Origin of the sequence: Parapedobacter tibetensis (genome assembly GCF_024704835.1) — a bacterium.
GTDB lineage: Bacteria > Bacteroidota > Bacteroidia > Sphingobacteriales > Sphingobacteriaceae > Parapedobacter > Parapedobacter tibetensis.
Genome location: NZ_JAMXBE010000007.1, coordinates 115343 through 230685, shown reverse-complemented (window position 1 = coordinate 230685; position 115343 = coordinate 115343). Strand labels below are relative to the sequence as shown.

Here is a 115343-nt window from a genome sequence, read left to right as displayed (position 1 = left end):
GATGATTTAATTTTACTCACCTATTAGCAATTAACTAATTGTATTTCAGTAATTTGAATACAATTATTTTGATGCTATTTGCTCTTGTTTGATACCCTTTTGAATGCACATAGGTGAGCAGTGCGTGAGTAACCGTGCTAAAGTGTATCAGTTAAACAAAAAATAGATTGGTATGAAAAGTAGGAACACCTTTGGAATCCACTTCGTCTTGCGGATTCCCAAACAACAGAAAAATGGCATGGCAACGGTGTACGCAAGGATAACCGTGAACGGTCGCAGGTCGGAAATTTCCCTTAAAAAGAAAGTTGCCCCCAAAGAATGGGATGATGCAAAGGGCAGGGCAAAAGGCAAGCGTGAGGAAATCGTAAAGCTGAACAGCCACATCGAACGGGTGCGGACACTCATTGCCGATGGCTACCATGAATTGATACAGCAACGGAAAACGGTTACCGTGGATGCCGTCAAATCCCTTTTCCTCGGCGAAGCGGAGGAAACGATGACCTTGCGTATGTTGGTCGATTACCATAACAGGGAGACGGTGCATAAATTGGTGCATGGTACGATGAAGAACTACCATACTACCCAAAGATATATCGAGAAATTCCTGAAAGAGAAATACCGCAGGAACGATATAGCCTTATCGGAACTCAATTACAGGTTCATCATGGATTTTGAGGGCTATCTGCAAAAACACCAACCGAAAGACCACCACAAACCGCTCAATAACAATGGTATCATGAAGCACATTGAGCGATTTCGCAAGATGGTCAACATGGCTATAATGATGGACTGGCTTGCGAAAGACCCTTTTGCCAAATACAAGCTCCACTTTGATAAAGTGGAAAGGGGGCATCTAACACAACAAGAACTGGACATATTGGCTGACAAGACTTTTTCAATCGAACGGCTGCAATCGGTGCTTGATATGTTCCTGTTCAGTTGTTACACAGGGTTGGCCTATATTGACTTGGTCAATCTCACACCCGAAAACATCGTGAAAGGCATCGATGGCGGGGATTGGTTGGTGACACACAGGCAGAAAACGGAAACGGTCGTCAAAGTACCCCTTTTACCACAGGCATCCGCACTCATAATGAAGTACCAAGACCACCCGAAAGCATCCAACGGCGGTACGCTGTTCCCCGTCATATCAAACCAACGGATGAATGGATATCTAAAGGAGATAGCGGATATATGTGAGATTACCAAAACACTCACGTTCCACATCGCACGGCATACGTTTGCCACCACGGTCACATTGAGTAACGGAGTACCCATCGAATCGGTAAGCAAGATGCTTGGACACACGAGCATCCGCACCACGCAGATTTATGCCAAAGTGGTCGAACACAAGTTGAGCGAGGATATGCAGAATCTAAGGGAGCGCATGGCAGCCGCACGGTAAGCCAACGTAAAAATCCCCCTGAATTAAGTAAATTTGCAAGAGACAGCCCAATAGGTGACTGTCTCTTTTTTATTTCAAATGTTCAAAAATGATTGCCATGAGGGATACCTATTTCAAGATACACCGACCTTTCAGCAGAAGAAAACACAGATACGACATCGGTAGCCCGATAGGGTTTTGGAACCTTTACGATGACAACCATTTCCTCAACCGATTGTACGACATTGGCAATGAAGAACAGGAAGCGTACTACCATTATCACATGGAACATGCAATTGGTACGGGAAAGTGCAGTGAAGCAGAATTTTATGAACTCGTACGGGAAATCGTGGCAGACCATATCGAATTTATCCGCAAACAATCCCCCTTTTCCCATAAACATGCACGGAACCGTGTCAACCTAAAATGCCTGCGGACATTCCGTGACTATCTCATATCCATCAATACCTACGGATACCGTGGACATCACCATCACACGCTACGATACGGAGATTGCCACATTGAAAAAGGAACTGGAAGAAAAAAACAGAGAGCTTGAAGCGTTGAAACAATACGAGACCGAATATAAGGTGAGGATAACGAAAGGATATCTGAACGCCTTTGTTGACCTTATCCATCAATTTCCTGAAATTAAAGACCCACGTAAGGACAGTATACGCCTTTTGAATGCATCGACCGAAAGCGTATGGGTAAAGATGATATGTAAATATTTCCAGCATGGTGACGAGGAAATCAACATGGAAACAATAAGAAGCAGGTTTACTTCTAACAAAGAAAGCCCGAGTTCAAAATATCGTCCGATAAGAGAAAAGGACAGGATTTTTAGGATTTTACCCATAGAAGATTAGTGTTCACTATACGGGCATTACGCATTATGTGTAATATCAGAAATAGAAAAAAGGTTATACAAAATACGCAATAGTTTTCGCGGAGCGAAAATCCGGTGTAATAAACTGACTATAAGCTAAGACAATCAAAAAAGTAGTTTTTACGTTGCAAATTTGGGAGATTGGATAGTTGAGCATATATTTGAGTTAGCGGTCATTGTAAGCCGACACCCTGCACAAATGAAATTAACGACAATAAACATAAATTCACACTTTCCATTTGACAACCTTACTGCGGACAGACAGAAAATTTAAAAGGAATTAATACGAAATAGGGAATGCAAGAACAAAATGCCAACGAGAGATATAGATTTTATGACAATAAATGATTTTAAGACAGAACTAAAGAACTGGAAGTTTACCAAATACAAAGCAATTAATTTCGCTATCGGAATTTCAGCGTTGCTTATTTATGAATTTATTGGACGACCAATTTATCGACCATTTATTTACGCTAACCAAATTAATGACTTTCATATTGCAGACACATTGGGTAATACATTAGGAACTATGGCGATGATATTCTTCTTAATTGCAATTTTATCCAATGACACGACAAAAGGAAATTACTTAATAAATCTTGGAACATTTAGTCTTGTTGTGTATGAACTTGCACACCCTTTATTAGGAAAACCTATAGACATTTGGGATATTATTGCTACAATTTTGACAGGTTTCATTAGCTATGTAATTTATAACAGCATATTTAGAGAAAAACAATTAAAACAGAAAACAACGAACCGCTAACAAGGGTTTTGCAATAGTGGGGCTGAGAGTCATAGGCTCAACTTTATGTACCATATTGAGCATTGGTGCAATCATCGGCTGACGTGCTTCGATTACCCCACCATCGCAAAGCCCCAAAACGTTATATGCAAGCTTTTTCGAAGACTATCAAGAAATGAAAACCGAAATTTTTACCAATAAAATTAAACTGAAAATTGCTGAAAAGTCTGACTCAAAAAGAATTTTTGAATTAAGAACAAATCCCGAGGTTGCAAAATTCATAAACAGAGATTTGAATAAAAATTTATCGGAAATTGAAACCTTTATTGAAAACATAAATTCTGACTTCAACAATGCAATGTTTTTTAAAATCATTACGCTTGAAGAAAATGAAATTGTGGGAACAATTTGCTTATGGAAAATAAATCGTGATAATAAATATGCTGAAATTGGTTATGAATTATTCCCAGAATTTCAAAACAAAGGACTAATGAGCAATGCAATAAAGGCAATTTTAGATTTTGCTAACGATGAGCTTGGACTTGAATATATTGAAGCATACACTCACAAAGAAAATCTAAATTCCCAAAAATTATTAAACAAGTTTGGATTTGAAAAAATTAATGGAAAATCTGACATTAAAAATCCTAATAACGTAATTTTTGGAAAGAGTATCAATAAAGCCTGCATATAATACGGGTTTGACGTTAGGTGGGCTGACGTTCTTGTCGGAAATCCCGTCCGAAAACCGAACCCCGAATCATTAGCATCCCTATCACAATAAGATAAAACAGCCCATATACGATTTCGGGAGTACATTAATAGGAACCTATTGTTTGGCAAATAATGCACATTATCTGCAAACCAAACAATATTCCTCTCGCCACAGAACCACTAAAGTCCATACACATTCGCCCAAAACTGACCAAACGCCCAGAATGGTCATCCTGTGAACCAATTTCATCCATTCCTTTGTACCCAAAGCAGTCGGAAACGCACCATCTGTTTCCGTCCGCAGGGTACATATTTTTTTACGATAACACAAAGGAGGAAAGATGAAAGTAGAACTTATCACGAGGGACGACCTCGAAAAATTCAAAAAGGAACTGTTTGAGGAAATCAGAAAGCACAATCCCCATCCGAGGAAGCAGGGGCAAGAAGCACGTGCATGGCTAAAAAGCTATGAGGTACGTAAGTTGCTCGGCATATCGGCAGGTACACTCCAAAACTTGCGGGTAAACGGCACATTGCCGTACACCAAAATCGGCGGACTGATGTACTACAAATACGAGGACATCCAAAAGCTGATGGAGGGAGGTGAAGATGGCGAATAGCATCTGCAAAACCACGGTACGGGTGCTTGCACCCGACCGCCCTTTTCCTATCCCGATTGTAGGGAGCAAGTTTATTTTTTTGCAATGCAAAAAACCGTTCCCCCACGCTCTGCGGAGTGGGGAACGGCGGATGCTCCCGTTGGTCGCAATCCGTAAACTTGGGGAGGTTAAACAATGAAACAGCCGACAAAAGAGAAAGAGACGAGCGGAAAAAAGCGCAAACGAGGACGACCGAAAAAAGCCATCACCCGAAGTGGCTCGCTCGTGGTTCGGCTGACACCGACCGAACGGTTGGCCATAGCGGGCAAGGCAAGGAGTGCAGGTATGCGGATAAGCGATTGGTTTCGTAGGGCGGCAAAGGTTGCCGTGATAAGGCCGAGGCTTTCAAAAGAGGAAACAGGATACCTGCGCACATTGTCGGGCATGGCAAACAACCTCAACCAATTGACCAAGTTGGCGCACACCAACGGGCTTGTGTCACTTATGGCGGATCTGCGTAGGTTGCTATACAAGGTGGAAGTACTATTGGAAAGGATAGGCAGGGATGATAGCTAAAGTGATAACGGGCAAGAGTTTTGGCGGTTGTGTCCGTTACCTGTTGGAACGGGAACAGTCCGCCGTGCTTGATTCATTGGGTGTAAGGGATTACGGCATCAACGCCATCATTGCCGACCTCAACGCACAGCGCAAAATGCGTCCGCAGCTTGGCAATGCCGTAGGGCATACCGTGCTTAGTTGGAGCAACGAGGACAGGGAGAAACTTACCGTCCAAAAGATGGCAGAACATGCAAGGGAGTATATGGAAAAAATGGGTATCAAGGATACGCAGTACCTGACTGTACTACATACGGACAAAAAGCATCCACACTTGCATATTGTCTACAACCGTGTGGACAATAACGGAGATACAATAGGCAACTACAACCATTGGCACAAAAGCCGAAAGGTATGCAGGGAGATGACCGAACGTTACGCTTACCATCTCGGAAAGGGCAAGGCACAGGTGAACAGGCAGGCACTTCGGGGTAATGATAGATTGCGCTATGGCATACACGATGCTCTCAAATCCATTTTGGCAAAGGCCACGTCTTGGAAACAGGTTGAAACGATGCTTGCAAGGCAGGGTATCGGCATCCATTACAAGTACCGTAGCGGTACAAACGAGGTGCAGGGCATTTCCTTTGAAAAGGATGGCGTGAAGTTCAAAGGCTCGACTATTGACCGGAAATTTAGCTATATCGGTATCGATAGACAACTGAAACAAAACCTTCGTTTGGAAATGCAGTTGGATAATACACCTCGAAAAAGCACCCTTGCCGAACAAATCAGGGAGGTACTGGATACACACAAGGGGGAGCATCACCACAATGCATCACATGGAGCAGGTTTGCTCGATATACTGTTTAATCCCGTATACATCGCACCGGAACCCGAACCCATGGGCGATGCCGAAAAACGACGGCGAAAAAGAAAAGAACAGGAAGCGGAACAATCAAGGGGAATCAGTAGATAAACGAATTTAACATGAAAGAACAGGAAATACAAGAAATGCAGGTTATGCTAAAAGACCAGCAGGATGTATCGGTGCAGATGAATGAGCGTTTGCACCGACTTGAAGCACAAAAGCCCGAAACCAAGGATTACTCGGCTGAATTGGCACATATCAGTGGACAATTGGAACGTCTTTTAACGGATGACACGCTGATAGGCTTGAAAGATTCCATCCGGAAACAGGCTACCGCAAGCAGTAACCTTGTTACGGCCATTGGTCAGCAACAGGCCATGCAGGAAACAATGATAAGAGAAATGCCACAGAGGATAAAGTTCGACGTGGAACATCGCCTTATAAGCAGTCAACGACCCTATATAATTACGGGTGTTGTCCTGGTTCTTATTGCGGTTTTCTCCCTTTTTGCCTGCATTCAGCTTTGGAGGGCTAACGTGGCTCTGCGCGACAGCGACGTGAAAATACGGATGGTCAGACTTCTATACCCACAGATGTCGCTGGATATAGATTCAATATATAACAACAGTCCCAAAGAGCTTAAAATTTGGGTGAAGCAAGAAGAAGAAAGATTGCTGGCCATTAGAAAAGCGGAGGAAAACGCGAAGCAATCCACGGAGCAGGCGGAACGAGCAACCGAGGAATTGAAACGGTTAAAACAGCAGGATAAGTAGATGTTTAAAAATAAACCATAAAATGATTAAATTTGTAAAAGGCATGAATACAGGCGTTATGAAATTAAAGGAAATAAGAGACGAACGGGGAACACTTTCAGGGGTGCTTATCCCTGCGGACGATATCAGCGAATTAAAGGAGAGCCTTAAAACAGGTTCTAAATTCTTTGACTATTTCGATAGCTTACAATCCGATAGGGAGGACGAAAAAAGAAATCTCGACCAGCTAATGCCCAATGGGCTAACGGTTGCCGAAACAAACGACAACACAGCAAAGCTCACCGAAGAAATCCACAGGGAAGCCTTTTCAAAAGGTGTCCCCATGTTCTACCGTGACGAGCGGGCTAAAGCATCAAAGGAGTTTATCAGGGCAAACCCCGATGGCTCGGAAGATCTGGTCAGCTACGATTTGGCTACACGCAGCTATTCGGTATTGAAATCCTTATTGCCTGCGGGCAAGGGATATTGGTCGAAGTTATCCACCGCCAAATAATCAGCCATGAAACCGCAGTTCTTTATTCTTGCCGGTCCGAACGGGGCGGGTAAGTCAACCTATGGGCATGAACATGTACCGAAAGGTACACATATCTTCAACGGTGATTTGGTATATGCCGAATTGTTACAAAAATATCCGGACTATGACCCTGAAAAACTAAAAGGTGGTGTGCCTGCCCGCTTGGAAAACGAAAGAGATGAAGCCATCGCCCAACGCAGTGATTTTGCCTTTGAAAGCAATTACTCCAATGATCTTGCCATCGAGATAACCGATACGTTTAAAAATGCCGGATATGAAACTAACCTTATCTATTTCGGATTGTATGACGTGGAGACAGCAGCGATACGTGTGGATACCCGTGTTGCTTTGGGCGGTCATTTTATCGAAACGGATGAAATCATTTTTAACTATGAAGAGGGCATAAAGCGGGTACAGGAGAATTTGCACCGCTATGACCGTGTAAAGTTTGTGGATACAAGTATAAAGGGAATAGCACCAGTTATAGCCTACTACCTGAACGAAAACGGAAAGCATGCCGTGTTAAGTCCGAATGTCGGTTGGTTTAATTCCAATTTTCAGGACAGGATGCTCGATATAGCAATTAGCCGTATTAACAAACTTTCTGCCGATTTAGAAAAAAAACGGAGTATAGAACAAAAAGAGATTCGCACCAAATGGAAGCCTAAGCGTTAGGTTCTCATAGCGACTATGCCCCGCGCGCGTTTGCGGCCTGCGAAACCCCTGCGCTCATGGCCACGGCTGTTCTCGCTTTGGGCATTTAAGGTGAAATGTGGGGGTGACTTGCAGGGCGTTCTCCTTTCTTTCGCATATTAGCGACGGACCTCGGATTGAAACTCTCAGTTCAATAATAAACAGCGGAAATCTCAAATAATCTTTTATAAGTATTTTTTACTGCTTAATTTCAATATATTTGAGAAAAGGATTCAGTAAGTAAAGATTTGGAAGTCACAACGGAGATATTGTTCATTCTTAGTGCTGTTGGGGTATTAAACGGTCTATTGTTGGCAGTTTATCTATCGGTAAATAATAGAAGCAGATCCATAGAACAGATATTTTTAATTCTATTACTGATCATGATCTCCATAAGGATAGGAAAGTCAGTTTTTTTCTTTTTTAACCCGTTATTATTTCAAACTTATCTACAAATAGGGCTTTCTGCTTGCTTTCTTATAGGGCCATCTCTATATTTCTACATCAAAAGTGGTCTTGAAAACTATACCCAAATTCCTAAGTTATGGAGTTATGTATATGGATTATTGGTTCTTGTAATAGTTGTTGGCGGTTTATTGTATCCATACATGAAGTTTCCAAATGAGTGGAGGAATTTCGTAATTCCATATATCATTTACGGTAACTGGACTTTGTTTACTGGAATGTCTTGTTATTTGTTTTGGAAAAGTAAAGAACGGTTCAAAGAAAAGCCATTATTCTGGATTGTAATTATTGGAAATTGCGCAATCCTGATTGCTTATATTCTTTCTTATATGAACGTGATTCGGGGTTCTTATATTTCAGGAAGCATAATGTATTCCTTTATACTTTATCTTTCCCTCTTTCTGTTATTCAAAAATAAAAATAAAAGCAATGTTGAAAGGTATAAGAATAGGAAAATCGGAGATGAACAGGCAAATGCCATGTTGGCCAAGATGGAGAATATTATCGAATCGAGCGGAATTTATAAAAATCCTGAATTGAAAATAAGCAATCTTGCCCAAAGATTAAACGTTTCTTCCCATTTACTATCCCAATTACTAAATGATAATTTGGGTAAGAGCTTTTCTACTTACATTAACGAATACCGTATAAATGAAGCTGTAAAAAAAATCATCAACGAACCCTATATTAAGATTGAAGAGATAGGTTATGAGGTTGGCTTTAATTCTAAATCGGCATTTTTTACCGCATTCAAAAAGATTAAAAATACGACCCCTCTAAAATATAGGGAAGCACTCCTAAGCTCGTTAAAATAGTCTGTATTTATAAAATCGAACTTCTGAATCCCAAATTTAAGACTCATTTTGAGGGGTCTATCATTATTTTCGGCTCAAAATAAAAATGACCACAATAATGAGACAAATTTTGAAATTTTTACTCTACGTATGCTTATCGCTTTCAAATAGCCATAGTTATGGCCAAGTGACAGACAACTATGCTGCAAAAATTGACAGTTTAATGCAAACAGCGAGTCCAAGAGCTTTTAATGGTGTTATTCTGATAACCCAAAATGGTAAAATAAAATACTCAAAGGCTCATGGTTATTCTAATTTTGAGGATAAAACACCAATAACTATAAAAGACAACTTCAGAATCCAATCAAATAGTAAACAAATCACAGCTGTTTTGATTTTAAAGGAAGTAGAGAATGGTAGAATAGACTTAAACAGTCCGATAAAAAAATACTTACCAGAACTGAAACAAACTTGGGCAGATACAGTAACTGTTCATCAATTGCTCAATATGTCATCGGGAATAACAAGTTTGGATAAACCTTTAATTTTTGAACCCGGTACGGGCTTCCACTACAGCAATCCAGCATATAGCCTGCTGGGGAGATTAGTAGAAAATGTATCAGGCGATAAATATATTGATTTAGCTAACGGCTTGTTTGAAAACCTAGGAATGCATAATAGTTTCTGCTATGAAATAGACAAACCCAATACTGGGCTTATTAGTGGGTATACAAATTCTACTGACGAATATAATTTGTTTGATTTTAATACCACTGGATTTACAAAGGAAACGTGGAAAGGCTTCATCCCTGCTGGCGGCATTGTTTCAAATGTAAACGATCTGAATATTTGGGACACTAAACTTCATAATGGAGAAATACTAAGACCGGAAACTTATGGCGCCATGGTAACGTCCAATGTAGAAGACTTTGACGAGACCTTTAGCGATAAAAAAAAATACTATGGTTACGGCGTTAATATCAGTGGTAATGATCCCATTAAGTACATTGGACACGCAGGACGAGGATTAGGCTTTGTGTCTTTAAAATTTTATGTACCTGAAAAGGGTTTGGATGTTATTGTGTTGGAGAATGTATATAATCGAGACACCGATATTATTTATCACTTTGAAAAAGAGATAAGGAGGATAGTATTGAATAGCAATCTTATTAAATAGTAATACCTTTTCTTTCGTCCAGTCAATAAAATTTGTAGCCGATTGTTTCCTTTTGTTGTTTGAAACCGTTATTATTGTACTAATCACCGAGCAAACTATATGTGAGCAAAAAGGTGAGCGGTTCTTCAAAAGGATTTTCAACAATTTGATTGATAGCTATTTGCGGAGGCATGGAATCTTCCTGCCACCCCGACTTGATGGGAGATCATCTAAAACGTCAGTGGGTTGCTCCAAAAAGAGCAACCCTTTTTCTTTGAGTGCCAGTAGGTTATGTTCAAACAGTGGGTTGATCCAGGGTGTTCTAAACGCCCCTCTTTAAACGTGAGACCTTGTTTGCACACCTCCTTCATGACTGAATGCTGGTTGGTGATGGACACTTTCTCAAAAATGACAGCCAGATTGGCCAGATACGGGAGCAACAGCAGTTGCTGGTTGTAAATTATCTTCTGAGCCATCCTCAAGGTGGGCGATTTCCTCCCTCAGCCGTGCGCTTTCCATTTTGAATTTCTGGAAATACTTTTTATAGGTAGATGCCTCGATTTCCTCGTTGATCATCCGTTCTTCCAGTTGCTCGATTTTAAGTAGAGCCTCGGCCAAATTTCAGCTAAAGCGGTCGTGATCAAATACAATGAGATATTTTACCTGCCTTTTGTTCTGGCGGATGAATTTTTCCAGGGCGATGTAATCCGGCCGGTCAAATGTATAACTGCTTTCCCCATCATCCACGAACACCGATGCCAGTTCCACCTTGTTCCGCTTGCAGTATTCCCGGATACTGCTTTCCTAGTACTCCAGTGAGTAGTTGGACTGGTCCCATTTACTGATTCTGACGTAACCGATTGCTTTCATTTACTTCCCACATGATGATTTTTACGATGATTTCTGCAATTAAATTAAGCAATTTTCTCTTATCCTCACCGGCTATTTTTCCACGGTTTTCCCGAACCTGTGGGAGTTTCTCCGTAGTCATTTAGTGTCCTTTTTGGAAAAGGAGCAAATATTCCATTCGTAAAAATCATTTATTGACAATCCGTGACAAGATTGTCACAAAGGCATCCGCCATCCGGCCTCCGGTTTCGCTCAGCGGCGGCTAAAGTTGCCAGTTCCATGCAATGCCGCATATATTGGGCATATCTATCCGACAAAGTTAAGCAACTATAGCATGGTTGAATAAAAACACCGGTCACTTCTTTAAGTTCAAATTTTCACCTATATCGGCTCCGGTATTTATTATGATAATATTAACTTAATACTGAGATGAATACTTTTGTGCGGTAAAAACAACTGGGCAAATAACCATGGGAGTAGATACTGTTCAACAGGACATTGTACAGCAGTTCAAAGCCGGAAAACCTGCGGCTTTCCGGACAGTCTATGACCAGACCAAAGAAAAGATCATGACCTACTGCATGCGTTACGTACGCTCTAAAGAAAACGCAGAAGAATTGGTGAACGACATCTATCTCCGCCTCTGGTCCAACCGGGAACATATTGACCCCCAAATAGGCATCATCGGTTTTTTATATACCACGGCTAAATTTGAAACCTTTTCGTACCTGAAAAAACTGGCAGCTGATGAAAAGAGGCGGGCCGATCTGAGCGACCATTACACCGTCCATCGGGATGTGCTGTACCAGCAGGATAGACAGATAGAGGCGACGCATGATTTAAAAGTCCTGAAAGAGATCATCCGTACGTTTCCCCCCCAAAGAAGAAAGATATTTGAGTATTGCAAATTCGATGGCCTCTCTTATGCCGAAGTAGCAGAGCTGCTGTGCATCAATAAAGAAACGGTTAAAAGCCACATGGGCATTGCCATGAAGGACCTGGCCCACCTCGCAAATACAGGAGATTTCGCCACCCTGCTCTTGCTGGGCAGCGTGCTGATCGGCCATCAGTAAGGCGCCCTTTGCCTGATGTCTACGTCATCCAATATTCCCTTAGAATTTTTATTATTGATTATCAGCTGTTTATAAAATAGTTGATTTTTCGATTGCCCCTGTTTACCCCCGGGATGCTGTATATATACATGTAGGCCCGGGACAACGGGACAGTTAGTATACAGTAACATGAACAACGAAGAAAGAAAAGCACTGCACGACAGATACCTCAAAGGTGAACTGTCACCTGCTGAACTGGATGCGTTTTTTCAAGCGCTCGGTGAAGGGGATGTACACGATATGGCAGATGTGGAGGACACGTTTAACCGTTCACCGGTAAAATGGGTTCCTTCGGGAAATATAGCCGATAACGTATTGCGCGGGGAAAATGGCGGCAAGATCCGCAGGTTATATTTTCTTAGGACGGCGGCTGCCGTACTGCTGTTTGCCATGCTTTTCGGAGGAGCATTCCAGGGTTATCAATATTTTCAGCGGCGAAGCGAATTAAAAAACCTGTTGACGCTGACCGTTCCGGTTGGGCAGACGAAAGAACTGACGTTGGCGGATGGTTCAAAAGTAACCTTGGCATCGGGATCGGTTTTCAAATATCCCGCAGTGTTTAAAAGAAAGGAGCGCCGGGTATACCTTTCCGAAGGTCGAGCGTTCTTCGAGGTGGCCCATGATACCGCCAGACCGTTTACGGTGGAATCAGCCGCATTGGCCACGACCGCCTTGGGGACGTCGTTTATGGTGCAGCATTACAGCGGGTATGATTTTGAAAAAGTAAGCCTGTACACGGGTAAGGTCAGCGTGGAAGATGGGATTGCGCAGCACGAACAGGTGGTCCTGCACCCCGGTAACGCCTACACGTATCACGTGAAGGAAAAGATCGGTAATCGCAGTAATTTCGCCCCGACCAATGATTCGATGAACGCCGGAATGCTGGTGTACGAACAGGCGCCCCTTACGGAAGTATTGTACAGCCTGTCGTCCTTTTACGGAGCCCATATCAGCTTCAGCACGGCGCAATTCAATAAGGACATCAATTTCAGTGGAAAATTCAGCAATGAGGGAACGCTGGAAGAAGCCCTGAACTCACTTGCCTTCATCTATAAATTCAACTTTAAAAAGACAGCAGCCAATGACTATTTGATTACAAACTGATCCAGCAAGCGCATAAAAGGGGGAAATACCGCCGGCAAGCAGTATTTCCCTTAAAACACCCGGCCGGAAACCGGGAAACGTTCCCTAACTCATTTAAAATAGAAAACGGATTTCAAAACTATGAATTTAAATTCAAAAGCGGGTGGCTTATGGAAGCCACGCGTCCTTAAAAAGTCTCTCGCAGTCCTGTTATTGCAACTTTTATGTACTCCCGGTTTATTTGCGCAGGCTGTAAAACAGGAAAAAACAATATCCCTCAATTATAAAGAAATTTCCGCTTCCCCGTTGTTTAAAGTGCTCAAAGAGCAGACCGGCTATGATTTCAATTTCTCTCCGGCAGAGGTGGATCAGGCAAAGATTGGCCCGTTGGATTATAAAAATGTCCCTTTGGATAAGGTGCTGAGCGATCTGGGACAATATGGACTATCTTTTCATCAGGCCGGAAATATTATATCGGTCAGTTATCAAAAACCGCCCTCCAAAAACCCAAACGTCCAAGCCGGTCAGGAAAAAGGCAGCGGAACCCTTAAAGGCCGCATCGTGGAGTTCGAAACTTCACAGCCCCTGCCCGGCGCATCCGTTTTGATCGTGAAACTCAAAAAAGGGGCACAGTCTGACGAAAACGGTTATTACCACCTCACGGGCATACCCGCCGGCAAGTATACCTTGCAGGTATCGTTTGTGAGTTATACGACAGAAAGCGTTTCCGTCAGCGTCCGCGCTGCCAGCGAAAGCACCTACGATGTGCGCCTGCAAGGCGATAATACGCTCGGTGAGGTGGTCATCAACGCCATCGGCAAGACGCGTCGGCCCGTAGCGCATACCAGCGAGCGGCAACTCATCTCCGAAATCAAAAACCTTAATGTGGTGGCCTCGGGTATCTCTTCCGAACAGATCAGCAAGTCGGCCGACCGCAACGCGGCACAGGCGGTGCAGCGGGTGGCGGGTGTCAGTATCGTGGACGACAAATTCGTCATCGTGCGCGGGTTGAACCCCCGCTACAACCTTACCTACCTCAACGACAACGTGGCACCGAGTACCGAAATGAATAACCGCAACTTTGCGCTGGACCTGCTCCCCAGCCGGATCATCGACAAGATCCTGGTTTACAAATCCCCATCGCCCGAAAACCAGGCCGACGCCACCGGGGGTGTGATAAAGATCTACACCAAGGATGCCAAAGCCGTGAAGCACTTTGATATCGAATTCCAACTGGGCCACCGCCCGGGCACATCCTTCAACAACGATTTCCTTGCCTACAATGGCGGTAAATTCGATTTTTTGGGGTTCGACGACGGCACACGCGCCCTGCCGTCTGTGCTTCCTAGCTACGGGAGCCTGCTATTAGCCGACCTGAAACCTTCGGAGTATGCCGAAGCGTTTAACTCTACCTTGTATTACGGCAAAAAAACGGCCCTGCCTAATATGCAGGTTACAGCCAACTACTACAACGCTTTTCGCTTGTTCGACCGGACGCTTTCTTCGCTCACGTCGTTCAGCTATAAAAACGATAACCAGAAATACGACCAATACCGGCAGGAAGGTACACGCGGACGTAGTGTAGGGTCCACCGATAGGACCGGTACCGACGATCGGAATACCAATACCGCACAGCTCAACCTGCTGCAAAATTTTACATTGTCGCTTAACGAGCGGCACAAGCTCTTTTTTAAGAATTTCCTCCTGCAGCAGGGATTGGATGCTACCGTAGTACGCGTCAGCCATCCCACGTTTCAGGATGCACAAAGCGCGGACAGGAACAAGGATATTACCCTCTCGTACAGCCAACGTTTCCTGTATGCTGGCAATCTCGGCGGGAATCACACGTTCGGTAAAGACAGCCACCGTCTGGAATGGAATGCCGGCTATACCTACAGCCAGCAGGAAACGCCTGACCAGCGGGTGATACGCCTCCGGGGAATGATACCTGAAATTGCCATGGGCGATGCCGATATCCAGTGGTGGGCGCGTGGGTACAGCCCGAACTCTTCCGAAGATTTGAATACCATTCCTTTGTCATTGGGCATCATCTCCCGCTTATGGTCCCGCAATAATGAAGGAATTTACAACGGCGCCCTGGATTACACGTATAAGCCAGCAACGTGGGCGGTGATCAATGTCGGCACGTTCCAGCAATGGAAAAAACGTACCCTGTCCCGTCGTATTTATACCCTGCATGGGGGAAATGTGGATCCAGCCCGTTCTGGACTGGACGCCCGCAACTCACACCAATGGGTGGATGCCAATTTGGTCCGTTTCCGGGAAAGCCAGCTGCCCGACGTATGGAGTAGCAATTACCTGAACGACGATTACACGGGGCTGTATGTGGCCGACCGCACCACGGGCAGCGACATGTACGTGGGCACCGAACAGAACAACGCCGGCTACGTGGCACTCACCCTCACGCCCTATCCATGGATCGAAGTGCACGGCGGTGTACGCTACGAGTACAACCGCCAGAAAATCGGCGCTGCCATCCCGTCAGAAAGCCGTCTGAGTATTCCCGTCAGCCAGCCCATCCTGACGGATCATATCGACAGCGAATGGTTGCCTTCCGTCAACATCGCTTATAAGCCCTCAGACCAATGGGTCGTCCGTGCGGCCTATGGCAAGACCGTCAACCGCACCGAATTCCGCGAGGTATCGCCATTCCGGGAGCTCGACTTCGAAAACAACACCCAACTATCCGGCAACCCGAGCCTGGTATCGGCCAAAGCGGAAAACTACGACTTTCGGGTGGAATTTTATCCGGATATGGACAAAGGGGATGCGATCAGTGTAGGAGCTTTTTACAAAGAAATTACCGACCCGATTGAACGTGTTAACAATTCCAACCGTGTGGTCGGCATGTTCCCTTCCATTTCCTTTGACAATGCCACATCTGCCACGCTACGGGGGTTGGAAGTGGAGGTGCGGAAAAGCTTATTCCGTAACCTGTCGGTCATCGCTAACGGGTCCATTATCAACAGTGAGGTCAGGTATGAAGACCTGAGCCAAACCTCCGTCATGATCGGGGAACGCCCCTTGCAGGGACAGGCGCCGTACCTCCTCAATGCAGGTTTGTATTACGACAATGCCGGTTGGGGCACCCGGATTGCGGCGATATACAATTACGTGGCCGAAAATATCTATGCTGTAGGTCTGGGGGATCGTTCCAATCCGCTTATTGTTGGTTCAGAAAACCGCGGTAGTCTCCTGGAGCTGCCGCGCCAACTGCTCGATTTTTCCGCCACACAACGTATCGGCGATGGCCTGCAGTTGAAATTCACCGTACAGAACCTGCTGGATCGGCAAATAGAAGTGGCCGAAGACTGGAACCGCTCCAACCAGTACGAGCCGCTCGTGGAATTGCCTTCCGCTCAGGGAGCGTTGCCGGTAAATGAAGGCGACAACATCGCTTCTTCGTATCGCCCGGGGCGCTATTTCAACCTCGCACTATCTTACTCATTCTGATACGATCAAATAAAAAAGAAAGCAATGAATCATAAAATAGTATTCCTGATTATGGCTGGCCTGTTAGGGTTCCTGCATGCCTGCCAGGATGCCGACGATTTTTACGGCGTGCTGGACACACAGCCGGAGATTTATGCCGACTATCAAGTCGTGTACATGGTGGGCGATACGCTCACCCTCAAAGGGCGGCTCAACCTCGAAAACAACCTCGAAATCCGCATCGGCAATGTAAAGGCCGAAGTGCTGGAAACGAAGACCGAAAAAGTCGTGAATAACCAGAACGGGCTGTTGATCGACATCGTCGATGTACGGATCACCGAGGCCATGGGCATCGGCGAAGACCGATCGATTGCCATTACGTCCAACGGCACGACCATTGCCGCCCCGTCTATCGAGATCGTCGGTGATGCCAATGTGTCCCTGCTGGACAAACAACTGCAGTTGGTGAAAGTAGCCGATATACCCGCCGGAGCAACACCGATCTATGGCCGCAACGGAAATGGGAACGTCTATGTCTGGCACATCAACGACAAGGTGCTGTTCCGCATCGATGCTGCCGATGGCAGTGTGACGGAGGTCCTCGCGGAAAGTCAGCTCTCCGACGCCCGCGGTGCGTTTACCATCGCAGAGTTCAATGCCGGTGCCGTGAGCCCCGATGAGCGGTATTTTTATTTTTCGGCCAAAGTGAACGAAACGGATCAGGACCGGACACTGGAGCTCTACAAGCTATGCCGTTTTGATTTGCAAAGCGGTGAGCTGACCACCCTCAACCGCACGGAGTACTCCTTGCTGCGGAGCCGCCGCACGCTGGCCGCCGCACAGCCTTTTGAGGGAGCGGTGGAGTCGGTCAAAATTTACAAAATTACCGCCATCTGGCCCGATGCGGAAGGTAATATCTACTGCAATCTGATGGACGACTTTCTGACGAAGCTGGGCAACCAGGGACAATACAGCTACCTGCTGGACTTCAGCGAATTCTTGAGTGTTGGACCCAATACCGAAGCCAATTTCATCCCGCTGATTAACGACCCCAATGCGAACGAATACTATTCTTCGGTGCGCATACACCATGCGCTTCCGGGAACGAAAATCAACTACAGGATGAGTTACCTGGACTTGGAGGCTTGGCGGATGTATACCAAGCAGCAGACCGGTTCGTTGCTCTGGCTGACCGACCTAGTGACGCTCATCCGGACGGGTGAGTACATCAGTAATTGGCGGGCCAGTGGCGAACCAAGCTATGCCACGGCTTCGTTGAACCGGTTTAACGGCGGCTTGGTATCCACTTTTGACCCGCTGCCGGTCAACGGCAAACTGCTCGGGCTTTACTTTCATACCTCCGGCGGCCGGGGTATCATTGACGGGGGCACGCTCTGCGAAATCGACTTTGAAACCCAGAAGGCCACACGGTACGCCCCGAACGAATTGCTATTCAATGGCTTTACCCTCACGGAAGGGACAAACGGAGACCGCTTGCTTGACTACGACACCGAAGGTATGCTGTACATGACCGTCAATAACGGGAGTGCTATCGTAAAAACCGCTTACATCGAATGAACAATATGGCTATGAAAACGATAAAGAAACTATTTTTTGGGTGCCTGCTGACGGGAATGATGGCGGGGCTGTTCACGGCTTGCGAAGAAAATCTGACCGATGCGCTGCCCGCGAATGGGAATGTGGCCTACGTCAATTTTGTGAATGCCGGCGAAGCATTCCTGTATGGCCTGGATGATACGCTCTACCGCGACAACCGTCTGTACATTACCGATTCGGTCAACAATGCACCTTTTGACAAGTATAATGGGAAGGTCAGTTACCCGGCGGCGTTCAATTATGAGCCCAAACTCGACATCCGGCAGTACCCCCGACACTTTACGGGTGTCCCCGGGGTGGTAGACAACAGCGCCCGTGGCGATGTTTATTGGCTGCCCGTACATGCCGGAGATTACCGCTTTATTTTTACCTCCAGGGATAGGACCTACCTGCATACCCAAAACATCCCGCTCAGCAAGCAAACCTACCAAGTGCTTTATCTCGTAGAAAGTCCGGAAGCCGACGATGCCTATACCGTGGTAGAAGTGCCAATCGAGCGAAAGGATCGCGTGGAAGGCCACGTGACCGTGCAGTTTGTCAACCTCTCGCCGGATGCGGGTGAGGTGGAGGCCTACCGGGTAGACGCCGACGGAAACGAACTGGCCACGGCGACAGATACGCCATTGGCATTTGGGGAATATAGCAGTGCGGAACTGGCCACCGCGGGAACGCAGGACACGTACAACGGTATATTGATCCGCTTCCGCCGTCCGGGCGGCGAAGATGTGCAGTCCGTGGCCGTGCCCGCCAACAACGGAGCGGTCTATACCGTATTGCTGCGCGGCTTTGCCGAGCAAACGGAACGAAAAATAAAGAAAGACAACGAAACGACCGTCAGCGTGACAGTCCTGCCCGACCTGCGCACATCCATCAGGCGGGTGTTTTATTAAGAAGTCGGGAGTCAGAAGCAAAGGCTTACGACTAAAGTTAATAAATACACAAATAATTAAAATTTAAATGAATAAAAAATGAAAACAATGAAAAAACTATTTCTACTCGCATGCGCCCTGTTTCTGACGCTGTTTGCGCAGGCGCAATACGAAAATATTACCATCACCACCACGGCCGGTAAGGCAAGGGCCGACCTGATTGCGGCGGTAGATGCAGAAACCAATTTGAGCCAGATCAGAAACCTCAAGATCAACGGTACGCTCAATGCGCAGGATTTTGCCGACCTGGAAGGTGGTAGTGGCACGGAAGGCAGGATAAAACAGACCGTGGTCTCCCTCGACCTGAGCGGCATTACCGCAGTGGAAAACAAGGAAATACCGAAAGAAGCCTTTTATCAGTTCGCGGCCCTACAAAACGTTACCCTCCCCGGTGGTGGCGTGATCACTACCATCAGCGAGAATGCGTTCGGCACTGGCGGCGGGAACGATGCAGCATTGGTGGCACTGGATATTCCCGAAGGGGTAACGACCATCAAGGCAAACGCCTTTAACGGGCAAACAAAGGTAACTACCCTCCATTTGCCATCGACGCTCCGGACCATAGAAACTGGCGCCTTTAATCGGTTCAACGGTCTCGAACACTTGACATTGCCCGAAGGCTTGGCCTACATTGGCAGCAGTGCTTTTTATATGTTGAACAATCCGAAAATGACCGCGATCACCATCCCCGCATCTGTCGAATACATTGGAGGACAGGCTTTTGCTATGGTGCTGTATGCAGAAGGTATCACCTTTGCGCCCCGCAATGGCAAAGCCATCGAGATCAGTGGCGACCGGGTATTTCGTTCCGCTGGTATTTTGTCGGATAACGGAATGAGCGTCTTTGAGTTTCCGGACAATACCACCATTTCCTTTAATGAAACGGGCGATGGGATTCTGCGCGGGTTTTTCGCCAGTTGTGACAAGTTGAAAGAAATACGGAACCTGCCGGCAGGTCTCACCGAATTCAGGGTAGCGACCCCAAGCTTCGGAGCTTTTTCCAATACGGCTATTGAAGAGCTGACCATCCCTGAAACGGTTGCCATCATCGGAAATAACTCTTTTCAAGGTACTCAACTCAAAAGCCTTGTACTGCCTGATGCTGTCACCACGATAGGTAATAATGCATTCCAAAATATCACGACGCTCACGTCCATCGATTTGGGAGATCAGGTGACCAGCATAGGCAATAATGCGTTCAGGGGCGTTACGGCACTGGAGACCCTGGAACTTCCGGCTACCGTGACGGCCATCGGCGATGGCGCCTTCCAAGGCATGACCGGGTTGAAAGCGCTGGTCATCAATAACCCCGAACCCATCATCTTTTCTAGCCAAAAAAATGTGTTCACCGACATAGACCTCGCTAACTGCCTCCTGTACGTGCCAGCCAATGCTGTGCAGGATTACAAGGATTTTGACCTGTGGAATGCATTTGCCAACATCAAAGCCATCGGCTCAGATGCCAATGAACAGACCCTTGAGGGTTTCCATGACATCACCGCGACGGTAGGCGCCGTCGTGGAGCTGAATGCCACGGCGAGCAGCGGCCTGTCCGTTACCTATGAAATAGCCGATGAAAGCATCGCTACCTTGGAGGGCAACAAACTGACCATCTTGAAAGAGGGCGAGACCACGGTGACCGCTAAGCAAGCGGGCGATGGAATTAACTTCAGCCCCGTGGAGAAAACAGTTAAGTTACTCGTTGTCAATTACGATTGGCTGGAAGAAGTCGCCATTACCGTAGAAGGCAATACAGCCCGGGTGGTAGGTCCGGCCGATGCCGTAGCTAGATTCACTAAGTTCTATGTGAACGACGCCGAAGTCGAACTGGGCGACGGCACGGTAGACCTATCGGAGAGCACTGGCGAGCTGAGCCTGAAAGCCACCACCGCCGATGGAACAGACGTGATTAAATTGAAGATCAGTAAGTAAGAATTAAGGAATCGAAATGACGCTAAACACGATAAAGAACAAAACAATGAAAACATCAACAATAAAACAGACAGCCCTTACACTGGTGTTGGGCCTGGTATTCCTCTTTTCATCCTGCAAGAAAGACAACCCGGAGATGAATCTGACCTTGGACAGAACCACCATAGAAGTATTCGCTGATGAGCAGGCAACTGTGCAAATAACCAGTGGCAATAATAATTACAGTGTATCTTCCTCATCTGAAGCTACGGCAATGGCTACCGTATCGGAGCAAACGGTCACCATCAGTGGCAAAGCCAAGGGCACGGCTACTGTGACCGTAAAAGACGGGTCGGGCAAAACGGCTATTGTGTCCGTGACAGTAAAATCAGCGATTATTGACGCCACCACGCCCCGCTTCAAATGGACAAATACCATTGAACTGGATGAAGCGAACGGCTGGAGCACAGCCATTCTTGCCGATCGGGTGGCCATTACCAGCTTCGCCGAGAAAAAGCAGTTTGTACTCGTATGGAATGGTGGCTACACCGTTGGGGATAAAACGGATGCGAAGTTGCGGATCGTAGAGAGCGGAAAGACTACCGAAGAGATTGCGTTGACGGCATTGGAAGTGCAAAAGGTCGAAAACAACCTTTACAGCATCGGCTTTCATAAAGACGGCCAGAAAGGTGAATTGGTGTTTGTAAAATAAGGGAATGAAGGCGATCAGCAACAGAACCGGGCACTGGTAGCGGCACTGACGCAGGAAGGTATGTTAGTACAGGGCGCGGATGAAGACACTCATGCCATGTGCGACACCTTTCCTCGCTTCTGGGAATTGCTCGACGAGCTGGCAGCCTGAAGCTTCCGTCGCGCAGGGGCTGAATGAACAGGAGGGATGCGCCCATAAGCTAAAAGTGAAAAAGAAAAAACTGGTGATTTATTATTCGACGCTTGATGATAGAGGTATATGGCCATATGGAAACGGAGGTTTGTACCGAACCGCTGTGTCCGCGCTGTAAAAAAGGAAAGCTCTATGAACGGGTCCCGCCCGGGATGGGTGAAGGTCCTTGTGTTACCGCTTCAGGGGCAGGAAGTTCTATGACACTGATGGAAAATGGTTGCCGCCAACCCTTCTGTTCGATCCTTATTGTATAAATGAAAAAAGGCCATTTAAGGCCTTTTGGTGTTCCCGAAGGGATTTGTCACTTTATAACTATTCACAATGGATAAAATTGTAAGTCCTCAATAAACCGGTATCCCATTCAAAGCCTCCGGCAAACAGCGAAGTATCTTAAAAATTAGTCGCGAATTCTTTAGCGAAATCCTGCAGCCTGATTTTTCCGGTAACGGGCGAACCGTTCTTCTCAAAATCTGCTTGCAGTTTTCCACTGCGGAAACCTGCACCCATTTCGGTGAATAGCACTGCAGCCTCTTCCGGCAACCCCGCTTGTGTCATCCCTTGCAGTGACTGCTCATCGGTAAACTCGACCCACGGCAGGTCGGTTTTGCCAACAGCCGCTCCAAGCACTTTTGCAAAGTCAGCGGGTGTGCGGACATCGCTTACGATATAGCGGACATTTTTGCCTATTGGGTTTTTTTCCAATTCTTCCGCGGCTGCGGTGGCAATATCTTCCGGATGTACCAATGGTAGGGCTAATGTTGCAGGATAGTTGGCCCCGATAATACCCAACCCTTTAATCAACGGCACATCATTGTAGAAATTGGTATAGAAAAGTCCGGCACGGAGGAAAGTTACCGCGACGCCTTGCAGCTCGTTGTACAGTGTTTCAATGTTGTGCAAGCCCGCAATAGGCCCGTTTCCGTCAGGGAGATCCGCGCCCACGCTGCTTAGCATCACTACGCGGCTCACCCCTACTTCTTTGATTGCTGTTGCATAGGCTTTGCCGATATTCGTTGTGCCTTCAATTGCACTGGCGCCGCCCATATTCGGAGGTGTCATTGCAAAAACGGCATCAGCCCCGCTAAATGCTTCTTTCAAAAAAAACGCATCATTTATGGAGCCAATTGCAGCGCGGGCACCCAAAGACTCAATGGCTGATTTTCGATCGGCGCCGCTGCTGATAACGGTTACGGTATGTCCGGCGGCGGCAAGTTTCTTAACCAGATGTTTTCCTACGTTCCCTAAAGAACCTGAGCTAGTGATTTTCATTTTCGAATTGTTTTTTATTTACAGGAACAAAGGTATATTTGCACTTACTTATATACAAGTACCTACCCCAAAGTATGTATAAATGACAGCAATCAAGGAAACATCAACTATACAGGAAAATAAACAATACGCCCTGGATCAATGTCCTGTAACCCACGTGATGGAAAAGATAGGTGGTTACTGGAAACCGATTATTATTTACCATTTATCCAAAGGAGATAAAAGATATAGTGAATTAAAAAGGGCAATACCAGCCATAACGGAGAAAGTACTTATCCAGCATTTAAAGCAATTGGAAAACGATGACCTAATCATCCGGAAAGCAAAGCCCATTGTGCCCCCATTTGTGAAATACCGACTCAGCAACGCAGGCAAGGGATTGCTACCTGTTATTGAGGCGATGGCCGCTTGGGCAATAGCCAATATGGAAGGCGTCTATGACCGTGGATAGCCAACATGTAAAGGATTTATGGAAGCTATCTGCAGGTTATGATTATCTCAAATATCTTTTTACGGATGCTTCCAGGATTTCCTTGGCAGTCCCAATGACGTTCTGATAGCTGTAAAATCCGTAAACACTATTAAAATCCAATGTATCAAGCCGTTGTTTTATCCTTTTTATTTCTGATATGGGCAAGGGCATCCTGTTTGGATAGCTATACATAAGAGCAAAATGATTTTTGCTTGGGGAAAGATACATCGTATCTCCGCAAAGTATAACGCCTTTTTTTGATGGCTCTGAAATTAGCAATACAGAACTTCCCTCAAAATGGCCTCCAATGTTCACTAGTTTTAAATCGTCCCACAAGGGTATTTCCTCTCCTTCCCACAAATGGATATATTCGCTCTTGTCCATAATATATTGCTCATCGGCTTGGTGAATATAAATCGGGCAATCAAAAACTTTTGCCCAATCGTTCATATTACTGTAATAATGCGGATGGGAAAATGCAATGGCACTCAGTCCGCCCTTGGAGCTGATAAAACGGATAGTTTCCTCATCAAGCAAGGGTACGCAGTCCCAGAGCACATTCCCGCTTTCTGAAAGTACTAAAAAGGCTCTTTGCCCTATGGCAAATTTAGGTTCTATCGCGATTTCAAAAAGGCGGTGATTAATGCTTATAAGTTTGTTTTTATGGGTTGACGACAGTTCTTCCTGCGTAGTCCATATCTGTCCTTCCTCGGGTACATATTGTCGTTCTTCGTTACAGATAAAGCAATCATTTGAAGAATACCATGTCGGATATAATGTTCCGCAGGTGCTACATAATTTTCTCATACTGACTTTTATTTACAAAATTTCATTTCTTTAGGCATCACAACAAGCAACACTTGCCTTTTTAATCTCTCAGCGTATTATGCAGTGTCTTAATAAGCCATTTCCCGTCAGTTTTCACAAAAACACACGTAATAATGCCTTTCATGTTTTCAATTGGCTCCCCAGAGTTGTTTGGTTTAAACCCCGGCCATTCGCTTAACGCCTGGACAACTGCCACATCAGGTTTTAGAAACTCAATTTTATGAATTTCCAAGCTGAACGTTTTGGGCTGCCTCATTTCCATTAACATATGATGGATATGCTTATGCCCGGCTACATTGTCTTTATTGTTTTTCCACCAGCCACCCTTCCGATTGATATAGTCGGCATCATCGGTAAACAAGGTCCCCCATGAATCCATTTCGTTGCTATTCCAATAGATAACATAATCGTCCAAAATAGCTTCTATCTTTTGTGTATCCGATTTTTGTTCTGCTTTCATAGCTGTTTTTGAATTTCGATTGCACCCAAATACGCAAATTATTAAAAGAAGGGGTATGACTTTTTTTATCGGTATCATCATAGTTTTTTGTTATACTTGACCAACCTTATCGTTATCCGGTGCTGTTTATAAAAAAAATCTCCTATAAGACAATGCAGGAACGTAAAATGTGACAATTCTTTTTCCTAGTATGCGGACAACTTACATGTTAAGTCGAAAATAGTCTACAAAATATATCAATCCTGAAGGGTAGACTCCAAACCAAATAATGAATAGAGTGAGCAGTGATAAAACGATCACGCTTACTAGATAAAAAACTGGATGCGACCTTTGCTCTTTGCGTGGTACGCCTCCTCGCCCGGAGAACATCTTGCTGATAATTCGGAGATAATAATACAAACCGATCACGCTGCCGATGACTAGGACGAAAGCAATCATCCAAAACCCAGCCTGTAGGCTGGCGGCGAGAATGAAAAATTTGCCAACAAAACCTGCAGTAAGTGGTATTCCGGCTAGGGAAAGTAGGGCTGCACTAAATATGCAGGCCAAGAGGGGATGTTTCCAAAACAAGGCTTTATAGCTTTCGATATCCTCGGCATCATTCTCTTTCGTTGATAAAATGGTCATAATACCAAAAGCGGTGAGGATGGTTATAAAGTAGGCCGCCAGATAAAAACTGACAGCTTGTATGCTCATGACACTGCCGGGGATCAACGCTACTAGTAGATAGCCGAGATGTGCGATAGACGAATAGGCAAGGATACGTTTTACATTTTTCTGCTGTAGCGCAAGCAGATTGCCGACGATCATTGAAGCAATAGCTATACTCATTAACATAAGCATGAGGGGGCTGAATCTGAATCCATCGATGACGATAAAAAAACGAAGCAATACTGCAATGACTCCGCCCTTTGAAACGGTGGCAATAAAGCTGGTAACCGGTGTGGGGGCCCCTTGGTATACATCAGCAGTCCACATATGGAAAGGAACCACCGCCAATTTGAAGCCCACACCGACGAGCATCATGCCTAAGCCGGTGAGAAATAAGGGTGGCAGCGAGGGAAGTGAGTGCAGACTTCTGCCAATAATCGAAAATTCCATGCTACCCGTCTGAAGGTAAATTAAGGCCATCCCAAAAAGGAGAAAAGCAGAAGAGAATGCAGCTAGCACGAGGTACTTAATACCCGCTTCAATGTTGTGATGCCTAGCTTTCAAATAGGCAATCAACGCATATAAGCCAACCGTCAGAATTTCGAGGCCTAGAAATAATGAAATAAAATGCTTGCTGGTCGCCAACACACAGGCACCCAGTGTACATAGAAAAAGCAGCACATAGTATTCCTTTGGCCCTTCTTCCTTTTCTTCAAAGTAGATATAGGAAAGGATATTGACCACCAAACCGGAAAAAATGATGAGCCCCATAATGAATACGGCGAACCGATCGACCACTAACAACGGTTCAATATGATGAGGGGATACATCTGGCTCATAAAAAAGCGAAAAAAAAGCGAGGATGAATAAGAGTAGACTGCTGAGCTGGATATTGCGATGACTCAGTTTTAGGGCAATAAGCAGCATAATCAGCACCGAAGAGCCGGTAAGCAGTAATAATGGAGAAAGCGCTATAAAATCATTGCCTGACATAGCTATACGAGTTTGATGGTATTGCTGAATGACGCCGTTGATGATGCATGTTCAATGCAAATAGTTGAATGTAAGTTATTTACGTGTTTATTATTTGTCGATTGATTAACAAATAATTTCTCCAATTTGTTAATCATGGGCCTTGCCGTATTGATCACAGGCTGAGGATATAAACCCAACCATATGATGGACAATATGAGAGAGGCCATAAGGATTATTTCTCTCCACGAGAAATCCTGAACTGAATCTGGGGTTTTTTTGGGCCCCAAAAACACTTGCTGGATTAACCATAAGGAATAAATGGCAGAAAAAATAAGGCCACAGGTCGCCAGAACGGTAAGCCATACATTGGCTTTGAATGCACCCAGTAAGATTAGGAATTCGGCAATGAAATTTCCCAATCCAGGTAAGCCAAGGGATGCCATAGCTAGTAACATCGCAGTGCCTCCCATTTGTGGCATTTGGGTCCACAATCCCCCCATTAGCCTCACGTCTCGTGTATGCAAACGCTCTTTCAGCATGCCCGCCATTATGAACAGTGCGCCGGTACTGATTGCATGGGTAACCAGTTGCATGATCACGCCCTGCAAGGCCAGTTCATTAAACGCAAAAATACCCAGTATTACAAAACCCATATGGCTCACGCTGGTATACGCGATCAGGCGCTTAAGATCGGTTTGTGAATAGGCTAAGATAGCTCCATAAATGATGCCGATCACTCCCAAAAGCATGGCCCACGATGCTACTGATTGGGCAGCCTCAGGAAACAAGGGTAGCACAAACCTTAATATGCCGTAAGCCCCGGTTTTCAAGAGTAATCCAGCTAGGATTAAACTGCCGGCCGTGGGGGCTTCGCTATGTGCGTCCGGCAGCCAAGAATGGAAAGGCACGAGGGGTAATTTTACCACAAAGGCAATCATGAAGCCAAGCATCAGCCAGAAAGCTGTATCTGGGGAGATGGTTGTCCCCAGTAATTCAAAGTAATTGAATGTGTAATTGCCGGTATTGCTGCCATGGATAAAATAGATGCCCAGTATGGCGAGTAGCATCAGCAAGCCGCTGGCTTGTGTGAAGATGAAAAATTTATAAGCCGCATATTCCCGCTTTTCGCTTCCCCATATACCAATTAAGAAATACATTGGGATTAGCATAACCTCCCAGAAAAAATAAAATAAGAACAGGTCCATCGCGATGAATACTCCCGAAATACCGGCCAGTATCCATAATAAATTGAAATGATAAAAGCCCACACGTTCCTTCACCTCGTTCCATGAACAGAGTACCGCTAAAATTCCAAGGAAAAAGGTCAGGACTAAGAGCAAGAGGCTTAAGCCGTCCAGGGCCAAATGAAAACTGATCCCAAAGGCGGGAATCCAGTCATGCCGATATTCCGCCATCCAGGTTTCGGAAAGGAAGATATTTACACCGTGGGATTGGTCAATCCAGAAAGAGACTAACAACATAAAGCCTATGGACACGGTACCAAGCGCAATCCATTTGGGTAGGCTTTTATTCCATTGTCCCAACAGGAGGGCGAGTAAGCCTCCTCCCATTAATATGCCGATGAGGTAAGTGAGTATCATAACATAAGTTGTATGCTTAATATGAGAATTGCTCCTATGACCAAGCCGATAATATACCACCTAAGCGACCCGGATTGTGTAAATGACAGCAACCGATACAAGTGAACGGTGGCCGTTGTAATCCCTTGGTAGAGTTTATCGACCACATCGTTTTTATTGATATTGGCAATGAAAACGATCGGTTTCACGAACAACACTTGATAGACTTGGTCGAAACCCCAGCCCGAAAACCAAAATCGGTAAAGGCTCATAAGGGGTGCGGACCGCTTTAACTTTTCAATACGCTGCGGTTGTTTATACCAGAAAATATAAGCCAGGTAGATTCCACCAAAAGTGACAAGCAAGGCCAGCAGCTGAAAAAGCAATTCGCCATGGATGCCTGCCTTTAAAACCGTTTCGGGTAATACCTGATGGAGCAGGTTTGAAAAAAGCGTGAACTGCCCAAAATTATGGGGTAGTTCAATAAAACCCGCGAAAAGAGAAAAGAAAGCCAAAACTATCAGAGGGATCGTCATGAGCTTGCCCGGATAATGGCCGACGGATGTTTTTGCATCTCCCCAGAATGTAAGAACCATCATCCTGGTGGTATAGGCAGCGGTAATGAATGCACCCAATAAGGCGATGAGCCATAGGATGGGGCTTCCGTGCTCACTGGCCCAAGCATACCATAGAATCTGATCTTTACTATAAAATCCGGCGCTAATGATAGGCAGTGCTGCCAAGGAGGCCGATCCGATCAGGAAAGTCCAGAAGATTACAGGCAATTTATTTTTGAGCCCACCCATTTTGAACATATTGTGCTCATGGTTTAATGCTTCGATCACTGCGCCTGCTGCCAAAAATAAAAGTGCTTTAAAGAACGCATGGATCATAAAATGAAAGATAGCGGCTGTCCAAGCACCTAAACCTAAGGCCAAGAACATATACCCGATCTGACTGATGGTAGAATAGGCTAGTACCCGTTTGATATCATATTGCGTGAGCGCGCTGAAACCGGCGATAAGTAGGGTTGCTGCGCCAATGCCAGCAACGATCATCTGCACTATTGGTGAAAGCTGAAAAATAACATGCATCCGGGCAATGAGGTATACACCTGCTGTTACCATGGTCGCGGCATGGATAAGGGCACTTACGGGTGATGGCCCGGCCATGGCATCCGGCAGCCAAGTTTGTAGCGGCAATTGTGCTGACTTTCCGATACCTCCAGCAAGCAGTAGGAGGGCGGCAACTGTAGCGATCGTGGCGCCCTCATGCCAAGTACTTGGCGCTAACGCCAAAATATCTGGAATCACCAAGGTGCCAAACTGATAAAAGATCACAAAGAGCCCAATAGCCATGGCTGTATCCCCAAGGCGGGTAATGATAAACGCTTTGCGGGCGGCGTAGCCATTAGTTGGATTTTCATACCAAAAGCCAATAAGTAGGTAACTGCAGAGTCCCACACCTTCCCAGCCCAAATACAATAACAATAAATTATCCGCTAAAACCAGTAGGAGCATGGAGAACACAAACAAATTCATACAAGCAAAGAAACGAGCGTAATCTTTGTCGGCAGCCATGAATGCTACCGAATAAATATGAATGAGAGCCCCAATGAAGGTGATGACAAAAACAAAAACGAGCGATAGCGCATCCAAATAAAGCGTTATCTTAGGATTAAAAGCAGCCACCTCCAGCCAGGTCCATAACGTTTGGGAATAGTGTCCGCCAGTTGGAGTTGAGCTAAGAAAGCTAAACCCGATGACAAACGTCAGGATAGCCGAAAGACTAACGCTTCCTGCACCAATTATGGCTATCCAAAAGCGCGACAAATGTTTGCCTAGCAATGCCAGCACGATAAAACCGACAAGGGGAAAAGCAGGTATGAGCCACAATAGATAATCCATATATTATCCTTTCATTTCTTTTAACTTATCAATATCTAGCGATTTATGCTGATGATAAATCCGCAGGATGAGTGCTAATCCAACGGAAACTTCTGCAGCGGCCATTGTCAGGATAAAGATGAACATGACCTGTCCATCTGGCTGTGCCCAACGCGAGCCTGCGGCAACGAAAGCTAAGCCTGCGGCATTGAGCATAATTTCAACGGAGAGCAGCATGAAAATGATATTCTTTCTGATGATGACCCCGGCAATGCCCAGTATGAAAAGGATTCCAGCCAGTAGCATCACCATTTCTATGGATATCGGTGCGTTCATGATGGTTCCTCCTCTTTTAGAAAACGATGTAACACGGTTTTTTTCTGTTGCCCGATATGCGCTGTACCCACCACACCTGCCATTAATAACATCGCCGCCAGTTCCACACCAATTAGGTACGGTCCGAATAAGGAGATGGCAACGGCTTTGGAATCCACCGTTTGCAGGGTATATGAAGGTGGCTGGGCCATCGTGATTAGGTAAACCAATTCGGCCAAAAGAATGGTCGACAAAATCACTGGGCCAATCCAAATCTTTGGTTTAAGCCATGCTTTCTCCTGTGCGGCGGTTTCCTTGCCTAGGTTTAACAGCATAATCACAAAAATGAAGAGCACCATAATGGCTCCGGCATAGATGATGATTTCCAGTAATGCCACAAAGGGGGCACCGAGTAAGAAAAAGATCACCGATAAAGACAACAACGAAATAACGAGGTATAGCAGGGCATGTACCGGATTATGCCGGGTGATGACCATGATCGTGGAAAACAGAGTCACAAAAGCGGTTATGTAGAAGAAAATATCCATCTTAAGGCAATAAGCTATGTATGTCAATTGGTGGATCTTCATTGTCGCCTTCGCCCTTTCCTTTTACACCTATTGCTAGCCCAGCTACTTTATAATAATTATAACCTGGGTATTTTCCTTGCCCATCTATCAGCAAATCTTCTTTCTCATAAACAAGGTTCTGTCGGTTATATTCAGCCATTTCAAAATCGGGAATTAACTGTATAGCATAGGTGGGGCAGGCTTCCTCGCAATAGCCACAAAAAATACAGCGTGAGAAATTAATGCGGAAAAACTCCGGATATCTTCGGCCATGCTCATCTTCGGTTGCTTGCAAAGAGATACAATCGACAGGGCATGCTGCGGCACATAAGTAACATCCAACACAACGCTCGCCCATATCTGGATCGCGGGTCAAGACAATACGTCCACGCCAACGTGGATGGAGTACTACCTTTTCCTCTGGGTATTGTATTGTTTCTCTTTTTCTGAACATATGCAGAAAGGTGAGGGCCATTGTTCTTAGTAAACTAATCATCGTTTTGTTATTTATTTGGTGTCCCATCCCGCTGCTCAGCATTCATAGCTGCGTTGAGATAGTTTTTACGGGATATAGGGACAATTGAAATCAGCGTATATCCGCAAAATCCGTGTTCTATCCGTCCGTCATCCAAGTTCCATTTTTACTTATCCATCATTAATACAATCCCACCAGTCACTAATAAATTTAACAAAGCCACCGGCAACAATATTTTCCACCCGTATTCCATCAACTGATCATAGCGGGGTCTCGGAAGTGAGGCCCGTAATAAGATGAAAAGCAGAATGAAGACAAAAGTTTTCAGTATAAACCAAACAAGGGGAGGGAGGAATGCCGGTCCTAGCCATCCACCTAAGAATAGTGTGGCTATCATGGCAGAAATGAGGGTAATCCCTAAATATTCACCAATAAAAAACATTCCGAATTTCATGCCCGAATATTCGGAATGGAATCCCGCCACCAGCTCACTCTCCGCCTCTGGAATATCAAAAGGTAGCCGATGTGTTTCGGCAATGCCTGCAATCATAAAAACAACAAAAGCCACGGGCTGCGTAACGATAAACCAGTATTTTTCTTGGGCAAGCACAATATCCGTCAACCTAAATGAGCCGGAGAGCATCACCACACCCATCAATGAAAGCCCCATAAATACCTCATAACTGATCATCTGTGAAGCTCCGCGTAATGCGCCTAGCAGGGAGTATTTGTTGTTTGAGGCCCAGCCTCCAAGCACAATGCTGTAAACGCCCAGCGAAGACATGGCTAGAAAGAATAGCAGGCCTACATTAAGGTCGGCGATAAGTATGCCCGGTGCAAAAGGAATGATCACAAAGCTCATGAGTACGGTTGCAGCAACAATGGCCGGCGCAACTACAAAGATCTTTTTATCCGCAAAGGGAGGAATCCAATCTTCCTTAAAAAAGAGCTTAATCGTATCGGCCGCCACAATGAACAAACCAAAAGGCCCCGCCCGATTCGGGCCGTACCTGTCCTGCCAAAGGGCCAGCATCCGCCGTTCCAACCAGATTAGCCAAGCTGCAACGGTAGTAAGCGCAAATAGCGCAATTACTACCATCAGGATATATCGAAGTACCTCATTCATGTCATTACTGGTTTTAAAATCCCTTTGGCCGGCCAGGCAATACCGATCAGTCCCGAAACATGATAGGGGATACCTACCACACCATGGGGTAGTTCTTTTTTTATCATAACGGGCAATTCATAGTTCAGCGTTCCGATCGTCACTTGCATCAGTTGATATTCACGGGTGTTTAAGTCGTTCGCGTCTTGCTGACTGATAGCGATGTAAGGATGAGGAGCACGTTCCGCAACACCATGGGTATAAATACTGAGCTCTTCAGAACCAAAAATATGCTGCAAGGGCACCACTAGCCATTCACCGGGCGACGCTTTATAAGCAGGAGGGATGGTGTTTAGAAAGGCATTTTCGATTGCCGGAGTTTCCGGAAACAACCTTTTACCGGTATCACCTCCCCGTATGGGGCCGCCAACCTCTTCTTGGTATTTATTGACAGACTGCGCCGAGTTCCAGCCGGGCGCCCAGAAAAATGGAATGAGGGGAGCGGGAGGTATTCCTCGATATCCCTCCATGGTATACGATAGGGCCGAATCATGGTCTTCAGGAGGTTTGGGTTCACTGACCTGAATGTTAGCCAACATGGCTGTACGACCGCTATAGCGATGCGGTTCGCGAGGGATTTTTTGCCCGGAAATGCGAAAGTCGGCCGAGGGAGCTACTTCTTCTGCTCCCTTAAATTGAGGCATGGAGGCGGCCATCTCCATCATCAAATCTCCCGGTGCCTGCAAATCTTCTGGACTGATTCCCTGTTTAAATTGCCTGAACTCATCCAACCATCTCCAGCTTTCTCTGAAATTTTCATTTTTAGGTGCAAACACCTGAAAGAAACATTGTGCCCTTCCTTCATTATTCACTAAGGTTCCCTCCGCTTCGGCAAAGGTGCCAACAGGTATCAATACCGTTGCACGGTTGCTGGTTTCATGATGTAGATGATCGAGCACAATAAGCTCTTCGCACTGTTCAAGGAAATCGTCTATCGCCGATTTAGCATCACGGCGGTATAGATCATTTTCCAGAATAATCACCGTGTTTGCTTCTTTCTTTTTCAACGCTTCCGTTGCCTGCTTTAACGAAGGCACTTCCATCATCGCCAAGCCCATCGAATTGCACTCTTCCATAACGTAAAACAAGCTTGCTTTTTTATCTTCCGTACCAAGCGCGCAAGCGATGTTGGCAGCGGCTTTAAGAATCGCTTCATTGCGTAGGCTTGTTCCGCAAATGATCAAAGGCCTTTCGGCTTGTTTCAACGTGTTGGCAATGTGTTGGGCAATTTGTAGGGTATCTTCATCCACACCCTGCGGTGCAGGGGCCGTATTATCCAGCCTATTGGCAATGGCAAAGCCCAAGCGAGCAATCTCATCTGGGGATAGATACTGGCAATTGGCCGCTAGCGCTTCCAGCTTGGTTTTCGTCGGATAGGCTATAAAAAGCGGTCCTTTTTCTTCTTGGGCAAATTCGCGCCGAGCAGTATCATGCCAAGGGGGGACACTGATTTGCTGCGCATTTTCAAGGGGTTTCCGGTGTACCGCTTGGCGGACTGTCAGTGCCAGCAAGGGAGCAGCATTGGTTAGATCCTCTCCTAATACCAAAATCGCATCGGCGATCTCCGTTTCTTTTAAGGATGGTATATGGACATGGCCAGCGTTTAAGGTATGGAGTATCGTCCGCATGAGCTGCGCATCCGTTTCGGAAACCCCCTGGTAAAAGTTTCCTTTTCCAACGAGTTGCATTAAAGCAAAGTTCGACTCCAAGGACGCCCGTGGAGAACCAATACCAATGACGGTACGGTTGGATAATACTGTTTTCAAGTAGTCATACAAGCTGTTTTTATCGACTGCCTCTGGGATTTTGGTGCGTATAATAGGCTGTTGGATACGGTTGATGCTATTTACAAATTCATATCCAAAACGGCCTTTGTCGCAGATAAAATAACCATTTACTTCCCCGTTAAAGCGGTTGGTAATTTGCCGGAGCTCGCCGTAACGTTCTCCTGCAATAATATTGCAGCCGAGACTACAGTGCTGACAAATCGAGGGAGCCATGGTCATGTCCCATTTTCGAGTATAATGTTCTTTTAGACTTTTATCGGTAAATACGCCCGTTGGGCAGACCTCCGCAAGGTTGCCGCTAAACTCGTTTTCCAGTACGCCATCAGCCGCCCTTCCAAAATAAATATGGTCATGGGCAGCAAAAGCATCCAGATCGGTTCCTCCAGCATAATCTTTGTAAAACCGCACGCAACGGTAACACTGTATACAGCGGTTCATTTCATGGTTGATGAAAGGGCCGAGGTACTGGTTTTTATAGGTGCGCTTGGGGTATTGGAAACGGCGATAGGTGTGGCCGGTCATTACGGTCATATCTTGTAAATGACAGGAACCTCCTTCATCGCAAACGGCACAGTCATGCGGATGATTGGTCATGAGCCATTCGATGACCTGCGAACGGAAGGATTTGGCCACAGGGTCGTTAATGGATAAATACATATTATCTTTCACGGATTCCATGCAGGACATCATGAGGCGACCTTGAGTGTCGTCCTTATCCTTAAAAAGTTTGATGGCGCATTGGCGACAGGCGCCTACGGAGCCCATTGCTGGATGCCAGCAAAAATAGGGTAGGTTAAAACCCAATGTCAGGCAGGTTTCTAGCAAATTTTTGCCTGCTTTTACTTCGTAAGCCCGGTGATCAATATAGATGACTGCCATTTCGTTGTTCGTCCCAGGGACATTTTTTTTCGTGTATATGTTTTTCGAAATCCGCTCTGAAATATTTTAGCCCACTTTGTAGGGGCTCCATCGCGCCCGGTGCCAAGGCACAAAAGGTATTGCCCGGCCCTAGGTATTTGGTATGCATTTCCAGCAGCTCCAAATCTTCAAGTCTTCCTTCTCCGTTTTCAATGGAAAGTAAAATTTTTTCCGTCCAGGGTAAGCCCTCTCGGCATGGTGTGCACCAGCCACAAGATTCCTGCGCGAAGAAATGCTCCAGGTTATGTACAAAACCAACAGGACAGGTATGGTCATCCAGAATGACCATGGTGCCTGTACCTAAGCGGCTACCTGCTGCCGCCACGGATTGGTAATCCATTTTGACATCAAGATGCTCAGTCACCAGAAAATCAGTTGAAGCACCTCCCGGAAGGGCTCCCCTGAATTTGAAGCCCGGTTTCATCCCGCCGGCATGTTCTTCAATGAGCTCACGCACTGTCGTACCCATGGGCAGTTCCCATAAGCCCGGTTTATTGACTTGCCCGCTGATACCGTATAATTTGGTTCCTGCGTCCGATCCCATGCTGAGCGCTTTAAACCAGTCTGCTCCATTATTGACGATATGTGGAATATTGCAGAGTGTTTCTACATTATTTACAATAGTGGGCTTGCCAAATAAACCGCTCACCTGAGGGAAAGGTGGTTTGGACCGAGGAATTGCACGCTTTCCTTCCAGTGCATTGAGCAGTGCGGTTTCTTCTCCACATATATATCGGCCAACACCTGTATGCAGATGCATTTCGAGGTTAAAACCACTACCTAAAATATCTTTTCCAAGATAGCCTGCGGCATAAGCTTCAGCGATCGCTTCTTCGATGATCCGAGCGGCTTTTTTATAGGCCCAGCGCAAGAAAATGTATGATATATTCGCTTGTATGGCATAAGCGGAAACAATCATCCCTTCAATTAGCTGATGGGGATTGCCCTCTAACAATAAACGGTCTTTAAACGTACCAGGTTCCATCTCGTCAGCATTCGTAATCAGGTATTTGGTTTGTCGGACGTCGTCCATCGGAACAAAACTCCATTTCATGCCAGTGTTGAAGCCCGCACCACCGCGTCCTTTCAGTTCTGAATCCTGAACTATTTTTGTAACCTCCTCCGGAGTCATGGATTTAAGTGCCCTATGCACAGCCTGATAACCGCCCACATTTGTATAATCCTTGAGGTTTAACCAAGGATGGTTTGAACTGATGTGTTGTGTAAGGGGCTTTTCCATACGGCTGTTTATCTGTATTCTTTTAATATTTCATCCAGATTGTCGTTTGTTAAATCTTTATACAGGTCGTTATTAATCATTAATGTCGGAGCATGGTCACAGCAGCCCAAACAGGCATTGGGTAAAAGGGTAAACCGAGCATCTGCCGTAGTTTCGCCAAATTTGATATGCAAATGATCTTGTAGGTGCTGATAGATTTTTTTGTATCCCATTACATAACAACTAATGCTATCACATAATAAAATAATGTTCCTGCCCACAGGTTTACGGAAAATGAGGTTGTAAAATGTGGCCACACTGTCAAGCTCTTCAACAGACATTTCCATGTATTCAGCGATGTCGCGAAGGCTTTCATCCGAAACCCATCCACGGTGCTGCTGAATAATTTTCAAGGCCTCAATGCATGCCGACTTCCGCGTTGGGACAAGCGCAATTTCTTGGTCTAACCTTTTTATTTCTTTCGGTGATAGCATTGTTTTCTCTGTGTGTAAAATTCTCCTTTATCTGTCAATATCAGCCAGTACATAATCCATACTTCCTAAGATGGATAGCAGGTCGGCCACGGTATATCCCTTACTGATGTAGGGCAGCATTTGCATGTGCGGAAAAGAAGGTGCACGTATCCGAACCCTGTAAGGAGAAGTGTTACCATCACTGATAAGGTAATAGCTATTGGCTCCTTTGGTGGCTTCAATACAGCTCATGGCCTCTCCTGAAGGAATTACAGGTCCCCAGCTTACATTTAAAAAATGGGTAATAAGAGTCTCAATATCTTGCATGGTTTGTTTTTTGCGTGGGGGAGTAGCCAACGGATGATCGGCTTTATAATCTCCCTCCGGCATGTTTTTTAGGCATTGATCGATGATGCGCAGACTTTGCCACATTTCTTCTACACGCACAACTGCCCGGTCATAGCAATCGCCATTTTCCGCTGTCGGAACCTCAAATTCAAAATTTTCGTAACCCGAATAAGGTTGTTTTTTTCGGAAGTCCCACTCAAAGCCACAAGCCCGTAAGCCTGGACCTGTTACGCCCCATTCCAAGGCTTCTTCTAAGGTATAAATGCCAATACCGACGGTTCGTGCTTTGAAAATGCTGTTACGCATTACCATTTGATGGTATTCTCTTAGCCTTTTTGGGAAATAAGTAATAAAGTCGCCCACCAATTTATCCCAGCCTTTTGGCAAATCCTGCGCAACCCCTCCAATTCTAAACCAGTTGGGATGCATTCTAGCCCCACAGATCGCTTCAACAATATCAAAGATTTTCTCCCGATCGGTGAACATGTAAAACACTGGTGAAAGCTGCCCTAGGTCTTGTGCGAAAGTACCATACCATACTAAATGGCTCGCAATGCGGAAGAACTCGCAAAGCATGATACGCATTGTTTTAACTCTATCGGGCACCGTAATTCCGGCCAGTTTTTCGACTGCCAGCAAATAGGCTAGATTGTTCATCACGCCGCCCAGGTAATCTACCCGGTCGGTATACGGGATATAGGTATGCCATGATTGACGCTCACCCATTTTTTCTGCTCCGCGATGATGAAAACCGATATCAGGGATGGCATCAACGATATCTTCGCCATCTAATTGTAGAATGATGCGTAAAACACCGTGGGTACCCGGATGTTGTGGCCCCAAGTTAAGAAACATAAAATCGGCATCTTCACTCTGCCTTTTTAAACCCCAATCTTCCGGCCGGAATTGTAAGGCATCTTGCTCGCGGTCTTGTTTTTCATCCGAAAGTTTGAAGGGCCCCATTTCCGTTGCCCTTGCCGGGTGTTCCTTTCTTAAGGGGAACCCCTCCCAGGTCAAGGGCATTAGGATACGACGTAAATGAGGATGGCCATCGAAATGGATACCAAACATATCATATACCTCGCATTCATACCAATCGGCATTTTTCCATATGGCGCTGATGGATGGTATGGAGGGATAATTACCCTGTAAGGCTACTTTGAGGCGAATAAAATAGTTTCGCTTAAATGAAAGCAGGTGATATACAACCGTAAAATCGGATGAGGGAGATCCGTTCTTGTTAGCTTGGTTACGTTCATCAATGGCACAGAGATCGTAGAGTAATTCAAAAGGTTCGTGAAGGTTATGTTTAAGATGGTGAAGTACGTCTTTGATATGTTCTTTTAGAACCCATAGGGTGATCACCTCATCAACGGTATGTTGCTGAGTAAAAACCGACGCTCCAAATTGAGAGGTCAATTCTTCGACCAAGCCTGAATCTTTATTCATGCTTTTTAGTTTTGTGGGTTCACATTACGTAGTAATGCATTTTTTAAATCATCATTTATTTAAATGACACCCCTAAATCTCATCGGGTGTGCGTAAATCAGTCATCTTTTTTCGTTCCTCCCTTTTTTCTTCTTTCAGTGATCGTTGTTCCGGCATGATCACCCCCTGGGGCCCAATAGCCCAGCTTAAAGGCCTTTGCTCTTTTCCTACGGAAGCGGCCAATAGCGTCAACCCCTGCATAAAAGCATCTGGTCGGGGCGGGCATCCCGGAACGTATACATCCACTGGTAAAAATTTATCCACACCCTGTACCACGCTATAGATATCATACATGCCGCCCGAGTTGGCACAAGATCCCATGGAGATGACCCATTTAGGTTCCATCATCTGTTCGTGCAGGCGCTTAATGATAGGGGCCATTTTTACAAAAACGGTTCCGGCAATAACCATGACATCCGCTTCGCGAGGGGTGCCTCGGATTACTTCTGCTCCAAAACGGGCTATATCATACTTGCTGGTGATGCTGGTAGCCATTTCTACAAAACAGCAGGATAGACCGAAATGAAATGGCCACATCGAATTTTTTCTTCCCCATGCCAGTAGATCTTGAACCGTGGTTAACAGCACACTTTGCCCTACAGATTCTTCAAAAGAACCCGTTCCTTTCAAGGTATCTGCTGGTTCAGTCGGACTAGTAAGCCACCATTTCATACGCCAAGTTTTTTTAATATTAACTTCTTATAAGCTTTCAGGATTTTCTTTCCACTCGGGCCGAAATCTAACGCTCCAAGACTCCATTCATATATTAATACAGCAATCAATAACCCAATAAAAACGCAGATGCCAAAGTAACCTACCCACCCTAATTCCTTAAAGGCTAAGGCCCACAACACAATGAATATGACTTCGACATCGAAAATGACAAACATCATCGCTACAAGATAAAACTGGGCCGAGAAATGTAATCTTGCGGATCCGGTTTCTAGTATTCCTGATTCATAAGGTTGCCCCATAGCCCTCGCTTTATGGCGTTGACCTAAAAAATAAGATAAGGAGATAATGAGTGTCAATAAAACTAAAACCAAAGCGCCGTAGACAAGAAATGGCCAAAAAGGTGTACTGGTTGGGTTCGAGTTATTCATGCCTTATCCGAATCTGAGTCTAGGAATTCGCTACCTGTAATATAACATTCCAGATTTTTGATAATGAATTTTTGTTCTTCAATGATGAATTTTACGACATCACCGATTGAAATAATACCCATTAGTTTACCATCGTCAATTACCGGCAAATGCCTTATAAATCGATTCGTCATTAACCACATGCATTCTTCTATCGTCGTATCGGAGGATACGGTGGGGGGATCCGTTGTCATGATCTCCTTAATGGGAATTTTCTTTGATGATTTTCCTCGTAAGATGACTTTTCGGGCGTAATCCCTTTCTGTGAAGATGCCAATGAATTTTCCGTGTTCTAGAACTAAAAGTGCCCCAATGTTTTTTTCGAACATCAGCTCCAAGGCTGTAAAAACATTGGTGTCCGGGCTTACAAAAACCCCGGCATTGCCTTTTGTTTCTAAGATGTTTCTAACTTTTCCCATAATAGGCCTCCTTAATTGTTTATAGATTTGGCGGGTAGCTCATCAAAATTGGTCAGTTAAAAATTGTAACAAAAAATAAGAACAAAAGTTTGTTAAGATTAACATAAAGCTTTTGTTTTTATTTTTTAATGAGGACCTTATCTCCTCAGCAAATGAACGAATATGCGCTGGGTGAGCATCTCGAAGAAATGTTTTTTATCCTTCCGGTAATCCTGCTGTTCTTTGATAAACGAAGCGAATTCCCCTAGATCGAGGCTGTGGGTTTAATGACCTGCACAAAGTTCATGATTAACAACGCTAGCTGCTTTGGATCCAGCGGCAACTGCAAGAGAAACTGCCCTTAACATGGTTGTATTATCTCCCGCAGCATAAATGCCTGGAATGGTTGTTTTTTGAAAATCATCAACTTGAATATAACCAGCATCTGTCATGGCACAGCCAAGTTCTTGAGGGATAGCGCAGTGCTGTTCAAAAGGTATCCGTGCATAGAGTGCCTTGATTTCAACATGGTCACCATTGGAAAAAATAATACCGTCAAGGTAGCCTTCCTTATGCGTCAAAGACTGGAAAGGCCTTTCGTCTATGCTTATTTTCATGGTAGCTAGCTGCTGCCTGTGCTCATCACTGATGGTTGACTCTCCGTTAGTAAAAATTGTCAGCTGATCTGTCCAATTGTGGATTAGCCTTCCCATTTCATATGCTTTTTCCCCGTTTATTAATATTCCTGTAGATTGTCCCTTGAATTCATAACCATGGCAGTAAGGGCAATGGATTACCGATTTGCCCCAACATTCCGAGAAGCCCTTGATATCCGGCATGGTATCTGTAATACCCGTGGCAAAGATTATTTTTTTTGTGTACACAAGCCTGCCTGAAGTGGTATATACCTGAAAAAGGTTGTTTTCTCCATTTACCATATTGGCTTCATCGGTAATGAATGAGACCGTCGGGTAATTCAATACCTGAGATTTACCAATTGAGGCAATGCCAGTAGGAGTATTGCCATCCTGTGTTAAAAAATTGTGGGAATGAGGTGTTTGGCGATTACAGGGTTTACCGTTATCAATAATGAGTACATTTCGGATTGCCCGGCCTAATGCCATTGCCGCAGAAAGACCAGCATAGCTTCCGCCGATAATGACCGCATCATGGTGTGTTTCTTTTTTCATAACTATCATCATTTATTTATTGTCTTATTGTTTTATGTCTCAATTTTGAGACATAAAAAGGTAAATTTTTTTAAATACCAATCCCTTTACTGAATGAAAACCAGGCAAACTGCTTTAGGCTATTCTTCGCTACCGCCCCATGGGATTCCGCATTGACGGTTGCCGTTACAACAGCCGCAAATAGGGTATAAATCCATTCCGTTGTAAGCGATCTACTAACCTCACCGTTATCCTGTAAGCGTAAAATCACATTCCGGTACCGGGTATATAAGTCGTCATACTCCGCACAGTTATCATTTTGACGACTATGGCTGTGATCAGTACGGTTATGTACTTTATGGAAAAAGGAATATTTGGCTCCGCAATCAATAGCAGCAAAAAGCATGTTCTTTAATTGTTCCAGTGGTTCTTCAGAACTGTTCAAGGCCATATTCATAGCCTTGTTACAGCAGCGTTGCATATCTGCTTCGCATAGCGTGACCAATTCATTGCGGTCTTTAAAATACCGATGCAAAGTTCTCCTCGTGATATTCGCTTTGTCTGCTACCTTTTCCAAGGGGGCGGAAAAATCCTCGTTAAAGACGAGAATAGCTGCTTCAATGATGATTTGTCTTGTCTCTTTCATGTTTGGAGACACAAATATAGGATTAATTTCTCAAAAATGAGACATAAATTATATATTGCCAACTTGCAAAATACCAAGACAAAGGCCGTCTTTTTAGGGAATCAAATGCTATTATGGATGGCATGGGTGAGAATGTAAAAAAATGTTAAAAATTGCCAGAAATATAATAAAATTGTTTTCTTTGTGCCAATAATGGGTTAAGTGACATGATACAGCGACTATTAGGTTGCCTGTGAATGGCTTAAATTAACAATAAACCAACTTTTGAGACTTTCAACTACCCGCAGAAAAAAATGACTTTAAAAAAGAATGTACTAGCACTTTTAGGGCTTGCTGTCATCGTATTGGGTGCCAGTTTTATCATATTTTCATCTTTCAATTTCACTCCTGACAATGTATCATCAATACCTGAAACTTCCGAATCCGAGTTGGAACCTGAACTATTATATGGATTGACCATAGATGGGTATGATATTGAAACGAATACCATAGGGCGCAATGAATTCCTATCCGATATCCTGCAACGCTACCAGGTGGATCTCCCGACCATTTCAATCCTTGCGGGCAAATCGAAGTCGGTCTTTGATGTCCGGAAAATCGGTGCGGGGCATGATTATACGATATTTATGGATGAATCTGGAAAGGCGGATTATTTTGTATACCAGCCCAATGCAGTGGATTATGTAGTGTATGATTTAAGAGACAGCATCAATGTATACATGGATAAAAAGGAAGTGGATACACGAATTGAGACTGTGGCAGGCGTCATAGGCAGTTCACTCTATGAAGCCTTGCAGGCCAACGGTGCAAATCCGGATTTGGCCGTTCAATTGGCCGAAATTTATGGCTGGGCTGTCAATTTCTATCGTATCAATAAAGGCGATTGGTTTAAACTGGTATACGAACGGAAATATGTGGAAGGTAACCCTATTGGCCCAGGAAGGATACAATCTGCCATATTCGGGCATAGTGGGAAAGAATATCAAGCCTATTATTTTGAATGGGAGGACGGCAAGCCAGGAGCATATTATGATGAAAATGGGAAAAGCCTCCGAAGGACGTTCCTGAAAGCACCCTTGAAGTTTAGCCGCATCTCCTCACGGTACACGATGAGGAGATTCCATCCCGTGCAACGGGTGTGGAAGGCCCATTTGGGTACTGATTTTGCCGCACCGCATGGTACTCCCATTGTGGCTACCGCAAATGGTGTGGTAACGGCGTCTTCCTATGCAGGAGGGAACGGGAACTATGTCAAAATCAAGCATGACAATGTTTACGAAACCCAATACCTGCATATGAGCAAGCGGGCTGTGAAAAAGGGACAAAGGGTAAGCCAAGGACAGGTAATTGGTTATGTGGGGAGTACTGGACTTGCCACAGGACCACATGTCTGCTACCGGTTTTGGAAGCATGGCAAGCAGGTGGATGCATTATCACAAATATTCCCCCCATCAGAACCCATTAATGACAAACACCGTGTTGCTTTTGAAAGGATACTCAACACACATCAGCAGTCCTTGGCCACATTGGACTTCGAAAAGAAACAAAGTAATTTGGAATTATTTGGCTCGCTTGGGTTTGATATTGAACGCCTCTTTGAACCCATAGCTTCCAATAGCCGCATCTTGGAAGGATTTTCTGCCCAAATGCTCTGATTTTCCATAGTTAGTTACGCGATTTCAATCTAATATGTTAACGCCTTAAAAAACCCCGGTGATTCACATCAGCGGGGTTTTTACTAACTAAACTAAACAACTATATAAAACAAACTATATATAGATCTTGGAAATCTTCACATTTATAATGTACATGATGCGAATTCCCGGTTCCTGTGGTTAAACAGTTACCGCATAATCTGTTACAACCTGCCGCCAATCTTCGCGTTCAGGTATACGTGGTTTACGTTTGCCAAAGAACTGCACGATTACATTACCTTCCGCATCGAATGCCTCAAGGCTGGTTACAGTGCCATCTTCGGTCGGTTTCTTGACGAGCCATACACTTTCAATACCATCCTCACGTAGGTGCATATTAAATTCCGGATCCAATACATTGAACCAAGGGCCCGTTTGTAGCAGTTTTTTCACTTTACCGGTATGTATCTGGATGCATCCCCGGCTGCCGATGAATACCATGATCTCTAAATCACGCTCGGATACACCTTCCAAAATCCGTTTTAGTGAGGCTACTGAAATTGGCGTAGCATGCCCCTCAGGGGCCAAACGCATGGCTTGACGGCGTGCTACCCCGAAATCACGCAATAACCCAAAGAAATGGTGGGTGTCTTTCAAATCCAGCCAGGCTTGACGGAAGCCAGCTACATTGATCTCACCATCGGGATTCTCCACGATCGATTTGTCTATGGTTGTGGTTTGCAATGCCTCTCCTTGTACTACTACTTGGTAGTTTGCTACCAAAGTCTCATAGGCTTGGACATCACTTTGCTCCGTGAGGTAGATTTTATGCACCGCTGTTCCATCCTTGTCGAAGAATTGCAGGCTGCGGCGTTCACCTTCACTGACCGCAAAACCGAAATGCCAAGCATTCATGAACAGGCGGAGATCGATATCAGGATTGACCACCAGTCCGATATGTCCATTGAAGGTCGCTTTGGTATAGATGCCTTTACGCTCATGCACAGCATGGTCGTTGCGAGTAAGCGCCATCACATGGCCTAGTGTCTTGATTTCTTTGAGCATAGTTTCAAAGTCGGCTTTCAGTGCGATGTTATTGTCGCCAACGGCGACCAAATCGGCTTCTGAAACACCCAATTGCTTAGCGGCATCTCGGATACGTACCTTGGGGTTTTCTGCCTTGAACGATTGGTATTGTTCTTTGAGTGAAATAGTTGTATTGTCCATGATAAATTGTTTCTAAATTGTTTGTTCAGATAATATCGCTGATGGGATGACCAATGGGCATTTAAATTCCTCGTCATTGAGCAACCGCACCTGTATGTTAAATGCTTGATGAATGTTTTCGCAGGTAATCACTTCTTTTGGCTCGCCAAAAGCGACGTGCTGTCCTTTTTTCAAAATCAACACCTTGTCTGCATAGCGTGAAGCAAAATTGATATCATGCAAGATGCTCACCACACAATATCCACTGTTAGCCAAGTTTCGCGCCAACATAAGGATTTGCTGCTGGTAGAGCAAATCCAAACCATTAGTGGGTTCGTCTAAAAAGAGCAATCCCCGTGGTTGGTCGTAAATCTGGGCGATTACCCGGGCCAACTGTACACGCTGCTGCTCTCCGCCGGAAAGTGTATTGTAGTCGCGGTTGGCAAATTCGGTAATACCTGTTTTCTCCATCACTGTTTTGACAATTTCAATGTCCTTGGGTGCCGGTGTGTTTTCAAAATGTGGATACCTTCCCATCAGTACCAATTCTTCAACCCGGAAAGACAGCGAAATGGTGTTGCTTTGTGCCAATACCGATCGGAATTTGGCCAAATCATTCATTTTGTAAGCGGAGATTAGCTTTTGGCGAATCCGGATCTCGCCAGAATTGGCCTGGATGTCCTTGCATAGCAACTTGAGCAGCGTGCTTTTTCCCGCACCATTTGCACCAATGATAGCTAAGAGCTCCCCAGACTGCACATCAAAGGAAATATTGTTCAACAATTGCTTGCCGCCCACCGAATAGCTTATGTTTTTTGCTTCAATCATTTTTCTAGATATGGGACATTAGCTAAGAGACTTGAAGCATCGTGTCTTCGAATAAAATTAACTTATTTTTTTTGAATACCATTAAATCAAACGGTTAAAAGATTAAAATGTTACATGAGGTATTATCCGAAGCCACGTTTTCTCCTTTCCGTAAAAATAATGTAAAGGAATACGGGTGTACCGATGATGGCGGTAAGGATACCAATGGGTATTTCGGCGGGTGCGGCAATTGTGCGGGCCACTAGATCGGCGAGTACCAGTAAGGTGGCACCTAAGACGGCCGATCCCGGCAATACCAGGCGATGGTCGGCACCGAAAGCCATCCGAAGGATATGTGGTACAACCAACGCAATGAAACCAATGATACCCGATACGGCCACGGCAGCCCCGACACCTAAAGTAGCCAGTACAATGACACTCCTTTTCAATAGCTGCACATTTATACCCATATGCCCTGCTTGGGATTCGCCCAATGCCAATGTATTAAGGGGCTTAGCGAGGAATGGGAGCACAGCAAGTGGTATGCCCACAAACGGTAGGATACTGGTAACTGTTTTCCAACTGGCCCCACCTAAGCTGCCCAAATTCCAAAACATAATATTACGTAACTGATCGTCAGTAGCCATATAGATGAGCAGACCGGTAAACGAAGCCGCCAACGCATTGATGGCAATGCCTACTAACAGCAGTATAGTGACATTCGATTTTCCATTTTTGACAGCGATGTTATATACGACAAACGTGGTAAAGCATGCACCTAAAAAGGCAGAAATAGCAAGGGCATGGTATCCGAGTAATTGAATGAAATGACTAAAAAAACGGGCTTCCAGTACAATAACCAACACAGCAAATAGTGAAGCCCCGGAAGAGATGCCAATCAGCCCGGGTTCAGCTAATGGATTGCGAAACAGTCCTTGCATAGCCGCCCCACCGATAGACAACGCACTGCCTACTATTACACCCAAAATCACACGAGGTAAGCGGATGGAAAACAATACGGCTTCCTGTTGTGAAGTATGGTATATTTCGCCACCCATTCCCAACCGATGGGTCAAAATGGACCATAACTCCAATGTACTGATTTCCACGGCCCCGATGCAAATGGATAACGTACAGGCCATGATCAGCACGATGGCAAGTATAAAAAGTATGAGGCTATGGGTTTTCATCGTTTTGGCTATCGGCTTCAGTCTTCCAAGTTCTCAATGTATTTTCGTTGCCAACTCCAATACCGCTTTCCCCAAACGTGGACCAAATCCGGTGAGGAATTGGCCATCCATTTCCACCACTTTCCGGTTTTTTCCGGCATTGGTTAGATCGATACCCTGCACCTCCAGTAAGCCGTCTATCCCGCCGAGGCTGGATAAGCCACTATCAAAAAGGAGGATTACATCAGGATTGGCCGCAATCAACGCTTCTGCGGTGAGGGGTTTGAAATCATCAAAGCCCTGTACGGCATTTACACCACCTGCAAGCTCAATCATTTTATCTAACTGGGTCCGCTGGCCGGCCACCATCATGGTGCCGGTACCCCGTGCATAGATGAATAATACCTTGGGCTTGTTTTCGATCTGTTCGATCATGGAATCGGCTACGACCAGGTCGGCATCCAAAGCAGTTAAGATGGAATCACCTTTTGCGGATTGGCCTAAGCTGTCAGCAACGGCTTTTATAAGCTGCTTCGCGCCCTCGACAGAATATTCATGTTCAAACAACACCATTTTGACACCTGCTGCTCGGATTTGTTCAACCACTTCCGGTTTAACCACGTTAGCTATGCCCAACACCAAGTCTGGCCCCAATGCAAGCACACCTTCGGAAGCGATATCACGGTTGTGTCCTATTTTTGGTTTTTCTTTTAGGCTGGCCGGGTAAGTGCTGGCCACATCTACCCCCACGATGTTGTCTTCAAAACCTAGTTCGACCAAGATTTCAGATAAGGTTCCGTTGGTCGATACGATTTTAGCCGAATCGGATATTTCCGATTCGGTGGTGGTTGATATATTGCAGGCATTGAAAGCAACCGCCAGAATAAAGATAAAGCCCTTGTAAAACATGTTTTTGTTCATTGCTTCCATGTGGTTGCTCGTTTTATTTCAAATTAGTAGATCCATCGGGCTGTATAATATACCTAAATGTATATATACGGCTATCTGGTCTAGTCTCTAGATTGATGAATGATTCCGAATTGGTATCTGGGTTTCCAAGGTAATAGCTGATAAGTTCAATTTTTGCATATTTATTATCATGAGTCTTTATCACTAATATTCTGCCCGGAGTAGGAGTAACGATATGATTGGGCGGACCTGAATACGTATAAACACTCCCAATGCCGGCTAAATCTTCCATAGAGTATGCTGATGAAGGCGCAACGACTAGATTATCAAATATACCTTCCATCACCTGTGCCTCTGCACCATTTCCAAATGAGAAATTGCTATTATTGAACTTAATGTCCCATGTGGTTGCGGATTCTTCCACTGCTGTCCCAGTTGAGAGGCTGAAAAACACAGGCCCTTGTGAACCATCCAAATCCGCAACGGTTTCTGCCTCAAGTTCAGGTATGACATTGTCATCTTCGTCATTTTTACTGCACGAAGCAAAAGAAAGACTGAACGCTCCCAAGATAAATGCAACTGATAGCATTTTTAATGTATTGAATTTGATTTCCATTGTTATATGAATTGATGTTTATGATAAATTATTTACTGAAGCTGTATGATAATCCGGCATATAATAATCTGCCGGGTAAGTAACTGATATACTCTTCATTGGTGAATCCGAGCATATTATCCGCCGTGAATTGCAATCGAAGGTTGTTGTTGAGGAATGATTTCGAAATGGAACCGTTGAACAACGAATACCCTTTTACATATTCGCTATCGAGGTTGATAATGCCGTTGCCGTCTACATCGCGAATACCATACCTACCCCTGTAATTCCAGCGTAAGGACAAGCGAATTCCACTGCGAGTTTCTAAATACGAAATCCGTGCGTTAGCCATGTACTTGGAGCGGCTAAGCAACCCCCCGTATTCGCTTCGCTTTACCGCTACCGTCTGGCTCGTTTCGGGGTCACGCGTATAGGCACGCCCTTCTTTGACCATGTTCCACTCATCCACATCTTTCGCTTCAAGATATTGGATACCACCCCCGATTTCCAAAGTGTTGGATAGGAGATAAGTGAGGTCCGCCTCGGTGCCTTGGGTAAATACAGCGTTGCGATTGAAATAGGAGAATACCGATTGCCCATTGGTCTTGATGGCGATACTGGCGGTAGAAATGAGGTTGTCTACATCGTTACGGAAAATATTGACATTGGCAATCAAGTTGTCCACAGGTCGCATACGGACACCAATATTGTAAGCCCATGAGCTTTCCGCATTGAGCTTGGAAAGGGTAGAAGGATCTATAAGTACTTCGCTGATTTGCCCTTCGTCCTGTAATCGTTGGAGGTTTTCTTGGAGATCTTCATAGCCGAATACGCTATAGCCGGCCACGGCATTGGAGAAGTTTAAGTACAATTGCCTGAAATCAGGGGCTTTGTAGCCCCGGCTTGCAGAAGCGAGGAAAGTGATTTTTTTGTTGAGTCTGTAGCTTGCTGCCAATTTCGGACTGAATTGCGATTTATAGACATTATGCATATCATACCTCCCTCCAGCGATGATATTAAACCTATCCAACAACTTCCAATCAAGCTGTGCATAGGCATAGCCAGAATTGAAGCTTTTTTTGTCGTCATAGCGGGTGGCTTCCACCGTCTCATATTGGGCGCCCAATCCGCTTGTAAGTACCAAATTTGAACGCATAGTATAGTCATGCTGAATTTCACCACGAGTAAACCCTTGATCAAAGAACGTCTCATCATATAGTTCTTCGGTATCTTCATAACTGATGGATGATTCCGTTTTATAGGTAGCCCGATAGAAACGGAGCATGGAAGTGTGGGCATCGGAGAACCGGTGTGTGAGGCTTGGAAAGAAGCTAAAATCCCGCTGCAGACCTACTCCTGAAACTGCCCGGCTTTCTACCGCATATCGATCATCCTGTGAATTGTCATAATACCTGAGGGATACATTAAGATCAGTTTTTTCGGAGAATTGATAACCTGTTTTCCCCGTAATGGTATATGCCGCAAATGGGGCTACTGTTTGAAAACCAGTTTCGGGCATAAGGCTGTATCCTCCGTTGCTGAATCGGTTCACAAAACCCGAAAATGAGAATTTATCTGTACGAAAGGCCGCATCAATGCTGACATCCGCCGATTCATTAGTTCCGTATCGCGTGGATAACTCACCAGAAAGTCCTTTTTTAGGTGTTTTTGTAATGATATTGATTACGCCGGCCATGGCCTCGCTGCCATATAAGGAAGATGAGGGGCCTTTGACGATTTCGATGCGGTCAATATTGGACATCGTGATACGGGGTAGTTCCAAGGTGCCCGATGTGCGCCCGATCACAGGCTCGCCATCAATAAGTATCATGGTGTATTGGGCGTCAAAACCCTGCATTTGCACGCCAGTACCATGATCACCAACCAATGCGAGCCCTGTTTGTTCGGCCAATATCTCGTTTAGCCTTACCATGCCCCGGTCCTTGATCTCTTTTGACGTAATCGTAGTGATAGGGATGGGCAGTTCTTCAATTTTTTTATCGGTTCGAGTAGCAGTTACCACCACTTCTTGCAGTGGATTGCTTCCTAGCGTATCACCCTCGAAGATGATATTCGCTTGTTGTGCATGCAACGAGATAGATATCAGTGATAAAGATAAAATGTATAATGATGCGCTATTCATTTATTTAGACTCATTTTAAACAACGCAGCAAACATATGAGTTATTAAGACTAATTACAAATAATATTTTATTTTAATTATGTATCTTTTTTGTTGAGTCAGAACAGGAGATCCCTCGGAAGAATGTGTGGTTTGCTTATCTTTGGAGCCAAAAGCGACCAATAATTAGCTAAGATATATGTATAAATTGGAAATTTGCGCCAATTCCGTAGCATCGGCCTTAGCTGCACAAGCAGGTGGGGCTGATAGGATAGAATTTTGCCAAAACTTGGAAGCCGGAGGTACTACGCCATCCCATGGTCAAATAAAACTTGTGCAGCAAAGGATCAATATTGGCATCCATGTGCTTATCCGGCCAAGGGCAGGCGACTTTTTGTATTCAGAACTTGAATTTGAGGAAATGAAGGCTGATATTGCGTTCTGTAAGGAAATCGGCTGTGATGGAGTTGTCATCGGGTTACTGCATGCAAACGGAGGGGTGGATAAGGATGGAACAAGGGAGTTGGTAGTCTTGGCCAAGCCAATGCATGTGACTTTCCACCGTGCTTTCGATGTGTGCAATGATCCTTTCGAAGCATTGGAAAGCATTATTGCGTGCGGATGTGGACGATTGCTTACCTCTGGCATGAAGAATACAGCCTTGGAAGGAGCTGAATTAATCAAGACACTCATTGGGCATGCAAATGGGAGGATATCCATTATGCCGGGATCTGGTATCCATGAAGACAATATAAGCCAGATCGCCCAGGAGACTGGAGCAGTGGCATTCCATACTTCTGCCAAAGTGGAACAGCCAAGCGAGATGATTTATGCGACTGATGCGGTGGGAGGGACGGGCAATAGGATTTGGGTATCCTCCAAAGAAAAAATCCGCCATATAGCGGATATACTGAAAAGCCTTCAATAGACTATAAACACATAAGGTGTTTTTAGGAAAGGATAGAAGATCTATTTTTTCAGTTCGGCTTCCAACTGATCCAATACCGCATTGTTTTTGACGATTTGACTATTGGCCGGCATTTTCGAGCGGCTACCGGTTTCGATATTGCGACCAAGCTTCAGAAACTGCACTTGGTTTTTTGCAACCACTTTATTTCTTCTGTCTTTTCTTTTTAAGCGTGTAACTCCCATTTTCTTATTTTTTTACCTGTTATAACAACGAGGTCGGAAGCGGATTCGAACCGCTGTAAAAGGTTTTGCAGACCTCCGCCTAGCCACTCGGCCATCCGACCCTTTTCAAAGGACTGCAAAACTAAGATAAATTGTTGACAATTGAAAGCAGTGATGTACTTAATTACACATTTTATCTCTTAACGAGCTGTACATCGATGTATTCAAAGTGTATATAAATCCATACACATTGAAATCAATCTCCAGTGTATTGTATATTATTGATAATTAGGTTTTTATGCTGTGGATGAAAATCGTGGCGCATATCTTGCAATTTACATTACTGTTTAAAATAGTATAAAACGTAAAAGGAGAAATGAATATGAAAAAGTTATTATCTGTACTAATTGTTTTGGGTATTTCGATCGGCGCATTCGCGCAGGAAGTAGGTTACGGAGTGAAAGCGGGGCTGAATCTGGGGAAGTATAGCAACGTGTCGGACGCGGCAAAAGATTATCAGAAAATGAACCCCTCATTTTACGTGAGCGGCTACGCGGATTTGGCTGTCGCACCCCAATTCTCGATTCAACCGGGAATTTCCTTGCAGGGAAAAGGCGAAAAGTATGACTTTGATGGAGACAATATGGACGGGAGCGTTACCACCAATGTGATGGCGTTGGAGATTCCTGTGAATGCTGTTTACTACATCCCTACGGGAAGCAGTGGGTCTGTATTCTTGGGCGCAGGTCCGTACGTCGGTTATTCCCTTAGCGGAAAGACGAAGGTAAAAGGGAATGTGGGAGATATCTGGGGTGGCGAGGGAGACTACGACCTCAAATTTAGTGGCGATGACAAAGACCAAAAGCCGTTTGATTTCGGGGTGAATTTCATGGCCGGGTATCGGTTGTCCAACGGCTTTTTGATCAACGCAGGTTACGGACTTGGTTTGTCCAACTTGTCGCCGAGCGACAACAGCGACAGCAAGTTCTCCAACAGGGTATTGTCTTTCGGGGTTGGCTTTCAGTTGTAACGAGGCAAATTGTTTAAAACAAAAAAGGCTCCGTGGAATCACGGAGCCTTTTTTGTTTTACAATGAAGTCATCACACTTTGATTTCCACTTCCACGCCACTGGGCAATTCGAGTTTCATCAAGGCGTCCACTGTTTTTGAATTGGAACTATAAATATCCAACAACCTTTTGTAAGCACACAGTTGAAATTGCTCACGTGCTTTTTTGTTCACGTGTGGTGAACGCAAAACGGTGTACACTTTCTTTTCAGTGGGCAAGGGGATGGGGCCGCTTACCACAGCACCTGTAGGTTTTACAGTTTTAACGATTTTCTCGGCAGACTTATCCACCAAGTTGTAATCGTACGATTTCAATTTGATTCTAATTCGTTGGCTCATGTTATGTATTTAAAGTTAGGATTGCTTGTTAGAGCTATTAGTAACAAACAACCGGGTTATTTTCTATCAAGCGTTTACTTTGCCCTTAGCTTTGGCAATCACCTCGTCTTGAACGTTCTTGGGTGCTTCGGCGTAATGGTCGAATTCCATGGTGGAAGTAGCACGTCCTGAAGTGATGGTACGTAGTTGTGTCACGTATCCAAACATCTCTGAGAGTGGTACTAGGGCCTTGATGACCTGAGAACCAGCACGGCTGTCAATGCCTTGCAGTTGCCCGCGGCGGCGGTTAAGGTCACCCATCACGTCTCCCATATTTTCCTCTGGCGTAAGCACTTCAATTTTCATGATAGGCTCCATAAGTACGGGCCTACATTTAGGAAGGGCTTCGCGGAATGCCGAACGAGCAGCAATTTCAAATGACAGTGAGTCGGAGTCGACTGCGTGGAACGAACCATCTATCAAACGAACTTTCATGCTTGACAGTGGATATCCTGCCAACACACCATTTACCATAGAGGTCTCGAATCCTTTCTGTACAGACGGGATATACTCCTTGGGAATAGAACCACCCACGATTTCATTAATGAACTGAAGTGGTGACTTGCTCAGGTCGTAGTCAGGATCCACGGGAGAGACAACCACCTGTATATCGGCAAATTTACCACGGCCACCGGTTTGCTTTTTGTATACTTCACGGTGTTGGGTAGTGCCCGTAATGGATTCCTTGTATGCTACTTGTGGGGCTCCTTGGTTTACTTCAACCTTGAATTCACGTCTCAAACGGTCGATCAAGATATCCAAGTGGAGCTCACCCATGCCGGAAATAACAGTTTGTCCGGTTTCCTCATCGGTCTGCACACGGAATGTGGGATCCTCTTCAGCCAATTTTCCCAAGGCAATACCCAATTTGTCCACATCGGCTTGTGTTTTTGGTTCAATTGCTAAACCAATTACAGGTTCAGGGAAATTCATGGATTCCAACACGATGGGATGTTTTTCGTCGCAAAGTGTGTCACCTGTTTTGATATCTTTAAAACCAACAACGGCACCAATATCCCCTGCTCCGATATTCGGAATAGGATTTTGTTTATTGGCATGCATTTGGAAGATACGGGAAATCCGTTCCTTATTGTCCGAACGGGCATTGTATACATAAGAACCAGCATCCAGGTTACCTGAATATACTCGAATGAAGCAAAGGCGACCTACAAATGGGTCTGTCGCGATTTTAAAAGCCAAGGCAGCGAAGGGTTCTTTCATGTCCGGTTTACGGCTGGTTTCCTGTTCCGTGCGTGGATCCAGCCCTTTTACGGCTTCCTGGTCCATCGGAGAAGGCAACAGTTCCATCACCAAATCGAGCATGGTCTGCACGCCTTTATTTTTGAAGGCAGATCCGCATAACATCGGTACAATGGAATTATCGAGTACGGCTTTACGCAACGCGTTCAACACTTCCCTTTCCGTGATGGAATCCGGGTCATCGAAGAATTTCTCCATTAGCGATTCATCATAGCTCGCTACGGATTCCAATAGTTTTTCCCGCCAATGGGCCACGTCTTCCATCATATCATCGGGTATTGGTACCTCGGTGAATGTCATGCCCTTGTCGTGCTCGTTCCAAACGATACCACGGTTATTGATTAAATCTACTACGCCTTTAAAGTTATCCTCAGCACCAATGGGCAATTGCAAGGGGATAGCTTCTGAACCAAGCATTTCCCTCACTTGTTTTACCACGTTGAGAAAATCGGCTCCAGAGCGGTCCATTTTATTGACGAAACCGATGCGCGACACTTTGTAATTGTCGGCTAGGCGCCAGTTGGTTTCCGATTGAGGTTCCACACCATCTACGGCTGAGAATAGGAATACCAAGCCATCCAGCACACGGAGTGAGCGATTTACCTCCACGGTGAAATCCACGTGCCCAGGGGTGTCAATAATGTTTACTTGGTATCTGTCTTCGCGATAATTCCAGAATACGGTGGTAGCTGCAGAGGTGATGGTAATGCCGCGTTCGGCTTCCTGTACCATCCAATCCATGGTGGATGCCCCATCATGCACTTCACCGATTTTGTGGTTTACACCGGCATAATAGAGAATGCGTTCGGTGGTGGTGGTTTTGCCGGCATCAATATGCGCGGCAATACCGATATTTCTTGTGTATTTTAAATCTCTTGACATGTTACTACAATGTTACCTGCCTATGGCAGGTGGGAGTTTTCAAATTGCTTGATAAAAATTACACCGATTTTTAATGGATGTTTCCTGCTCCCTTTAAATCGGTGTAATTCTATATGGTGTCTTACCAAATTTAGAACCTGAAATGTGAGAATGCCTTGTTGGCCTCAGCCATCCTGTGGGTATCTTCCTTTTTCTTCACAGCAGCGCCTTCTCCCTTTGATGCCGAGATGATTTCGGCAGCCAATTTTTCATACATGGTTTTTTCACCACGTTTGCGAGCGAAGTTAATCAGCCATTTCATGCCCAAGGCAATCTTGCGCTCGGGGCGTACCTCAGTAGGTACTTGGAAGTTTGCTCCACCTACACGCCGTGATTTGACCTCCACAGCAGGCATTACGTTGTTCAATGCTTTTTTCCAGGTGTCTAAACCGTTTTCACTAGTCTTCTGTTCCACCAATTCCATCGATTTGTAAAAAATGGTATAAGCGATCGACTTCTTACCGTCGAACATCATGTTATTTACAAAGCGAGTTACCTGAGTGTCGTTAAACTTCGGATCAGGTAAAATGATTCTTTTCTTTGGTTTTGATTTTCTCATCTTATTGTCCTCCGTTTTTATTTAGCTTGTCCTGGTTTAGGACGTTTTGTCCCATATTTCGAACGGCGTTGGTTGCGTCCGGCAACACCTGATGTATCCAATGCACCACGGATGATGTGGTAACGTACACCTGGTAAGTCTTTCACCCGGCCACCACGGATCAACACGATGGAGTGCTCTTGCAAGTTGTGACCTTCGCCTGGAATGTATGCATTCACCTCTTTACCATTGGTAAGGCGCACACGAGCCACTTTACGCATTGCTGAGTTTGGTTTTTTAGGGGTAGTGGTGTATACACGTGTGCATACGCCTCTTCGCTGTGGACTGCTGTCCAACGCTGGGGATTTACTCTTGTCCACCAGAGCTACTCTACCTTTTCTAACTAATTGTTGAATAGTAGGCATTTACTGTTTTTTAATTTTTTGCTTTTATTCTTAAACTTATTTTAAGGTGGGCAAAGGTAGGAAGTTTATTTTTGATTATCAAGGGGTTTGATAAAAAAACTGCATTTGATTTCCTGCAAAACAGGTTAATCGCAAGGTACCTCAACAAGAATGCCGCCAGCCTTGAAATAGAGAAATAGTCATATTTCTTCCAAAGCAACCCGTATGCTGGAATAATGCAAGGTAGTTTTACCTTCAAACCCTGAATCGGTTGCCACGATTATCCATAGCATACCATCGTCATCTGTTGTGGCCGAAAACTCACCAGTCCGTTCTAGGAGGGTATAAACATATTCCTCGGTACCATTAGCTACATTGCCGATTACCACCATATCACTACCATCGGTACAGCATTGCTGTATTTTATCGATGTTCATCTCGTAGAAGTTATTTTCATCGGGAGCACCGCCAGCGCCGACACCACCGCTTCTCGCGTCTGAGGCGATGTGAAGTGTAAACGTTCCTTTATATCGCGTTGAAGGCTTCAGGCCTTCAGCTCTTTTGGTAAGATACATGAACAGGTCATCGCTGCGATTCATACCTGAGATGCGATAAGCGGGTTCGTTTTCATCCAATGGAGCAGGGAGCGTAGCAAGACCTTCCTCCAATTCATAAATTTCAACGTTGTCACCATTGTATTCGGAAAAGCCTGCTTGCCAGCCGTCTTTGCCGTCGGAAAAATCTGAGTAAAGGATCATCGAGTCCCTGCCACGATTTTCCTCCTTTTCACAGTTCACAAAAAACAACATCAGTAACACACCTATTCCGCTAAAAAATAACCATTTCATACTACTCCTCATTATTAATTTAATAGTTAATTTCATTATAGATAACCGTTGGATTTAGGCATTGTTTTCTTTTCTTGAGAATGAGGCGAAGCATTTTTGCTCGAAGAGATTGCCGAAGCTGGAGCGTCGTGCATCCGGGAAAACAATAAAACCCGGCTATTGCCGGGCTTCTTCTGCTTTGTGGAGCCGGAGAGATTCGAACTCTCGTCCAGACATGGTACAATATATGCTTTCTACATGCTTAGCTTCCGTTTTATTGTCGGGAAAGGGAAGGCCGGATGCTTGCCTGTACCATTTTCCTTAGTTGCTGTTTCTCGTTGGTCCGGCGCAACAACGAACCAACCAGTTCCATATTTCGGTGTCCCGGATGCTACGCTATAGAACGATACGTTAGCGGGACAAAAGCTGAGCTAATTCTAAATTAGGCAGCTAAGGCGTAGTTATTTTCGCCATTTAAAAAGTTGAAAGTTCGGATTAAAGCGCAATACTCACAACGCGCTGCATGCTTACATAACCGTCTCCATCCTGTCAATTCCGGTCGGCCCCCTGTAATAATATAGCCTACAAAGATACGATTTTATATCGAAAATGAAAGGCGGAAAATCAACCGAGTCGTATTGACACCGCATTTTTATGCGCTTGCAAATCTTCCAGTTCCGCTAATAGCTCCACCGTAGGGCCAATGTTTCGCAACCCCTCCATCGTAATATGCTGGAATGTAATTTTTTTGACAAATGAATCCACCGATACCCCTGAATATGAACGTGCATAGCCGCTTGTAGGTAAAGTATGATTGGTACCCGAAGCATAGTCTCCGGCACTTTCGGGTGTATCGTGTCCCAGAAACACCGAACCGGCATTGCTGATTTTCTGTACCAAGGATTCCCAATCTTCAGTTTCAATGATTAAATGCTCCGGGGCATACTGGTTACTGAAAGCCAAGGCCTCATCCAAGTCACTGCATAATATGGCGTAAGAATTGGCAAGGGCTTTTGCGGCCATAGTAGCACGAGGTAGTTGTGCAAGCTGTTCTTCCAAGGCAACCTGTACATCGGCAATCAGTGTTTGATCCGTACTTACCAATATGGCTTGGCTATCTGGCCCATGTTCGGCCTGTGCTAGCAGGTCGGCGGCGATGTATTGAGGGTTGCCCGTGCCATCTGCGACGACAAGCACTTCAGATGGCCCCGCGGGCATATCAATGCTTACATTGGTCTTACTTTGCACTAAGCTTTTGGCCTTGGTAACGTATTGGTTGCCCGGCCCGAATATTTTGTCTACTTTGGAGATGCTAGCTGTACCATAAGCCATGGCGGCTATAGCTTGAGCACCCCCTACCAAATAGATTTTGTCAATCTTAAGCAGTTGCAGGCAATAGGCTACATACCCATTGATCATGCCATTGGCCTGGGGAGGGGAGCAAACCACAATTTCCTTGCAGCCGGCTATGCGCGCCGGGACGCCGAGCATCAATAATGTACTGGGCAGCACGGCCGATCCTCCGGGAATATATAATCCCACTTTTTCGATGGGCCGTGGTTCGCGCCAGCATTTAACACCCGGCATGGTCTCCACCGCCTTTTCCTTGCGCAATTGGGTTTCATGGAAACGGTATATATTGGCGAAGGCAATTTCTAGCGCACGCCGTTGCTCACGCCCAATGGAGGAAGCGATGGCTGCAATTTCATCGGCTTCAAGATATAATTTCTCCAAGTGCACGCCGTCGAATCTTTCCGCGTAGGCCTTAAGTGCAGCATCACCGTTGGCCCGTACGTCGTCAATGATGGACACTACCGATTGAGTAATGGCATTGGAAGGATCGGTATTGCGCGTAAGAAGCTTTTGGATATCCGGCCCATTCAGCGAAGAATAGGTGTATGTCTTTAGCATGGTGTTTTTGGTATTAAGTATACATCAGGGCTTAAATGATGATTTTTTCCACCGGCATCACCACAATACCTTGTGCTCCAGCGGCCTTCAATTTGTTGATTTTATCCCAGAAATCCTGTTCCGAGATGACCGTGTGCACCGCCACCCAATTTTCTTCAGCCAAAGGCACAATGGTTGGACTCTTAACACCGGGAAGCAGGGCGATGATTTCATCAAGATGCCGGCGTTCCACATTCAGGACCACATACTTGGTTTCGAAAGCCCGGAGTACAGATTGAATACGTTGTATCAATTCACGAACTACCGGATTGCTATCTATGCCGTTTTTACTGATCAAAATGGCCTCTGATGCCATTACATCCGCAAAAGGTTTGAGTCCGTTGCTCCTCAATGTGCCACCGGTGGAAACGATATCAAAGATTGCGTCGCTCAACTCCAATGCAGGGGAAATTTCAACCGAGCCGGAGATCATGCGTATATCGGCTGAAATACCATTTCCATCAAGGAATTTTTTGAGGATGGTGGGATAAGAAGTGGCGATGGCTTTCCCGTTTAAATCGGCAAGTTCCATGGCTTCGCTGTGATTGGGTACAGCGATTTTGAGACTGCATTTGCCAAACCCAAGCCGCTGTAGGTATCGAACATCGGCCTCAGTTTCCATAATGACATTTTCACCCACTATGCCAAGATCGGCAATGCCATCTTGTACATATTCAGGGATATCATCATCCCGGAGAAAGAGTATTTCCAATGGGAAATTGGAAACGGTAGTTATCAAAGAACTTTTGTAATTCTCAAAGTTCAAGCCACAGTTTTTCAGCAATTGTACTGATTTTTCATTGAGCCTCCCAGATTTTTGGATGGCGATTTTCAAATTCTTCAAGGGTGTAAATTAAAATTATTAATAAAGGAAAAAACATCGTTGGTTAACTGCTTCACGTAGAAACATACATATTACATATCGCCATAAGGGCGATGGTGGATATGTATGTGTTGGATGAAAGCAATCTTCATGTTTACTATTAATAACTGTTAAGTGCAGCGGCAAATATATGAGGTAAATATCGGCATTGCAAATTTCGCCGTTAAGTTTTATTAAATGACGCCATACCTCCGTGTGATCCAGAAAAGGTAAAATCACAGAGAGCAGGTGTATAATTAATATGTTGATGCCTTTTTTTTAATTTATGTGGGGATGAATTGTTTTAATTAGGTAAAAAATGTACTTTGGCTAAAAATAAGAGGTGATAATATATGGCGAAGGATTTAGCAAACCAACAAGAGACAACTACGGGCAATACGACCCAAATATTGGAAGATGGGATACACCATGTTAATAACCCGGTATTGGATTTGCCGGAAATTGTCAAAAATTATTTAGGACCGGTAACTGGGTATCACCAGGAAAACAACAATTATTATTTCACCGATGGCAGTGCAAGCGTAGAAATCAAGGTAGTCAGTGATGAGATTATTCGGGTTCGATTGGCTCCAAAGGGACAATTCTTGGAAGACTTCTCCTATGCGGTGCCCCAAACGGACCAACATGTGGCGGTATATAATTTTGAGGAGGATCAGCAAGCATATCGCGTAAAAACCAATACCGTGGCTTGCGTGATCCAAAAGGCCGATTTTTTAATTTCATTCGAGGACCGCGAAGGCAAGGAATACAGCAAGGATTATTCACCTATGCATTGGGAAGAAAACCCTGATTTCGGCGGCTATTATGTGTACAGTACCAAAGTGGCCGTAGCCAATGAAGCCTTTTATGGATTGGGTGATAAGCCTACCCACCTCAATCTACGGGGAGGGCGGTTCACCAATTGGAATTCTGACACGTATTCGTTCCAGTTCAATCAAGACCCATTATACCGCAGCATCCCGTTCTATATCGGATTGAATGATGGAGATGCGTACGGCATATTTTTCGACAACACATTTAAGACCTATTTCGATTTTGCCGCTGAGGCACATGACCAGACAAGTTTTTGGTCGGAAGGTGGAGAATTACAATATTATTATATCCATGGTCCGCACATGATGGATGTAGTGAAGCGCTACAATAGCATTACGGGCACACATTACCTACCTCCGTTATGGGCATTGGGTTTTCATCAATGTCGGTGGAGTTATTACCCTGAAAGCAAAGTGAGGGATTTGGCCAAGAATTTCCGCGAGCGAAAAATTCCCTGTGATGCGATATACCTCGATATTGATTATATGGACGGTTATCGGTGTTTTACGTGGAACAAGCGTTATTTCCCTGACCCAAAGAAGATGATTAAGGAATTGGCAGACGATGGTTTCCGTACGGTGGTCATCATTGACCCGGGCATTAAAGTCGATGAGAATTATTGGGTATTTCGTGAAGGAAAAAAGAACCGCTATTTCTGCCGCAGGGGTGATGACTATTTCATGGAAGGATATGTGTGGCCGGGCCGTTGCCAATTTCCCGATTTTACTAACCAGGAGGTGCGTGAATGGTGGGGTGGACTGTTTAAGGAATTGGTAGATATTGGGGTGGCAGGCGTATGGAATGACATGAACGAACCGGCTGTATTTGGCAGGGGTACATTCCCGAATGACGTGCGCCATAATTTCGACGGTTACCGTGGCTCCCACCGCAAGGCGCATAACGTGTATGGCATGCAGATGGTGCGGGCCACGTATGAAGGGTTGAAAAAACTGTTTCAGAAAAAGCGGCCCTTTACCATTACCCGTGCAGCATATTCAGGTACGCAACGCTATGCTTCTGTATGGACTGGCGATAATGTGGCTACATGGGAACATTTACGCCTCGGTGTATTGCAACTCCAACGGCTGTCGACATCTGGCATGCCGTTCTGCGGTACGGATATCGGAGGGTTCAGTGGAGAACCAGATGCAGAACTTTTTACACGGTGGATACAGTTTGGGGTCTTCTCTCCCTTCATGAGGGCCCATTCAGCTGGCGATACCGCTGAACGTGAACCATGGAGCTTCGGAGCGGAGCATGAAGCGCTTAATCGTAAATTCATCGAATTGCGTTATAAGCTCTTGCCTTATATCTATTCCGTATTTTGGGAGCATACCAAATATGGATTCCCCATCCTACGTCCCGTGACTTTAATGGAACAACACCTCGACAGTAACATCCAACGGGAAGAGGAATTCTGCTTTGGCGATAAAATACTGATATCACCCGTGTTGAATCCAGGTCAACAAAACAAAACAGTGTACCTACCTACTGGTGATTGGTACTATTATTGGAACGATACTGCATATCAAGGAGGGAAAGAGCATGATGTGGTCACGCCGATGGATGAAATGCCTATATTTATAAAGGCAGGGACCGTACTCCCAGAATATCCCGTCATGCAATTTGTGCATGAGAAGAAGATCGAATCACTGAAGCTGCTGGTTTATCATAGCGTGCAGGAAGTGAATTCGTATCTATATGAAGATCACGGAGATACGTTTGCTTACGAACAACATATCTATTTGGAGAAGAAGTTTGTGGTAAAGGGAAGTTCAAAAAGTTTGAAAATCGCGCAAAACGTAGATGGTTTGTATTCAGAGAAATATGATACATATGATTTGCATTTGGTGGCTTTGCCATTTAAGGTGCAACATGTGATTGTGGACGATAAGACCCTAGTTGCCGAACAGGACGACAACGGTAGGCACGTGGTTAAAGTACCGAAAGATTTCAGGAGCATCGTAATCACCTGAGCACGCCAAGGGCTGTCCGATAGATACGTTTGTTAACCAATTATAAACCCATAGTTATGCAGAATTCGGTAGAAGTCTATTCATTGTTCACGGATTTTGATGTAAGTCTCTTTCGGTCGGGCAAGCATTTTAAACTCTATGAAAAGTTCGGTTCGCATACCCTTTTGCATAACGGTAGTAGCGGCACCTATTTTGCGGTATGGGCGCCCAATGCTGAATCAGTTTCAGTTATTGGCAATTTTAACGGTTGGAATCCCTATTCACATACCCTTTATGTGCGATGGGATGGTTCGGGTATCTGGGAAGGATTTATCCCCAATATTGGAGTAGGCGAGTTATATAAGTACCATATCCGATCATATCAGGGAGAAACGTTGGAAAAAAGTGATCCTTTTGCATTGCAATCGGAAAATCCGCCAAGGACGGCATCCCTGGTATCCACCACGTGGTATGAATGGCAAGATGAAGATTGGATGCAGGCCCGCCATCAACACAACGGGCTCAATAAGCCCATCTCTGTTTATGAAATGCATCTAGGGTCTTGGATACGTGACCCAGATGACCCAAAGCGACTGCTCAATTATAGGGAAATTGCTGAACGCTTGGTGCCTTATGTCAAAGAAATGGGCTTTACCCATGTTGAACTGCTCCCGATTATGGAGCATCCCTACTACCCATCATGGGGATACCAAATTACAGGCTATTTTGCCGCTTCAGCCCGCTATGGATCTCCTCAGGATTTGATGTATCTCACCGAACAGTTGCATATTAATGGCATTGGCGTCGTGCTGGATTGGGTGCCATCGCATTTTCCTGGTGATGCACATGGTTTATACCGGTTTGATGGCACACATCTATATGAACATCAGGATCCGCGGCAGGGTTATCATCCAGACTGGGGATCCTACATTTTTAATTATGGCCGCAATGAGGTGCGCGCTTTCCTAATCAGCAATGCCATATTTTGGCTGGAAAGATACCACGCAGATGGAATACGGGTAGATGCGGTGGCTTCCATGCTGTATCTCGACTATTCCCGTAATGAGGGCGAATGGATACCCAATGAATATGGTGGCAGGGAGAATCTGCAAGCGGTCAGTTTTCTGAAAGAATTAAATGAAGCTATATATGGCTATTTCCCAGATGTACAAACCATAGCTGAGGAATCTACCTCCTGGCCAGGGGTGAGCCGTCCGGTATATAGCGGAGGATTAGGTTTTGGGATGAAATGGATGATGGGTTGGATGCATGACACGTTGGAATATTTCAGCCGCGACCCGTTATACAGGCAACATCACCATGGGCAATTAACCTTCAGCATGTTATATGCATTTCATGAAAATTTCATGTTGCCTATTTCGCATGATGAAGTAGTTCATGGCAAAGAATCGATGGTTAACAAAATGCCCGGCGATGAATGGCAGCGGTTTGCCAACCTGCGGGTATTATATTTATATATGTTTACACACCCAGGCACTAAATTGCTATTTATGGGTTGCGAATTCGGACAGATTACTGAATGGAATTACAACCAGTCTTTGGATTGGCACCTGATGCAGCATAAACCGCATAGCGGCATTTTCGAATTCATCAAATCACTTAACCACTTGTACAGAACCGAGCCTGCGCTCTACGAACATAGCTTCAGCCCCGAAGGTTTTGAATGGATAGAAGGGGGGGATGCCCAAAATTCGGTTTTGTCATACGTAAGAAGGGGTCTCAAGCCGGAAAACGATTTGTTAATTATCTTAAACTTAACACCGGTGGTTCGTTATTTTTATCGATGTGGTTTACCTTCGCAAGGCGAATGGATCGTATTGCTAAGTTCGGATGACGACAATTATTATGGCAGTGGCATCGAACATCCGCCAGTGCAGGCGGAACCCATTCGATGGATGAATAAGGATTGGTCAGCTAACTTCACCTTGCCCCCTCTGGGCGGACTAGTCCTCAAGCAAAACCATGAAAAGCAAGTAGCCCGGGAAAAAGTAAAGCAAAGCGAAAAAATACCACTGGCAAAAACGGACAATGAGAGCCCGGTAGAAAAGAAAACGACGAAAAGGCGAGTGAAGGAAATGCCGGAACCGGAAGTCCCTACCGTGGAAGCCACTATACCTGCTACAAAGGCAATCAAAGAAGAAAAGCCACCCGTTGGACACCGCATGCCCAAGCGTAACTCATCTAATGACGAATAATTTATGGCCAACGATTCAACAGCCACCGACCCCAAGCATGTCATACATTTAAGCGCCGAATGTTACCCTGTAGCCAAAGTAGGAGGGCTCGGCGATGTGGTAGGGGCATTGCCCAAATACTTGCAGCATGCTGGGCTTAATGCTTGGGTGGTTATGCCTTGGTACAATAAACCTTTTGTGCAAAGACATGATTTCGAGGTTGTATACCGGGGAAATTTCCAACAGGGATCAAGACCATTGGAAGTACAGGTATACAAGGAAAAACATGACGTATTGGGGTTTGGCCTGTATCTGATAAAAATACCGGGACTTTTAGACCGGGATGAAATCTACAGTTATGTCGATGAAAGCGAACAATTCATGGCTTTTCAACACGGGTTTTTGCACTGGATTAACGAAGCCGCTATCATACCGGATGTGGTTCATTGCCACGACCACCATACCGGACTCATCCCGTTTTTGATGTACCATAGCGACGAGTTTACTGCGTTTAAGGATGTACCAACTGTAGCAACAGTACACAATGGGGAATACCAGGGATGGATGGATTGGAATAAAGCCATCCTGCTACCCACTTTTGATACATGGAAATGGGGATTGCTGGATTGGGATAAAGTGATTAATCCATTGGCCGCGTTGATTAAATGTTGTACGGTATTCACTACGGTATCCGAGGGATATCTTCAAGAACTAACTGAGCAAACAAATGGACTGGAACATTTGTTTTTGATGGAACAGCATAAAAGTTTCGGCATCGTAAATGGGATTGATACGATGGTATGGGATACGGAAAGGGATGATATGCTGCATCAAAACTATCGCATTACGGATGTTCAATCAGGTAAAAACAAGAACAAGGCATTCCTATGCAATGAGTTCGGCTTGGATTCCACAAAGCCGCTATTGGCCTATATTGGTCGGTTTGCTGGCGAAAAAGGAGCTGATCTTTTACCTGGAATCATAGAAAACATATTGAGCAGTGACGGTGTTGAATTGAGTATAATCGTATTAGGATCGGGGGATCCCCAAGTGCAAACGGCGATGGCCTTTTTGGCCGAAAAATATCAAGGGAAACTGGGTGTCCATATCGGTTATGAAGAGGAATTGTCGCACCGGATTTATGCCGCTGCAGATTTTTTGATCATGCCTTCACGTGTGGAGCCGTGTGGGCTAAACCAACTCTATTCGATGCGGTATGGTACCATTCCCATCGTACGACGTACAGGAGGACTTAAAGATACCGTACGTGACATCAGTGAAAAAGATGGATACGGGATAACGTTCCAGCATGCCGACATTGATGATGCGGTATTTGCCATACAGCGGGCATTGGAATTGTATAAAGATAAAAAACGGATGCAGCAACTGCGTAAGCAATTGATGAAGATCGATTTCTCCTGGGATAAATCGGCAACGAAATATGTGGAGCTTTATCGAAATATAACCAAATAGATTATGATCAAACACAATGTAATTTCCGTAGTATTGGGGGGCGGCAAGGGTACACGTCTTTATCCATTGACCGAAAAACGATCAAAACCTGCTGTACCGATTGCCGGGAAGTACCGATTGGTCGATATCCCCATCTCCAATTGCCTCAATTCGGGATATAACCGGATTTTTGTGTTAACGCAGTACAATTCCGCGTCATTGAACTCGCACATCAAAAATACCTATAACTTCAGCGTGTTCAGCAAGGGCTTCGTGGATATCCTCGCCGCCGAGCAGACGAATGAAGGCGACAAATGGTACCAGGGTACAGCGGATGCGGTACGGCATATGCAGCGCTACCTGGCACACCATGATTACGACCATTTGCTCATTCTTTCCGGCGACCAGCTTTACCAAATTGATTTTCAGGAAATGATTGAGCGCCATATCGAATCCGGGGCGGAGATATCCATCGCCACCATTCCGGTAAACGCCAAGGACGCCACATCATTCGGTATCCTGAAGTCGGACGAGGCAAGCGATATCACCGCCTTCACGGAAAAGCCCACAGCAGACCTCCTGGCTGGATGGGAGTCTGAGGTGAGCGAGGAGATGAAGGCGGAAGGCAGGGTATACCTGGCATCCATGGGGATTTATGTGTTTAACAAGAACGTGTTAGCGAAAATGCTTGCAGAACATCATGGAATGGACTTTGGCAAAGAATTGATTCCCGATTCCATCGGTAGGCATAAGGTGCATAGCTACGAATATCGGGGGTATTGGACCGATATCGGCACCATAGATTCGTTTTTCGAAGCCAATATCGGCCTCACAGACGACATCCCCAAATTTAACCTCTTCGATAAACACACCATTTTTACCCGAGGACGCATGCTGCCGCCATCCAAAGTATCAGGCACTACATTGGATAAGGTTGTCCTTGCAGATGGGTGCATCGTCGCCGCCGACCGGATAGAACGATCGGTTATCGGCGTGCGCTCACGTGTAGGAGCGGGCTCGGTCATCAAGACGACCTACATGATTGGTAATGACTTCTACCAGACGTTGGACGACATAGACGTGGCAAACAGACAAGGTATCCCATTGGCAGGGGTAGGAGAGCATTGCTACATCGAAAATGCCATTCTCGACAAAAACTGTTGCATCGGCAGCAATGTCCGTATTACGGGTGGCACGAATTTGGAAGATGGTGATTTTGAAACGCATATGATCCGTGATGGCATCGTGGTGGTCAAGAAAAGAGCGGTATTGCTTAGTGGGACGGTGATTGGGTAGCTATTCCGTATCTTTGCCCACATGGCAAATCACGACACCATAGTTGCATTGGCTACTGCTACGGGCAGTGGCGCTATTGCCGTCATCCGGCTTTCGGGAATTGACGCCATATCCATTGCCAATAAGATTTTTAAGGGTAAGGATTTAACCCTGCAAAAATCCCACACCATCCATTTTGGTATCATCCAAGATGGAAATGAGGTGCTGGACGAGGTGTTGGCGTCCATATTCATAGCCCCCCATTCCTATACCAAGGAACATGTGGTGGAGATATCCACCCACAATTCCAACTATGTAATTGAGCGGATTATCCAATTGCTCATTAAGGGAGGGGCACGCGCTGCCAAACCAGGGGAGTTTACGCTGCGTGCTTTCCTCAATGGGGGAATGGACCTCTCGCAAGCCGAGGCAGTGGCCGATCTCATTGCGTCCAATTCTGCTGCTTCCCATCAAGTAGCCATGCAACAGATGCGAGGTGGTTTTTCCAACGAATTGAAAAATCTACGCGAACAGCTTATCCATTTTGCATCGTTGATTGAACTCGAACTGGATTTTTCGGAAGAAGATGTGGAGTTTGCCAACCGCGAGCAGCTTAAAGGCCTTGTGCTAAATATTGGCGCTGTGCTTAAGAGGCTCATTTCATCGTTCGAGCAGGGAAATGTACTGAAAAATGGTGTACCCGTGGTGATTGCTGGCAAGCCAAACGTCGGCAAATCCACCTTGCTCAACACCCTGCTGAATGAAGAACGGGCCATTGTTTCGGAAATAGCCGGTACCACACGCGATACCATCGAAGACGAAATCAATATCAATGGCGTCACATTCCGCTTTATCGATACGGCGGGTATTCGCAATACTCAGGATATTATCGAAGCCAAGGGCGTGGAACGCACACGAGAGAAGATGCGGCAGGCCCGGCTTATCATTTACCTGGCCGACCCCCAACAGGATGATCTGGAAGAAATCAGTACCCAGATCGGGGAAGTGGCACTATTGGGCGTGCCTTTTGTGACGGTGGTCAATAAAACCGATTTGCTGAGACCCGATCACATTGAAGACCTGAAAGTTATTGAGCCTATTTTTATTTCTGCTAAAAACAAGGCGGGGGTGGAGGAATTGAAAGATGAGGTCTTACGTAAGGTCAACCTCCACCAGCTCAATACAGACGATGTGCTGGTCACCAATATCCGCCATGTAGAAGCACTGCAAAAAACATCGGAATCCCTGGAGAAGGTGCTTCACGGCATCGACAATCCGGTCACCTCCGATTTTCTTGCCATGGACATCCGGCAGGCACTTCACCACCTCGGTGAAATCACGGGCAGCGTATCCACAGATGACCTGTTGGAAAATATCTTCAGTAAGTTCTGTATTGGGAAGTAAAGCAGCCAGCCCGAATTCGAAATGCACGGTAGTTGGTAATCGGCTTTTTATCGAAAAAACCGTACCTTGGGCTATCTTTCTATATCGTAGAAAAACATGCCACAGAACAATGTCCGCCATTTATGGAGGGAGACGCTTTCGTCCAGGCCCGTATCCAAAGATACGTACCGGGGCATGCACCTGGCCGTATTGCGCCGGGCAGTACACCAAAAACCGGCCGAACACGTGTTTGCCATCCTATTCGAAGTCGGGGATTTCGTACTCTGCGAATCCAAAGGGCATCCGCCATCCGCCACACCCTTCGAGCTGCCTTCAAAAGAATCGGAAACGCTCTGGCTTTGCTTCCAGTTTCAGGGAACGGCCACGTTTTCTAGCGGAACATCCAGCGAACCCGGCACCCTGTTTTCCTTTATATCAACCGGCGGAGACCGGCTGCTTACCTTTCAGGCCGGAAAGCAATGGGCGCTGTACCTCGGTGTATCCGGAGCCTCCAGGGAGCAGCTGCTGGCTGAACTCCCCCTGCTGCGGGAACGGCACGGGCAACAGCCTATCCTGCAGGGTGTACCCATTTCCCATCCGGATAGACAAACGCTGGAATCATTGCCCAAACTATCGTTCGGCCCGTTCTCGACGGTACACCACATCGGGCAGCTGATCATCAAGACGTATGGCAACTACGCCCAACAACTCAAGCGGTGCCTGCAGCAACCGCAGGGGCAACCCCAGATACAGCTTTACAACCAGGCAATCGCCTATATCCGGGACAACTATATGGACGAAGCGCTGAGCCGCGAAAAGATTGCCGAAGCGCTCCATTGCTCGGCCCGGAGCCTCAGCCGCGCCTTTGAGGGCAGGCCCGCCTCCCTGAATGCCTCCATCCTGATCCTCCGCCTCTATAAAAGCAGAGAACTGCTGCGCAACGAACCCGGATGCTCCGTTGAACAGATTGCCCTGATGCTCCATTTTTTCGATGCAAGCCACTTTACCGCCCAGTACAAGAAATATTTCCACCGGACACCCCGCGAAGAACGGAAGGTCATTGGAAGCAGGAAATAAGCTGGGGGGTTGATCAGGAATGCCGGCGTCCGGAACGTAGGCGCTGGCTCTTTGGTTGGACAGGCCAGCGTCCAGGCTGTAAACGCCAGCACTTTGGTTAGACAAGCCCCTTTCCAGCACGTAAACGCCGGCTTTTTTGTTAGGCAAGCCGGTGTCCAGCACGTAAACGCCGGCTGTTTGGTTAGACAAGCCACCTTCCAGTCTGTAAACGCTGGCTTTTTGGTCAGGAACGCTAGCGTTCCGAACGTAGACGCTAGGTGTTTTGTCAGGAACACTGGCGCTTAGACTATAAACGCTAGCTCTTTTGTTAGAAACGCCAGTGTTCCCCTTTCCCTTGTTAGCTAATTTTTTTAGTCAAAAAACATGTTCAAACCTGGTGTAAAGGATGTTTTTTTTGGGATAAGCCGCCGTTTTTCAATACAAAAAATAGGAAAATCGTGCCAAACACTTTTTTGGGGTACCCCGGATTTTGGCACGATTTTACAATTTTTCGGCCCCTACCGCCCGCATCTTTGCAGTGTTAGGTTTTTCATCGTTAATAAATTGTTCTTTAACGGTGATGAAGCTATCAGAATGGTTTTATTTATTCACTTTTTTAAATTTTTTTATCATGGCAAAACCAATTTACAGAAGCAACACCGCCGCGGGCCTGTTGCGTGATGGGGAAAACATCTTCGCGAAGATGACGGAAAATGCGGAACTATTCCCCAACCCGGATCCGGATCTGCCTGCTTTCGAAAGCAGCCTGGATGCGTACCGCGATGCGTATGCGGCCGCTACCTTCAGGGACAAAAGAGCGGTTGTTCTCAAAAGCCAGAAAGGGCAGGAGCTGCAGAAGGCCATCTACCAGCTATCCCGTTATGTGGATGCCGTTGCCGATGGCGACGAAGCCGTTATCCTGGCAGCAGGCTACCGTCCTACGCGTTCGCCCATCAATCGCATAGGGAGAACGCCACGGGCGGAAAACCTGCGTGTGGAAAACCCGGAGGTGGGTACCGGCCTTATCCGGTTGCGCATCAAGCCGTGGCGGCACGCCCGGCTGTACCAATTCGAGTACCGCGGCAAGGGCACTGCCGAATGGGCCACGGTTATCCACAACAAGTCGGTGCTGGAGGTGAGTGACCTGGAGATGCTGCAGGAATACGAATTCCGTGCATCCTACCTTGGCACGGATACATCGCCCAACTACAGCGATGTCATCACCGCCCGCGTGGTGTAAACACAGGCAGGGGGGAAGCCGGCGGCTTCTCCCCTGCTTTAATTTTCTTATTTTTATCACCCTTTATTATTATACGATCATGAATCAAGTAAAAACCATTTCCCACCCCTTGCGGACCATCTTTCTCCGGTTCGACGAATCCAAAACAGCACCCGGCTTCGAAACCGAGGCGCTGGGACACTACCATGAAATACATGACCGCCTGTACGAAATCCGGCAACGGATAAACGGGAGGAGGAAGCTTATCGCCCCGTTTGTGATGCAGGTGGAAGCGGTAGCGGATCTGCTTGAACACGCCAAACTGAAATTTGACCACCTGGAGATGATGATCCCCGAAAACCCGGAGAAAGAGACCGTGCGCACGCAGCTTAAAACATTGATGGCCGATATCGATGCGGTCCTGGATGGCTTTGTACCCGCACTGTCTGATGCGGCCACCGATTTCTTCGATTACGACGACTATAGCTATGCGCATGACCAGTGGATGATGGATACGGCCTTCCCACTATTCGATCGGATATCCGCCCAATACGAAAGCTGCTCGGTGGACCTGGTTTCCTTTGACCGCGACCTCAACGACTTCAAAACGGTGCTGGCTTTTGTGAAAAAACAGGAAGGCAGGTACCTGGATGCCATGAACGGGCTGATCGAAACGTATTCGGACCTGAATTATGAAATAGACCTGTTTTTCAGCAAAGTAGCGGATTTTGATGATAACCTTGTGCAGTACGGACGAACCTAGCTGCATCGAGCGTGTGCTGGATGATCATTGCCAATTGGTGCATCCGCCTATTGTTATAAACTTCGACGGGAAAGGCAAAACCCAACACACGATGATGACAAAAGAAGAAGGCCCGCTTACGTAGAAACGGGCTTTCTTATCACTGGCCATCGGTAGGAGTGTCTTACATCATCGTGGGATGGTGCAATTGCCTTCAACAAGCTCATCGTGCCATAAAATGGTTCCGCCAGTTTTATCGTACATTCCCGATTGCGAACGCACTGCGTTCGCAATTCAACTGGACACATTACAGAACACTGATACGCATTGACAATCAGGATAAAAGAGAGTTTTATATCATCTACAGCAGTTTTTGCTTGGGCAACGGCTTTGCACTTTTAGCTATAAATCATTCGAGATGAGTAAAGAAAGCCGGAAACAGCGAGGAGCAGAAATCATGGAAGTTGTATTTCCGTTAGCAAAAAGCCTATCCAATATTCCGGTTTCCCGTAATAAGAGGCACATGTTTATCCTTAGTTTTGGGTGATGCTATGCCAAAACTTGATGTCGCGCTAAAAACGGGACTATAAAATGCATCTCAAAAAATGAGATGATAATTGGATTTATACCTATCTTGTGGAGCAATTCATCAAACTGAACAATGAACCGAATCAAGGCTGTATTGCAGGAGAAAGGCATTGTGCAGACGTGGCTGGCCGATCAATTGGGCAAAAGCTTTAATATGGTGAACAGCTATGTGCAGAATCGGCAGCAGCCAAGGTTGGAGGTGCTGTTTGAGATTGCCCGGATATTAGGCGTTAGCGCAAAAGAACTGCTTATAGAACAAAATAATAAAAGCAAAAAATGAGCTTTCAAAAGATATTAGAAGAATACAGGAAAATTGCTTTTTCGGAGCACGATAAGGGCAATCGATTTGAGCGACTGATGCAGACTTATTTACGTACTGATTGACAAAAATAAGAGAAATTTAAGAATTAACTTTTACGATTAATAGTTTAGAATTAAAGATAGCTAATGAGTGAGAATTTACAATTAGAAAAAACCCTTTGGCAAGCCGCTGACAAACTGCGAAACAATATGGATGCGGCTGAATACAAGCACGTTGTATTAGGTTTGATATTCTTGAAATATATTTCTGATGCTTTTGATGAACTTTATGAGCAATTAGACACTACCAAACATGAAACCGGAGCCGACCCTGAGGACAAAGACGAATACACCGCAGAACGTGTATTTTATGTGCCGCCGCAGGCACGGTGGAAATGGTTGCAGGGCAGAGCCAAACTGCCAACCATAGGCAAGGACATTGACGAAGCAATGGACAGCATTGAAAGAGACAATACTTCATTGAAAGGCGTTTTGCCAAAAGATTATGCCCGACCAGCACTCGACAAGCAAAGACTTGGAGAACTCATTGACCTGATTGGCTCCATCACGTTGAGTAAAGGCGGTAACGGAAAAGGCAAAGACGTTTTGGGCTTTGTGTTTGAGTATTTCTTAGGACAGTTTGCAGATGCCGAAGGCAAAAAAGGAGGACAATTCTACACACCGCAAAGCATTGTAAAAATCTTGGTGGATATGCTCGCCCCCGAACCTGAAAAACGAGTGTATGACGGCTGTTGTGGTAGCGGTGGAATGTTTGTGCAAAGTGAACGCTTTATTGAAATGCACGAACACCGCAAAGGTAAAATTTCCATTTTCGGACAGGAAAGCAACCCTACTACTTACAAGTTAGCGAAAATGAACTTGGCGATTAGAGGTATTGACGCCAAAATTGAATTGGGCGATACCTTGATGAACGACAAATTCCCTGAATTGAAAGTGGATTATGTCATTGCCAATCCGCCTTTCAATGTTAGCGATTACAATATAAACAAAGCTGAAACCCACAAATGGAAATACGGTGTTCCACCTTCGGGAAATGCCAATTATGCATGGTTACAACATTTTGTGAGCAAACTTGCCCCATATGGAACAGCAGGAATTGTTTTGGCAAACGGTAGTATGAGTTCTGAAATTTCCACCGAAGGAGAAATCAGAAAAGGAATGATTGAAGCCGATTTGGTGGACTGCATGGTTTCTTTGCCATCGCAATTGTTTTACAACACCCAAATTCCAGCTTGCTTATGGTTTATGGCTCGCAACAAAACCGAAACAAGCAAATTCAGAAACCGCACCAACGAAATTCTATTCATTGATGCTCGTGAATTGGGCACTATGATTAGCCGAAAGCAAAAGGAATTAAACGAAACAGATATTGCCAAAATTTCCGACACTTACCACAAATGGAGAAGCAAAGAACAATTTGCCGACTATAAAGATGTAGCAGGGTTTTGTAAATCTGCCAACATTCAGGATATACGTAAGAATAACTATATCTTAACACCAGGACGTTACATTGACTTCAAAGAAGTGGCAGAAGATGGAGTAGCATTTGACGATAAAATGCAATCGCTTACTGCTTCCCTATCCGAGCAAATGCAAAAAGCAAATGAGTTGGATGATGCTATAAAACAAAACCTTGCGAAAATCGGCTATGGCTTATAAACTAAAAACATTAATCGTTTTTGACACCAACTCTTTGCGTAGCACGGAGGCGGGTGAAGTGGCATATAGCTTTTTTGCTTTTGGGCGACCTTTTCAGATGGTAGAAGAATTCATTTTGGAAAAAGATTTAAGTGAGGACATCCATATAGCTATACCAACATGGGCAATTGAGGAACTCAAAGACCAAAAGCACCGACAATACAAAACCGACATAATCGAGTTCCAGAAATTGGCAAAACGTCTTTCAGGTATGCCGCATATCCCCGAATTAGCCTTGCCAGAGGAAGAATTTGATTGTACAACTTACATTCAAGAAAAGGCACAAGAATATTTAGCAACAAAGTCAATCAAACTTTTAGAAATTAAAGAAGAACTTGCTAATACCGTTTTGCAAAGTATGATGAAACGGGTTATGAAAGACCAAAACAAAAAACAACCTTTTGCTCACACAGGAAAATACAAAGACGCAGGATTTAAAGACAATATTGTTTGGGAAAGCCTGATGCATTTTGACGGAGTGACTGATTTTGACAAAGTAATTTTCATTACCAAAGATGGAGACTATGCAAATTGCGAAGTAGAGTTCAAAGACAAATGGAATCGCCACATTGCCATTGAGAAAGATGAAAACAACGCTATTGCCGAAATCCAAAAAGATTATGAACTCTATATTAAAGAAAGAACAATTTATGATTTTACGCAAACTGACTATTTCAAAGATTACTTAGCAGATCAGCTCAAGAAAAAATCAGAAATTTTGATTGAAGGCGAGAACTTCAAAATAGAAAATTTCAAGTTGATTGATATGTGTACTGATATAAGTCGTGTTCCACCTAATGAGCATATGATAGAAAGCTTGTACGTTAATTCTCAAATAGTAGTATACTACTCTGACAATGGGGAGAAAAAGGAGCTAATAGTTTCTGCAACTACTTCATTTGCTGATGAGGAAACCAAAGAAATAATTGAAACATTTTACGATTTTGACTTGACATGAGTATTTGGAAGACATATAAGTTGATGGATTTGATTAATGTCAAGCATGGGTTTGCCTTTAAAGGAGAATTTTTCTCTGATGAGCCTACAACCGATATTCTTTTAACACCAGGTAACTTTAAAATTGGAGGTGGGTTTAAAACTGATAAACTGAAATATTATAATGGTGAAGTGCCTGAAGATTATGTTTTAAATGAAGGTGATATACTTATTACCATGACTGATTTAAGCAAAGCAGGTGACACACTTGGATATTCAGCAAAAATACCACAGCACAAAGGAATTAGGTACTTACATAATCAACGGTTAGGTTTAGTTCAGTTAAAAAATGAAGAAGTTGATTCCGACTTTTTACATTGGGTTTTAAGAACAAGACCATATCAATATTTTATCGTGAGCTCTGCCACAGGTTCTACTGTGAAACACACCTCTCCGATAAGAATTTGTGGTTACGAATTTGAAGCACCAGTAGACAAAACTGAACAACAGAGTATTGCCCAAATCCTTACTTCTCTTGACGACAAAATAGAATTGAACTTACAAATGAACCAAACTTTGGAAGCTATGGCACAAGCCATTTTCAAAGAGTGGTTTGTCAATTTCAACTTTCCGGGGTTTGATGGCCAGTTGGTGGATGGGCTGCCGAAAGGGTGGGAGGCAAAGAATATTGGAGAGCTCGGGACAGTAGTTACAGGTAGTACTCCTTCAAGTAAAAATCCTGAGTTATTTGGAGAAATAACTCCATTCATTACCCCTACCGACTTTAAAAATTATGGGAAACTAATTCTTGATGCCAATAGGTGTTTATCTGTTGAGGGAAAAGAGTCCATGACAAGCAGACTTTTACCGCCAAATTCTGTTCTCGTTACTTGTATTGGCTCTGATATGGGAAAAGTGGCGATAAATCGTGTTGAAAGTGTTTCAAATCAACAAATAAATTCCATAATTCCAAATATCAACCAAGTAACTTCTGATTACTTGTATTATGATTTAGTTTTTAAATACGATTACTTAAGAAATATTGCGACAGGTGGTTCAACCATGCCAATCATTAACAAATCGAGATTTCAGGAAATTCAGGTAATTATTCCAAGCGAAGATTTAAGAAATAATTTTCAAGAATTAATGGAGAATTTTAACTCAAGAATAGAAGAGAATGTAAAACAAATAAAATCATTAACCCAAACCCGTGACACGCTTTTACCCAAACTAATGAGCGGAAAATTGGAATTAACCAACAATTAATGGATAAATTGAAATTCTATATGACCAATCGTTTCATCCTGCTTATTACAAGCGTGGCATTGTTTGTTGGTATTCATTATTTGTTCACAAATTCTATATTGCCTGACACATCAACAAAGAACATTTGGTTTTATTCAGGGCTTTTTATGCTCTTCTTTTCAATACTTTTCATTGAGCCTTACTACTCCTCACCAAAAAATGTAATTACTAATTCGATTCCTTTATTGTTGGTTTATGTTTCTGTAAAAGAATCATTTGCTCACGAAGGTTTATGGTATGCTACTATTTCAGTTATTGGTATATTATTGATTACATCAATTGCTGCAATTGCTATCAGCTCCGATAACGAAAGCCCCGATTCCACAAGAAACAAGACATCTACTTTATTAAAAAATATTGCGGTGTTTTTTGGTCGTGGTAAAATCATTTACTCTTTCGTGTTTATCTCTGTTTTGATACTCTACAAAGCAGAAATTCTAATTGAAGTAAGTGACACTTATCTGTTTTCTATGATTATTCTTTGGGGTTTTGTCCTAATCATTAATTCACAATCACTTCACAATTCCTTCAGTCGAGAAAAGAAGAAACTACATTCAAATGCTATTGGAGAAATCTTCGGGGTACAATCCAAGAAGATATTTTTAGTCAAACTGTTTGAGGACAGAAGCAAAAACATCAAAAGATTCGATATTGTAAAGTTCAATTACTCAATGCAGGATTCTGATGAATATGCCATTGCAGGAATTGTATTTGACACATATTTACTTAATCAGGAGAAATGGGTAAAAATATTACAATTAGGAACCGCTGAAAAAGATTTAGTGTATTATAGTAAAAACATAGTCTATAAAGTAACTGAAAAGGAAGAAGTTCAAGGCTTGTCAAAAACACTAAATGTTGAAAATTTTGTTGGTGTCGTTATCGAAAAATCAACAATTGGCACTATCAAATTCGAGTATTCTAAGAAAACAGATGATATTCAAGAAGGTGATTTGTTAGAACTTATTATTGGTAATCGTAGATTGTTTTATCAGGTGATAAGCGGCTCAACGGAGTATGAAAAATTAGAGAGTAAAAATGAAACAGGATTTATTGAAGGCGAGGCAATTCAATTAGGCGAATGGCAAAAAGATTTACTTTCCTTCCAAAAGTTTGGATGGGTACCGGCCATTAATACTCCCATTTTTAAAGCCGATACGAGTAATATTCAAGTTCAAGATTATACTTACCCTGATTTCAAATTAGGCACAATACCTAACACACAGTTACCATCTGTTATCAACTTGCACGAAGCTGTAAGTCATCATTTGGCATTATTGGGGGTAACAGGTTCAGGCAAATCTTTTCTTGCCCGAGAAGTAATCAAGTCGTTAATGACAGATACTAATGTAATTTGTATTGATTTTACAGGAGAATACAAGAAAGATTTAAAACCCTTAGATCCCGCTGAATTAATAAAAGTTGACGGTTTAGATGCTCTTGAAGAAAATTTTGCTGAAAAACATAAAAAGGCATTAAATAAAAAACCAGATGAAGAACTTAAATTAAAAAAACAGATTCAAAGTAAACTTGATGTATACGTTAAAGAGTTTATTGAAGGTGAAAATAATCTTGGATTGTTTGAATTACCCGCATTATCCAATACATCCTTTATCATAGAGTTCACACAATTTTTTATAGAGAGTGTATTCAATTATGCTAAATCAAATGAGGGTAGCCGAATTTGTTTAGTCCTCGAAGAAGCTCATACCATTGTTCCTGAAACCAATTTTTTAGGAGATTTAGGGGATTACGGAAGTACCAAAGCATTGGTAAACAAAATGTCTCAAATTGCGTTACAGGGGCGAAAGTATGGAGTTGGACTAATGGTCATAGCTCAAAGAACAGCGAATGTTTCCAAAACTGTACTTACACAATGTAATTCCATTGTTTGTTTTCAGGCTTTTGATGAAACAAGTTTTACATTTTTAGGAAATTATATCGGTAAGGACTTGGTACAAACTTTACCGAATTTGAAACGGTATCACGCAATAGTTACGGGAAAAGCCATCCGCTCAAATGTACCAATGATAGTCAATTTAGCAAGAGATGAAGAATAGCATTACAGAAAACGAAATAGAAGAAATTGCCCTTTCTTATCTGCAAGGATTGGGCTATTCCTATCTGTTGGGAACAGAAATTTCCTCTGATGGCGAACACCCCGAAAGGCAATACAATGAGGTAGTGCTCACTACTCGTTTGCGTGATGCTATTGATAAACTCAACCCTACCCTTTCACAGGATGCCAAAGAAGATGCCCTAAAAAAAGTATTGCGTACCGAAAGCCCTAATCTTCTGATCAACAACGAAACCTTCCATCGCCACTTCACCAATGGTGTAGATGTGGAAATACGTACCGATAGCGGCATTCGTGGAGAGAAAATCTATATCGTTGATTTTGAAAACCCAGAAAACAACGAGTTTTTGGCTATCAACCAGTTTACAGTTATTGAAGGCAACCAAAACAAACGCCCTGATATACTTCTGTTCATAAATGGTTTGCCTTTGGTAGTAATAGAACTCAAAAATGCAGTGGACGAGAACGCCACTATAAAATCAGCTTACAACCAAATCCAAACCTACAAACAAGCCATTCCTTCGCTGTTCACCTACAACGCATTAGCAATCATAAGCGATGGTTGGGATGCCCTTTGCGGTACATTGACCAGTGGTTTTGGCAGGTTTATGAGTTGGAAAACCAAAGACGGCAAAACCGAAGCCAGCCATTTGGAAATGGGTATGCAAGTGATGTTTAACGGAATGTTGAACAAACACACGCTGTTGGATTTAATCCGTCAGTTTATTGTATTCGAGAAAAGCGACAGCAAAACACTCAAAAAAGTAGCCGCCTATCACCAATACTATGCGGTAAACAAAGCCGTAGAAAGCACCGTGATTGCCAGTTCAGAAACGGGCGACCAGAGAGGCGGTGTAATTTGGCACACACAAGGAAGCGGTAAAAGTTTGAGCATGGTTTTCTATTCGGGCAAACTCATTATCGACCCAAGAATGGAAAACCCCACTTTGGTAATCCTGACTGATAGAAACGACTTGGATGAGCAACTGCACGAAACCTTTACCAACTGTCAGCAATTATTGAGACAAGAACCCCAAAAAGCAGAAAACAGGCAAAATTTACGGGACCTGCTCAAAGTTGCTTCGGGTGGCATTGTGTTTACCACCATTCAGAAGTTTATGCCTTCGCAAACCGACATTGTGCAAACTGAAAATCCGAATATTGTAAGCGAGCCAAGTGTAGAATATATCGGTGCAGACATACAAGCACTAAGCGAACGAAAAAACATTGTAGTAATAGCAGATGAAGCCCACAGAAGTCAATACGATTTTATTGATGGCTTTGCCAAACATTTGCGTGATGCTTTGCCCAATGCCACGTTTATAGGTTTTACAGGCACGCCTATAGAAAGTACTGACCGAAACACCCAAGCCGTATTCGGCAACTATGTGGACATCTACGATATTCAGCAAGCCGTAGATGACAAAGCCACTGTTCCTATTTTTTATGAAAGCCGGTTGGCGAAAGTGCATTTTGCCGAAGATGAAAAAGTTATTATTGACGAACAGTTTGAGGAACTCACTGAAGGCGAAGAGCTAAGTAGCCGTCAGCAAATGCGGGCAAAATGGACACGCCTGGAAGCTATTGTAGGCAATCCAAACCGTATTCAGAAAATCGCAGAAGATTTGGTGTACCACTTCGAACAACGAAATGCAGTGCTGGAAGGCAAGGCAATGATAGTATGTATGAGCCGCAGAATTTGTGTGGACTTATATGACGCCGTTATCAAAATTCGCCCGTTATGGCATTCAGATGATGACGATAAAGGCACAATCAAGGTGATTATGACAGGCAGCAGCAGTGATGCCTTGAATATGCAACCGCACATTCGCAACAAACCGAGAAGAAAAGCTATTGGCGACCGATTGAAAAATCCAAACGCCTCTTTGAAATTGGTAATTGTTCGGGATATGTGGCTCACAGGTTTTGATGCACCTTGTTTGCATACGCTTTATGTGGACAAGCCAATGCGTGGACATAATTTGATGCAAGCAATTGCAAGAGTAAACCGAGTATTTACCGAAGGTAAAGAAGGTGGTTTGGTGGTGGACTATTTGGGCATTGCACAAGAACTGAAAACCGCTTTAGCCGACTACACCGCAAGTGGTGGCGAAGGCAAACCGACACTTGACCAAGAATTGGCAGTTGCCAAAATGTTGGAACTGCACGAAGCAATAGATTATCAGTTAAGGCATTTTGATTGGCGTAAATTCTATACGCTCACACCCGAAGAAAAACTGAAATATGTCCTTGTGATTGTTGATTACATTTTCAGTCAGGAAAACGGAGAGCAGAGTTTTACCGAAAACACCAAAAACCTATTGAAAGCCTTTGCTATTTCTGTTCCCCACGAACGAGCAATGGGAATCCGTGATGATGTGGCTTTATTTCAGTCCATAAAAGCTCGATTGCAAAAAATATCTGACCGAAATGAAGGTGGAAAAACGGATGATGAAATGGAAACTGCTATCAAGCAAATTATTTCAGAAGCCATCACAGCCGACAATGTGATTGACATTTTTGATGCCGCAGGACTGAAAAAGCCAAACATTGAAATCCTTGATGAACGCTTTTTGCAAGAACTGAAAGACTTGCCCCAAAAGAATTTAGCAGTTGAGTTATTGAAAAAATTGCTCAAAGACGAAATCAAGAAACGGACGAAAATCAACCTAGTCGAAAGCAAGAAATTTTCCGAAATGTTAGAAGATGCCATAAAGCGCTACCACAACGGAATGATTGACACAGTTGAATTTTTAGAGAAAGTTCTTATTCCTTTTGCCGAGCAAATGAAAGAAGCTGACAAGCGTGGTGACAAATTGGGATTGGATTATAGAGAATACGCCTTTTACACAGCTTTGGAAGTAAACAACAGCGCGGTTGCCGTTTTGGGTGATGACATTTTGAAACACATAGCTCAAGAACTTTTAAAAACCGTCCGCAACAGCACGACCATAGATTGGACCATCAAAGAGAGCGTTCAATCGGCATTAAGGCGAAACATCAGAAGGATTTTGAGACTACACGGTTATCCGCCAGACCTGCAAGAAAAAGCGGTTGACACGGTAATCATACAAGCGAAAATGTTGGCGGAAGACATAATAAAAAATGGAGACGAGAAAGAAGAATAAACCACTACTATTGGCGGGATATTTGGTTTTTTTACCATATGAAGCTATTTTGAAGCGGTGGACATATCTTTTTCTGACCAAATAACAGCGCAAGATCTTTGACGAAATGGTCAAGATGATTGTAGAGGGATCGAATTGCCGGTCTTGGAAACAAGATCAAGAAATGTAAGAGCGGCTTGAATGCTTTTTGACAAGTAGATTGCCGAGGTTTGAAGTTGCTTTTCGCCCTTATATTGATAAATTGAAATTAGTAGGTTAATCAATGCCCGAAACCAACCGCATAGAGTACAAACGAGAACTCAATACCGACGTGGATATTGAAAAGGAGGTCATAGCCTTTTTGAATTACCACGAAGGCGGTACGATCTATATCGGTATCGACAAGGCAGGCAAAATAATTGGCGTTACGGATGCGGACGGAGATACACTCAAAATCAAAGACCGTATCAAAAACAATATTTCCCCATCGGCCATGGGCTTGTTTGACGTGGTAGTTGAAGAGCGCGAGGGCAAGGATATTATCAAACTCATCGTAGCCAGCGGCAGCGAAAAGCCCTATTTCAAAAAGAAATACGGGATGACTAATAGGGGTTGTTTTATCCGCGTGGGTACGGCAGCAGAGCCAATGCCACAGGGGATGATTGACAGGTTGTTTGCCACGCGCACCCGTAATTCCATCGGTAAGATAAAATCGCATTGGCAGGATTTAAATTTTGAGCAGCTTCGTATTTATTATGAAGAGAAACAAAAGCCGCTCAGTAAGCAATTCAAAAAAACCTTGGAGTTGCTCACCGAAGATGGCGCGCTTAATTACGCGGCGTACTTGTTGGCCGATGAAAACGGTGTTTCCATCAAGGTGGCAAAGTACAGCGGTACGAATCGGGTAGACCTTATTGAAAATAATGAATATGGCTATTGCTCGCTGATCAAGGCGACGAAAAGCGTATTGGATAAAATCGAATTGGAAAATCGGACGGCAACCCAAATTACTTCCAAGGAACGAATAGACCGGAGGCTCTGGAATCCGGTAGCCATCCGCGAGGCCGTTATAAATTCCATCGTGCATAATGACTTTACCCGTGAGGTTCCACCTAAATTTGAGATTTTTGCCGACCGGATAGAAATCACATCGGCAGGCATTTTGCCGGAAGGGTTGAGTGAAGAAGAATTTTTTGATGGGGTTTCCATTCCAAGAAATCGGGAACTGATGCGAGTTTATCGGGATTTGGAATTGGTAGAGCAGCTTGGTTCGGGTGTGCCAAGAATTCTGGAAAGCTATGGGAAGGAATGTTTTCGGTTTATGGATAACTTTACGAGAATGACGTTTCCTGCATCGGAACAAGTCACCCCACAAGTCACCCCGCAAGTCACCCCGCAAGTCACCCCGCAAGTCAAAGAACTCCTTGATGTTTTTCGAGGGGTGCATAACAGAACCGAATTGCAGGCAAAACTGGGTTTGTTAGATCGGGAACATTTTCGAAAATCATACTTGCAGCCCGCTATAGATGAGGGCCTGATTGCTTTGACCATACCTGATAAACCTACCAGTAGCAAGCAGCGTTATGTATTGACAGCGTTGGGGAAACGAATGACAAATCAATGATCGTAGCGAATAGGAAATGAAGAACCAATTCGAAATATACCAAGCCAGCGAGCAATTATTACGAACACATTATCCGAAACGAACAGGCGTATCAACATATTACGGAGTACATTATCAATAACCCTGCAAAATGGCAGAATGATAAATTTCACACAAAATGAACGGCGAAATCATTATATACCAAAATCCTGACGGCAACATCAAAATAGATGTCCGCTTGGAAGAAGAAACTGTTTGGCTTACGCAGGCTCAAATGGGGCAACTTTTTGGAAAGGACAAACGAACCATTTCGGAGCATATTGGTAATATCTTCAAGGAAGGTGAATTAGACGAAAATGTGGTTGTCCGGAAATTCCGGACAACCATTCAACACGGTGCTATTGCCGGAAAAACACAGGAAGTTGAGGTTAATGGCTATAATCTTGATGTCATCATTTCCGTAGGCTACCGGGTAAAATCACCACAGGGCACGCAGTTCCGTATTTGGGCAACACTTCAGGCGCATCCTGCCATAGAAAAGCAGTCGGCGGCTAACCAAGCTACTAACCGAGCTTTGGAATTGTTGGAAGCGTATGTCCATGACCGGGTAAAAGAAATGTTGGCTAATCTTGGGGAATATATCCGTAGAGCAGCATTGTTTGAGCATAAGGGACTAAGCAATCAGAGTTATAACCGGGAAAAGGCATCATTATAAATGAGTTTGGCTATATAGAAATTTAAGTTTTTGCTAAAAAAGTTGGTAAAATGATTGTATCTTTGGTTATGAACAACCAAATCGAAATATACCAAGCCAGTGATGGCCAAACGCAGATAGAAGTAACGTTTGAGCAGGATACCGTGTGGCTTACACAACAGCAGATGGCCGCTCTGTTCAATCAAACCAAGCAGAATATCAGCCTACACATCAATAACTGTTTTAAGGAGGGAGAGTTGAGTAGGGAAGTAACTGTCAAGGATTCCTTGACAGTTCAACTCGAAGGCAGTAGAAAGGTCAAGCGAAGGATCGAATACTATAATCTAGACGTCATTAATTCGAGAAGCGATTACGTAAGGTGTTGACCGATACGAGTGATATGGGATGGGGTTCCATGATATGCTGTCTGAGTATTTCTTCCGGTATTTCGATGAGGCTTAACTAAAGGTTCTCTATCCATCATGGGAAATAGCAGCAATGAGCCGAATAAAATTTGTAATCGGCTCATTTTGTGCTTATATTTGAGCCAATTAAGAAGTGTAATCGGCTCATGGTGTATAACTGGCAACTTCAAGGCTGGCCTGACTTTACTTACGGCGTATCGGAAGTGCAGCCGTTGATTCTTGCGTTTGCGCAGGAAACAGGGGAGGTGAATGGCCTTATCCAAGGGTTGCCGGACGACCTCAAACAGGAGACATTGCTCCAGCTTATGCTGTCCGAAGCTGTGAAAACCTCGGAAATAGAAGGGGAATATGTAAGCCGCGAGGACGTGATGTCTTCGATCCGGAATAACCTGGGGTTGAACGATGTCCCGATTTACATCAAGGACCAGCGGGCATCGGGCGTGGCCCAATTGATGGTGGAAGTAAGGAAAGGCTTTCAGGAGCCGCTGACATTGGATATGCTCAAAGCTTGGCACCGCTTACTCTTTGCCAATACAAGTCGGGTCAATCCGGGAGAATGGCGGCAGGGCGATGCCCCCATGCAGGTGGTTTCCGGTGCCTATGGACGGGAAACCGTCCATTACGAAGCGCCGCCATCGGCATGCGTACCGGAGGAAATGGACGGTTTTGTTCGCTGGTACAATTCGGCGACCTATCCGCTAAAGGGTCAGGTGCCCGAAGCGATATTGAAGTCGGCAATCGCTCATCTGTATTTCGAATCCATCCATCCATTTGAAGACGGAAACGGTCGCATCGGCCGGGCGATAGCGGAGAAAGCTTTATCGCAGTCGCTTGGTCGCCCCATCATGTTGAGCCTTTCCAAAACCATCGAGGCGAATAAAAAGGCCTATTACGATGCATTGAAGGAAGCGCAACGCGCTTTGGACATTACCGCATGGATGGTTTATTTTGCAAACGTGATCCTGGAAGCGCAGCGCGATGCCAAAGCCATGGTACTGTTTACGTTAAAGAAAGCGCGGTTCTATGACCGGTATAAAACCCAGCTTGACCAGCGGCAATTGAAAGCGATCAACAAAATGCTGGACAAGGGAGCAGATGGTTTCGAAGGTGGGATGACGGCCAAAAAGTACATGGGCATTACCAAGGTTTCAAAAGCGACCGCCACGCGTGATTTGCAACATTTGCACGAAATGGGCGTACTGGTTCAGGAAGGAGCTGGTCGCTCTGTGCGATATCAGTTAAATCTGCCATAGCCGTTTGGCTCTTATTTGTACCTATTTCTCGTAAATGATTATAAATCAATAGAAATTACATATTTCATCGGGAAATAAATCACCAATGTGTTTTATCTGATAGAACATGGCTACAATCGTTTGAATAACAATGCCGATGTTGCATTATTCCTCATTCCGATTTCCGTTAAACATCTCCTCCAAAAGCTCGTACAGTTCAGGATGTTTTTCCTTTAACTTCGCTGGTTTTTCAAAAAAATATTCAGAGATCACGGCGAAGAACTCAGCTTCATTGGTCATTGCGTATGCATCAATATCGGATTTTCCAGAAGCTATCCGTTGCATTTCGCGATGCATGAGCCTCACCCATGGAGTTAGATGATGCTCATCTAACAGATATTCAGGTTTGCCGTCCGTGTTCCCATCTGTTTTGTCAAGCAGGTGCACGAATTCATGGATGCCGGTATTATGCCCATCATCTGCAGAAAAACCGGCCCGCAGCCCTTTTTGCGATAACAGCATTTGCCCGTTCATGGCTCCGGTACCCACCATGCCAAGTGTATTGCGGTCAGCTCCTTCATATTGGAATTCCTGATTGAAGGTATCGGGGTATAAGATGACATTGGTGATGTTTGGGTAACGCCAGCCTTCAAAGGCAAAAATTGGTATGATGGCGCTGGCAGCCACCAATGCCCTGTCCAGTGGCTCGGGCGTCAGGCCCACTCCTTCGATCCGTACGTAGGAAAGAAAGTCCGAGGCACGAGAAAGAAAGCTCTTTTTGTCCGTATCGGACAATTTTTTATAAAAGGCAACATGCTGGATTAATAGCGTGTCCAATTCGTTGGTACCTACTCCTAAATCCGGCACCTTCTGTTTACGGCTGAATAAATAACCAATAATGATTAACGCAACTATTCCTGTAGAGATATAGATCATTTATACATGTGTTGACACAACGAAGATAACAAAATAAAGGTAGTTTGATTTCCCTGAGCCCTGTCATTTTTATTAATTTTACCATGGTCAATACGGCCAGCAGACATAAAGCTGATGGAAGAAGTACAAATTATCTTTTGACGTCATCCTCTTCATCCCTCTCCTTTTCTTCTTCGGCTTTATTCCGGATGGTAACGAGCCGTCTAAAAAACTCACTAAACGTATAAAATTCCTGCCGGTAAACCAATCCCAAAGCACTCACATAATTATCATTGAGGGGAACAAGTAAGGAGTTACGGCTGTTTAGCCGGTTGGAGCCCCGCAAGACCAATCGTCCATCTTTCCGGATGAGATAAAGCAATTCCGCATCAGTGACAATGCGGTCGCTGAATATACTCAGGTCATTGAGGTTTCGTCTGTCGGTAACCCCTCCAGTAAAAACCAGCCGGTCATTGAAGAGGCGCACTGATGCGCTAGCATCGTTGAGTGAGCGGATATTCAGATCTACAAAATTAAGATTGAGTGACTGAGAAATGAGATTATTGAGTTGGTTAAAAGCTAGTTCGGTGCCAGCACTCAATAGTGTATTGTTCAGTTCCCGACTGAAATCGGAGGCAGACCCTGGGGCAAAACTGCGGCGTACGATGAGACTAAGGGCTTGCTGGTTCACATTATTGGCATCGCTAAGGTAACTCTGCAGTTCATCCTTTACATAAGGGTCGTTGGGGAAGTTTAGGCCAAACGTTATATCAGGCCGCATTAGGTTGCCATTAAGATTCATTTCCGCTTGGGCCAATAACCGTTGCTCGACGGTCTCACGCCCGGCGGCATTATACAGTGGGGCCATGCTGATACGCTGCCCGTATACGGCCGTGAGGTTGACAATGGCCTCGGTCGGTTGGCCGGTCCATCGTATGGTTCCTCCCTCGTTGATATCAAAAATCTTATTAATGAAATCCTGGGCAGTGAATGTAAACTTGCCCGTGTTGATGGTGTAATCGCCAAACATTTCAAAATCACCAAGACTGGATATACGTAAGGATATCAATCCTTCGCCCCGTCCAGATAGTTCGCCTAAGTCGGTATATAGGTTCATTGCAGCCTCCGGGGTTATCTGCAAATCCATATTCATGCTCAACCCTTTTAAAAACCGTGATCGGGGACGCAAAGCGTCTAATGTGTCATGACTCACAAACCGGATAAAATCATTATCGTTCACTGTACCCACCGCATTAAGCGGGATGTTAAAATTGGTATTTTCGTTTGTACGTGCCTTGATATCGATACTAATGGCATTTGTAGGACCCTTGAAACTAAATTTCCCTGTGCTATAGGCTGTGCCGTAATAGAGCGGATTATCCCTGAAGGTGGTATTAAGTATCAGAAAATTCGTGGCATCGACGACTGCATCAATATCAGGAATAGACGGATTGCGCATATCCACCTTACCATTGGCAAGGGCCCTGTTATTATTGGGATCCGTGATAACCAAATCCTCGAAAATGATCGTGCTGTTTGACAACGATATATCATCATCTATTCGATATGGCGTTTTGAGGTAATTGACGGTGAACCCAGCATCATGCAAAAAACAAATGCCATTGATTTGCGGAGTCAATACCGATCCCGTTATGTTGAGGTTGGCAGATAGTGTTCCGCTTATATCAGAAACAAGATTGCTAAGGAAAGGTTGGAAGATAATCAATTCGCTTCGGTTGAGCTTGGCTTCCATGTTGAGTTTGTCGGTTTCTGCGGTAGCATTATAGGTGCCTGTGGCCATGATAGTTTTCACATCGCCACGTGCCACCTCTAATTTTACATTGACCAATCTGCTAGGACGGTCAAAGTCGGCCTGTAGCAGCATATCGCCTATTTCAGTATTGTTGAGGTGTACATCTTCAGCTTCAATATCGGCTATCGCATAAGGAGTTTTTAAAACGGATGATACATCCATCCGTCCATTGAGCATTCCCCTTAATCCGATGCCCGATGGTTGTGTGACGGAATTGAGTGTGCTGAGATTGAAATTTTTAAATGTAAGGAAAGCCTTGTCTTCATCATTGGATGAGATGATTCCTCCAAGTTGAACGGTTTGATCACGGCGCGATAATTCAAGACCATGCATATGAATCTTACCCTCGTCAAAATAAAGTGACGCCCGCTCATCAAGTTGCCAAGATTCACGGTTAAGCACGACGGAAGATGGAAGTATGCTCATTTTGGCTGGTTCCCCTTTTGTGAAATTTACCAGGCCATTAAGATCCAATTGATTGTTTGCTGATACATTGGAAAGTTTGAGATTGAATTGCAAGCTGTCATTGGCCAACACATTAGACAAGTTTAAATTATTGATGTACAGGCTATCTGTTATGCTTATCCGATCTGCCGTTATAAACAGCCGTAATGCGCCACCGTTGGCCGTCTCATCTACAATCAATCGATTTATGCTTAGGCTGCCGAAGGTAAGTTTTGGAGCTAGGAAATTGAAATTAGCCAAATTGGAAGTAGTGGAGAAATGACCATTCATCAAAGCTCCTTCGGGCAATGCGAGCTTAGGTGCCAAGAAAACCGCAATAGGGGCAAAGTCTTTCAGCTTCAAATTAAAGTCAAATGCCTGTTTTCCATACGGGTTTGATTCCAACCCCATGGATGGCGCATAATGCATGGCGACGGATTTAAAATAAGCACCGAAGGTATTCAGGTCCATTTCCCCATTCACCGTGGCATCCACTAAGTCTGAGGTAAGCCACAAGGTACGGTGTTCTTCATTACCGGTAGCCACCAATGCTAATGAATCAATAGTAAACGAATTGGTGTCAGCTTGGAAACGAACATCATGTAAAGCGACTTCCCCTTGGATATTATTGAGCGTGTTCCCCTTGAAATTGCTTGTAACGGTGGCCTCCTGGACGATGACCAAAGCGCTTTCGTATACATGGATATTACGCAAATGGGCATGGCCTACTTCAGCGATAAACGTATATTCCGGCCATTGGGGATTGAGATTGACTTCGCCATCGAAAAGCAACTGTAAGTTGGGGTCATTGACAGCAAGGTTGCCCGCGAAGAGCATCTCCGCAAATCTACCCTCCAGATCAATATTGTTATATCGATAGCCTTTAAAATCCAAATATTCAATATTTCCCATCACTTTGCTGTCGATGTTATGTAAGGCAAACCCTTGGCCTTCAACAGTGACATCAAAACCACCATGCCCGACCAGCTCTTGTTGGAGCAAAACACCCAAATCGAAATCACCTGAAGAAAGGTGCCCCGAATATCGATTTTCATCATTGAGCTGCAAGTTGATGTCAGTTTTGAGCATACCGAGTGCGGTTTCGAATGTGCCGTTGGCAATAAAATCATTGTAATGACCAGTGAGTCCGCCTTGATACGTAATGTTTCCCATGCGATCAAAAACGTCTGGCAATTTCAATTCCGGCGTATTCCCCAATTGTGGAACTAGCGATTCGATTTCGTGACTGTTGGTTACCAAATGACGGAGCTGTAAATCAAATATCGTATGATGGATATCTGGCAAACCCTTGATGGTGAAATTGCCCTGTAAGCGGGTACTGCCGCCTAATCGAATAGCCACACGCCTTGCGGTGATTGCGGGAATTTTCCCAGTAAATTCGCCTGATATCGCCACATCAAAATTCGTTTTGGCTATGCCTGGGGCAAAATATTCAATATCTTTGGAGTGGATTTGAGCACGGTCAAGGTTCAATCCGATATTGACATTTTCGATAAAATCACCGAATGCGGAGAGATCGTCGTATTCAAACCTGAGGAAGTTCCGCAAGCGACTCCGGTTAGTCTCTATGTACAAGTTTTGTAATTCCGTACTATTGGTGTCCACTACTGTCAATGCATTCATTTCACGCAGGTGGAAACCACTTTTCTCTTTAAATCTTAGGTTTTTGATCGTGGATTTAAATACGTGGTTGTCAAAATCAATATCTGCAAAACTGCCACTAAGCTCCGTTATTTGGACATCCTTGAAATCGATACCTTTTGCGTTAGAACCATTTTTATCCGCCTTATATTGGAATGAAATATTTGAAAGGTCAATGGCCCTGATATCTAATTTGATGCCTTTTGTAGATGGCGACTTATCAGGAGGTTCTGGCCGAAAATAGTTGAGAATAAATGACAGGTTAGTGCTATCAGCATGGCGTTTCAGAAAAAAACGGCTATCGGTAAGTTTCAAATGGCTCACTACCACTTGGGCATCATGTAATTTCCGCAAATTTACTGAGGCAGAAAGTTGTTGGGCATATAGCAGCGTATCACCTTTTAAATCCGCTATATATAATCCATTAAGTACCAATGAAGAAAAAGGCTTGAAATACATGCCTTTCAACGATACCGTAGTATGGAGTTCTTTAGAAAGGAATGTAGCCGCTTTTTTCGCGAAATAGGTTTGCACTGGTTTATATTGGAGCGCATAAATGAGTCCAACCAATAGTAGCAAGAGCCCGGCGAGTGTCCAGAGCGTTATTTTTATTATTTTTTTGATATTTTTGTCTAAAATTTAAAAGTCCAACACACTATCCATGTCCATCATTCTCGGCATCGAATCTTCATGCGACGAAACATCCGCTGCCATTTGTATAGACGGAAAAATCCGTTCAAATATTATAGCTAACCAAACTATTCATGAAAAATTTGGTGGGGTAGTACCCGAATTAGCTTCGCGTGCTCACCAGCAAAATATTATCCCTGCCGTACAGCAGGCTATTCGGGAGGCAAAAATACATAAAAATGATATAGATGCGGTGGCATTCACGCGGGGGCCAGGACTTTTGGGCGCGCTATTGGTAGGGGCGTCTTTCGCGAAAGCATTTACGCTCGCTCGAAATATTCCGCTTATCGAGGTCAATCATATGCAGGCGCATATTCTTGCACATTTCATCGAGGAGCCGATACCTGTATTTCCGTTCTTATGTCTTACAGTTTCCGGTGGGCATACGCAACTGGTGCTGGTTAAGGATTATTTCGACATGGAGCTACTGGGACAGACACTTGACGATGCCGCAGGTGAAGCCTTCGACAAGACAGCAAAAATACTTGGCTTACCTTACCCTGGTGGCCCATTGATTGATAAATATGCACAGCAAGGGAATGAATCGGCATTTCAATTCCCCGAACCACAAATTCCTGGGCTCAACTTCAGCTTCAGTGGCCTGAAGACTTCCATCCTGTATTTTGTACAACAAAAGGAACGCGAGCAGCCTGGGTTCCTGCAATCGCACCTAAGTGATATATGTGCATCCGTGCAATCACGGATTGTATCCATTTTGCTCAATAAACTTAAACGTGCAGCTAAGAAAACGGGTGTGAGGGATGTGGCTATTGCCGGTGGGGTGTCTGCCAATTCAGGTCTACGTAATGGATTGCTCACAATGGGCGAGGAGCAAGGATGGCAAGTTTTTATCCCACGTTTTGAATATTGTACAGATAATGCGGCCATGATCGCTATTGCTGGTCATTACAAGTACCTTGCCCGAGATTTTGTGGGCCAGGATGTGGCCCCATTGGCAAAGTGGACGATGTGAAGCAGTATTCTTAAATGGATATCGCGAATGGATATCGCGGTAAACCAATCAAAGTCATTATATTTGGCGGCATAATCAATAGGAGTTAACGACAACAGGTAAGCTAATGAACTGGAAGCCCGATACCAACCGTTACGAAAATATGGTGTACAACCGCTGTGGCAAGAGCGGATTAAAACTCCCGGCCATTTCCCTCGGTTTATGGAACAATTTTGGCGATGATGTATCGCATCGCAACAAACAGGCAATATGTAGACAGGCATTTGATCAGGGCATCACGCACTTCGATTTGGCCAACAATTATGGCCCTCCATCTGGAAGTGCTGAACTCGCATTTGGCCGCATGCTAAAGGAAGACTTTGCTGGCTACCGGGACGAATTGATCATTTCTTCAAAAGCTGGATATGAAATGTGGCCCGGCCCCTATGGGGAATGGGGAAGTCGTAAATGCTTGATAGCCAGTTGCGACCAAAGCCTCAAGAGAATGGAACTAGATTATGTAGATATTTTTTACGCTCATCGATTTGACCCAGAGACACCCCTTGAAGAAACCATGATGGCATTAGATCACATCGTTCGCTCCGGTCGAGCTTTATATATTGGCATTTCCTCTTATAATACCAAACGTACGCGCGAGGCCATGACTATATTGGCCGAATTAGGGACACCATGCCTCATCCATCAACCCAGTTATTCCTTACTCAATCGTTGGGTTGAAACAGACGGTCTCCTCGATACATTGGATGAAATGGGTGTTGGATCCATCGTTTTTTCCCCGCTTGCTCAAGGCATGCTTACGGACAAATACCTTCAAGGTATTCCGGCTGAAAGCCGTGCTAAAACGAGAGGTTCATTCCGTGCCGAATTCCTCAATGACCAAAATATGGCGAATGTCCGTGCACTCCATGAAATCGCACAAAGACGTGGACAGACGCTCGCTCAAATGGCCATAGCCTGGGTTTTGAGACGCGGACGAGTCACTTCCGCGCTGATTGGCGCCAGTAGGCCCGAACAGGTCACGGATTGTGTGCGCGCGCTCTCGAACTTAGATTTTTCAGACGCCGAACTGGCCGAAATTGACAACTATGCCAAAGAGGCGTCCATTAATATTTGGGCGAAGTCGGCCGAGTTGGAATAATTTTTACGTTCACTAGGCATTACTGCTGGCGTGCTCTAGCTCCTGGATGAATTCTTTACCCCATCGTTCGATGTCGTAATGGCTTACAATTTCATATAACCTACGCATTCGCAATACGCGGTCACTGACATCCATATGGATGGCCTGCAGTAAGCTCTCTTTCATATTTTTCAAGTCGTAAGGATTGGTGAGAACCGCATAGGGCAATTCCACAGATGCCCCAGCAAATTCAGACAGGACCAATACACCGTCCGGGGTATCCTTTAATCCGCGTACACCCACATATTCTTTGGCAACGAGGTTGAGCCCATCACGCAACGGAGTTATCCAGGCAATATCTGCAATGGCATAGTAGGCTATCACTTCCTCGAATGGTACAGCTCGGAAAAAATACCGGATGGGGGTCCATTCCAAATTGGAATATTTGCCATTTATTTCACCCACGGCCCGATCCAGTTCTTGCTGTACCTTGTCATATATTCTCATGCCCTGTGAAGGAGGGGTGCATATGTTGATGAGTTCGATTTTGCCATGTAACTCAGGATGTTCTTGCAGCAACTCACCGAACGCCTGGATTTTTTCGAGAGGTCCTTTGACATAATCCAATCGCTCTATGGAAAGGATAATTTGTTTGTCGCCGGTACGTTTTTGCCAGGTGGCAATGCGTTGTTTTGTTTTCTTGAGTTCATAAATCCGTTTGATGTTGTCGTTATTGATGCCTACCGGTTGTGCGCCAAGCCGTATGAGCCGGTTGCCCACTTCGATTTCCTTGGTCATTTGGTCAATGCCGAGCGCACAGCTGTAGGTAAGGAACTGTTTGGCCGCGTTGATCCGTTTTATTACCTTCACTGGGGCGTGACTGCGTAGCACGTCTACAAAATTTTCGACATATCTAGGGATATGGAAACTAATGAAATCGCATTGCAAAAGGCTACCAATGATTTCCCTACGCCAAGGAATAATGTTGAAAATATCAGCAGGGGGAAATGCCGTGTGATGGAAGAAACCGATTTTAACATCCGGGCGCAATTGCCGAAGGAAACCAGGCACCATCCATAGATTGTATTCATGTATCCATACCAATGCACCATGGTCGGCCTGCTCAGCCACGCGTTGTGCAAAGAGCCTGTTGATGTTTACATAATGTGCCCAATGATCATGGTTGAACTTCGCCCTATCAATGAATGAAAAAATAGTCGGCCAAAAAGCTTCTTTGGAAAAGACCCTGTAAAAAAGGTCAATATCCTTCTTGGAGAGCGGAATGATGGAGGCAATAAGGTTCGGGTATTTGTCTTCGTCGATGTATTCATTCTGTACGGGTCGGGTATTTTTTCTGTCCACTACATCTTCGCCAACCCACACTCCGGATCGCCCTTTTTCAAAAAAACCCAACAATGAGGGGATAATGCCGTTTGGACTCCTTGGTGGGATACGCCTTACCTCGCCGCCAACGACCTCCTTGTCAAACGGAAGGCGGTGGTAAACCATCAATAATTGGGTTTCGCCCGATTGTTTTTCCTTCTTTTTGGTAATAACTTCTTTATAGTGCTTTTTGAACATCGGGTAGTATCTAATGGCTTCGATGATGCCGCCTGCCCCAGGGGCCTTTGCATGGTATACCAAGGGATTATCCTTTGTAGCCTCATAGAGCGCGTCTTCGGACTCTCCTACTACCACACCCTGGTATCCAGTTTCATATAACGAAAGATCATTAAGCGTATCGCCGGCAACCAACACTTTGCCTTCCGAAAAACCCAACTGGTCTACCAATTGTAAGAGCGTACTCCCCTTGTTAGTGCCTTTGGGTAAGATATCGAGGTATTTACCAGCCGAAAGCAATACTTTGCAACCGTGCGATTCGGCAATTTGTTTTACCTTTTCGATATCCACGTTGTCGTCATAGTAGAATGAACACCGACGCTGCTGCGGCACTTCTTGGAACTGTAGACCCTCGATGTCGTTGAATGCTTGCCTGATGGTAAAAATGCCCGGCCATTTATCTTCTATCAATGATTGGATGGGTTCCATAGGTTCGAGGGTTTTTCCATCCAATACCGTGGCACCTACATCGCAGATGATGTATTCTGGACTTGGAATGATGGGATCGTTTAGTAGCGGTAGAACACTTTCCAGTCCTCTCCCGGTCACAAATGCCAGTTGTATGTTTTCATTTTGACGGATTAGGCGGTATAACTTAAGCTTATCAACACTTTTGCCGCCTAAGAATGTGCCGTCTAAATCTGTAGCTAATAACATCATTTTAAAATGTATTTGAGTCATCACATTTGATTTGGAAGATGCAATGATGGTGAAACAATAAGGTTGTACGATCGTGTTAGGCAGACAAATGTACGGATTTTTAGGCAAATAGACAAGCGAAGCTTCAACTTGAGCGGTTTCAAAAACCGATTAAGCCGAAGTATCGTTTCGTTGTTTCCATTGCTGGCTGAATGATTTAGGAGCAATTTTGGGTAGGCTGCGGTGTTTACCCCAAGCTTTCTTAAAAAACTTCAGCAAGAGGAAATTTTTGAATTTTCCCTTGAAGAAATCGATGACTTTGCGTTTAGTGATGGCAAAGGTGAAGCTTTTCCATGCTAGCCTCTCGGTTTTGGAGACGATATCCCCCGTTACGGCGTCGCGCCGATTGAGCAAGAGCATTTTGTGGATGTCTATCTTCACTGGGCAGACTTCCGAACACTTACCGCAGAGGCTGGAGGCATAACTGAGATGTTTGAACGCTTCCATGCCACGAAGATGAGGTGTGATAAGCGAGCCGATTGGACCACTATAGGTAGTGTTGTAGGTATGGCCACCGACATTTTTATAGATTGGACATCCATTAAGGCAGGCACCGCAACGGATGCAATATAACCCTTGACGCTGCTCTTTCTGCGCCAGTAACTCAGTACGGCCATTGTCAAGCAATACCACATACATCTCCTCGGGTCCGTCTGTTTCATCTACATGTCTTGGTCCGCCAAGGATGCTGTTGTACACAGTAACGTGTTGCCCAGTGCCATGCGTAGCTAATAAGGGCCAAAAAAGATCGAGATCTGCAAGCGATGGAACGATTTTTTCAATACCTACAATGGCAATATGTATTTTTGGGAATGTGGTGGTGAGTCTGGCATTACCCTCATTTTCAGTAATGGCAATGCTCCCGGTGTCAGCGATGAGGAAATTGCCTCCGGTAATCCCTACATCCGCAGTGGTGTATTGTTGACGTAAGAGCGCTCGGGCCTTTAATGTCAGCTCCTGGGCAGTTGCATCCAAGGGGGTGCCAAAATGCTTATGGAAAAGATCGGCTATATCTTGCAGGCTCAGATGCATGGCGGGCGTAACAATGTGGTACGGCTTCTGGTTGAGCAGTTGTACGATGTATTCGCCAAGGTCGGTCTCGAGGGTTGCTACACCCTTGTTTTCAAGAAACGCATTCAATTCGATTTCTTCCGTGGTCATCGACTTGGATTTGACCACGGTTTTAGCGTTGGCTCGCTCCATGATTTTCCAGATTTCCCGTCGGGCCTCCTCCGCATCGTTTGCCCAAATGACTTTGCCCCCTTTCTTGAGGAAGTTAGACTCAAATTCGGGCAGCAGTTTATCTAGATTTTCCATCACCCGCCACTTGATGATATGGGCCTTACGCTTAGCGTTTTCAATATGGTGGAATCGGGAGAGGCCACTTTGAACGGCTACATCATATTTGTCTATATTATAGTTGATAATCTGCCTATGCCGAGGCTCGAATGCCTTAGCGGCACTATCTTTCAAAAAAGTAAACTCATATGTAGACGGCATAAGCGGCGTATTGTTTGTGTATAATAACGCAAAAAAGCGTAAACTGTTGTGATAAACCTTATAGGCTTATGCGCAACCTGTATACGGGAATTGCCTTAGTAAGAAACCTATGAGGTTTTTATACCCAATTCTACCAATTGTTCAACAGCAATAGGCGAAGGTGAATCGATCATCACATCCCTACCTGAGTTGTTCTTTGGAAATGCAATTACATCACGGATGCTATCTAGACCGGCAAATATAGCCACCAACCTATCAAAACCAAAGGCGATTCCGCCATGGGGTGGAGCACCATAGGTGAATGCTTCTAATAGAAAACCGAACTGTTTTTGTGCTTCTTCCAGACTGAATCCAAGATGCTTGAACATCAGCGACTGCAGTTCACGGTCATGTATCCGGATAGAACCCCCACCAATCTCCGTACCATTGATGACGAGGTCATACGCATTAGCGCGCACTTTTCCGGGGTTGCTGCTCAATAACGGTATATCCTCAGTTTTCGGAGAGGTGAAAGGGTGATGCATCGCATGGTAGCGCCCGCTTTCGTTATCCCACTCCAACAACGGGAAATCCATCACCCACAATGGGGCAAAGATGTTTTTATCCCTTAACCCTAACTGGGAAGCCACCTCAAGCCTGAGCTCGCTCAGTTGTTTCCTTACCTTGTCCGCTTCGCCAGCCATGACCAGCAACAAATCTCCCCGCTTGGCGTTGAAAGCTTGGGCCCACAGTTCGAGTTGTTCGGGACTGTAGAATTTGTCTACCGATGATTTGAGTGTACCATCCTCATTGCAGCGGAGATATACCAATCCACTAGCACCTATCTGCGGCCGTTTCACGAAGTCCGTCAATGCGTCCAATTGTTTGCGCGTATAAGATGCACATCCCTCAGCTTTGATACCCACAATCAGTTCGGCATTGTCAAATACAGGGAACCCGACCCCTTGGAGCAAGTTGTTGAGTTCGATGAATTGCATGCCGAAGCGGATGTCCGGTTTGTCAGATCCATACAAGCGTATGGCCTCGGTATAGGGCATGCGGGGCACCTCGCCCAGATCAACGTCCTTTATTGCTTTGAAAAGATGTTTCATTAAGCCTTCAAAAAGATTGAGAATGTCTTCTTGCTCAACAAAAGCCATCTCGCAGTCTATTTGCGTAAATTCGGGCTGTCTATCTGCCCGCAAATCCTCATCGCGAAAGCATTTCACGATTTGAAAATAACGGTCGAAACCCGATACCATCAATAATTGCTTGAATGTCTGTGGAGATTGAGGCAACGCATAGAATTCACCGGGGTTCATTCGGCTTGGCACTACAAAATCACGGGCACCCTCTGGTGTGGATTTAATCAGAACCGGAGTCTCTATTTCAAGAAAGTGTTGTCCATCAAGGTATTTTCGTGTTTCCTGGGCAAGTTTATGTCGTAATATCAAATTGTTGCGTATGGGATTGCGTCGGAGATCGAGGTAGCGATATTTCATTCGTAAATCCTCGCCACCATCCGTATCGTCTGCTATGGTGAATGGAGGCAGTGCTGACGGATTCAAGATTTCAAGGTCAGTCACCTTGATTTCGATTTCACCAGTGGAAATCTTTGGATTCTTGCTTTCGCGCTCAATAACCATTCCCCTGACCTTGATAACATATTCCCGACCGAGTTCCTTGGCTTTGCTACGTAACGTTTCATCATCCGCAGAATCAAAAGTCAATTGGGTCACCCCATATCGGTCGCGTACATCAATGAAAGTCATTCCCCCCAGATCACGGGATTTTTGCACCCATCCACTCAGTATAACCGCTTTGCCTAAATCCGAAATGGTCAATTCTCCGCACGTATGTGTTCTATGCATATTTCCGTTGTATTAGTCCGCAAACTTAGATAAAATGCGCTGTATTCACGAACGCCTCTTGAGTAAAAACTGTAGTGAGCAATTGCTTTTATATCCAATTTATAAAAAAGGACATATTAAGGGCCAGCCCATATGAGTTATAAGGCCGCTAGTAGGGTGGGAGTAGAATCTATAGTTTGTATATGCAAATGGAAATGGTGCGCTTTGCGTCAATCAAAATAAACAGCCTGAATATGCCCTTCCAAGTGGAACATTTTCTCCATTATTTAGGAGTATGTTAGAGGCATTTCTGGCCCTGATTGCATCTTTGTTTACCAAGTAAGATTTGTGTATCCTAACAAATTTTTTGTTGTTCAATATAGTTTCCGAAACTTCCTTGAGGCATTTCCTGAGTACGATTTTTCTATTCGTTGTGATGAAGGTGGTGTAATTACCCTCAGCATGCGCATAAATCATTTCATCCAACGGTATTTTGGTCTTTTGCTTCCCTTCAGGAAGAAATATATTCTGGCTCTCTTCAGTAATATGGGCGTAATTGAAAGCCATTTCAATGGCTGCATATACATCATTACGGTTAAATGGTTTAACAATATATCCAGATGGTCTGGTTGTTTTCGCAGTTTCTATCGTACCCCGGTCAGCATGCGAAGTAAGAAAGATAAACGGAATTTGATGGTTCCTATTGAGTTCACGGGCAAGGTCTATTCCTGTTTTTTCACTGGACAGGATAATGTCGATCAGAACCAAATCAGGTCGTATACTTTTGATGACCCCCAATGCGTCTTCATAGCTCGTGGAAATGCCACATACTTGATAACCAAGATCTTCAAGCATATATTCCAAATCCATGACAATAATCAGTTGATCTTCAACAATGTGTATTTTTTTCCTTTTCATATTGGTTGCAGATACTATTTCCTAATTTGTCAGTGATTTAAGCCTCACAAGGTTTCATAAAATCGATAATATTCATTTTCGAAGGCTAAAATTAGATAGGTTACGTTTAATTTGTTGTAGGAATACACCTACAGAATGTAAATCATCAAGAAAAAATCGATTAATTGATTGTCTATTAATAAGTTAATGACAATTTCCATTTCTCAAAACCCATACTCTTGACATGTTTCCACTGATTGCACCCGATTCATCATCATGGTTTTGAATTTCATAAGTCAATATAATATTGCCCTTGCCTGGATTGCCTGTAGTGGTGAGTAAAACGGTTTCATCGGTATCCATTTGAGTCGCTATGTCAAAAGGTAAAACAGGATTGTGTATGGTAACACGCCCATCACTGGTTTGGTAAGTGACGGAAGACACAACTGCATTACCATTGGCAGAGACTTGATAAGTGACAAAACCGGGCTTGGAAAGCTGAGTCGCCTCGATATCGCAATGGCATTGCCATGGGTATAATTCCATGCGCTCTCCGCAGGAAAAAAGAAGGAATAAAACGATGGGGATTTTTTTTAAAATAAAAGCTAAATGCATAGTTTGTCACCATTTGTTTGAATCATCCTATTTGTTTGAATCATCCTATCATATTCAAGCTAATAATGTAAGCAACAAGGCAAATATGATGATAAAAGCCACCGATAACCGATAAATCTAACCAGTATTTTTGCATTTGTGGTCATTTGGCTACAAGGCTAAATCTATTGTTGTCCTTTGCCAGAAAAACATAGGATAAGGAAAACACGATCATCGTAAATGACTACCTCAGCTCCGGTAAATGTGCGGAATTACCAAACCCAGTATTCCATGTTAATATGAATCGCTTGATGGATGGAACTTGCTGAAAATAAATGTGGAAAACTTTTTTGTGGGAAAAAGTGGGAGAAAGTGGAGTAAATTTCTAATTTTACATCATATTTATTAGGTAAAGAGTAACATATGGGTCACCTAATAGGCGAATTTGATTGTAAGTTGGACACCAAGGGAAGGATGGTGTTGCCGGCCGCGCTCAAGAGGCAGATGCCTGATGTAGAGCGGGTTGGCCTTGTTGTCAATCGTGGATTTGAAAAGCACTTGGTGATTTATTTACGAGATGAGTGGGATAAGATTACCGGTAAACTGGCAAAGTTGAATACGTATAAAGCAGTGAACCGTAAGTTTATTCGCGACTTTACCCGAGGAGCTACAGAGTTGACATTGGATTCTGCAGGTCGTGTGCTGTTGCCCAAATCACTGCTTGAATACGCAGCCATTGGAGCGGACATTGTACTTTCCTGTCAATTCAATAAAATAGAAGTTTGGTCAAAAGAGGCATATAATAAATTGTGGGATGATGAGGAAGATGATGATTTTGCAGCATTGGCAGAGGAAGTGATGGGTGGTAATAGCTTAGATGACGAGCATGATGAGTAGTGAATATCATGTGCCAGTGATGTTAAGCGAATGCATGGATGCATTGGCGATAAAACCTGAGGGGAGTTATGTGGACGTTACATTCGGAGGGGGAGGACATTCAAGGGAGCTATTGAAACACTTAAGTGAGAACGGACGTTTATATGCCTTTGATCAAGATCCAGATGCGTTGGGAAACGCAATAGTTGATGAGCGGTTTGTGCTCATACACCAAAACTTTAGATTTTTGAAGAATAACCTGCGCCTCTATGGTGTGAAAGCGGTTGATGGTATTTTGGCGGATTTGGGAGTGTCTTCGCATCAGTTTGACGATGCACAAAGAGGGTTTTCCACGCGTTTTGATGCGGAGTTGGACATGCGTATGGACCAAACCGGAGAGCTCGATGCAAAACAAGTGCTCAATACCTATACGGAAGCAGAATTGCACCGAATCTTTGGGATGTATGGAGAACTACACAATGCACGTACATTAGCGAAGGCCGTTGCAGCATCGCGCAATATTCGGACCATCCAAACTGTAAGGGATCTGAAAGACGCCGTCAAAAAATTAGTGCCGCGTGGCAAAGAACATAAATATCATGCACAGCTTTTTCAGGCATTGCGTATTGAGGTCAATAAAGAGTTGGAAGCGCTGCAAGAATTTCTCTTGCAAAGTGTTTCTATGTTAAGGCCAGGCGGTAGGATGGTGGTGATGTCTTACCATTCATTGGAAGATAGGCTGGTCAAAAATTTCATGGCCAAAGGGAAATTTAAAGGAGAAGTAGAAAAGGACTTCTATGGCAATGAGATGAAACCGTTCAAAGTAATCAGCCGTAAGGCAGTTACAGCTACAGAAGAAGAAATAGCGAGCAACAGCAGGGCACGGAGTGTTAAGCTGAGGGTGGCAGAACGGATTTAAATATAAGTGATTGATTTACGTTGAAACTTCCGGACTTACTGACTTCCGGACTTTCTAACTAAATAACGCTATGGCAAGAAATTCATATAAAAAAGAACCGTTGAGTGAAGAGCTGCAGGAGGAGTTGCAGGAAACGGTGGAGGAAAGAGCAAATGCCACAAGCAGTTTTTTTCAATCCTTGTTTTCCTCAGAGCGGTTTTCGTCCATGGCATTCGTCGGGTATATTCCCCTGATTATCTTCGTTGGGTTGCTAGCCATCATCTATATTGCAAATCGACATTATGCCGAACGCACGGTACGGGAGATTGACCGCCTTAGTCGGGAAGTGAAGGAGATGAATTGGGATTATAAATCGCTTTCTGCAGATTTGATGAAGTTGACCACCCAAAGTGAAATAGCCAAACGGGTAGACAGCATGGGGTTGAAAGAACGAACGGAACCTCCCAAAAAAATTGTATTGGTAAAAACAAAGAAATAACACGGAAAATCAATCGCAATAGGCATGAATATCAGGACAGACATACTTCTAAGGGCATATTTGTCATTTGGGCTGATTGTGCTCATCGCGGTAGCCGTATTGGCTAAACTATTCCACCTGCAATATACAGAAGGTGATAAATGGCGGGCAATGGCTGATAGTCTCTCCACCCGCTATGTAGATGTGGAAGCCGTGCGTGGAAATATCTTTTCGAACGACGGCAGCTTGCTGGCCACATCCGTACCTGAATATGATCTCCGTATGGATATGCTAGCCCCCGGCATTGAGGAAGATGACGTATTTTATTCCAAAGTGGATTCGCTTGCATCCAATCTAGCTGCTTTTTTCAAGGATAAATCTTCTGTACAATATTCGCGCCTGCTTAAGGGAGCCCGTAAGAAGCGAAATAGATATTATTTGATCAAGCGTAACGTGGGTCATCAGGAGCTCAAGCAGATCAGGGAGTTTCCCATCTATAATTTGGGAAAGTATAAAGGCGGGCTGATAGCAGAGCGCAAGAACAAGCGTATATTGCCGTTTACCAACCTGGCGGCAAGGACAATCGGTTATAAGATTCCCGAGGAGAATGTACATGTAGGTTTGGAAGGCGCATATGGTGAATACATCGATGGCAGAACCGGCAAACGCCTCGTGCAACGGATAGCAGGAGGGGTGTGGATGCCGGTAAACCGTGAAGTAGAAATGGCGCCAGTGGATGGGGCAGATATCATTTCCACCATCGATGTAAATATGCAAGATATGGCACAGCGCGCACTGGAGAAACAATTAATTGTCAGCAATGCCGACAATGGCTGTGTCATCCTAATGGAAGTGGCGACAGGCGAGATACGTGCCGTGGCCAATTTCACAAGGGACACGGAAGGTGTATACCGTGAAAAGTTCAATTACGCCATTGCGCAGAGTGCCGAACCCGGATCTACCTTCAAGCTGGCATCATATCTTGTGGCTTTGGATGATGGCAAGGTGGATACCAATACAATGGTGGAAACAGGCAACGGCACTTATCAGATAAATCGCAATACCATACGGGATACGCACGCTTATGGTACAATATCAGTGAAGAAGGCCTTTGAGGTATCCTCCAATGTAGCCATTACGAAAATCATCAATACGTATTACAAAGACAATCCGGCCGCATTCACCAAACGCTTGCATGCCTTGGGCCTGAATGAACAGCTTGGCTTGCAAATACCGGGGGAAGGCAATCCCCTGATAAAAACTCCCAATAGCAAAAGTTGGAGTAAGCTCTCGTTGCCCTGGATGTCATATGGGTACGAACTGAAAGTAACACCTTTGCAAATGCTTACGCTATACAATGCCGTAGCCAACAATGGAAAGATGGTATCGCCAATATTTGTAAAAGAAATCCGTCACCTTGGCAACACAGTGGAGCGTTTTGAAACCCGTGTAATCAAGGATAAGATAGCTTCAGAAAGCACGATCCGAAAATTGCAGGATATGCTGGAGGGCGTCATGACGCAAGGTACAGGTAAACGACTAAATAACCCGAACTTTGCCACGGCAGGCAAAACTGGTACCGCACAGATGGCCGATGGTGCCGCAGGATACCGGGATGGCAAATACCAGTCTTCGTTTGCGGGATATTTCCCGGCAGACAATCCTAAATATTCGATAATCGTAGTCATCCGGAATCCACGTAATGGTTATTATGGGGCGTCGATAGCAGGCCCTATATTCCGTGAACTTGCAGATATGGTATATGCCAACGACCTCGATATGCATGATGACTTCGAGCAAATGAGATTTGTTGGTAACACCGGAACACCTCCTTCGCTAAAAGGCTCGACATCAGCTACTCGGCAGGTTTTTGAAGCATTGGGTATCAAAACCATGTATGCTTCGGCGGAGTCAATGGAACACATAGACACCCTCAAAGGAATCCCGTTTTCAGATGAAGAAATCAAAGAGGGTACTGTGCCAAATGTAACAGGCATGGGACTCATTGACGCGCTTTATGTGCTTGAAAATTCAGGATACCGCACATCGGTGAAGGGCAAAGGGAAAGTAATTGCGCAATCGCTACCTGTTGGGCGACAAGTCAAAACAGGTTCGTCAATATTGATTGAATTGAAATGATGGTGCTGAAAGACATACTCCATGGTATTCCGGTACGTCAAGTCATAGGCAACTTGAACGTGACCGTGAACGATCTTTGTCTCGACTCGCGCCAGGCTGTGGCGAATGGCATGTTTGTGACGGTTAGTGGTACACAGACAGATGGGCATTTGTACATTGATGATGCCATAGCACTAGGTGCTTCCGTAATACTCTGCGAAAAATTGCCTACTACCACTGATGATCATGTCACTTACTTACAGGTAGAAGACACAGCTTTTGCGCTGGGAGTATCAGCTTCCAATTTTTTTGGAAATCCATCAAAAAAACTAAAGCTTGTAGGGATAACAGGCACCAATGGAAAGACTACGATCGCGACCTTGCTTTTCAAACTGTTTAGCAAAATGGGATATAAAGCGGGGTTATTATCTACCGTACAAAACCAAGTGGGTGATCGTGTTGTAGAGGCAACCCATACCACACCAGATCCCATTGCACTGAATAGGCTGCTGCATGAGATGGTGGAAACAGGTTGCGATTACTGTTTCATGGAAGTAAGCTCTCATGCCATCGTGCAGCAACGGATATCCGGCTTAAATTTTGCGGGAGGGATTTTTTCCAATATCACGCACGACCATTTAGATTTTCACAAGACATTCGCAGCATATATAAAAGCAAAAAAGACATTTTTTGATGGACTGGATCGATTTGCATTTGCACTTTCCAATGCCGATGACAAAAATGGCCTGGTGATGCTCCAGAATACCTTTGCGCATAAGAAGACCTATGGAATCAAGAGCATGGCCGATTTCAAGGTGAAAGTTAATGAGAGCCATTTTGATGGCATGAAGCTTTACTTGGATGGTCAAGAGGTATGGGTAAAGTTGGTAGGAGGTTTTAATGCATATAATGTGCTGGCCGTATACGGGGCGGCTATTTTGCTGGAACAAGAAACCATGAAAGTACTTACCGCTCTGAGTAGCATCACCGGTGCGGAAGGCCGTTTTGATACGACCATTTCAAATAAAGGAGTGATAGGTGTGATCGATTATGCACACACCCCCGATGCAGTAAGAAACGTGCTCGAAACCATCCAAGGGCTCCGAAAGAATAAGGAAAACATCATCACCGTATTGGGGTGCGGGGGCGACCGGGATAAAGCAAAGCGCCCGCAAATGGCAGTTGTGGCAGTGAAACATAGCGATAAGCTAATTATCACATCAGACAACCCCCGTACGGAAGATCCTATGCAGATTATCCATGATATGGAAGTGGGAATTCCCGAGAATAGGAAGCGGAATGTGTTTTCAATTGCCGATAGGCGTGAGGCCATCCGAGCTGCATGTCATCTGGCACGACCAGGCGACATTATATTAGTGGCAGGCAAAGGACATGAGAAGTATCAGGAAGTCGATGGAAAACGATATGATTTCGATGACAAAGAAGTCTTAATCAAAGCATTTAACGAACAATAACGGGCTATATGTTATATTATTTATTTACTTGGATAGAAGAACACATGCACATCCCCGGCTCGGGTTTGTTCCAATACATTACTTTCCGTACGGCAATGGCGGTTATTGTATCGTTAATTATCACCACGGTATACGGCGGCCGATTGATCAGGATTCTCCGAGCCAAGCAAGTAGGTGAAACAATCAGGGATTTAGGTTTGGCGGGCGAGAAAGACAAGCAAGGTACTCCTACCATGGGAGGGTTGATTATCTTGGCCGGCATTCTGGTGCCAACGCTGTTGTTTGCAAAATTGGATAATATCTATATCATTCTCATGCTCATTACTACGGTATGGATGGGAATAATAGGCTTCGTGGATGACTACATAAAAGTTTTTCGGAAAAATAAAGAAGGCTTAGCCGGACGATTCAAAATCGTTGGTCAAGTAGGACTAGGAATCATCATTGCCTGCACCATGTTTTTTCACCCGGATATCGTAGTGCGTGAAAAAGTGGTAAACACCAAACCAAATGCCGATGTTCAAAAACATGTCCAAGAAGAGACAGGCAGAACGTATTATACGGAAGACGTAAAATCAAGCAAGACGAACATTCCATTCTACAAAAATAATGAGTTTGACTACGCTAAGGTGATCAGTGTTTTCGGTGCCAATGGGTATACGCTTACATTCATCGTTTTTCTGGTATTCATCGTTTTCATTGTCACGGCGGTATCCAATGGAGCCAATATTACCGATGGCATAGATGGACTTGCCACGGGAACCTCGGCTACTATTGGGGGTACGCTGGCCATTTTGGCCTACGTTTCGAGCAACGTGATTTTTTCGGACTACCTCAATATTATGTACATCCCCAATTCGGGTGAGCTGGTGATTTTTGCAGGTGCATTTGTAGGTGCATGTACGGGATTCCTTTGGTACAATTCTTATCCGGCTCAGGTATTCATGGGCGATACAGGTAGCTTGGCAATCGGTGGAATTATCGCGGCATTTGCCGTCGTCATCCGCAAAGAACTGCTCATTCCTATACTATGCGGTGTATTCCTCATCGAAAGTCTTTCGGTTATCATGCAGGTCTCTTATTTTAAATATACCAAGAAAAAATATGGTGCGGGACGTAGAATTTTCCAGATGTCGCCCCTTCATCACCACTATCAGAAAAAAGGGTATCATGAAGCTAAAATCGTCACAAGGTTCTGGATATTGGGTATCATCCTGGCAATCCTGACCATCGTGACATTGAAAGTAAGGTAACACATGGCAGCAATACCGACATATCATTATCCGCAACAGGGCAAACTTGCAGTGCTTGGCGCAGGCGAGAGCGGGATTGGTGCGGCCATATTAGCGAAAAAAAAGGGGTTTGAGGTATGGGTATCTGACTACGGACGCATTGCTGATGATTACAAAAAACAATTGCAGGATGCAAGCATATCTTATGAAGAAGGTCAACATAGCGAACCTGTAATATTGGAAGCGGATATCGTGGTGAAAAGCCCCGGCATATCGGACAACGCAGCCATCGTACAACAGATAAAGGATAAGCGTATCCCCGTGATTGCCGAAATCGAGTTTGCAGCACAGTACACGGATGCCAAGCTGATATGCATCACAGGCTCAAACGGGAAGTCGACCACTACCATGCTGACTTGGCATATCTTAAGCCAAGGAGGGCTTAATGTGGGGTTGGCTGGTAACATTGGTAGAAGCTTCGCGTTGCAGGTAGCTAATTTACAATACGACTATTATGTGTTGGAACTGAGCAGCTTCATGTTAGATGATATGGAGCATTTCCGGGCAGATGTGGCTGTGTTGCTGAACATTACACCAGACCATCTTGATCGATATGATCATAAATTGGAAAATTATATAGATTCTAAGTTTCGTATCATTAGAAACCAGCGACCCGAAGATTTATTTGTCTTCTGCGCGGACGATCCACTTACAGCGGAGGGCTTAAAAAGATATACTCCGGTGGCAAAGAAGCTCCCATTCAGTCTTATAGAAAGATTTGAGCCGGGCAGCTATTTGAATAGCGACAATGAAATAGTAATTAACGTACCAAACCAAGATACATTTACGATGAATATCAACGAACTTTCCTTACAGGGTAAACACAATGTCTACAACAACATGGCGTCGGGATTGGTAGCCAAAGCGCAAGAGCTGCGCAACACTACCATGAAGGAGAGCATGGGCTCATTCAAGAATATTCCACACCGATTGGAATTTGTGGCATGTATTGCCGGTGTCAATTACATCAATGATTCCAAAGCCACAAATGTCAATGCGGTATGGTACGCTTTGGAGAGTTTTGCTCCCCAAATCGTATTGGTTATGGGAGGTGTGGATAAAGGCAATGACTATGAAATGCTTCGCGATTTGGTGCGAACAAAAGTACGGGCAATTATTTGCATCGGTAAAGACAACTCCCGAATATATGATTCATTGGAGGAAGATGCGCATATTATTGTAAATAGTTCGAATATGCGGGATGCAGTAGAAATTGCATCACATTTGGCCCAAAAGGGTGATACGGTATTGCTATCGCCAGCTTGCGCCAGCTTTGATTGGTTTAAGAATTTCGAGGACCGTGGCAACCAATTTAAGGAAGCCGTGATGGATTTATAATTTAGGGGAAAGTTGATCGATAGCTAGCTAATAGCCAACTGCTGATAGCTGACTACCGATAGCTGATGGCTAACATAAAAAAAATGGAACAAGCGTTTTCAAAATTGAAAGGTGACCGATGGCTATGGATTATTATCATGGTGTTGTCTATATGGTCACTACTAGCCGTGTATAGTTCGGTAGGTACCTTGGCGTATAAAGAAGGCAAAGGCACAGAAGTTTACCTCATCAAACATACCTTACTCATATTCGGGGGGTTCGCATTGATGTATTTTTCACACTTGCTTGACTACCGATGGTATGCGGGTATCTCCAAGATATTGATGGTGATCACCATCCCGTTGCTCTTCTATACCATGATTTTTGGAAACACACTAAACGAGGCGAACCGTTGGGTCACTATCCCGGTTATTAACCAGACTTTCCAAACATCCGACTTGGCGAAACTGGCATTAATTACCTTTCTGGCCAGAACATTAACCCGTAAACAAGAGAATATCAAAGATGTGAAAAAAGCATTTTTGCCAATCATGGGCTCAGTATGCCTTATTTTTGTGTTGATTGCCCCAGCCAACCTTTCCACTGCGCTGATGTTGTTTGGTGTAAGTGTACTGCTGTTGATTATTGGTCGTATCAGCATCAAACAGATCGTTTATGTGTGCTTGGGAGTCTTTGTGCTGTTTATTTTGGTTGTCGCATTTGGACCACGTAGGCAAACATACATGTCGCGCGTTCAGACATATATAAGTGGCGAGGAGACCCATTCCGATAAATCCTTTCAATCCGACCATTCCAAAATTGCCATTTCATCGGGAGGGTTGTTTGGCAAAGGACCGGGTAATAGCACCCAACGAAATGTATTGCCCCATCCGTATTCGGATTTCATCTTTGCAATCATCGTGGAAGAATATGGCGCAATAGGAGGGTTCATATTGGTATGCCTGTATGTGGCATTGATGTTTCGATGCATTCGCATCGTGACACTTAGCCCCAAAGCGTTCGGGGCCTTATTGGCTGCGGGACTAGGGTTTAGCCTTACCCTGCAGGCACTTGGAAACATGGCTGTGGCTGTGGGTTTGGGGCCAGTGACCGGTATCCCCTTGCCATTGGTCAGTATGGGAGGAACATCAATATTATTTACCAGTATTGCTTTTGGGATTATCCTTAGTGTAAGCCGTAATATTGACGAGATGAAGGAAAAAGGCCTGGAAGGACGAAACAAAAAAGTAGTCGTGGGCGAAATCCCTGCAATGGGATAGCGCCATTGGACGATAAAACGAACATGAAATTATAACCGGTAGATTATATGGCAAAGCGAATCATCATCAGTGGCGGAGGCACGGGAGGTCATATTTTCCCAGCCGTGTCGATTGCAAATGCCCTGAAGCGTTTGGCACCCAACATCAAGATATTGTTCGTGGGGGCAAACGGCAGGATGGAGATGGACAAAGTGCCCGCTGCCGGATATGAAATCGTGGGCTTAGATATCCAGGGAATCAATAGAAAATCGCTATGGAAAAACCTGTCACTGCCGATTAAGCTATTAAAAAGCCTCAATAAGGCCCGGCAAATTATCCGTGATTTCAAACCGGATGTAGCGGTGGGTGTAGGAGGTTATGCTTCAGGACCGTTGTTACATACCGCTGGAAAAATGGGTGTACCTTGCCTTATCCAAGAACAAAATTCATACGCAGGCATCACCAACAAACGCTTGGGATCTAAGGTGGCTAAAATATGCGTGGCATTTGAAGGCATGGACAAGTTCTTCCCTAAGGACAAAATCCTTTTCACTGGAAATCCTATCAGACGTGAGTCGGTAGCTATCCAAAACAAAAGGTTTGAAGCAGCGGAATTGCTAAGCCTTTCACCGCATAAGAAAACCATCTTATTGACGGGAGGCAGTTTGGGGGCGCGGACACTAAATGAATGCATGCAGCAAGGCTTGGATAGATTGGCGGGAGCGGATGTGCAGTTGGTTTGGCAATGTGGTAGCTATTATTACGAAGAACTCAAGCGCGCCGTGGCTGGGAAATATGAAGAGGGCATAAAACTGACGGCTTTCCTGCATCGGATGGACCTTGCATATGCAGCGGCCGACATCATCATTGCAAGGGCGGGGGCTGGCACCATCGCTGAGCTTTGCGCGGTAGGAAAACCCGTTATATTAGTGCCTTCCCCAAATGTGGCGGAAGACCACCAAACAAAGAATGCGAAAGCACTGGTAGACAAAAACGCGGCCCTGATGATAAGTGATGCGGAGGCACCGCGGAAGCTGGTGGATGCCGCACTGTCCCTATTGAAGGATGAAACGCAATGTAAAGTATTGAGGACGAATATCGCTAAACTAGCCATACTGGATGCAGATGAAGTGATCGCGAGGGAAGTACTGAAGCTAGCCGGGGATGAAAAACAAGGATAAATAAACAAGAAATAAAGCTGAAGGCCGGTAACCGACAGCTGATAGCTATAAAACATGAACATAAATAACATCAGGCAAGTGTACCTAATCGGGATTGGCGGCATTGGAATGAGCGCCTTGGCACGCTATTTCCGCTATTTAGGTTGCTTGGTGGCTGGATACGACAAAACAGAGACAGAGCTGACGAAACAATTGGTGGTTGAAGGGATTTCTGTCAACTATGCCGATGATTTTGCACTGATAAGTGATGCCTTCAAAGTAGCTGACGAATATACGTTGATTATTTATACCCCTGCGGTGCCCAATGAACTGGATATCATTAACCAGTTCCAACAACTGGGACACTCTTTATTCAAACGCTCCCAGGTCCTAGGCCTGATTAGCCAGAACAAGTTTACCATTGCAGTGGCAGGTACACATGGAAAAACAACAACCTCCACCCTCATAGCACATATCCTGAAAGACAGTGGCTATGATTGCTCGGCATTCCTTGGAGGCATTAGCACCAATTATAGGAGCAATATCCTGTTTTCGGAAAATGCTGTGGCTGTGATTGAGGCAGATGAGTATGATCGGTCCTTTTTGACGCTGTATCCCAAAATTGCCGTAGTCACTTCGGCTGATGCCGACCACTTGGATATTTACGGAGATAAAAATCACTTGCATGAATCGTTTAAATTATTCCTAAATCAGCTGCACAATGAAGGGAAAAGCATTGTAAAAGCTGGTTTGCCGTTCGAAGCCGATATATGGTACTCGGCGGATGGTCCTGCGGATGTCTATGCAGATAATATCCGTATTGCAGGAGGGGAATTCTATTTTGATTACGTATGGGATATGGGGAGGATGAACAATATACATTTGGGTCTGCCTGGAAACCATAATGTGGAGAATGCAGTGGCTGCCATCACAGTTGCACGCCAATTGGGTATCGCAGATGAGAAAATTATTAAGGCCCTGTCTTCATTTACAGGCGTGAAGCGCCGTTTCGAATACATCGTTAAGTCCCATGAGACGGTTTACATAGACGACTATGCGCACCACCCGGAAGAGTTGAGAGCATTTTTGTTGGCGGTTAAAGAGCTCTACCCAACACAAAAACTCACAGTCATCTTCCAGCCGCACCTATATAGCCGCACCAGGGATTTTGCTGATGGGTTTGCAGAGGTGCTATCCATGGCAGACACGCTGTTGTTGATGGACATCTATCCGGCTAGGGAATTACCTATAAAAGGTGTAGATTCACGAATGTTGCTCGGAAAAGTGATGATAGAAGATAAGCATATTGTTACCAGGGAAAGCATAAAAGATTATGTGCAACGATGCCGCCCCAAGTTGTTGGTGACAGTGGGCGCGGGCGACATCGATTTATTGGTGCAACCACTGAAAGCTATTTTGGAACATGCTTAAACGTTTGTCACATAGGATTAATTGGCGCGGTATTTTATACAGCATGATCGGACTCGTGGTATTGGCAGGTATCGTGATGCTAATGGGTTTCATCAATACAAAAAGCGGTGAACAAGCCTGTTCGGAAGTCCAAGTCATCGTTTTAGGCAATGAGTCGTTCATTGAGCAGAAGGATATTGTCGGTATGATTGTGGAAAAATATGGTGAGCTGGAAGGCCGTACGTTGGAAGATATTCCCATACATGAGATCGAACAAGATTTACGACAAATCCCTTTTGTATTTTCTGTCATTGTCAATATCGATATGGATGGATTACTGACTGTACGTGTTAAGCAACGAGAGGCGGTAGTGCGGGTAATCAACAACAGAGGTCGTGATTTTTACATCGATCGGCAAGGGTATAAAATGCCTGTTTCACTCAAATATGTACCCCGTGTACCCGTGGCAAACGGTCTGATTTCGGAACCCTACAATGGTGCCTTGGATAGCATGGAGAGCCAACTGGTGGAGGATATCTTCAAGACAGCTCAATTCATCAGCAGTGATAGCATATGGAGCAGCCAAGTCGTTCAGCTGTATGTGAATGAACATCAAGATATTGAGCTGATACCTCGTGTTGGTAACCAGCAAATCATACTGGGTAATGCGGATTCATTGGAAAAGAAATTTGAAAAGCTCATGTTGTTCTACAACAAGATCGTGCCAAAAACCGGTATTGGGGCCTATAAATCAGTAAACCTGAAATTCGCAGGCCAAATCGTTTGTGAACGGAACGAGCATTTTAAACCGGAGGAAATGATAACAATTCTAGATTCAACTAATAATAGAACTAATAGCATCAATACACAATAGTTATGAAGACAAAAGTAACAACTGAAAAGGACTCGCCAATCGTAGTGGGGCTTGATATTGGTACGACAAAAATATGCGTTACCGTGGGCAGGCGAAGCGGAGCAAAAAAAATCGAAATCCTCGGAGTAGGCAAGGCTGAGTCATCTGGGGTGAGTAGGGGGGTGGTAGCCAATATCCAAAAGACGGTAAACAGCATCGTCCAAGCAGTGGAAGAAGCCAGTGGGCAATCCAATGTGGATATCAAGGTAGTGAATGTTGGTATCGCTGGCCAACACATCAAGAGCATACAGCACCGTGGAATCCTGACCCGAAGGGACGACAACGAAATCAGCCGATTGGATATCGAACGGCTGATTGAAGACATGTATAAATTGGTGCTTCCCCCAGGGGAGGAAATCATACATGTGCTGCCACAAGAGTTTACGATAGATAACGAACCCGGTATCAAAGATCCGATTGGAATGGCCGGTCGACGAATGGAAGCAAACTTCCACATCATCTCAGGGCATGTAAGCGCCGTGAAGAACATCAAAAAGTGCATAGACAATGCTACATTGGAAGTGCAAGACTTGATCCTGGAGCCTTTGGCCTCTTCGGAAGCGGTGTTGGATGAGGCAGACAAGGATGCTGGTGTCGTACTGGTGGATATTGGTGGTGGTACCACGGATGTGGCTATCTTCCATGAAGGGATCATCCGACATACTGCCGTCATCCCATTGGGGGGCAATATCGTGACGGAAGATATCAAACAAGGGTGTTCCGTGTTGCGCAACCAAGCAGAATTGCTTAAAGTCCGCTTTGGCTCCGCCCTAGCGGATGAGAACAAAGAAAACGAGGTTATCTGTGTGCCAGGGCTTAGGGGCCGTGAACCGAAGGAGATTTCCGTCAAAAACCTTGCATACATCATTCAGGCTCGGATGGAGGAAATCATTGAGCACGTGTATTATGAAATCAAGTCCTCGGGTTATGAGAATAAACTCATCGGTGGTATTGTCGTCACGGGAGGTGGTGCGCAATTGAAACATTTGGTGCAATTGGTCGAATACATCACGGGTATAGACAGTCGTGTGGGTTTTCCTAACGAACATTTGGCCAAGAATGAAGTATTGCCCAAAAATGTTTATGACGAGCTGAAAAGTCCATTATATGCAACTGGCATAGGTCTATTGATTAAAGGCATTCAGGCAGAAGAGCAGCAGGAAGAAATGATCGAAAACAAAGGTGCTCCAATGTCCGTAAAAGAGATTACGGAAAAAGGCAACAAGGAAAAAGGCTTCTTCAAATGGTTTAGGGACATCATCAAAGACGGCAAT

At 44.7% G+C, this 115343-nt stretch carries 101 protein-coding genes, 1 tRNA gene and 1 other RNA gene (1 of these 103 cut by a window edge); 57 read left to right on the top strand and 46 right to left on the bottom strand.

What is annotated here, in order from left to right:
• Nucleotides 1–172 precede the first annotated feature (172 nt).
• Complete coding sequence (locus NF543_RS13855; protein WP_257668734.1) at nucleotides 173–1405, top strand: site-specific integrase; 1233 nt, start codon at nucleotides 173–175, stop codon at nucleotides 1403–1405.
• An 82-nt stretch (nucleotides 1406–1487) separates the two neighbouring features.
• Here the strand turns inward: NF543_RS13855 and NF543_RS13850 are convergent, their stop codons facing one another.
• On the bottom strand, nucleotides 1488–1787 hold the full coding sequence (locus NF543_RS13850; protein WP_257668733.1) for a hypothetical protein: 300 nt from the start codon (nucleotides 1785–1787) through the stop codon (nucleotides 1488–1490).
• A gap of 40 nt (nucleotides 1788–1827) precedes the next feature.
• On the opposite strand from NF543_RS13850, the gene NF543_RS13845 reads away from it, so the two are divergent.
• From NF543_RS13845 to NF543_RS13795, 11 genes are all read left to right on the top strand, one after another.
• Nucleotides 1828–2253 carry a hypothetical protein gene (locus NF543_RS13845; protein ID WP_257668732.1) on the top strand — a complete coding sequence of 142 codons (426 nt, stop codon included), beginning with the start codon at nucleotides 1828–1830 and terminating at the stop codon, nucleotides 2251–2253.
• Nucleotides 2254–2583: 330 nt separating this feature from the next.
• Complete coding sequence (locus NF543_RS13840; RefSeq protein WP_257668731.1) at nucleotides 2584–3039, top strand: hypothetical protein; 456 nt, start codon at nucleotides 2584–2586, stop codon at nucleotides 3037–3039.
• Nucleotides 3040–3193: 154 nt separating this feature from the next.
• Nucleotides 3194–3712 carry a GNAT family N-acetyltransferase gene (locus NF543_RS13835; RefSeq protein WP_257668730.1) on the top strand — a complete coding sequence of 173 codons (519 nt, stop codon included), beginning with the start codon at nucleotides 3194–3196 and terminating at the stop codon, nucleotides 3710–3712.
• Between the two features lie 361 nt (nucleotides 3713–4073).
• Nucleotides 4074–4352: a helix-turn-helix domain-containing protein gene (locus tag NF543_RS13830; protein WP_257668729.1), complete on the top strand. Its 279-nt coding sequence runs from the start codon at nucleotides 4074–4076 to the stop codon at nucleotides 4350–4352.
• 174 nt (nucleotides 4353–4526) lie between these two features.
• Complete coding sequence (locus NF543_RS13825) at nucleotides 4527–4907, top strand: plasmid mobilization protein (RefSeq protein WP_257668728.1); 381 nt, start codon at nucleotides 4527–4529, stop codon at nucleotides 4905–4907.
• Nucleotides 4897–5865, top strand: a complete 969-nt coding sequence (locus NF543_RS13820; protein WP_257668727.1) for a relaxase/mobilization nuclease domain-containing protein — start codon at nucleotides 4897–4899, stop codon at nucleotides 5863–5865. Before NF543_RS13825 ends, NF543_RS13820 begins: the two co-directional genes overlap by 11 nt.
• An 11-nt stretch (nucleotides 5866–5876) precedes the next feature.
• Nucleotides 5877–6530 carry a hypothetical protein gene (locus NF543_RS13815; RefSeq protein WP_257668726.1) on the top strand — a complete coding sequence of 218 codons (654 nt, stop codon included), beginning with the start codon at nucleotides 5877–5879 and terminating at the stop codon, nucleotides 6528–6530.
• A 22-nt stretch (nucleotides 6531–6552) separates the two neighbouring features.
• Complete coding sequence (locus NF543_RS13810) at nucleotides 6553–7023, top strand: hypothetical protein (RefSeq protein ID WP_257668725.1); 471 nt, start codon at nucleotides 6553–6555, stop codon at nucleotides 7021–7023.
• 6 nt (nucleotides 7024–7029) lie between these two features.
• Nucleotides 7030–7719 (top strand): ATPase, encoded by a 690-nt coding sequence (locus NF543_RS13805; protein WP_257668724.1) that lies wholly within the window; start codon nucleotides 7030–7032, stop codon nucleotides 7717–7719.
• Between the two features lie 266 nt (nucleotides 7720–7985).
• Entirely contained in the window at nucleotides 7986–9017 is a 1032-nt protein-coding gene (locus NF543_RS13800; protein WP_257668723.1) for a helix-turn-helix domain-containing protein, read from the top strand.
• 109 nt (nucleotides 9018–9126) lie between these two features.
• Nucleotides 9127–10173: a serine hydrolase domain-containing protein gene (locus NF543_RS13795; RefSeq protein WP_257957503.1), complete on the top strand. Its 1047-nt coding sequence runs from the start codon at nucleotides 9127–9129 to the stop codon at nucleotides 10171–10173.
• A 381-nt stretch (nucleotides 10174–10554) separates the two neighbouring features.
• On the opposite strand, the gene NF543_RS13790 is transcribed toward NF543_RS13795, so the two are convergent.
• From NF543_RS13790 to NF543_RS13780, 3 genes are read right to left on the bottom strand one after another with little or no spacing between them, the layout of a single operon-like run.
• Nucleotides 10555–10770 (bottom strand): hypothetical protein, encoded by a 216-nt coding sequence (locus NF543_RS13790; protein WP_257668721.1) that lies wholly within the window; start codon nucleotides 10768–10770, stop codon nucleotides 10555–10557.
• 3 nt (nucleotides 10771–10773) lie between these two features.
• A complete protein-coding gene (locus tag NF543_RS13785) occupies nucleotides 10774–10947 on the bottom strand; it encodes a recombinase family protein (protein ID WP_257668761.1) in 174 nt (57 codons plus the stop codon).
• A gap of 43 nt (nucleotides 10948–10990) precedes the next feature.
• Nucleotides 10991–11143 carry a hypothetical protein gene (locus NF543_RS13780; protein ID WP_257668720.1) on the bottom strand — a complete coding sequence of 51 codons (153 nt, stop codon included), beginning with the start codon at nucleotides 11141–11143 and terminating at the stop codon, nucleotides 10991–10993.
• A 328-nt stretch (nucleotides 11144–11471) separates the two neighbouring features.
• Here NF543_RS13780 and NF543_RS13775 point away from each other — a divergent pair, with 328 nt between their 5' ends.
• From NF543_RS13775 to NF543_RS13740, 8 genes are all read left to right on the top strand, one after another.
• Complete coding sequence (locus NF543_RS13775; protein WP_257668719.1) at nucleotides 11472–12074, top strand: sigma-70 family RNA polymerase sigma factor; 603 nt, start codon at nucleotides 11472–11474, stop codon at nucleotides 12072–12074.
• 168 nt (nucleotides 12075–12242) lie between these two features.
• Nucleotides 12243–13217, top strand: coding sequence for a FecR family protein (locus NF543_RS13770; RefSeq protein WP_257668718.1), 975 nt, complete (start codon nucleotides 12243–12245; stop codon nucleotides 13215–13217).
• Between the two features lie 120 nt (nucleotides 13218–13337).
• Nucleotides 13338–16670 carry a TonB-dependent receptor gene (locus NF543_RS13765; RefSeq protein WP_257668717.1) on the top strand — a complete coding sequence of 1111 codons (3333 nt, stop codon included), beginning with the start codon at nucleotides 13338–13340 and terminating at the stop codon, nucleotides 16668–16670.
• A gap of 24 nt (nucleotides 16671–16694) precedes the next feature.
• The gene (locus NF543_RS13760; protein WP_257668716.1) at nucleotides 16695–18227 is read left to right on the top strand and encodes an SMP-30/gluconolactonase/LRE family protein; all 1533 of its coding nucleotides are present in this window, start codon (nucleotides 16695–16697) and stop codon (nucleotides 18225–18227) included.
• An 11-nt stretch (nucleotides 18228–18238) separates the two neighbouring features.
• The gene (locus NF543_RS13755) at nucleotides 18239–19156 is read left to right on the top strand and encodes a hypothetical protein (protein WP_257668715.1); all 918 of its coding nucleotides are present in this window, start codon (nucleotides 18239–18241) and stop codon (nucleotides 19154–19156) included.
• Nucleotides 19157–19243: 87 nt separating this feature from the next.
• Nucleotides 19244–21127 (top strand): leucine-rich repeat protein, encoded by a 1884-nt coding sequence (locus NF543_RS13750; protein WP_257668714.1) that lies wholly within the window; start codon nucleotides 19244–19246, stop codon nucleotides 21125–21127.
• 46 nt (nucleotides 21128–21173) lie between these two features.
• Nucleotides 21174–21818: an Ig-like domain-containing protein gene (locus NF543_RS13745; RefSeq protein ID WP_257668713.1), complete on the top strand. Its 645-nt coding sequence runs from the start codon at nucleotides 21174–21176 to the stop codon at nucleotides 21816–21818.
• Nucleotides 21819–21897: 79 nt separating this feature from the next.
• On the top strand, nucleotides 21898–22128 hold the full coding sequence (locus tag NF543_RS13740) for a hypothetical protein (protein WP_257668712.1): 231 nt from the start codon (nucleotides 21898–21900) through the stop codon (nucleotides 22126–22128).
• Nucleotides 22129–22400: 272 nt separating this feature from the next.
• On the opposite strand, the gene NF543_RS13735 is transcribed toward NF543_RS13740, so the two are convergent.
• Nucleotides 22401–23279 carry an NAD(P)H-binding protein gene (locus NF543_RS13735; RefSeq protein ID WP_257668711.1) on the bottom strand — a complete coding sequence of 293 codons (879 nt, stop codon included), beginning with the start codon at nucleotides 23277–23279 and terminating at the stop codon, nucleotides 22401–22403.
• An 82-nt stretch (nucleotides 23280–23361) separates the two neighbouring features.
• Between NF543_RS13735 and NF543_RS13730 the strand changes: the two genes are divergently transcribed.
• Nucleotides 23362–23730 carry a winged helix-turn-helix transcriptional regulator gene (locus tag NF543_RS13730; RefSeq protein ID WP_257668710.1) on the top strand — a complete coding sequence of 123 codons (369 nt, stop codon included), beginning with the start codon at nucleotides 23362–23364 and terminating at the stop codon, nucleotides 23728–23730.
• A gap of 42 nt (nucleotides 23731–23772) precedes the next feature.
• On the opposite strand, the gene NF543_RS13725 is transcribed toward NF543_RS13730, so the two are convergent.
• From NF543_RS13725 to NF543_RS13640, 18 genes are all read right to left on the bottom strand, one after another.
• Complete coding sequence (locus NF543_RS13725) at nucleotides 23773–24288, bottom strand: MBL fold metallo-hydrolase (RefSeq protein WP_257668709.1); 516 nt, start codon at nucleotides 24286–24288, stop codon at nucleotides 23773–23775.
• Nucleotides 24289–24619: 331 nt separating this feature from the next.
• On the bottom strand, nucleotides 24620–25120 hold the full coding sequence (locus NF543_RS13720) for a YybH family protein (RefSeq protein ID WP_257668708.1): 501 nt from the start codon (nucleotides 25118–25120) through the stop codon (nucleotides 24620–24622).
• Nucleotides 25121–25240: 120 nt separating this feature from the next.
• Nucleotides 25241–26683: an NADH-quinone oxidoreductase subunit N gene (locus NF543_RS13715; RefSeq protein WP_257668707.1), complete on the bottom strand. Its 1443-nt coding sequence runs from the start codon at nucleotides 26681–26683 to the stop codon at nucleotides 25241–25243.
• A 2-nt stretch (nucleotides 26684–26685) separates the two neighbouring features.
• Nucleotides 26686–28266: an NADH-quinone oxidoreductase subunit M gene (nuoM, locus tag NF543_RS13710; protein WP_257668706.1), complete on the bottom strand. Its 1581-nt coding sequence runs from the start codon at nucleotides 28264–28266 to the stop codon at nucleotides 26686–26688.
• Nucleotides 28263–30152 carry an NADH-quinone oxidoreductase subunit L gene (gene nuoL / locus NF543_RS13705; protein WP_257668705.1) on the bottom strand — a complete coding sequence of 630 codons (1890 nt, stop codon included), beginning with the start codon at nucleotides 30150–30152 and terminating at the stop codon, nucleotides 28263–28265. Before nuoL ends, nuoM begins: the two co-directional genes overlap by 4 nt.
• A 3-nt stretch (nucleotides 30153–30155) precedes the next feature.
• Entirely contained in the window at nucleotides 30156–30467 is a 312-nt protein-coding gene (gene nuoK / locus NF543_RS13700; RefSeq protein WP_257668704.1) for an NADH-quinone oxidoreductase subunit NuoK, read from the bottom strand.
• A complete protein-coding gene (gene nuoJ / locus NF543_RS13695; RefSeq protein WP_257668703.1) occupies nucleotides 30464–31036 on the bottom strand; it encodes an NADH-quinone oxidoreductase subunit J in 573 nt (190 codons plus the stop codon). Before nuoJ ends, nuoK begins: the two co-directional genes overlap by 4 nt.
• Nucleotides 30996–31511: an NADH-quinone oxidoreductase subunit NuoI gene (gene nuoI, locus NF543_RS13690; RefSeq protein WP_257668702.1), complete on the bottom strand. Its 516-nt coding sequence runs from the start codon at nucleotides 31509–31511 to the stop codon at nucleotides 30996–30998. Before nuoI ends, nuoJ begins: the two co-directional genes overlap by 41 nt.
• 145 nt (nucleotides 31512–31656) lie before the next feature.
• Nucleotides 31657–32616, bottom strand: a complete 960-nt coding sequence (nuoH, locus tag NF543_RS13685; protein ID WP_257668701.1) for an NADH-quinone oxidoreductase subunit NuoH — start codon at nucleotides 32614–32616, stop codon at nucleotides 31657–31659.
• Complete coding sequence (nuoG, locus tag NF543_RS13680; RefSeq protein WP_257668700.1) at nucleotides 32613–35321, bottom strand: NADH-quinone oxidoreductase subunit NuoG; 2709 nt, start codon at nucleotides 35319–35321, stop codon at nucleotides 32613–32615. The genes nuoH and nuoG overlap by 4 nt, the downstream gene beginning before the upstream one ends.
• Nucleotides 35302–36600 (bottom strand): NADH-quinone oxidoreductase subunit NuoF, encoded by a 1299-nt coding sequence (gene nuoF / locus NF543_RS13675; RefSeq protein ID WP_257668699.1) that lies wholly within the window; start codon nucleotides 36598–36600, stop codon nucleotides 35302–35304. Before nuoF ends, nuoG begins: the two co-directional genes overlap by 20 nt.
• An 8-nt stretch (nucleotides 36601–36608) precedes the next feature.
• Nucleotides 36609–37073 (bottom strand): NADH-quinone oxidoreductase subunit NuoE, encoded by a 465-nt coding sequence (nuoE, locus tag NF543_RS13670; protein ID WP_257668698.1) that lies wholly within the window; start codon nucleotides 37071–37073, stop codon nucleotides 36609–36611.
• A 27-nt stretch (nucleotides 37074–37100) separates the two neighbouring features.
• Complete coding sequence (gene nuoC, locus NF543_RS13665; protein ID WP_257668697.1) at nucleotides 37101–38849, bottom strand: NADH-quinone oxidoreductase subunit C/D; 1749 nt, start codon at nucleotides 38847–38849, stop codon at nucleotides 37101–37103.
• Between the two features lie 72 nt (nucleotides 38850–38921).
• Nucleotides 38922–39560, bottom strand: coding sequence for an NADH-quinone oxidoreductase subunit B (locus NF543_RS13660; protein WP_257668696.1), 639 nt, complete (start codon nucleotides 39558–39560; stop codon nucleotides 38922–38924).
• Nucleotides 39557–39991, bottom strand: coding sequence for an NADH-quinone oxidoreductase subunit A (locus tag NF543_RS13655; protein WP_257668695.1), 435 nt, complete (start codon nucleotides 39989–39991; stop codon nucleotides 39557–39559). Before NF543_RS13655 ends, NF543_RS13660 begins: the two co-directional genes overlap by 4 nt.
• On the bottom strand, nucleotides 39988–40449 hold the full coding sequence (locus tag NF543_RS13650; RefSeq protein ID WP_257668694.1) for a CBS domain-containing protein: 462 nt from the start codon (nucleotides 40447–40449) through the stop codon (nucleotides 39988–39990). Before NF543_RS13650 ends, NF543_RS13655 begins: the two co-directional genes overlap by 4 nt.
• Nucleotides 40450–40712: 263 nt before the next feature.
• The gene (locus NF543_RS13645; protein WP_257668693.1) at nucleotides 40713–41618 is read right to left on the bottom strand and encodes an NAD(P)/FAD-dependent oxidoreductase; all 906 of its coding nucleotides are present in this window, start codon (nucleotides 41616–41618) and stop codon (nucleotides 40713–40715) included.
• A 70-nt stretch (nucleotides 41619–41688) separates the two neighbouring features.
• Nucleotides 41689–42243: a TetR/AcrR family transcriptional regulator gene (locus tag NF543_RS13640; protein ID WP_257668692.1), complete on the bottom strand. Its 555-nt coding sequence runs from the start codon at nucleotides 42241–42243 to the stop codon at nucleotides 41689–41691.
• A gap of 293 nt (nucleotides 42244–42536) precedes the next feature.
• On the opposite strand from NF543_RS13640, the gene NF543_RS13635 reads away from it, so the two are divergent.
• Nucleotides 42537–43898, top strand: a complete 1362-nt coding sequence (locus NF543_RS13635) for a M23 family metallopeptidase (RefSeq protein ID WP_257668691.1) — start codon at nucleotides 42537–42539, stop codon at nucleotides 43896–43898.
• 180 nt (nucleotides 43899–44078) lie between these two features.
• Here NF543_RS13635 and NF543_RS13630 read toward each other — a convergent pair whose 3' ends face one another.
• The 6 genes from NF543_RS13630 to NF543_RS13605 all read right to left on the bottom strand — a co-directional run bounded on the left by NF543_RS13630 (nucleotide 44079) and on the right by NF543_RS13605 (nucleotide 50706).
• Nucleotides 44079–45104 (bottom strand): hemin-degrading factor, encoded by a 1026-nt coding sequence (locus NF543_RS13630; protein ID WP_257668690.1) that lies wholly within the window; start codon nucleotides 45102–45104, stop codon nucleotides 44079–44081.
• A 12-nt stretch (nucleotides 45105–45116) separates the two neighbouring features.
• Nucleotides 45117–45911 carry a heme ABC transporter ATP-binding protein gene (locus NF543_RS13625; protein ID WP_257668689.1) on the bottom strand — a complete coding sequence of 265 codons (795 nt, stop codon included), beginning with the start codon at nucleotides 45909–45911 and terminating at the stop codon, nucleotides 45117–45119.
• A gap of 122 nt (nucleotides 45912–46033) precedes the next feature.
• A complete protein-coding gene (locus NF543_RS13620) occupies nucleotides 46034–47080 on the bottom strand; it encodes a FecCD family ABC transporter permease (protein WP_257668688.1) in 1047 nt (348 codons plus the stop codon).
• Nucleotides 47081–47113: 33 nt separating this feature from the next.
• Nucleotides 47114–47989 (bottom strand): heme/hemin ABC transporter substrate-binding protein, encoded by an 876-nt coding sequence (locus NF543_RS13615; protein WP_257668687.1) that lies wholly within the window; start codon nucleotides 47987–47989, stop codon nucleotides 47114–47116.
• Between the two features lie 13 nt (nucleotides 47990–48002).
• Nucleotides 48003–48584, bottom strand: coding sequence for an HmuY family protein (locus NF543_RS13610; protein ID WP_257668686.1), 582 nt, complete (start codon nucleotides 48582–48584; stop codon nucleotides 48003–48005).
• Nucleotides 48585–48612: 28 nt separating this feature from the next.
• A complete protein-coding gene (locus NF543_RS13605; RefSeq protein WP_257668685.1) occupies nucleotides 48613–50706 on the bottom strand; it encodes a TonB-dependent receptor plug domain-containing protein in 2094 nt (697 codons plus the stop codon).
• Between the two features lie 177 nt (nucleotides 50707–50883).
• Here NF543_RS13605 and NF543_RS13600 point away from each other — a divergent pair, with 177 nt between their 5' ends.
• A complete protein-coding gene (locus NF543_RS13600; protein WP_257668684.1) occupies nucleotides 50884–51612 on the top strand; it encodes a copper homeostasis protein CutC in 729 nt (242 codons plus the stop codon).
• Nucleotides 51613–51653: 41 nt separating this feature from the next.
• Here the strand turns inward: NF543_RS13600 and NF543_RS13595 are convergent, their stop codons facing one another.
• Nucleotides 51654–51836 carry a spore protein gene (locus tag NF543_RS13595; protein ID WP_257668683.1) on the bottom strand — a complete coding sequence of 61 codons (183 nt, stop codon included), beginning with the start codon at nucleotides 51834–51836 and terminating at the stop codon, nucleotides 51654–51656.
• 30 nt (nucleotides 51837–51866) lie between these two features.
• Nucleotides 51867–51937: transfer RNA gene (locus NF543_RS13590), tRNA-Cys, on the bottom strand.
• A gap of 260 nt (nucleotides 51938–52197) precedes the next feature.
• On the opposite strand from NF543_RS13590, the gene NF543_RS13585 reads away from it, so the two are divergent.
• The gene (locus tag NF543_RS13585; protein WP_257668682.1) at nucleotides 52198–52845 is read left to right on the top strand and encodes a porin family protein; all 648 of its coding nucleotides are present in this window, start codon (nucleotides 52198–52200) and stop codon (nucleotides 52843–52845) included.
• Between the two features lie 71 nt (nucleotides 52846–52916).
• On the opposite strand, the gene rpsJ is transcribed toward NF543_RS13585, so the two are convergent.
• From rpsJ to hisG, 8 genes are all read right to left on the bottom strand, one after another.
• Nucleotides 52917–53222 carry a 30S ribosomal protein S10 gene (gene rpsJ / locus NF543_RS13580; RefSeq protein WP_090632042.1) on the bottom strand — a complete coding sequence of 102 codons (306 nt, stop codon included), beginning with the start codon at nucleotides 53220–53222 and terminating at the stop codon, nucleotides 52917–52919.
• Between the two features lie 66 nt (nucleotides 53223–53288).
• Nucleotides 53289–55403, bottom strand: coding sequence for an elongation factor G (gene fusA, locus NF543_RS13575; RefSeq protein ID WP_257668681.1), 2115 nt, complete (start codon nucleotides 55401–55403; stop codon nucleotides 53289–53291).
• Nucleotides 55404–55533: 130 nt separating this feature from the next.
• Nucleotides 55534–56001, bottom strand: a complete 468-nt coding sequence (gene rpsG / locus NF543_RS13570; protein ID WP_257668680.1) for a 30S ribosomal protein S7 — start codon at nucleotides 55999–56001, stop codon at nucleotides 55534–55536.
• 17 nt (nucleotides 56002–56018) lie between these two features.
• Nucleotides 56019–56405, bottom strand: coding sequence for a 30S ribosomal protein S12 (gene rpsL / locus NF543_RS13565; RefSeq protein WP_257668679.1), 387 nt, complete (start codon nucleotides 56403–56405; stop codon nucleotides 56019–56021).
• Between the two features lie 179 nt (nucleotides 56406–56584).
• Entirely contained in the window at nucleotides 56585–57232 is a 648-nt protein-coding gene (locus NF543_RS13560; protein ID WP_257668678.1) for a hypothetical protein, read from the bottom strand.
• Nucleotides 57233–57410: 178 nt separating this feature from the next.
• Nucleotides 57411–57778: a transfer-messenger RNA gene (gene ssrA, locus NF543_RS13555) on the bottom strand.
• A 57-nt stretch (nucleotides 57779–57835) separates the two neighbouring features.
• Nucleotides 57836–59122 carry a histidinol dehydrogenase gene (gene hisD, locus NF543_RS13550; RefSeq protein WP_257668677.1) on the bottom strand — a complete coding sequence of 429 codons (1287 nt, stop codon included), beginning with the start codon at nucleotides 59120–59122 and terminating at the stop codon, nucleotides 57836–57838.
• A gap of 31 nt (nucleotides 59123–59153) precedes the next feature.
• Nucleotides 59154–60005 carry an ATP phosphoribosyltransferase gene (gene hisG, locus NF543_RS13545; RefSeq protein ID WP_257668676.1) on the bottom strand — a complete coding sequence of 284 codons (852 nt, stop codon included), beginning with the start codon at nucleotides 60003–60005 and terminating at the stop codon, nucleotides 59154–59156.
• Nucleotides 60006–60376: 371 nt separating this feature from the next.
• On the opposite strand from hisG, the gene NF543_RS13540 reads away from it, so the two are divergent.
• The 19 genes from NF543_RS13540 to NF543_RS13450 all read left to right on the top strand — a co-directional run bounded on the left by NF543_RS13540 (nucleotide 60377) and on the right by NF543_RS13450 (nucleotide 86141).
• Nucleotides 60377–62833, top strand: a complete 2457-nt coding sequence (locus NF543_RS13540) for a glycoside hydrolase family 31 protein (RefSeq protein ID WP_257668675.1) — start codon at nucleotides 60377–60379, stop codon at nucleotides 62831–62833.
• Nucleotides 62834–62889: 56 nt separating this feature from the next.
• Nucleotides 62890–65028: a 1,4-alpha-glucan branching protein GlgB gene (glgB, locus tag NF543_RS13535; RefSeq protein ID WP_257668674.1), complete on the top strand. Its 2139-nt coding sequence runs from the start codon at nucleotides 62890–62892 to the stop codon at nucleotides 65026–65028.
• A 3-nt stretch (nucleotides 65029–65031) separates the two neighbouring features.
• Entirely contained in the window at nucleotides 65032–66480 is a 1449-nt protein-coding gene (locus NF543_RS13530) for a glycogen synthase (RefSeq protein WP_257668673.1), read from the top strand.
• A gap of 6 nt (nucleotides 66481–66486) precedes the next feature.
• Nucleotides 66487–67755 carry a glucose-1-phosphate adenylyltransferase gene (locus NF543_RS13525; protein ID WP_257668760.1) on the top strand — a complete coding sequence of 423 codons (1269 nt, stop codon included), beginning with the start codon at nucleotides 66487–66489 and terminating at the stop codon, nucleotides 67753–67755.
• Between the two features lie 21 nt (nucleotides 67756–67776).
• Nucleotides 67777–69138 carry a tRNA uridine-5-carboxymethylaminomethyl(34) synthesis GTPase MnmE gene (gene mnmE / locus NF543_RS13520; RefSeq protein WP_257668672.1) on the top strand — a complete coding sequence of 454 codons (1362 nt, stop codon included), beginning with the start codon at nucleotides 67777–67779 and terminating at the stop codon, nucleotides 69136–69138.
• A 96-nt stretch (nucleotides 69139–69234) separates the two neighbouring features.
• Complete coding sequence (locus tag NF543_RS13515) at nucleotides 69235–70194, top strand: AraC family transcriptional regulator (protein ID WP_257668671.1); 960 nt, start codon at nucleotides 69235–69237, stop codon at nucleotides 70192–70194.
• A gap of 610 nt (nucleotides 70195–70804) precedes the next feature.
• Nucleotides 70805–71413, top strand: a complete 609-nt coding sequence (locus tag NF543_RS13510) for a hypothetical protein (protein ID WP_257668670.1) — start codon at nucleotides 70805–70807, stop codon at nucleotides 71411–71413.
• A 79-nt stretch (nucleotides 71414–71492) separates the two neighbouring features.
• The gene (locus NF543_RS13505) at nucleotides 71493–72155 is read left to right on the top strand and encodes a hypothetical protein (protein ID WP_257668669.1); all 663 of its coding nucleotides are present in this window, start codon (nucleotides 71493–71495) and stop codon (nucleotides 72153–72155) included.
• A 158-nt stretch (nucleotides 72156–72313) separates the two neighbouring features.
• Nucleotides 72314–72556: a DUF1016 N-terminal domain-containing protein gene (locus tag NF543_RS13500; protein WP_308378826.1), complete on the top strand. Its 243-nt coding sequence runs from the start codon at nucleotides 72314–72316 to the stop codon at nucleotides 72554–72556.
• Nucleotides 72557–72795: 239 nt separating this feature from the next.
• Nucleotides 72796–73002, top strand: a complete 207-nt coding sequence (locus NF543_RS13495; protein WP_257668668.1) for a helix-turn-helix domain-containing protein — start codon at nucleotides 72796–72798, stop codon at nucleotides 73000–73002.
• Nucleotides 73003–73169: 167 nt separating this feature from the next.
• Nucleotides 73170–74702, top strand: coding sequence for a type I restriction-modification system subunit M (locus tag NF543_RS13490; RefSeq protein ID WP_257668667.1), 1533 nt, complete (start codon nucleotides 73170–73172; stop codon nucleotides 74700–74702).
• Nucleotides 74692–75699 carry a PIN domain-containing protein gene (locus NF543_RS13485; RefSeq protein WP_257668666.1) on the top strand — a complete coding sequence of 336 codons (1008 nt, stop codon included), beginning with the start codon at nucleotides 74692–74694 and terminating at the stop codon, nucleotides 75697–75699. Before NF543_RS13490 ends, NF543_RS13485 begins: the two co-directional genes overlap by 11 nt.
• A complete protein-coding gene (locus tag NF543_RS13480) occupies nucleotides 75696–76943 on the top strand; it encodes a restriction endonuclease subunit S (RefSeq protein ID WP_257668665.1) in 1248 nt (415 codons plus the stop codon). The genes NF543_RS13485 and NF543_RS13480 overlap by 4 nt, the downstream gene beginning before the upstream one ends.
• Nucleotides 76943–79042, top strand: coding sequence for an ATP-binding protein (locus NF543_RS13475; protein WP_257668664.1), 2100 nt, complete (start codon nucleotides 76943–76945; stop codon nucleotides 79040–79042). Before NF543_RS13480 ends, NF543_RS13475 begins: the two co-directional genes overlap by 1 nt.
• A complete protein-coding gene (locus NF543_RS13470; protein ID WP_257668663.1) occupies nucleotides 79032–82187 on the top strand; it encodes a type I restriction endonuclease subunit R in 3156 nt (1051 codons plus the stop codon). Before NF543_RS13475 ends, NF543_RS13470 begins: the two co-directional genes overlap by 11 nt.
• A 262-nt stretch (nucleotides 82188–82449) precedes the next feature.
• Entirely contained in the window at nucleotides 82450–83790 is a 1341-nt protein-coding gene (locus tag NF543_RS13465) for an RNA/DNA-binding domain-containing protein (RefSeq protein WP_257668662.1), read from the top strand.
• Between the two features lie 157 nt (nucleotides 83791–83947).
• Nucleotides 83948–84484, top strand: a complete 537-nt coding sequence (locus tag NF543_RS13460; RefSeq protein ID WP_257668661.1) for a virulence RhuM family protein — start codon at nucleotides 83948–83950, stop codon at nucleotides 84482–84484.
• 68 nt (nucleotides 84485–84552) lie between these two features.
• A complete protein-coding gene (locus NF543_RS13455) occupies nucleotides 84553–84849 on the top strand; it encodes a virulence RhuM family protein (RefSeq protein WP_257668660.1) in 297 nt (98 codons plus the stop codon).
• Nucleotides 84850–85034: 185 nt separating this feature from the next.
• Nucleotides 85035–86141 (top strand): Fic family protein, encoded by a 1107-nt coding sequence (locus NF543_RS13450; protein WP_257668659.1) that lies wholly within the window; start codon nucleotides 85035–85037, stop codon nucleotides 86139–86141.
• A gap of 144 nt (nucleotides 86142–86285) precedes the next feature.
• On the opposite strand, the gene NF543_RS13445 is transcribed toward NF543_RS13450, so the two are convergent.
• The gene (locus NF543_RS13445; RefSeq protein ID WP_257668658.1) at nucleotides 86286–87056 is read right to left on the bottom strand and encodes a M90 family metallopeptidase; all 771 of its coding nucleotides are present in this window, start codon (nucleotides 87054–87056) and stop codon (nucleotides 86286–86288) included.
• Between the two features lie 130 nt (nucleotides 87057–87186).
• Nucleotides 87187–91566: a translocation/assembly module TamB domain-containing protein gene (locus tag NF543_RS13440; protein ID WP_505560200.1), complete on the bottom strand. Its 4380-nt coding sequence runs from the start codon at nucleotides 91564–91566 to the stop codon at nucleotides 87187–87189.
• 49 nt (nucleotides 91567–91615) lie between these two features.
• Between NF543_RS13440 and tsaD the strand changes: the two genes are divergently transcribed.
• Both tsaD and mgrA read left to right on the top strand, forming a co-directional pair.
• Nucleotides 91616–92617: a tRNA (adenosine(37)-N6)-threonylcarbamoyltransferase complex transferase subunit TsaD gene (gene tsaD / locus NF543_RS13435; RefSeq protein ID WP_257668656.1), complete on the top strand. Its 1002-nt coding sequence runs from the start codon at nucleotides 91616–91618 to the stop codon at nucleotides 92615–92617.
• A gap of 106 nt (nucleotides 92618–92723) precedes the next feature.
• On the top strand, nucleotides 92724–93755 hold the full coding sequence (gene mgrA / locus NF543_RS13430; protein ID WP_257668655.1) for an L-glyceraldehyde 3-phosphate reductase: 1032 nt from the start codon (nucleotides 92724–92726) through the stop codon (nucleotides 93753–93755).
• A gap of 12 nt (nucleotides 93756–93767) precedes the next feature.
• Here the strand turns inward: mgrA and ggpS are convergent, their stop codons facing one another.
• The 5 genes from ggpS to NF543_RS13405 form a co-directional block, all read right to left on the bottom strand.
• A complete protein-coding gene (gene ggpS, locus NF543_RS13425) occupies nucleotides 93768–96014 on the bottom strand; it encodes a glucosylglycerol-phosphate synthase (RefSeq protein ID WP_257668654.1) in 2247 nt (748 codons plus the stop codon).
• Between the two features lie 150 nt (nucleotides 96015–96164).
• Entirely contained in the window at nucleotides 96165–97553 is a 1389-nt protein-coding gene (locus NF543_RS13420; protein WP_257668653.1) for a LutB/LldF family L-lactate oxidation iron-sulfur protein, read from the bottom strand.
• Between the two features lie 107 nt (nucleotides 97554–97660).
• Nucleotides 97661–99403 carry an aspartate--tRNA ligase gene (aspS, locus tag NF543_RS13415; protein WP_257668652.1) on the bottom strand — a complete coding sequence of 581 codons (1743 nt, stop codon included), beginning with the start codon at nucleotides 99401–99403 and terminating at the stop codon, nucleotides 97661–97663.
• Nucleotides 99404–99616: 213 nt separating this feature from the next.
• Entirely contained in the window at nucleotides 99617–100300 is a 684-nt protein-coding gene (locus NF543_RS13410) for a response regulator (RefSeq protein ID WP_257668651.1), read from the bottom strand.
• A 183-nt stretch (nucleotides 100301–100483) separates the two neighbouring features.
• Nucleotides 100484–100894: a hypothetical protein gene (locus NF543_RS13405; RefSeq protein ID WP_257668650.1), complete on the bottom strand. Its 411-nt coding sequence runs from the start codon at nucleotides 100892–100894 to the stop codon at nucleotides 100484–100486.
• A gap of 402 nt (nucleotides 100895–101296) precedes the next feature.
• Here NF543_RS13405 and mraZ point away from each other — a divergent pair, with 402 nt between their 5' ends.
• From mraZ to ftsA, 12 genes are all read left to right on the top strand, one after another.
• Nucleotides 101297–101770, top strand: coding sequence for a division/cell wall cluster transcriptional repressor MraZ (gene mraZ / locus NF543_RS13400; protein ID WP_257668649.1), 474 nt, complete (start codon nucleotides 101297–101299; stop codon nucleotides 101768–101770).
• A complete protein-coding gene (rsmH, locus tag NF543_RS13395; RefSeq protein WP_257668758.1) occupies nucleotides 101763–102668 on the top strand; it encodes a 16S rRNA (cytosine(1402)-N(4))-methyltransferase RsmH in 906 nt (301 codons plus the stop codon). Before mraZ ends, rsmH begins: the two co-directional genes overlap by 8 nt.
• A gap of 70 nt (nucleotides 102669–102738) precedes the next feature.
• On the top strand, nucleotides 102739–103146 hold the full coding sequence (locus NF543_RS13390; protein WP_257668648.1) for an FtsL-like putative cell division protein: 408 nt from the start codon (nucleotides 102739–102741) through the stop codon (nucleotides 103144–103146).
• Nucleotides 103147–103170: 24 nt separating this feature from the next.
• A complete protein-coding gene (locus NF543_RS13385) occupies nucleotides 103171–105264 on the top strand; it encodes a PASTA domain-containing penicillin-binding protein (RefSeq protein WP_257668647.1) in 2094 nt (697 codons plus the stop codon).
• Nucleotides 105261–106718, top strand: coding sequence for a UDP-N-acetylmuramoyl-L-alanyl-D-glutamate--2,6-diaminopimelate ligase (locus NF543_RS13380; protein ID WP_257668646.1), 1458 nt, complete (start codon nucleotides 105261–105263; stop codon nucleotides 106716–106718). Before NF543_RS13385 ends, NF543_RS13380 begins: the two co-directional genes overlap by 4 nt.
• Before the next feature lie 8 nt (nucleotides 106719–106726).
• Nucleotides 106727–107971 (top strand): phospho-N-acetylmuramoyl-pentapeptide-transferase, encoded by a 1245-nt coding sequence (gene mraY, locus NF543_RS13375; protein ID WP_257668645.1) that lies wholly within the window; start codon nucleotides 106727–106729, stop codon nucleotides 107969–107971.
• Between the two features lie 3 nt (nucleotides 107972–107974).
• Entirely contained in the window at nucleotides 107975–109348 is a 1374-nt protein-coding gene (murD, locus tag NF543_RS13370; protein WP_257668644.1) for a UDP-N-acetylmuramoyl-L-alanine--D-glutamate ligase, read from the top strand.
• An 83-nt stretch (nucleotides 109349–109431) separates the two neighbouring features.
• The gene (locus NF543_RS13365; protein ID WP_257668757.1) at nucleotides 109432–110607 is read left to right on the top strand and encodes an FtsW/RodA/SpoVE family cell cycle protein; all 1176 of its coding nucleotides are present in this window, start codon (nucleotides 109432–109434) and stop codon (nucleotides 110605–110607) included.
• A gap of 47 nt (nucleotides 110608–110654) precedes the next feature.
• Nucleotides 110655–111767 carry an undecaprenyldiphospho-muramoylpentapeptide beta-N-acetylglucosaminyltransferase gene (murG, locus tag NF543_RS13360; RefSeq protein WP_257668643.1) on the top strand — a complete coding sequence of 371 codons (1113 nt, stop codon included), beginning with the start codon at nucleotides 110655–110657 and terminating at the stop codon, nucleotides 111765–111767.
• A 54-nt stretch (nucleotides 111768–111821) separates the two neighbouring features.
• On the top strand, nucleotides 111822–113177 hold the full coding sequence (gene murC, locus NF543_RS13355; protein WP_257668642.1) for a UDP-N-acetylmuramate--L-alanine ligase: 1356 nt from the start codon (nucleotides 111822–111824) through the stop codon (nucleotides 113175–113177).
• Nucleotides 113170–114030 (top strand): cell division protein FtsQ/DivIB, encoded by an 861-nt coding sequence (locus NF543_RS13350; protein ID WP_257668641.1) that lies wholly within the window; start codon nucleotides 113170–113172, stop codon nucleotides 114028–114030. Before murC ends, NF543_RS13350 begins: the two co-directional genes overlap by 8 nt.
• Nucleotides 114031–114032: 2 nt before the next feature.
• Nucleotides 114033–115343, top strand: the 5' portion of a protein-coding gene (ftsA, locus tag NF543_RS13345; RefSeq protein ID WP_257668640.1) for a cell division protein FtsA. 36 nt of this gene lie beyond the right edge of the window; only the first 1311 of its 1347 coding nucleotides appear in the window; the start codon lies at nucleotides 114033–114035; its stop codon lies beyond the right edge, outside the window.

Excerpts from the sequence above, each read along its gene's own strand:
- NF543_RS13660 (WP_257668696.1), bottom strand. The coding sequence starts at position 39,560 with ATGAAATGGTGGCTTACTAGTCCGACTGAACCAGCAGATACCTTGAAA.
- NF543_RS13720 (WP_257668708.1), bottom strand. The coding sequence starts at position 25,120 with ATGATGATACCGATAAAAAAAGTCATACCCCTTCTTTTAATAATTTGC.
- NF543_RS13585 (WP_257668682.1), top strand. The coding sequence starts at position 52,198 with ATGAAAAAGTTATTATCTGTACTAATTGTTTTGGGTATTTCGATCGGC.
- NF543_RS13740 (WP_257668712.1), top strand. The coding sequence starts at position 21,898 with ATGAAGACACTCATGCCATGTGCGACACCTTTCCTCGCTTCTGGGAAT.
- NF543_RS13405 (WP_257668650.1), bottom strand. The coding sequence starts at position 100,894 with ATGCATTTAGCTTTTATTTTAAAAAAAATCCCCATCGTTTTATTCCTT.
- NF543_RS13605 (WP_257668685.1), bottom strand. The coding sequence starts at position 50,706 with ATGAATAGCGCATCATTATACATTTTATCTTTATCACTGATATCTATC.
- NF543_RS13735 (WP_257668711.1), bottom strand. The coding sequence starts at position 23,279 with ATGAAAATCACTAGCTCAGGTTCTTTAGGGAACGTAGGAAAACATCTG.
- nuoG (WP_257668700.1), bottom strand. The coding sequence starts at position 35,321 with ATGGCAGTCATCTATATTGATCACCGGGCTTACGAAGTAAAAGCAGGC.
- nuoM (WP_257668706.1), bottom strand. The coding sequence starts at position 28,266 with ATGATACTCACTTACCTCATCGGCATATTAATGGGAGGAGGCTTACTC.
- rsmH (WP_257668758.1), top strand. The coding sequence starts at position 101,763 with ATGAGTAGTGAATATCATGTGCCAGTGATGTTAAGCGAATGCATGGAT.
- NF543_RS13650 (WP_257668694.1), bottom strand. The coding sequence starts at position 40,449 with ATGGGAAAAGTTAGAAACATCTTAGAAACAAAAGGCAATGCCGGGGTT.
- NF543_RS13410 (WP_257668651.1), bottom strand. The coding sequence starts at position 100,300 with ATGAAAAGGAAAAAAATACACATTGTTGAAGATCAACTGATTATTGTC.
- NF543_RS13780 (WP_257668720.1), bottom strand. The coding sequence starts at position 11,143 with ATGACTACGGAGAAACTCCCACAGGTTCGGGAAAACCGTGGAAAAATA.
- NF543_RS13840 (WP_257668731.1), top strand. The coding sequence starts at position 2,584 with ATGCCAACGAGAGATATAGATTTTATGACAATAAATGATTTTAAGACA.
- NF543_RS13810 (WP_257668725.1), top strand. The coding sequence starts at position 6,553 with ATGATTAAATTTGTAAAAGGCATGAATACAGGCGTTATGAAATTAAAG.
- NF543_RS13510 (WP_257668670.1), top strand. The coding sequence starts at position 70,805 with ATGGCAAAACCAATTTACAGAAGCAACACCGCCGCGGGCCTGTTGCGT.
- nuoI (WP_257668702.1), bottom strand. The coding sequence starts at position 31,511 with ATGATTAGTTTACTAAGAACAATGGCCCTCACCTTTCTGCATATGTTC.
- NF543_RS13635 (WP_257668691.1), top strand. The coding sequence starts at position 42,537 with ATGACTTTAAAAAAGAATGTACTAGCACTTTTAGGGCTTGCTGTCATC.
- NF543_RS13600 (WP_257668684.1), top strand. The coding sequence starts at position 50,884 with ATGTATAAATTGGAAATTTGCGCCAATTCCGTAGCATCGGCCTTAGCT.
- rpsG (WP_257668680.1), bottom strand. The coding sequence starts at position 56,001 with ATGAGAAAATCAAAACCAAAGAAAAGAATCATTTTACCTGATCCGAAG.
- NF543_RS13610 (WP_257668686.1), bottom strand. The coding sequence starts at position 48,584 with ATGGAAATCAAATTCAATACATTAAAAATGCTATCAGTTGCATTTATC.
- murC (WP_257668642.1), top strand. The coding sequence starts at position 111,822 with ATGAACATAAATAACATCAGGCAAGTGTACCTAATCGGGATTGGCGGC.
- ggpS (WP_257668654.1), bottom strand. The coding sequence starts at position 96,014 with ATGATGTTATTAGCTACAGATTTAGACGGCACATTCTTAGGCGGCAAA.
- aspS (WP_257668652.1), bottom strand. The coding sequence starts at position 99,403 with ATGCATAGAACACATACGTGCGGAGAATTGACCATTTCGGATTTAGGC.
- NF543_RS13830 (WP_257668729.1), top strand. The coding sequence starts at position 4,074 with ATGAAAGTAGAACTTATCACGAGGGACGACCTCGAAAAATTCAAAAAG.
- NF543_RS13640 (WP_257668692.1), bottom strand. The coding sequence starts at position 42,243 with ATGAAAGAGACAAGACAAATCATCATTGAAGCAGCTATTCTCGTCTTT.
- NF543_RS13825 (WP_257668728.1), top strand. The coding sequence starts at position 4,527 with ATGAAACAGCCGACAAAAGAGAAAGAGACGAGCGGAAAAAAGCGCAAA.
- NF543_RS13645 (WP_257668693.1), bottom strand. The coding sequence starts at position 41,618 with ATGAAAAAAGAAACACACCATGATGCGGTCATTATCGGCGGAAGCTAT.
- nuoC (WP_257668697.1), bottom strand. The coding sequence starts at position 38,849 with ATGAATAAAGATTCAGGCTTGGTCGAAGAATTGACCTCTCAATTTGGA.
- NF543_RS13730 (WP_257668710.1), top strand. The coding sequence starts at position 23,362 with ATGACAGCAATCAAGGAAACATCAACTATACAGGAAAATAAACAATAC.
- NF543_RS13560 (WP_257668678.1), bottom strand. The coding sequence starts at position 57,232 with ATGAAATGGTTATTTTTTAGCGGAATAGGTGTGTTACTGATGTTGTTT.
- nuoJ (WP_257668703.1), bottom strand. The coding sequence starts at position 31,036 with ATGAAGATCCACCAATTGACATACATAGCTTATTGCCTTAAGATGGAT.
- glgB (WP_257668674.1), top strand. The coding sequence starts at position 62,890 with ATGCAGAATTCGGTAGAAGTCTATTCATTGTTCACGGATTTTGATGTA.
- NF543_RS13815 (WP_257668726.1), top strand. The coding sequence starts at position 5,877 with ATGAAAGAACAGGAAATACAAGAAATGCAGGTTATGCTAAAAGACCAG.
- nuoK (WP_257668704.1), bottom strand. The coding sequence starts at position 30,467 with ATGAACGCACCGATATCCATAGAAATGGTGATGCTACTGGCTGGAATC.
- NF543_RS13765 (WP_257668717.1), top strand. The coding sequence starts at position 13,338 with ATGAATTTAAATTCAAAAGCGGGTGGCTTATGGAAGCCACGCGTCCTT.
- NF543_RS13835 (WP_257668730.1), top strand. The coding sequence starts at position 3,194 with ATGAAAACCGAAATTTTTACCAATAAAATTAAACTGAAAATTGCTGAA.
- NF543_RS13390 (WP_257668648.1), top strand. The coding sequence starts at position 102,739 with ATGGCAAGAAATTCATATAAAAAAGAACCGTTGAGTGAAGAGCTGCAG.
- nuoL (WP_257668705.1), bottom strand. The coding sequence starts at position 30,152 with ATGGATTATCTATTGTGGCTCATACCTGCTTTTCCCCTTGTCGGTTTT.
- tsaD (WP_257668656.1), top strand. The coding sequence starts at position 91,616 with ATGTCCATCATTCTCGGCATCGAATCTTCATGCGACGAAACATCCGCT.
- mgrA (WP_257668655.1), top strand. The coding sequence starts at position 92,724 with ATGAACTGGAAGCCCGATACCAACCGTTACGAAAATATGGTGTACAAC.
- NF543_RS13770 (WP_257668718.1), top strand. The coding sequence starts at position 12,243 with ATGAACAACGAAGAAAGAAAAGCACTGCACGACAGATACCTCAAAGGT.
- NF543_RS13850 (WP_257668733.1), bottom strand. The coding sequence starts at position 1,787 with ATGTTTATGGGAAAAGGGGGATTGTTTGCGGATAAATTCGATATGGTC.
- rpsJ (WP_090632042.1), bottom strand. The coding sequence starts at position 53,222 with ATGAGCCAACGAATTAGAATCAAATTGAAATCGTACGATTACAACTTG.
- NF543_RS13820 (WP_257668727.1), top strand. The coding sequence starts at position 4,897 with ATGATAGCTAAAGTGATAACGGGCAAGAGTTTTGGCGGTTGTGTCCGT.
- NF543_RS13475 (WP_257668664.1), top strand. The coding sequence starts at position 76,943 with ATGGATAAATTGAAATTCTATATGACCAATCGTTTCATCCTGCTTATT.
- NF543_RS13420 (WP_257668653.1), bottom strand. The coding sequence starts at position 97,553 with ATGCCGTCTACATATGAGTTTACTTTTTTGAAAGATAGTGCCGCTAAG.
- NF543_RS13595 (WP_257668683.1), bottom strand. The coding sequence starts at position 51,836 with ATGGGAGTTACACGCTTAAAAAGAAAAGACAGAAGAAATAAAGTGGTT.
- NF543_RS13380 (WP_257668646.1), top strand. The coding sequence starts at position 105,261 with ATGATGGTGCTGAAAGACATACTCCATGGTATTCCGGTACGTCAAGTC.
- NF543_RS13805 (WP_257668724.1), top strand. The coding sequence starts at position 7,030 with ATGAAACCGCAGTTCTTTATTCTTGCCGGTCCGAACGGGGCGGGTAAG.
- nuoH (WP_257668701.1), bottom strand. The coding sequence starts at position 32,616 with ATGAATGAGGTACTTCGATATATCCTGATGGTAGTAATTGCGCTATTT.
- NF543_RS13385 (WP_257668647.1), top strand. The coding sequence starts at position 103,171 with ATGAATATCAGGACAGACATACTTCTAAGGGCATATTTGTCATTTGGG.
- nuoF (WP_257668699.1), bottom strand. The coding sequence starts at position 36,600 with ATGGAAAAGCCCCTTACACAACACATCAGTTCAAACCATCCTTGGTTA.
- NF543_RS13350 (WP_257668641.1), top strand. The coding sequence starts at position 113,170 with ATGCTTAAACGTTTGTCACATAGGATTAATTGGCGCGGTATTTTATAC.
- NF543_RS13460 (WP_257668661.1), top strand. The coding sequence starts at position 83,948 with ATGAACGGCGAAATCATTATATACCAAAATCCTGACGGCAACATCAAA.
- NF543_RS13455 (WP_257668660.1), top strand. The coding sequence starts at position 84,553 with ATGAACAACCAAATCGAAATATACCAAGCCAGTGATGGCCAAACGCAG.
- mnmE (WP_257668672.1), top strand. The coding sequence starts at position 67,777 with ATGGCAAATCACGACACCATAGTTGCATTGGCTACTGCTACGGGCAGT.
- NF543_RS13630 (WP_257668690.1), bottom strand. The coding sequence starts at position 45,104 with ATGGACAATACAACTATTTCACTCAAAGAACAATACCAATCGTTCAAG.
- NF543_RS13490 (WP_257668667.1), top strand. The coding sequence starts at position 73,170 with ATGAGTGAGAATTTACAATTAGAAAAAACCCTTTGGCAAGCCGCTGAC.
- NF543_RS13775 (WP_257668719.1), top strand. The coding sequence starts at position 11,472 with ATGGGAGTAGATACTGTTCAACAGGACATTGTACAGCAGTTCAAAGCC.
- mraY (WP_257668645.1), top strand. The coding sequence starts at position 106,727 with ATGTTATATTATTTATTTACTTGGATAGAAGAACACATGCACATCCCC.
- NF543_RS13625 (WP_257668689.1), bottom strand. The coding sequence starts at position 45,911 with ATGATTGAAGCAAAAAACATAAGCTATTCGGTGGGCGGCAAGCAATTG.
- NF543_RS13530 (WP_257668673.1), top strand. The coding sequence starts at position 65,032 with ATGGCCAACGATTCAACAGCCACCGACCCCAAGCATGTCATACATTTA.
- NF543_RS13750 (WP_257668714.1), top strand. The coding sequence starts at position 19,244 with ATGAAAAAACTATTTCTACTCGCATGCGCCCTGTTTCTGACGCTGTTT.
- NF543_RS13505 (WP_257668669.1), top strand. The coding sequence starts at position 71,493 with ATGAATCAAGTAAAAACCATTTCCCACCCCTTGCGGACCATCTTTCTC.
- NF543_RS13485 (WP_257668666.1), top strand. The coding sequence starts at position 74,692 with ATGGCTTATAAACTAAAAACATTAATCGTTTTTGACACCAACTCTTTG.
- NF543_RS13745 (WP_257668713.1), top strand. The coding sequence starts at position 21,174 with ATGAAAACATCAACAATAAAACAGACAGCCCTTACACTGGTGTTGGGC.
- NF543_RS13715 (WP_257668707.1), bottom strand. The coding sequence starts at position 26,683 with ATGTCAGGCAATGATTTTATAGCGCTTTCTCCATTATTACTGCTTACC.
- NF543_RS13755 (WP_257668715.1), top strand. The coding sequence starts at position 18,239 with ATGAAAACGATAAAGAAACTATTTTTTGGGTGCCTGCTGACGGGAATG.
- NF543_RS13620 (WP_257668688.1), bottom strand. The coding sequence starts at position 47,080 with ATGAAAACCCATAGCCTCATACTTTTTATACTTGCCATCGTGCTGATC.
- NF543_RS13760 (WP_257668716.1), top strand. The coding sequence starts at position 16,695 with ATGAATCATAAAATAGTATTCCTGATTATGGCTGGCCTGTTAGGGTTC.
- mraZ (WP_257668649.1), top strand. The coding sequence starts at position 101,297 with ATGGGTCACCTAATAGGCGAATTTGATTGTAAGTTGGACACCAAGGGA.
- NF543_RS13445 (WP_257668658.1), bottom strand. The coding sequence starts at position 87,056 with ATGATCTATATCTCTACAGGAATAGTTGCGTTAATCATTATTGGTTAT.
- NF543_RS13540 (WP_257668675.1), top strand. The coding sequence starts at position 60,377 with ATGGCGAAGGATTTAGCAAACCAACAAGAGACAACTACGGGCAATACG.
- NF543_RS13465 (WP_257668662.1), top strand. The coding sequence starts at position 82,450 with ATGCCCGAAACCAACCGCATAGAGTACAAACGAGAACTCAATACCGAC.
- NF543_RS13480 (WP_257668665.1), top strand. The coding sequence starts at position 75,696 with ATGAGTATTTGGAAGACATATAAGTTGATGGATTTGATTAATGTCAAG.
- rpsL (WP_257668679.1), bottom strand. The coding sequence starts at position 56,405 with ATGCCTACTATTCAACAATTAGTTAGAAAAGGTAGAGTAGCTCTGGTG.
- NF543_RS13365 (WP_257668757.1), top strand. The coding sequence starts at position 109,432 with ATGGAACAAGCGTTTTCAAAATTGAAAGGTGACCGATGGCTATGGATT.
- fusA (WP_257668681.1), bottom strand. The coding sequence starts at position 55,403 with ATGTCAAGAGATTTAAAATACACAAGAAATATCGGTATTGCCGCGCAT.
- NF543_RS13855 (WP_257668734.1), top strand. The coding sequence starts at position 173 with ATGAAAAGTAGGAACACCTTTGGAATCCACTTCGTCTTGCGGATTCCC.
- nuoE (WP_257668698.1), bottom strand. The coding sequence starts at position 37,073 with ATGCTATCACCGAAAGAAATAAAAAGGTTAGACCAAGAAATTGCGCTT.
- NF543_RS13515 (WP_257668671.1), top strand. The coding sequence starts at position 69,235 with ATGCCACAGAACAATGTCCGCCATTTATGGAGGGAGACGCTTTCGTCC.
- NF543_RS13495 (WP_257668668.1), top strand. The coding sequence starts at position 72,796 with ATGAACCGAATCAAGGCTGTATTGCAGGAGAAAGGCATTGTGCAGACG.
- murG (WP_257668643.1), top strand. The coding sequence starts at position 110,655 with ATGGCAAAGCGAATCATCATCAGTGGCGGAGGCACGGGAGGTCATATT.
- hisD (WP_257668677.1), bottom strand. The coding sequence starts at position 59,122 with ATGCTAAAGACATACACCTATTCTTCGCTGAATGGGCCGGATATCCAA.
- NF543_RS13655 (WP_257668695.1), bottom strand. The coding sequence starts at position 39,991 with ATGAATAACTCGAACCCAACCAGTACACCTTTTTGGCCATTTCTTGTC.
- NF543_RS13470 (WP_257668663.1), top strand. The coding sequence starts at position 79,032 with ATGAAGAATAGCATTACAGAAAACGAAATAGAAGAAATTGCCCTTTCT.
- NF543_RS13615 (WP_257668687.1), bottom strand. The coding sequence starts at position 47,989 with ATGGAAGCAATGAACAAAAACATGTTTTACAAGGGCTTTATCTTTATT.
- NF543_RS13450 (WP_257668659.1), top strand. The coding sequence starts at position 85,035 with ATGGTGTATAACTGGCAACTTCAAGGCTGGCCTGACTTTACTTACGGC.
- murD (WP_257668644.1), top strand. The coding sequence starts at position 107,975 with ATGGCAGCAATACCGACATATCATTATCCGCAACAGGGCAAACTTGCA.